Genomic DNA, 115,343 nt, shown 5'->3' on the forward strand with positions numbered 1-115,343 from the left:
CCGAAACTGAAATTTACTTCAGCAAGACGAACTTGCCACCCTTGGCAATGTTGACGATGGCATCCTGATCCGCATCGTAGCCGGCTGGTTTGCCATCCTTGCCAGTGGCGCGGCTGAAGGCAAATGCGCCGGTTGCACCATCGAGTTTGACTGCTGGCAGCGCTTCGGCCAGCGCCAGACGATCCTTGTCGAGTGCGCCGGTCAGTTTTACTTTCTTGAGGGCGTCGGCGACGATGTGGATGGCGTCATAGGCTTGCGCGGCAAACTGATCCGGGTCGGCATTGAACCTGGCTTTGTAGGCAGCGATGAAGGCCTTGTTGGTCGGCGTCAGGTTCTCGGACGACCATGGGCTGCCCATCACGGTATTGTCGGCGGCATCTTTGGCGATTTCGAACAGCTTCGGCGAGTTAAAGCCGTTACCACCGATGAACGGTTGCTTCATGCCCAGCGTGCGGGTTTGCAAAATGATGTTGGCGGCTTCTTCGGCCAGGCAGGAACAGACGATGGCGTCCGGATTGGTGGCTTTGATCTTGGTCAGCTGCGCCTTGAAGTCGACGTCGCCCTTGGCATAGGTTTCGGTGGCGGTGATCTGGATTTTCTGGGCATCGAGCGTGGTTTTGAAAACGTCGTAGCCGCTTTTGGTAAAGGCGTCGTCGTTACCGTAGACGACCGCCACTTTCTTGATGCCGAAATGCTTGACGGCGGCTTTGGTCGTCACTGGCAACACGTCGGCTTCCATGACCGAATTGCGGAACACAGTTGCACCCATGGCGCTGATGCCATCGGCGGTATTGCTGGTGCCGAAGACGACGACCTTGCTCGCTACGGCGATCGGGTCGGCAGCAAAGGCCGAGTTCGATAGTGTCGGACCAAACACCATCAGGACCTTGTCCTGGAAAATCAGTTTCTTGAAAACGTTGATGGCTTCTTCTTTTTTGCCTTGCTCGTCTTCGATCACGAGGGTCAGCTTGTTGCCATTGACGCCGCCCTTGGCATTGATTTCGTCTGCGGCGAGGGTCAGGCCATTCTTGATTGCGATACCGTATTTTGCAGCGGGTCCGCTCAGGGCTTCTGCGGCGCCGAGCTTGATGTCAGCGGCAAACGCCGAGCAGCCGATACCGGCTGCGATCAGGGCGAGGGTAAGTTTTTTGATGGTAAACATGGTGCGCATGGAATCTCCGGAAGTCGCGTGTCTCTGCTGTTATGGGGCACCGCTTCATGCAGCGCGGGCAGTGTTTTTGAAAAGCACGACCGTGAGGGTAGCAGGGTCTGCCGGATGCATCAACTGTGGAGAGCCGCGGACACGGGGGCGCATCATAGGAATCGGTTGATCAGTGAAACCAGAACAAAAAAAACCGGCTGCCAACCCTTGCGAGTTGGCAGCCGGCAGCCGATGTTTGTCGGCGTTGCGGTCGCTAATTAATTCACGGCCGCAGCTGGCGTGTCTTCCGGTGACGTCAGACCAACGCTATCGATTTCACGCGCCGGTGTGTCTTCCGGTGAGGTGCTCACCAGATTCATCACGAACGTGATAAAGCCGTCAAGAAACGTGGTCCCACTTGGCGGTGTTACTGCACCCGATGTACCACTGCTACCGCCGCCGCAGGCTGTCAGAACTGCGGTGACTGCGCATAAAAGAATGAGTTTTTTCATGTTGATCTCCTGATTGGATTGCCGTGAAGGTTGATGATGATTAGTGCTTCAACGAACCGGCAATCGGTGTTTTCAGGTACGGGAACGCGTTGTCAAAGAACGTGTAGTCGAGGTAAGCGCCATCGGTGAAGTCGAATGTGCCGGCTGGTGCATCGCCAGGTACGCAACCGATGTTCAGTGTGCACAAGCGACCCATGACGACGCGCAATGCGATGTCGACCACGTCATCGCCGGGGCGACGGCCGTTCGGGAAGCCGGCGTTATCGCCACCGATGACACCAAGACGCTTCTGAGCTGCTGGCGCGGTCGGATCGATCGAGGTATTGAGGCGCAGCATTTCCGATGCGACCACGTTGGCTGGCTGGTTCACGCCCTTGACACCGGTCAGGAACGCAGCGATCAGGTCATTACGCGGAAAGTTGGTTGGTGCTTTGGCGACCGGATACAGAATTTCGATCAGTGCTGGCAGGGTTGGATTGGTCACATAGTCGATGAATTGACCATCGCCAGACGGGACGCTGTGGTTGAACTGGTCCTTGTCTTTCAGACCGATCACGACTTCATTGACCAGTGGTGCGCCAAGACGTGAAACCTGAGTCCAGGCGCCGCCTTCTTTCGATGCCTTGCTGGTGTTCGGTGTCGGATTGATCAGACGGCCTTGACGCACGCTGGCAGTGGTCCATCCGCCGATGACAGGCTCGGTTCCGTTGGTCAGGCAAGCGGTCGGTACTTCCAGTTCGATTGACGTGATGTTCTTGTCGGCGAGGTCGTCGTGACCGGATTTTTCACCGTCCACACCGTTTGGCGCCAGTTGGGTTGCCGGGTACTTGATGTTGATCAGGTCAAACGTTTCGCCAAGGTTGACGACGAAAGGATCTTTACGCTGGCCGACGAACATGCGGCCTGGTGTGGTGCAACCCGGAATGTTGATCGACACGACGTGCTGTGCAGCGTAGGCGGCATAGTCGGGAATCGATTTGTTACCGATGTTGTCGAGTGGCTTGTCAAACACGGCCGAGCCGCCCGAGGCGTTGGTGATCGCTGCGCGGGTGCCGGTGCGGCGATCGCCGGAGACCAGATCGACGGTGTAGGTTTCACGGACATTGGCGCCGGCTGCATTCGGGCCGGAGATCGCACCACCGTTGATAACCAGCGGGATCGAGACTTTCTTGCCACCGACAGTCAGTTGGGTGTTTTTGTTTTCGTTTTTGAAGCGGAACTGGAACGTCAGTTGTTCTTTGCCATTGCCATTGTTATTGATGTGGATTTCATAAAGTGCATCCGAATCCATCGCAAAATAGTTCGGGCCGCCGTAAGCATCTTGCAGTGGGGCATAGTTGGCGATCATCGTGACAAATCCCGCGCGGTTTGCTTCATAGCTGCGGAACATGTAGAAGTCGGTGCCGTCGACTTTTGGCGTACGGGTGATGAACGGTGCTTCGCGATGACTGGACGCCACGGCTGGTGCTGCGAACATTGTGGCGAGGGCGCTGGCAATAAGTGCTGCACAGCAGGTATGTCTGGCGATCATGGACGTCATGGCGGTCTCCTTCATAAGTGTTTTGCTCGGCTGAGCCTGAACTACCAAACACTTTACGAAGCAGACGCCAGAACGGATTCAGCTATTTTCAAAAAGTTCGATTTATTTTTGAAACACCATGTTTCTTTGTTTCAGGCCGGACTTAATCCTTGCGGACGTCGGCCAGTTGCGCCCGCACGCGCGCGATCGCCAGGCGTACCTGGCGTGGTGCGGTGCCACCGACATGATCGCGCGCAGCGACCGAGCCTTCCAGGGTCAGCACCTGATAAATGTCCTGCTCGATCAATGGCGAGAACGCCTTCAGCTGATCCAGCGTCAGGTCACTGAGGTCGCAGCCCTTGTCGACGCAGATCCGTACGGCATGTGCCACGGCTTCGTGCGCATCGCGAAATGGCAGGCCCTTCTTGACCAGATAATCCGCCAGGTCGGTGGCGGTGGCATAACCCTGCAGTGCCGCGGCGCGCATCGCATCGGCCTTGACAGTAATGCCGCGCGCCATGTCGGCAAAAATACGCAGCGTGTCGGTGAGGGTGTCGACCGTATCGAACAGCGGTTCCTTGTCTTCCTGGTTGTCCTTGTTGTAGGCCAGTGGCTGGCCTTTCATCAACGTCAGCAGACTCATCAGGTGGCCAGTGACACGGCCGGTCTTGCCACGCGCCAGTTCGGGTACGTCGGGATTTTTTTTCTGCGGCATGATCGACGAGCCGGTACAGAAGCGGTCGGCAATATCGATGAAGCCGACGCGCGGGCTCATCCAGATCACCAGCTCTTCCGACATGCGCGAGATGTGCGTCATCACGAGCGCCGCAGCGGCGCAAAATTCGATGGCAAAGTCGCGATCCGACACGGCGTCCAGCGAATTGAAGCAGACTTCATCGAAGCCCAGCAACTGCGCCACCAGTTCACGGTCGATCGGGAAGGTGGTGCCGGCCAGCGCTGCGGCGCCCAATGGCAGGCGATTGACGCGCTTGCGGCAATCGGCCAGACGCTCGGCATCGCGCCCGAACATTTCGACATACGCCAGCAAGTGATGGCCGAACGTGACCGGTTGTGCCACTTGCATGTGCGTAAAGCCAGGCAATATGGTCTCGGCATGCTGCTCGGCCAGGTCGACCAGCGCCAGGCGCAATTCGGCCAGCAGCAGGGTCAGGTCATCGATCGCGGCGCGCAGATACAGCCGGATGTCGGTCGCCACCTGGTCATTGCGGGAACGACCGGTATGCAGGCGCTTGCCGGCGTCGCCGACCAGTTCGGTCAGACGTTTTTCGATATTCAGGTGCACGTCTTCCAGATCCAGCAGCCATGCGAAACTGCCGTCGGCAATTTCGGTGCTGATCTGTTGCATGCCACCCTGGATGGCGGCCAGATCACTTTGGCTGATGATGTTCTGGCGGGCCAGCATCTCGGCATGGGCCAGCGAGCCCTGGATGTCGACCGCCGCCAGGCGCTTGTCAAAAAACACCGAGGCGGTGTAGCGCTTGACCAGATCGGAGACGGGTTCGGAAAAACGTGCCGACCAGGCTTCGCTTTTTTTGGAGAATTGTGCTGTCATAGTTGGAATCCGGTAAGAAGGTGTCTGTACCGGGCCGATTATAAAACAAGCACCTCACTGATTTTCAGGAATGTAGACCCCTTGATGCCAGCCTCACGATCCGGCCCTGCTGCCAAACCGCCATCGATCGACAGCGTGATCCCGGATTGCTGCAACACCGGCGTGATCTTGCGGGTGCTTGCGCTGGTCAACTTGACGGTGCTGATCGTGATTCTGCTGCAAGCGACCAGCTATCTTCTCGGCCTGATCGCCTTCGTCGACGCGGCCTTGCTCCTGGAGCTGTTGTGCATGACATCGCTGGTCTGTCTGTGTGGTGTGCGACGTGTCGCTACGCGTCTGACCCTGTGGCAGCAGCGTGCCGCCTGTGCCGTGATACCAGCCCTGATCACGTTGCTGGAACTGCGCGGGCTGATGGCACTGGACCGCTGGCGCCACGGATTTCCGGAGACCTCGATCGTCAACGGCATGCTGGCAGCCGGCGTGTTCGGTATCGTGATCCAGCATTATTTTGAGGTGCGTACACGCGCCTATTCGCCGGCGCTGGGCGAGGCCCGTTTGCAGGCGCTACAGGCACGCATCCGTCCGCACTTTTTGTTCAACAGTCTGAATGCCGTGCTGGCGCTGATCCGTCGCGAGCCGCGCCGAGCCGAAACGGCATTGGAGGATCTGGCCGAACTGTTCCGGGTGCTGATGCGTGACGGTCGGGACCTGACCTCGCTGGACGATGAAATCCGTTTGTGCAAGCAGTATCTGTCGATCGAAAAGATCCGCCTTGGCGAACGCCTGCAAGTGCAATGGGATACCAGTGCAATTCACGATGAAGTCCTGCACAACGCACAGATTCCGTCGCTGCTATTGCAGCCCTTGCTGGAAAATGCCGTGCACTACGGCGTCGAGCCCATCGTCGAACCGGCGCTGATCCGCATCAGCCTGCGACGTGTACGCGACACGATCCATATCCTGATCAGCAATCCGTGGCATGGCGATCCGACGGTCGCGCGCGGCAATCACATGGCACTGGATAATATTCGCGGGCGGCTGAGCCTGCTGTACGACCTTGACGCCCGATTGACGACATCGATGGTCAACGGCAGCTTTGAAGTCCGTCTGTTGATACCTTACAAGAAAGCTACCTGATGCCAGACCGACTGCCTGTACGCCTTTTTCTGGTCGATGACGAAGCACTCGCCCGTTCACGCTTGCGCGATGTGCTATCGGATATTGCGCTTGAGTGTCCGCATGAGATCGTCGGCGAGGCGGATCAGGCACAGGCTGCAATCGATGGCATCGTCCTGCTGGCGCCGGACATCGTGCTGCTGGATGTGCAGATGCCTGGCATGTCCGGTATCGCGCTTGCCGACCATCTTGGCAGGACTTTGAGCAGGCCGCCTTCCGTGATTTTTATCAGTGCCTACGATGACTATGCCGTCAAGGCGTTCGAGGTGCGCGCACTGGATTACCTGATGAAACCGATACGGGCTGGGCGTCTGGCCGAGGCGATACGTCGGGTGGTTGCATTGCGACAGAATGAGGTCGGGCCGATAGTTACGCAGGGCGCCGCTCGCCAGCATTTCCCGGTGCAGGAGCGCGGCCGATTGTTGCTGGTGCCGGTAGCTGATGTGATTTATCTCAAGGCCGAAGCCAAGTATGTCACGCTGCGCACCAGCACCCGCGAGCACCTGATCGAAGAATCGCTGTTATCGATCGAAGAAGAATTGGCGGCGCAGTTCGTGCGGGTGCATCGCAATGCACTGGTGGCGCGCAATGCCATTGCAGGCGTCGAACGGATACGCGACGTTGAAGGGGACAGCGACACCGTGACCTGGCAGGTCATCTTGCGTGGTGTCACGGATCGCTTGCCGATTTCACGACGGCAGTGGGCTACCATCAAGGCGCTGGTCAAATGAGGTCGATCCGATAGCCGCATCGCGAGGATGCATGGATCGGTATCCCGGTATGGTCAGCCTATCGGATTCAGTACCGGCATGCCGGACAACACTCCCAAGTACTCACTGGTCGTGGCACCAATCCGGATTTTGTCGTGCTCAACTTCGAAGAAGCGAATCTCCTTGCTGTGATTGCTGCCGCGTACCTTGACCACGGACATGACACGCTTGAATTCCCCGCCGATTTCGACGTAACGCTGCAGCAGGATGGCATCTGCAAGAAACGCGTTTCCGTAAGAGCAGAAGCTCAGGGAATCGTACTTGTCCACCATCTCCGCGGTCATCAGCACCGTCACGCCCATGCCGGTCAATACCGCAACCATCCGGTAGAGCGCATCACGGAAATCCTCGCGGAATACCGGCGCCAGCGCCAATTCAAAACCGGACAAGGAATCGATGACGACGCGTTTGGCCTTCATCTTCGTGATCATCGCCACCATGTCGTGCAGGATTTCATCGATCGACAAATCCAGCGTGCGGGTATTGATGTAACCGACTTCACCACGGTCGACCATCTGGTTGAGTTGCTTGCCGAGTAGCTGATTCGGACTTTTCTCGAAGGCGGCAATCACGCCGGCTTCGCCGATACGCAGGCCCTCGGCAAGGAACTGCGTCGCCAACACCGTCTTGCCGGAGCCCGACGGTCCGACTATCAGCAGCGAATATCCTACAGGCAAGCCCCCACCCAGCATCTCGTCAAGCGTCGGTACTCCCATTGACATGCGTTGGTCGCCCTCGATATGAATTTGCTGCAACATACCTGACGTGATCAAGGCGCGAGGAAATACCTCGACCCCCTCATCACTGATACGGAACGTATGCACACCGGGACTCTGGGCCTGGCCACGCATCTTCACTACCTGAATCTTGCGGATCATGGCGTCGCGGTGTACCAGCTGCGACAACCAGAAGATGCCATCGGCAACGGTAAACACCGGACTCGACTCGGCTTCCGGCGCCAGATATTCCCCGATCAGGAATGTGGTGGCTTGCCAGCTGGTCATCTGCGTGCCGAGTTGCTGGACAAAGTGCTGCAGGCCGGCCGCGCCTGCCTCCATGCTTTTTGCCGATTGGGCAACCGAGCGGAACGAATCGACGAACACCAGACTGGGCGCAAACTTTTGCACTTCCTCATCGATGCGGGCCAGTACACGCTCAAAATCGCCTTCGAGCAAATCCGCTGCCAGGTTCACAAACTTGATCGAGTGATTGATTTTGTCGATGTCGAAAAACGGAAACTGCTGCTGATACCGCAGCATTTTCAGTGGCGGCTCGCCCAGTACCGTAAAAAAAAGCGCACGGCAATCCGGAGTCGCGAGCGAAAACATGATCTGGTGCGCCATCGTGGTTTTGCCGCTGCCCGGCGTCCCGGCGATCAGATTGAAAGAGAATTCCGGAAGGCCGCCACCCAGCAAATCATCGAGGCCAGGTACGCCCGTAGCAAGGCGCCTGATGGTAACTTTTTTGTTCATTGTTGTTGTTCCTTGCCAGCTGTCTCCAGCGTCGTATTACCCCAGGCAGAGCAGAGGATGCGCGTCATTAAAAGTTCGCCAATCAGTAGCGTAATTATATCGACCAACGTGGTCAGCAAAAGAATACTTGCTTCGCTGGCTTCCGTGAAATCGCGCCCTTCCAGGCTGAGTTGGAGGCTGGAAAATCGCGCATCGGATTTTTGTAATGGATTTGCCGAGTCGATCCAGGGATACCGGTTTCGGGTGACGTGAACACTTCTTGCAAAAAGTGACGCGAATCCGTTTTCTCCGATGATCGAAATCAATTCGGACGCAAGCCGGTCCCACAGGTGAACAGTTCCGCCCACGAGTTCGTCGGGCCGCTGCAGAACAGCCCTTCGTATCATGTCATTTCGTTCAACGTTGATTGTTGCCATAGTTAATTTGAAATAGTCGTGCAGCAAAAATAAAAAGGTGAATGTCCGGCAGATTGCATGCCGGGTCTGGCGGCATCGCAATTCTGGTGGTACGGCCGGAACACGCCGTCAATTCAGTGCAGAGGAGGACATCACTTTCAGCAACGCATCAATGGCAATTGGCTTGACCAGAAAATGATCGAAGCCTGCCCTCGAAGCACGAAGTCTGTCCTTCGGCTGATTATAGCCAGTGACGGCGATGAAGCGGGGTGGGGGATTCAAAAGACGTTTGAGCTGTTGCACGACTTCGAAGCCATTCGTGACCGGCAATCCGATGTCGCAGAGAACCACGTCATACGCCTGCCGCTGTGCCATCTCGATCCCTGTCTTTCCATCGAGTGCGGAATCCACCGTGTTTCCCTCCAGACGAAGCAAGGTGCTCAGCGTGTCATTGGCATCGATATTGTCTTCGATGATCAATAGTCGCAGGGGGGGCTTGGGCAACGTCGGCAGTGATGGCACGTTCGCTAATGCCAGTCGTGGCGCACTGATGGGTAGCGTAACGAAGAACTTGCTGCCTTTGCCCAGACCATCGCTTCTGACTTTGGTAGACCCGCCATGCATTTCGACGAGTGATCGAACCAGCGAGAGGCCAATACCGAGACCGCCCTGGGTCCTGTCCAGCGTATTTTTACCCTGCGTGAACAAATCAAACACGTAGGGCTGAAACTCGAGTGCAATGCCGACTCCGTTGTCTGCTACACAGATCTCGATCTGATCCGATTGACGATCAACATCCAGACGAATGTCTTTACCCTCATCAGAAAATTTGGCCGCATTGATCAGCAGGTTGGAGAACACTTGTGCCAGCCTCACCGAGTCGCCATCAATGACGATCGGTTCCGTCGGAATCGTCAGTACGAGTTTTTGCTTGCGCTGGGTGAGTAGCGGTTGGCTTGTTTCAATCGCGCTCTCGATAATGTCTGACAGCAGGAACTGGTTGCGCCGCAACGTGATTTTGCCGCTACTGATACGCGATGCATCGAGTAAATCTTCGACCAGTCGCTTCAAATGGCGTGTTTGCCGATCAATGACGTCGTGCAGTTTGGGCAGCATCGGATGTGCAATCGCCAGCTTTTCGAGCAGCCCGTTGGCCGTCATGATGGGCGCCAGTGGGTTGCGCAGTTCATGCGCGAGCATGGACAAAAATTCTTTCTTCGCCTTGATTTCCGCCTCTGCAGTTGCTTGCAGGTCCTGTGCGCCGAATGTCGCCAATAGCAGGCTCTGATTTGCTTCGCGCAGTTGGACGACCAGGTCCTGCTGTTCGAGCTGACGCAGGCCGGCTTGTCGGAGCTGCGCGATTTCTGCGTACAGTTGCGCAAAGCGGCTTCGTAACGCCGACGGGTCCCGGATATCGAGTAGCGCTTCGTCTTCCGGACTCAGTGCCGCCTGTGCGACAGAGCGGCCATTGTCGTCAGCCATTGCGTATGCGGTAGTCATTGTCGATTCCTCGTCCTAAGTAGCTGGTCGCGAAATGGCTTGCGGAAATCAGGATTATTGATTTCACCCAGGGCAAAAAACGGCTGAATATGAAGGGAAGAAATGACGAACGTCCGGTCGGTCTGAACATTGAGTGTCCCTTGTCAGTGACTACGTCGGAGAACAACAATTGCCTAAAAGTTCAACTTGATTATCCGCCAAGTTGTATCGCAACTAAAAATACAGTTGGTTTTAATAAGCTACTTCTTTCGGTAGTCTTTGGTGGCCTAAGGATAGGCGGCTGCATGTAATTCGAATGCTCGGTGACGTTTATGGTTCGCCTATTGATTTTTAACAAGGGTCCTCGTTATCCAAAGTGCGCATCTGGAGTGTAATTTGATGTCGTTGAACTTACAGTGAAATCAGGATGAAGCGATTGCGGTTGGCGCCGTGCATAAAAGCGAGTCGCACAGGCACGGCGTTGCGTATTTGTCTTGCGCGTCGACAGAGGAAAGATGCGCGAAGCCCGGTCTGGTGCGGTTTCTGATCAGGGCGCGGGTATCACGGAACATTGACGCGAACTGGAGTTTCTGACGGTGCGATTCAGCTCCAGTACGCCAGATCTGAATCGCACTAATTCATCGCACGCGCCTAAGTTCACCCCGTATTGCGCAAGCCCGCAGCAATGCCATTGATTGACAAATGAATGCCGCGTCGCACGCGTTCATCGATCGGCTGGTCGTCTTTGGTGGTCGCCCGATGACGCTTGATCAGCTCGACCTGCAGGTGATTCAGCGGGTCGAGATAGGCAAAGCGATTCTTGATCGACCTTGCCAGTAACGGGTTGTTGGCCAGCCTGTCGGTGGCACCGGTAATCGCTGTCAGGCAGTCAATGGTGCGTTCATGTTCTGCAGCGATGCGTTTGAAAATGCTGGTGCGCAGTTTTTTGTCGCTGACCAGTTCGGCGTAGCGTGACGCCAGTGCCAGATCGGTTTTCGACAGCACCATATCCATGTTCGATAGCAGCGTCGCAAAAAAGGGCCATTCACGTTCCATTATCCGTAGCTGGGCGAGTTTTTTTGCGCGTGCCTTGTCGTCGTCCGACGCTGCCAGCCAATCGGAAATCGCGCTGCCGAAACCGTACCAGCCCGGCAGCAGCAAGCGGCATTGTCCCCATGAAAATCCCCACGGAATCGCGCGCAGGTCTTCAATGCGGCGGGACGCCTTGCGCGATGCCGGGCGCGAGCCAATATTGAGCTCGGCAATTTCGGCAATCGGGGTCGCTTCAAAAAAATAATCCGTGAAGCCCGGCGTCTCGTAGACCAGATTACGATAGGCACGGTAGGCCCGTTCCGACAGCTCTTCCATGATCGATTCGAAGCCGGCACTCTTTTTGGCGCGGCGCGGATCATTCGCTTGCGGCATCAGGCTCGCTTCCAGTGTCGCGGCAACCAGCATCTCCAGGTTGCGCCGGCCGATCTCCGGATTCGAGAATTTCGAGGCGATGATTTCACCCTGTTCGGTCAGGCGTATCTGGCCGTTGACGGTGCCTGCAGGCTGGGCCAGGATCGCCTCGTAGCTTGGCCCGCCGCCCCGGCCGACGGTGCCGCCGCGGCCATGGAACAGGCGCAGCGTGATGCCCGCGCGATCGAAGATTTGCACCAGCCGGGTTTCGGCCTTGTACAGTTCCCAGGTCGACGTCAGGAAACCGCCATCCTTGTTCGAGTCCGAATAGCCCAGCATCACTTCCTGTAATTCGCCCTGACGCGCGATCAGACTGCGCACTTGCGGCATGGACATCCACTGTTCCATGATCTCTGCAGCGAGCCGCAGATCGGGAATCGTCTCGAACAGCGGAATGACCATCAGATCGAGTTCTTCTTCCGGGCCACCAATGCGCAGCAGGCCGGTTTCTTTTTGCAGGAGCATGACTTCAAGCAGGTCCGAGACGGTCTCGGTGTGCGAAATAATGTAATTGCGTATCGCCCGGCTGCCGTAGCGTGCGCGGATCGTGCGGGCTGCACGCAGGATGGTCAGCTCGGAACGGGTTTCATCGGAATAGTCGAGGTAGGGCGAGGTCAGCAAACGCGGCTGCGCCAGTTCGGCCAGCAACAGGGTAATTTTGTGGGCTTCATCGAGTCCGGCGTAGTGGGGTTCGACCTTGGCGCTCGCAAACAACTCGCCCAGAACACGCTCGTGCACATCCGAACTCTGACGCATGTCGAGCGTGGCGAGGTGGAATCCGAAAATCTCGGCAGCACGCTTGAGTCCTGCCAACCTTGGTTTGATCAAATGGGCGCCATGATGACTGACCAGCGAATCCGCAAGTACCTGCAAGTCGGCAGCGTATTCCGCAGCGCTCGGGTAGGGTGCGGCGGGAGCGACTTCCTTGCGCAGGATGTTGGTTGCGCCGAGCACCCTTGCGGTCGCGGCGAGCCGTGCGTACATGCCAACCAGCGCGCGCCGGTAGGGTTCGTCAGTGCGGTGTGCCGAGGTGTCGGGCGAGGCATTCGCCAGCGCCTGCAGCGCCGGGCTGATATTGATCAGCAGCGTCGAGATCGACAGCTCGCCACCAAGCGTGTGGGTTTCTTCCAGATAAAAATCGAGGATCGTGGTCGACTGGCGCTTTAGCGCATGTTGCATCGTGTCGGCATTGACGTTCGGATTGCCATCGCGGTCGCCACCGATCCAGCTGCCCATTTGCACGTAAGTCGAGGCATCGGTCGCAAGCGATGCATGCTTTTGCGGAAACTGATGCGCCACCTCATCGGCGATGTCGTCATACATGCCCGGCAGTTCACGCAAAAAGGTAATCCGGTAATACGACAACGCATTCTCGATTTCGTCAGCGACTGTCAGCTTCGAATAACGCAGCATGCGGGTCTGCCACAAAGTGGAGATGCGTGCATGCAGCAGCTCGGTATTGAGCGCGCTTTCTTTTGGCGTCAGTGACAGATCACGCTGGGCCAGCAAACGGGCGATGTCGTGTTCTGCATCGAGTATGCTCTTGCGCTGGACTTCGGTCGGATGCGCGGTCAGTACCGGCGAGATCAGCGCGTTCTTGAAAAATTCGCGAACGGTGGTGCCGGAGACACCAGCATCATCCAGCTTGGCCAGCGCAAACGCCACGCTGCCTTGCCGGGCCGGTGATCCGGCCATCTGATGCGCACGTCGGCGCCGGTTGCGATGCTGGTCTTCGGCGATATTGGCCAGATGCGAAAAATACGAGAAGGCCCGCACCACCGAAATGGTCTGTTCGCGCGTGAGCTTTTTGAGCATCCGGTTCAGGTCGGCTCCGGTCTGCGGTGCATCTTCGCGCCGGAACCGCACGGCAGTCTGGCGCACGGTTTCGACCACATCGTAAATCGCCTCGCCTTCCTGGCTGCGCAATACCTCGCCCAGCAAGCGGCCCAGCAGGCGGATGTCTTCTTTGAGCGGAGCGTCGTTATCGATCGCGGGACGGGTTGCGGTGCGGACTGTAGTGCGGGTTGCTGTCCGAATTACGGTAGCGGCAGGAGGTATTTGTTTGGCCATGGGAAGCGGAGCGCAAGTGAGCGAAGCTGAGTTGAAGGGCGCTCGCCGGTGTCGGGTGCAGGTCGGGGGAGGGGTGCGTGATAACATTTGCGCTTCCCGATCATGCTCCGTACCGGTACAGCTTCAGGTGCTTCATGTGATGCTGTGCTGCAAACAAAATGAAAGAACGCGTCTTGAAAGTCTCCCCTCCAGCAAAGCTCGTGATCGCTTCTCGTGAAAGCCGTCTGGCCATGTGGCAGGCTGAACACGTCCGTGCAAGACTCGCAACATTATATCCGCAGTGCCATATCGACATTCTCGGAATGACGACCCGTGGCGATCAAATTCTTGACCGGACTTTATCAAAGGTTGGCGGTAAGGGATTGTTTGTCAAGGAGCTCGAAGTGGCCATCTCCGAAGGTCGCGCCGACCTCGCCGTGCATTCGCTCAAGGATGTGCCGATGGAGCTGCCGGATGGTTTTACGCTGGCGGCGATTCTGGAGCGCGAAGATCCGCGCGACGCCTTTGTGTCGAATGACTATGCGTCGCTGGAAGATTTGCCGCCCGGTGCGATTGTCGGCACCAGCAGCTTGCGGCGCCAGGCGCTCATCGCGGCGCGCTTTCCGCATCTGGTGATACGGCCGTTGCGCGGCAATCTCGATACCCGGCTGGGCAAACTCGATCGGGGCGAATACGCAGGCATCATCCTCGCAGCTGCCGGACTGAAACGACTCGGGGTGCCGGAGCGTATCCGCATCGCCATGGCACCCGAACTCAGTTTGCCGGCTCCCGGGCAAGGCGCGATGGCCATCGAGATCAAGTCGGGGCGCGACGACCTGATCGCACTGCTGGCGCCGCTGGATCATCAGGCCACGTCCCAGGCAGTGCGCGCAGAGCGCACCGTGTCGCTGGCGTTTGGCGGCAGCTGCCAGATTCCGCTGGCGGCATTTGCTACGGTTGACGGCGAGCAGATGTTTTTGCGCGCCATGGTGGCAACGCCGGACGGCTCGCGGGTAGCCAGTGCCGAAGCCAGCGGACCGGCAAATGCGCCGGAACTTCTCGGTCAACACGTCGCCGAGGCCCTGCAAGGACGCGATGCCGAGGCCATCCTGGAAGTATGCAAGGCAGAAGCTGCCGTTGAAGGTAGCGAACTCATCCCGCCGCAATGACCCGGGCTATCGTCATCACCCGCCCGCAGGCTCAGGCGGGCGAGCTGGCGCAGCGTTTGCAAGACGCCGGGCATGCGGTGGTGATGTTTCCGTTACTGGAGATTCATGCACTGGCCGATCCGGCCCCATTGAAAGCGATATTGGCGCGGCTGGACGAGTTCGCGCTGGTAGCCTTTGTCAGCCCGAACGCCATCGACGCGACCTTTGCCCATGTGGATCGCTGGCCGGAAAGCGTGCCACTTGCAGTGATGGGCGAGGGCAGCCGGCGTACGCTGATGCACCATGGCGTGACGCCAGAGCGATACCAGATCACCAGTCCCCTCGACACCCGACGCACCGACTCGCAGACCTTGCTCAAGGTGCTGAAGCTCGACGCATTGCGCGGCCGGCGCGTGCTGATCTTGCGCGGTGAAACCGGGCGCGAATTGTTGGGCGATGCGCTGCGGGGCGCAGGTATCGAGGTGCTGCAAGTTGCCGCCTACCGCCGTGCTGCGCCGGTGTTGACGCCGGCATTGGCGGATCAGTTGCGGATGCTGCTGGCGTCAGACGACAGCTGGATCATCACCAGCTCCGAGGCCTTGCAGGTTGTTTTGGGATTTGCGAAAGCTGTTGACCCCGAGTTTGGTGTTGTTAAATTACAACAAAAAAATATTTTTGTACCCCATCAAAGAATCTGGGAAACCGCGCAAACACTCGGCTTTCGTCATGTTTGTCTGACAGATGCGGGCGACGATGGGCTCTTTACCGCGTTACAATTGCGGCCATGACTGACCTGCCAACCTCTCCCTTGCCCGGCGCCTTGCCGCCGCCCACGTCTGACGGCGACGCCTCGGGCACCCCGACGCCTTCAAACCGGCGTGCCTCATCGCCAGAATGGCTGGTGTATGCATTCATTGCGCTGCTGGCGGTGCTGCTCGTGGCGCAATGGTGGTCATGGCGTACGGAAATGCATAACCTGCGCACCGAAGCGGCGCAGCGTTTGCAGGCTGGCGACAATCTCAACAGCGAAACCAAAGGCATCGTCAAGTCACTGCAAGAAGGCACACGCGAATTGCAAAGCAAAGTAGGCGTTCTGGAAAATCGCCAGACCGAAGCCCAGAGTCAACAATTGTCGCTTGAACAGTTGTATCAGGATTTGTCCAAAAATCGTGATGACTGGGCCCTGGCAGAGATCGAACAGGTGCTCTCGACAGCAAGTCAGCAGCTGCAGCTTGCCGGCAACGTGCAGGGCGCGTTGATCGCGCTGCAGAACGCCGACCGCAGTTTGTCTCGCTCGGACAAACCCCAGTTCATCGTCATCCGTCGCGCGATTGCCAAAGACATCGACCGGCTCAAATCGCTGCCGTCGCTGGATTTGACGGGCATCGCCCTGCGGCTCGACAGCGTGATTGGCCAGATTGATGGCATGCCGCTGTTGTCGGACGAAAAACCGGCAGTCGCGGTCACCGCACCAAAAAACAATCGGCATTCGTCAGTACGTCTCGAACGCTCGCCGCCAGCGCCTGCCGCACGCGGCAACGCCGCTGCCGATTGGCCAGAGGACCTGCGCAACAAATGGAACAGTTTTGCCAGCGAAATGTGGAGCGAAATCAGCCAGCTCATCCGCGTACGGACCGTCGAGACCTCGGACGCGCTGCTGCTGTCGCCTACCCAGGCCTACTACGCACGTGAAAATCTGAAGCTGCGCTTGCTCAATGCGCGACTCGCGCTGCTGTCGCGCAATGAAAGCGCGTTCCGCAACGACATGATTGCGTCGCAAGATACGATCAGCAAATATTTCGATACCCGCGCGCGCCAGACCCAGGTCACGCAAGCCCTGCTCAAGCAGATCCAGGCCAGCAATCTGTCCATCGATATGCCGACGCTGGCAGAAAGCCTGAACGCGGTTCGCAACTATAAAGCCAAACCATAGTGCGCCTTCTTCTGCGATTCCTTGCCCTCTTTGCGACAGCTGTCGGGCTGGCCGTCGCGTCACGGTTCAATCCTGGCAATGTGGTTTTCTTTTATCCGCCGTACCGCATTGATCTGTCGCTGAACTTCTTTTTGCTGCTGCTGGCGCTGCTGTTCTGGTTGTGTTTCCTGTTGCTCAATACCTTGTCCCTGACGCAGCAGATGCCGTCACGCGTCGCTGCCTACCGCCGCGAAAAACGCGAGCGGGAAGGAATCACTGCACTGCGTGATGCCCTGAAAGCGTTTTTTGAAGGACGTTTCGGACATGCCGAAAAAGCCGCGACACGCGCAGCCACGTCACCCGATAATGCTGGTTTGTCGGCATTGATCGGCGCGCGTGCAGCGCACCGGATGCAACAGGGCGCGCGCCGCAACGCGTGGCTGGCAAAGATCGAGGACGACAGCGGGTTACGCACGGCGCGGTTGATGACCGCTCTTGAACTGCTGGTCGATGATCACGATCCGGAAAGTGCATTGGCGGCGGTCAATGAACTCAATGCCAGTGGCACCCGGCACATTCACGTGCTGCGACTGGCACTCAAGGCCAATCAGCAATCGCGCAACTGGCGCGAAGTATTGCGTCTGGTGCGTTCTCTCGACAAGAACAACGCATTGCATCCGGTCGCTTCGCGTCGACTGCGCGAACAGGCCTACGATGCGTTGCTGTCCGACCGCAGTAATGACGCGGAATCCATTCGTCGCCTCTGGAGCGACATTCCTGTCGCCGACCGTACGGCACCGTTTGTCGCCGCGCATGCGGCGATCGCGTTCAGTACTTGCGGACTGCCCAATGAAGCGCGGGCGATTATCGAACGGGCCTTGGCCGTCGAATGGAATGACGAGCTGCTGCGCACTTATCGCGACGGCGCTGGCAGCGAAGGATCGGCCGGTTTGCTGGCCCAGATCGAGCGTTGCGAAGAATGGCGGGTGCTGCATCCAACCGATCCCGAACTGGCGCTGACCCTGGGCACGCTATGCCTGAAACAAAAGCTATGGGGTAAAGCCCAGCGCCATCTGGAGCAGGCCTTGTCGGATGCGACAGAGTCCTCTACCCTGCGTAGTGCACACCTGAAACTGGCGCAACTGCATGAAGCGCTGAACCAGCCTGACAAAGCGAACGCGCATTATCGTCAATGCGCACTGGCCGAACTGGTCTCGTAGTGCGCCGCCGATCAGGCGATCGCCGGAGATAAGTCGCTATAATTCGCCGTCCACAGAATTCCTACCAACTATGAGAAAGCACCATGAGCCTGAATAACGTTTCCGCCGGCCGCGATCTGCCAAATGACTTCAACGTGATCATTGAAATCCCGATGAATGCCGATCCGATCAAGTACGAAGTCGACAAGGAATCAGGTGCAATTTTTGTGGATCGCTTCATGGGTACGGCGATGCATTATCCCTGCAACTACGGCTATGTTCCGCGCACGATTTCGGATGACGGCGATCCTGTGGATGTGCTGGTGATTACGCCGTTCCCCCTGTTTCCGGGTGTCGTAGTTCGTTGCCGCGCAATCGGCGTACTGAAGATGTCCGATGAAGCCGGCGGCGACGCCAAGGTTCTGGCCGTGCCGGTCGACAAGGTGCTGTCAATCTATACCCATTGGCAAAAGCCGGAAGATATCAATGACCTGCGCCTTCAGCAGATCCAGCATTTCTTTGAGCACTACAAGGATCTGGAAAAGGGCAAGTGGGTCAAGATCGAAGGCTGGTTTGGCCCGGAAGATGCCCGGCAGGAAATCATGGCTGGAGTGGCTGCTTTCAACAAGGCCGAGAGCGAGCCCGCTGCCTGAAGTTGACGGCTGTTAAAGCCGCTGCGCCTGACCATCGTGCCCCGGAGTCGCAATGACTGCCGGGGTATTTTTTTGTTTGTCTGATTGCAAGCCTGGCAATCGGACCAGTTTTCGGGTGATGAATTCTGTTCGTCAGACCGCCGGTGCCGTGGAAGCACCAAATAGGCGCCTCATTTCGGTGCTTTTTAACGTCTAGGCGAGAGCTCTCATGATCACAATTAATTTAATTCAATTAAATCAATGGATTAAGTTGCGCACCAAAATGGAATGAAAATTGCTTAAGTGAACTGTCAATTTTTATTTTGCATCTTTTTGGGGGTAGTTGGAATGGATGGTTTGAAAAACGGTGCCGATGCACTTTTTGTTTTACTCGGTGCAATCATGATCCTGGCGATGCATGCCGGATTTGCGTTCCTTGAACTGGGTACGGTCAGAAAAAAGAACCAGGTCAATGCCCTGGTCAAGATTCTGGTGGATTTTTCCGTGTCGACAGTGGCGTATTTCTTTGTGGGGTACAGCATTGCTTATGGTGTGCATTTTTTTTCAGCGGCCGATGTGCTTGCCGAAAAAAATGGGTATGAGCTGGTGAAGTTTTTCTTCCTGTTGACTTTTGCTGCAGCCATACCGGCCATCGTCTCCGGCGGTATTGCCGAGCGGGCACGTTTTTATCCGCAACTAATTGCGACGTCCTTGCTGGTCGGCCTGGTGTATCCGTTTTTCGAGGGCATCGTCTGGAATCAGCGATTTGGCATTCAGGGGTGGCTCAAGGAGGCTTTTTCGGCAGAGTTCCATGACTTTGCCGGATCGGTCGTGGTGCATGCCGTGGGCGGCTGGGTCGCGCTGGCGGCGGTACTGTTGCTCGGCGCACGACGGGGGCGTTACACGAAAGAAGGCGCAATCGCAGCCCATCCGCCATCGTCGATTCCTTTTCTCGCGCTGGGTGCGTGGATTCTGACGGTGGGCTGGTTTGGTTTTAATGTCATGAGTGCGCAGTCGCTCGACAAGATGAATGGACTGGTCGCCGTCAATTCGTTGATGGCAATGGTGGGTGGGACGCTGGTTGCGTTGGTACTCGGCAAGAACGATCCCGGCTTTGTGTACAACGGCCCGCTGGCAGGATTGGTCGCCGTGTGCGCCGGGTCCGACTTGATGCATCCGCTGGGTGCGCTCGTTACCGGAGGCCTGGCCGGTGGCATTTTTGTCTGGATGTTCACGCTCACGCAAAACAAGTGGAAGATCGATGATGTGCTGGGTGTCTGGCCGTTACACGGATTGTGCGGAGCGTGGGGCGGTATTGCTGCTGGCATATTCGGTTCGAAAGCACTTGGTGGCCTGGGTGGGGTCTCGCTGGCCTCGCAGGTCATCGGCACCACGATGGGCATCGGCATCGCGCTGGTGGGTGGATTCCTGATCTACGGTCTGTTGAAACTGGCAATGGGGATCCGGCTCGATCCCGAGGAAGAGTTCCAGGGAGCCGATCTGTCGATACATCACATTTCGTCCACACCGGAACGCGAGTCGAACTGGTAGAACGCATAGGCACGCACAGGCACGCATAGGCAACGCAATATCGTCCTCCAGTGATGAACCGTGACGCTGATGCCGTGGCACAGCAATAAAACCGATATGCGCGTTACCGAACGGAATTGTCGGCGATGGTCGCGTAGCCTTCGACTTGATCGCATATCGTCCCGTGGTGCTTATCCGGGACGCCGCGAGCAGATCAACTGAGAACGCGATTTGCAGGAGTGATGGTTTGATCTGCCACCGCTGGTCCTTACCGCCAGAAACCGATCGACTCTGGCTGGCTGCCCACAATCTCGTGCGTAGTTCCGTAGTGCTTCGAAAAGGAAATAATCATGATGATCTCAAAACAACTTGCTACTGCTGCCGCGATACTTGCCCTCGGCAGTGCTTTGGGTGGATGCATTACGTTGCCAGCAGGCCCCGCAGGACCGCAGGGCGAGCCAGGCTTTACCGGTGCCACCGGTAACACCGGCTCAACGGGTTCCACCGGCTACACCGGAGCGACCGGCGCTACTGGCGGAACAGGCGCGACCGGCGCAACCGGCTATACCGGCGCAACTGGCTACACGGGTGCCACCGGCGAAACGGGTGCAACTGGTTATACGGGCGCAACAGGTAACACGGGCGCTACCGGGTCAACTGGCGCGCGTGGAAATGCCGGCGCCAGGGCGACCGGTGACACCGTCGTCATCGTTCCGGCGCCACGCTAAGCAAGCTCCGACGGGCCTTGCCCTGACCGGGCGGGCTCGTCTATAAGAGCCTGGTCGATGCTCTCGTTGGCCGGCCCGCATGGTGCCCGGCCAATTTTTCGCAAGTAGTCCGGTTTCGGGATGAGACGTTGTCTCCGAAAAGACAACTGACCCAATTTCTGTCTCGCGCGAAGCCCACGGTGAGAATTCGCAAGCACGCAGGGCCGGATATCCGAAACCCGTGCGTTATCATGCACACATGCCCCAACACTCTTTCCTGTACATGAAACCCGGCGAATGGGCCGCAGCCGCCGCGCGTTCAATCATGAGCTGGTGGGCCATGATCTATCTTGGCGCCATCGCCATCGTGATGGCGTTTTCACCATCGACTTACATCCACCAAAACCGTATCACCATTTCCCGTTGCATCCACGCGAGCACCTGGCAGGTATTGCCCTGGTTCGCCCTGCTGAGTGCGCTGGTGTGCCAGGTCGTGATTCGGATTGTCGTGGTGACCGCACTGAGCTACGGCCTGTCGCAATATGCGCTTGAAATGGTCGTGCGCGTGCTGGTGCTGGAACTGATCCCCTTGTCCGCTGCGCTATTCGTGGCGCTGCGCTCCGGACTGGCGTTCAATGCCGGTGCGATGACGTTAGTTCCGGCGCAAGTCGTGTCGCCAAGGTTGTCGGCTGCCAGCGTTACCCGGGTGCGCAGCGAGCTGGTGCCGCAGGTGATCGCCGCCGCTTTCGCCGTCTTCACTCTGGCCATGGTCAGTAGCGTCATTGTTTTGCTGCTGGCTTACATCAATGTATATGGCCTGTCTCCATGGGGTGTGGTGGACTACACCCGTACCGTCGGCCGGGTCTTCGAGCCGGTCGTGACGATCGGCTTTATTCTCAAAACCGTGCTCTTCGGAATGGCTGTCGCCGTCATCCCGATGGCCGCGATCCTTGAAGCATCCCGTCAGGCCCGCCAGCTGCCGTCAACGGTCCAGCCCGGCGCACTGCGTTTGCTCGTTGTACTGTTGTTGATCGAAGCCGGCTCGCTGGCGATCAAATACATTTAACCTGGACAATGATTCTCATGGAACCACCCGTCGATGAAGCCGCTCCCGTCGCCCACGTTGAATTCAAGGCCGTCGTCCTTCTGATCCTGATGACTGCGCTGGTGTGCAGCTTTTTGTTGTACGTGATGTATGCGCGCGGCGTATTCGAATCTACCCAGCGGCTCGTGCTGATGGCGGACGACTCCGAAGGCGTGATCGTCGGCATGGACATGACATTTTCGGGATTTCCGATCGGTCGGGTGCAACGCATCGAGCTTGCGCCCGATGGCAAGGCGCGCATCCTCATTGACGTCCCGCGCAAAGATGCGCACTGGTTGCGCACGTCCAGCATTTTTACGCTGGAGCGCGGTATGGTCGGCGACACGCGTATCCGGGCTTTTACAGGAATTTTTACTGATCCACCGTTGCCGGAAGCATCGGTGCGTACCGTGTTGCGCGGTGACACCGCCGCTGAAATTCCACGGCTTGTCGCTGCGGCGCGCGCCTTGCTGGACAATCTCGGCAACATGACCGGCGCCGAGTCCAGCCTGAACACCAGTCTGGCCAATGTACAGGCAGCCACTGCCCGCATGTCAGGTCGGTATGGTTTGCTGGGTGGGGCGCTGGGCAGTGACGAGAATGCCAAAAAGCTGATCGGCACGCTCGACAATATCAACGTCCTGCTGGCAAAAACCGACCAGCGCGTTTTTGGAAAAAGTGGTGTCATGCAAGACGCTCAGGCCACGATCGTCCAGCTCAATGCGGTACTCGGCGACGCCCGCACCAGCCTCAAAAAAGTCGACAGCGTGCTGGCGGAAGCACAAGCGGTAGGGGCCAACGCCCGGCTGGCCACCAATGACCTAGGTGCGTTGCGCGCCGAGGTCGACACCAGCCTGCGCAAAGTCACCAATCTGGTCGATGAAATCAATCGGAAATGGCCTTTTGCACGGGATACGGAGCTCAAACTGCCATGAGAATTTTTTCGGTTTTTTGCATCGGCTTGTTGGTAGCGGGTTGTGCCACCAAGCCGCCTGTGCCTGGCTGGAAAGCCAATGCACATGGCGCGCTGGACAGCTTTTCAGCGGCCTACCTGACTGGCAATACGCGTATTGCAGATCAGGAGTTCAGCCGTGCCCGCCTTGAAATCAGCAGCACCGGCAAGGGCGATTTGCTGGCGCGTGCCGAGCTGGTCCGATGCGCTAACCGGGTAGCCAGCCTGGAATTCGATCAGTGTGCCGGCTATCAGCCGCTGGCGGGGGATGCTGGCGCCATCGAGCGCAGCTACGCCGCATTGTTGACCGGGCGATGGCAAGACGTTGATGCGTCAGTGCTGCCGGCGCAGTATCGTGCCGTGCTGGCGGGCGCTGCGTCCAGCAGTAGTGCGAGCGTCATTGGCTCTATCGATGATCCGCTGTCACGCCTGGTTGCGGCAGGCGTCCTGCTGCAAGCCGGCGCCATCAACCCCGCCGACATCACGGCAGCGACCGAGACGGCATCAGAGCAAGGCTGGCGTCGCCCCTTGCTTGCATGGCTGGGAGTACAAGCGCAACGCGCCCGGGACGGCGGCGACCTGGCTGCGCTGGCACGTATTGAACGGCGTATCGGGTTGACCTCTGCACCGCTGAAATAGCATGGCGTGATCGACGATCCGGTTCGATTCAGGATGGTGTTGCACGACGCAGTATTTGCAGCACTCGCCCGCCAAACAGATTCACCGCCAGTCCGCCCAGCACCAGCATGCCGGCGACGATCTTCCACCAGTCCATCGATTCGCCCAGTACTATCGCCGCACCCAGCATTCCCGCTACCGGCACCAGCAAGGCAAACGGGGCGATGGTCGCGGTCTGGTACTTGCGCATCAGTACCGACCAGATCCCGAATCCAAGTATCGTATTCGGATACGACTGGAACAACACGGCGGCTGCCGAGACCCAGGTCAGGTGGGTTGCGGCACTGATCCATGCAGCGGTTCCCTCGATCACCAGTGAGGTCAACAGTAACGGTGGCGTTGCGACGACCGATGCCCACACCACCAGTTGCAGCGGATTGACCCCGACCATTTTTTTCGACAGGATGTTGGCGATCGCCCAGCAGAATCCGCCCGCGATGACCATCGCAAAACCGATCAGTGTCGGCTTGGCGTCGAGCTGTGTTGCCACCAGGATGATGCCGCCCAGCGCGATCAGCGCGCCGACCAGTTGCGTCACACGCGGCCGCTCGCCGAGCAGCAGCACGGCCAGTCCGATCGTGAAAAAGACCTGTAACTGAATCACCAGCGACGCCAGCCCTGGCGGGAAGCCAAGATGCATGCCGGAGAACAGCAAGGTAAATTGAAACGCAAACTGGAACATGCCGAAGCCCACCAGCAACCGCAACGGAATTGCCGGTCGCTTGACGAACAATGCCAGCGGCAAGGCGGCAAACAGAAAGCGCAATGCCGTAAACAGAATCGGTGGCAGACCTTGCAAGCCGAGTTTGATGACAACGAAATTGATGCCCCAGATAGTGACAACGGTGAGTGCGAGAAAAATATCGGTGGTTTGCATTAGGTCGAGGCAGTAGAGAGGAGCGCTGATTGTACGGGGTCGTACCGGTAATGCCACTGATGGCCTGCGGCTTGGCGATGACTGTTCCTGACGCAGTTTGCGGCCGGTGTTTTTTTACACACACGAAAAGTCGACAATTGATGTGTGGTACGGCATGATCAGCATCATGTCGTCGCGCACATTTCACGCACTCGTCGGTGGCGCCGCATGATCCGCACAGAGCAAAAACCGACCTTCCTTATTCGCCAATAACGATAGCGCCCATGACAGCTGTTCCATCTTCTGCACACCACGATGATCCGTGCGCTGTTCGCGCGGCGCTATTGCTGAAAATCGCCAACGATCCCAATTTGCCTGCACTCGCAAGTTCGATCTCGCAGGTGGTGCAGATGGCGTCGTCGGGCGATGATGCCGTGCGCGATCTGGCGCGTTTCGTCTTGTCCGATGCGTCGCTTACGCAAAAAATCCTGCGTCTCGCCAATACCGTGACGTACCGCGTCACGGCCAGCGGCCAGGTGACGACGATTTCGCGCGCGATTTTTGTGCTTGGATTTGATGCGGTCAAGACCACTGCACTGGCCATCCTGCTGGTTGATGGCATGACCGGAAAACATGCGGTCGATGTGCGCGCCGAGCTATCCCATGCGATGTGCGCCAGCATCGTCGGCCGTGAACTGGCGCGGCGCAGTCATTTCAAGGATGCCGAAGAAGCTGCCGTCGCCGCACTATTCAAAAACATGGGCCGCTTGCTGGTGGCCGCCCACGATCATCAGTTATACAAAAGCATCATCGGATTGATGGAGACCGACGGTTCGTCGCCGGCGAATGCATCGATGGCACGGCTGGGCTGCAGTTTCGAGACGCTGGCCGAATCGGTGCTGTACGAATGGAAAATTCCCGACAGCATTGTCAAGGCGCTGGCTCCGTTGCCTCCGGGACTGGTCAAGGCGGCAAAAAGCCGTCACGAATGGATGCAGCAGGTGGCGGTCTTCAGCACCATGGCGGCCACGCTGATTCCGCAAATGAGCCAGCCCGGTGAAGACGCGGCCAGTCGTGTCTTGCTGGCGCGTTTCGGCACGGCATTGGGACTTGATCAGCCCACCCTGACGACGCTGCTTGCCTCGGTAATCGAACAAGCCAGCGTTCTGAGCGCGTTCGATACTGCGAGCACGGCTGACAGTGCGCTGGCTGCAGCGGACGATGATGCAACCATGCTGCCGACGGAACTGCTGATGCGCGTCGAGCCCGAGCTCGATATGTCGGTCGACACATGCCACCCGAGCGGAAAGCCCATGAACTCGCGAGAGTTGTTGATGACCGGCGTCAGAGACGTCACCGAGATGATGGCGTCTGGCCGTTCCCGGCCCAACGATGTCGCGCTACTGGTGCTGGAAACTTTGCATCACAGTCTGGGTTTGCGTTTTTCGACAATCTGCGTGCGTGATTCGAAGTCAGGGCAGTTCAAGGCCAGATTGTCATTAGGAGAAAAGAATACGGCACGTCAGGCTGGCTTTGGCTTCACCACTGAGGCCGGGCGCGACCTGTTTGCGCTGGCCTTGAAGAACGATGCTGATTTGATGATTGCGGATGCGATGGTGCCCACTATTGCGGTCCTGATTCCGGTGTGGCACCGCGGCTTGTTGCCGGATGCGCGCAGTTTCATTGTCTTGCCACTGCTGATCCAGGGAAAATCGTTCGGACTGTTTTACGGCGACAGGATCTACCCGTCGCCCGAAGGCGTGCCAACCGATGAAACGGCGCTCATCAAAATGTTGAAAGGACTGCTGATTTCGGCACTGGTCCCGCGCTAAAACTGTAATTGCATCAGCAACAGCGTGAGCAGGACGCCTGCCACGAGCGCGCATCCGGCCAGAAATGGTGTGCGCCGGATGATGGGCGCATCGTCAGGATCGTCGGTCTGCAGCATGGGCAACGCCATCCTGAGCTTGCGCCGGGCGCGCTTGCCGGCGATCAGGTAGCGTTTGAGGTCGAGCGTCATTGCGCCTGCGCTCTGATATCGCCGGTCTGCCTGTTTGCTCATGGCCTTCGTCACGATCCGCGACAGGATCATCGGGATGGCGCTATCAAGTTCATGCGGTTTGTCGGCAGCCTTGTGCGCAATCAGGTGTAGCAGCTTGTCGGTGTCTCGCGACTGGAACGGCTTGCGGCCGGTCAGCATCTCGAACATGACAGCGCCGAGGGAATAAATATCGGTGCGACGATCGACTTCGCGCCCGGTGGCCTGTTCCGGCGACATGTAGTTGGGCGTTCCGAGCAAATTATTGCGAAACAGCGTGACCGGTGGTTCGTCGATGGACAGCTGTTCAGCCACGCGGTTGGGTGCGCGGGCAATACCAAAGTCGACCAGTTTGGGTTGATGGTCGTCGACCAGGAAAATATTCGCTGGTTTGATGTCGCGATGCACGACCGCATGCCGGTGGGCGTAATCCAGCGCATCAGAGAGCTTCCAGATGATCGATGCGACTTCGTCGTAATCAAACTTGTGGCCGTCGTCGAGCAGTTTGTTCAGTTCGCGGCCGTGCAGCAATTCCATTGCCATATACGTTATCGGCCCTTCGCTGGACGCCTCGAAAATGGTCACGATATGCGGATGCGACAACCTGCCTGCCGCCCGTGCTTCGTTGATCAGTTGTTGTTCGCCTGAGCGCCGGGATTGCGACTGCGAGGTCGGGTTGAACGTCTTGATTGCCACATCCCGGTCGATCACCGGATCGTGGCCGACATACACGGCGCCGAGCGAACCTCGCCCCAATTCGCGCGTGATGTGAAAGCGACCGATGCGGCTCGGAAGCGGAGCTGGCGTCGCCTGCTTGCCAGATGGTTTTTCAGTCGTCATGCCGTGCCCAGCTTGCGGAATCAGCAGTCAAGCTACAAGCCGGGCAGTGCATTCGTCAACCGTAATTTTCAGGTGTTGTTAGCGCGGAATGGATTGCGCTCGTTGAGTTCATCCATGTATGACTCGATGCCACCAGTTTCGCGTTCCAGGAAGCGTTCGACCGCATCCGAAAAATCCGGATGTGCCAGCCAGTGTGCCGACCAGGTTTTTTGTGGCAGGAAGCCGCGCGCCATTTTATGCTCGCCCTGGGCGCCGCCTTCAAAACAGCCGATCCGGTTGGCGATGCAGAATTCAAGTGGCTGGTAATACGCGGTCTCGAAATGCAGGCAAGGCACGTCTTCGATCGCGCCCCAGTACCGGCCATATAACGTGGCGCCATCGTGAATGACCAGTGACGACGCAATCGGGACCCCATTCCTTTCTGCAATGATCAGCAGGATGTGTTGCGGCATCTCTGCGCCGATGCGATGGAAGAATGCCAGATTCAGGTACGGCGTCGAATGATGGGCGGCATAGGTCTGCGCGTAGCAGCGGTTGAAAAAGCGCCAGTCTGCCTCGGTCGCGTCTGCACCGCGCACTTGCCGGAACAGGATGCCTTGCTCGGCCACCTTGCGTCGCTCTGCGCGGATGTTCTTGCGCTTCTTGCGCTCCAGTGTCTCCAGAAATTCATCGAAGCTGGCATAGCCCGGATTGATCCAATGAAACTGCACGCCGGAGCGCAACATGAATCCTGCCTCCTTTAATTGCATCGCCTGTTCTGCCGGCGGATACAGCACATGGGTGGATGACATCTTGCTGTTGACCTGTATGGCGCAAAGCGCCTTCAGCAGCGCTGCCCGGGATACCTCATCGCGCGCCAGCAAACGCGCGCCTGTCACCGGCGTGAAGGGAATCGACGACAACAGTTTCGGGTAATACTCCAGGCCGTGGCGCTGGTAGGCATCGGCCCACGCCCAGTCAAAAACGTATTCACCATAGGAATGCGTTTTGGCATACAGCGGTATGGCGGCAACCAGAACCTGTTCCTCGTGCGGGTCCCGTTCTTCCCACAGCGTGATGAATTGCGGTTGCCAGCCCGACTTGATGGAGGCACAGCCGGTCTCGTGTAATGCATCAAGAAATGCGTAGGAAAGGAAGGGATTCGCGTTGGCCTGCAGGGCGAGTAATCCATCCCATGCCGGTTGGCCGATGGTGCTCAGGGACGAGATGATTTGCGTGCGATAATTCAATTGTTCCCCACTTAAATTTGCCTGTCATCTAGTCGGTTCCGGAGGGTCACAGTAACCTTCCAGAATGATTCCGCTTGCATGTCAGCTTGCATGCTTTGTTCGGTTTTTAATGCGGTTTTTAATGCGGTTTTTTATTCGGTTTTTTATTCGATTTCCAGCTACCCACCATGACAATCAAAGTCGCCATCGCGCAAATCAACAGCACCGTCGGTGATCTTGCGGGCAACCGCTCGCGTATTTTTTCTTTTGCCCAGCGGGCTTTTGCGCTGGGTGCAGATATTGTCGTGACACCCGAATTGTCACTGGTCGGCTATCCGCCCGAAGACCTCTTGTTACGCGATGCATTTTACGCACAATCAGCGCAGGCAGCCGAGGCGCTAGCCGCCGAGCTGACCGTGTTCCCCGGCTTGCACGTCGTGGTCGGATTGCCACTGCTGCAGCACGGATTGCGCTTCAATGCAGCTGTGGTGCTGGCTGATGGCAAGGTCATCGCCACCTACTGCAAAGCCGAATTGCCCAACGATTCGGTATTCGACGAAAAGCGCTATTTTTCGGCAGCCGACGCGGCATGTGTGTTTGAGCTCAAAGGTGTGCGGTTCGGCCTCAACATTTGCGAAGATACCTGGTTCTCGCGCGCACCGGCGCGTGCCAGGGCCGCCGGTGCGCAGGTGCTGCTGGTGCCCAATGCTTCACCGTATCACATGAACAAGCAGCATTTGCGCTACGACCGCATGCGCGCCCATGTCAGTGCACAGGACATGGCGCTGGTGTATGCCAATCTGGTCGGCGGCCAGGATGAACTGATTTTTGACGGCAATTCATTTGTGCTGGACCGCAGCGGCCAGATTCAGGCACAACTGAAGCACTTCGGTGAAGACCTGCAGGTCATCGAGTTCGATGGCGCGACGCCGTTACCTGCTCAAGTCCACCCCGCACTGCCGGTCGAAGCGCAGGTGTATGAGGCCATGGTGCTTGGCGTGCGCGATTACATCGGCAAGAATGGTTTCCCTGGTGTGCTGATCGGTTTGTCGGGTGGCGTCGATTCGGCGCTGACACTGGCCGTGGCCGTCGATGCTTTGGGTGCCGACAAGGTGCGCACGGTCATGATGCCATCGCCGTACACCGCCGAGATCTCCTGGATCGATTCGCGCGACATGGCGCAGCGTACCGGCGTACGCTACGACGAAATTCCGATCGCGGATTGTTTCTCGGCATTCAAACACACGCTGTCCGACGAATTCGCTGGTCTGGCCGAAGACACCACCGAAGAAAACATTCAGGCACGCATCCGCGGCACCATCCTGATGGCGCTGTCGAACAAGCATGGATCGATTGTTCTCACTACCGGCAACAAGAGCGAAATGGCGGTTGGCTACTGCACGTTGTATGGCGATATGGCAGGTGGTTTTGCTGTTCTCAAGGATATCGCCAAAACGCTGGTGTACCGGCTCTGCGCATACCGCAATGGCATTTCCGAAGTCATACCGACACGCATCCTGACTCGCGCCCCGTCGGCAGAATTGCGGCCCGACCAGACCGACCAGGATTCGCTGCCGCCGTACGAAGTGCTGGACGCCATCATGCAAATGTTCATGGAAGAAAACCGCAGTGTCGCTGATATTCTGGCGGCAGGATTTCGCAAGGAAGATGTGGACCGGATCACGCATCTCATCAAGATCAATGAATACAAACGACGTCAGTCACCGGTCGGAATCCGTGTCACGCACCGCGCTTTCGGGCGCGACTGGCGCTATCCGATCACGTCGAAATTTCGCGGCTAGATTAGAATCAAACGATGTTTCACGTTCCGGGCACAAGCTTGTCTCCGGAAACCCTTTAAGGATCTGCCATGAAACAAATCACCGCCATTATCAAACCCTTCAAACTCGACGAAGTCCGTGAGGCTTTGGCCGAAGTGGGTGTCACTGGCCTGACCGTCACCGAGGTAAAAGGTTTTGGCCGACAAAAGGGGCATACCGAGTTGTATCGCGGCGCTGAATACGTGGTCGATTTTTTGCCTAAGGTGAAAGTCGAGGCAATCGTCGATGATGCCGCACTGGAAGCGGCCATGGATGCCATCATCAAGGCAGCACGCACCGGAAAAATTGGCGACGGCAAAATCTTTGTACAGAACGTGGAGCAGGTCATCCGTATTCGCACCGGCGAGACGGGCTCCGACGCAGTCTGATCATCCCCTGCTCAGCCAATGAAAAAACTGCTGTGGAGCGTGATGCAACTGCTGTTGGCAGCTTGCGTTCTGACAGGCGCGGGTAGTGCGTTCGCTGAAACAGGCGTGACCGACCAACGCATCTTGCTCGGTCAGTCGGCCGCTTTCAGTGGACCGGCCGCGCAACTTGGTATTCAGATGCATGCGGGTGCGAAGGCCTATTTTGATCAGATCAATGCCCAGGGTGGGGTGTTTGGCCGCAGGATCGAGATCATTCAGGCCGACGACAGGTACGAAGCCGAGCTGGCCGCTGCCAACACCAAAAAACTGATCGAGGAAAGCGGCGTCTTCGCACTTTTTGGCTACGTCGGAACCCCAACCAGCAACGCAGCACTACCTGTTTTTACTCAGGCCAATGTGCCTTTTTTCGCACCGTTCACGGGAGCGCAGTCGTTGCGCGAGCCATTCAATCGGGCCGTGTTTTCCATACGCGCCAGCTACTACGACGAAACAGCCCATCTGGTTGAGCGTCTGGTCAGCACCGGAATCAAGAACATCGCCGTGTTCTATCAGAACGATGCCTACGGCAAATCCGGTCTGGCAGGCGTCGAGCGCGCTGCAAAAAAAATGCATATTTCATTGGTAGAAATCGCGACTGTCGAACGCAACAGCACCGACGTCCAGGCTGCCGTCGATAAAATCCTGCCGAAGCGTCCCGATGCGATTATCCAGATTAGTGCCTATGCGTCCTGTGCGGCCTACATCAAAGCCATGCGTCGCGCAGGCTATTTCGGCCAGTTCTATAACGTGTCGTTTGTGGGAAGTCAGGCGCTGGCCGATGCGCTTGGTCCGCAAGGTCAGGGCGTGGTGATTTCGCAGGTGATGCCATTTCCATGGCACAGCGCCACGCCGGTGGTGGCCGAATATCAGAAGGTCATGAAAAAAGCCGATATCCGCACGCTGAATTTTTCCAGCCTTGAAGGCTTCATGGCGGCCAAGGTATTCACCGAAGGCCTGCGTCGGGCAGGGCGCGATCTGACTCGTGAAAAGCTGATCAAGGCACTGGAAACCATCAACACCGGCAATTATGACGCGGGCGGATTTGATATTAATTTCAAGCCCGGTGACCATGGCGGATCAAAGTTTGTCGACATGACCGTGATCGTCAAGGATGGAAAATTCCTCAACTGAGTCGGTGGCACTTACTGGAATCGAGAGATAGCCAACACATCAACCCAGTCGCATGTCCCTGGCCCAGGTCGCCAGTCGCAGTGTTGTGATCAACAGGGCGCAGGCACCCAGCGAGTAGTCCGGATAGATGCCGAATTTCTGCATCAGCAAGTAGGCCCAGCATCCGACAAAAGAGCAGATCGCATAGGGTCGGCGATCGCGCAGGACCATCGGGATTTCGTTGCAGACAATGTCGCGCAGTACGCCGCCAAAAATGCCGGTGATGACGCCCATCATCGAGGCGATGAACAGCGGCATGCCGGCAGAAATTGCCGCGGCCACACCCGCTACCGAAAACAGGCCGAGTCCCAGTGCATCGGCCACCACGATCAGTCTTTCCGACACGATGTAGCGCAGTGTTTTGATCACCGGCGCAGAGATCAGCGCCAGTACAAAAATCAGGATCGCGTATTCCTGATGGATGACCCAGAACAGGGGACGTTGATCGAGCAGGATATCGCGTAGTGTGCCTCCGCCGAAGGCGGTAATAAACGCAACAGTAAAGACACCGACCACATCCATCTGCTTGCTGCGGGCTTCGACGAAACCCGAAAAGGCACCCACCAGGATTGCCAGGATTTCGATGATTTTGATCAAGCTCATGCCGGATGATGTGTGAGTGGTAATCCGACGATGATACCGGTAGCCAGCGAAATTCAGGTCAGGTTTGCGATTTCAGCAGAACCACCAGCGCGCCGCTGCCGCCATCGGATGCCTTGGCCTGGCAGAACGCGATGACCTCTTCCTTTTGTACCAGCCAGTTGCGCACCTTCCCCTTGAGCACCGGTTCCTTGTTGATCGAGCCCAGACCCTTGCCGTGAATGATGCGTACGCAACGCAATCCGCGCCGGCCTACCGAACGCAGATACTCGGACAGTGCTTCGCGAGCTTCATCCGTGCGCATGCCATGCAAGTCAAGCTGGCTCTGGATGGCCCAATGCCCGCGGCGCAGTTTGCGGACCGTATCGGCACCTATGCTGCTGCGGGCAAAGCTCAGTGCGGCATCGGTTTCCAGTAACGACTCGACACTGAAATCATCCGACAGGGATTCTGCCAGCGCGGCCTGTTCATCCGCCAGGTGCTGGCGGGCGATCGGGTCAGGGCGGGGCGGTTGCAGGTCGGCTTTGTTAGTGCTCACCAGCGGTGCTACCCGGCCTATGCTGTGGCGGAACAGGTCAGCCTCGATGGCTGCCAGCTGCGCGCGTCGCGCCCGCTCGATGTCGGCAATCGCCTTCGCCTCCTGCTGCGCCTTCAATTCCTGGCGCAGCTTGGTGAGAGCAGCAAAGTCTTTCAAGGGAGCGGGCATGGAGCACTCGGCAAAGTTGTAGATCAACATCGGATACGAAGACCGGCGTGGCGCCGGACGATGATCCGGTTAGTCTTCCAGCGTTTCCAGGAAACGCTGTGCGTCCAGCGCCGCCATGCAACCCGTACCGGCACTGGTGATTGCCTGGCGATACACGTGATCTTGCACATCACCGGCAGCGAAGACACCCGGCAGGTTGGTGGCGGTAGCCATGCCTTCCAGGCCAGTCAATGTTCTGATGTAGCCATTCTTCATGTCAAGTTGGCCCTCAAACAAACCGGTATTTGGTTTATGCCCGATCGCCACGAAGACACCGTGGACGGTGACCTCGCTCACGCTGCCATCGACTGCCGACTTGATACGAATACCCGTCACGCCACTGTCGTCACCGACCACTTCGTCGAGCGTGTGATTCCATTTGACCTCAATCTTGCCTTCGGCAACCTTGGCCATCAGGCGGTCGATCAGGATGGCTTCCGCGCGGAACTTGTCGCGCCGATGGATGACGGTGACTTTGGCGGCAATGTTGGACAGGTACAGCGCCTCTTCGACAGCGGTATTGCCGCCGCCAATGACGGCCACTTCCTGGCCGCGATAAAAGAAACCGTCGCAGGTGGCACAGGCGGAGACGCCTTTGCCCATGAACGCCTGCTCGGACGCCAGCCCCAGATACTGCGCCGAAGCGCCGGTAGCGATGATCAGTGCGTCGCAGGTATATTCGCCGGAGTCGCCGATCAGACGGATCGGCTTTTCGGTGAGCTTGGCAGTGTGGATATGGTCAAAAACAACTTCGGTATTGAAGCGCTCGGCGTGTTGCAACAGGCGCTGCATCAGCTCCGGGCCTTGCACACCCATCGGATCACCTGGCCAGTTTTCGACATCGGTGGTGGTCATCAGCTGACCGCCTTGCTCCATGCCGGTAATCAGCACCGGATTGAGGTTGGCGCGTGCGGCATAGACGGCGGCGCTGTAGCCGGCCGGCCCGGAACCAAGGATGAGGACGTGAGCGTGTTTAGCAGTGGTCATGGAATGTAGTCGATCGAAAGGTAATGAATCTGGGATGAGTTACGTGTACGCAACTTATCAGGCGAATTTATGAGGTTCAGGTGGTGCCGCCGGGCGTAATTGCAATCAGCGAGCGATTTATTGCGCTGCGCACGGTGAATCTGGTTAAGATTATAGACGAACATGACGAACCGGCTTTTCCCAGGATTAATTCCGGAAATCAATCTTGCGTGTCTCGACGAACCGGCCGAAAGTACTGCCAGGTGCGCAGGCAAAAGCAGCGTCGAGAGTGCTGTCCAAGGCCGTCGAACACAGTCAGCATCAACCAGGATTTATGAGTAAAACAAGCCCCGCCTATACCCGCTCCACCGCCCCTCGAAACACCCAGCGACTGCCGGGCAGGCTGGTCCGCCTGCTGTCGGAAGGCCGCTGGTTCGTGCTCAGCGCAATCGGCACCTATCTCGTGCTTGCCCTGTTGTCCTATTCGACCGTCGACCCGGGTTGGTCGCATTCCAATGCAGTACCGCATTTGCATAACTGGGGCGGCTCGGTCGGTGCATGGACCTCCGACCTGTTGTTCTACATCTTCGGTTTGTCCGCCTGGTGGTGGTGTGTGCTGCTGTTGCGGATGATGTTCAATGGCTACCGCCGGCTGTCGCACAAATATTTGATGCAAAAGGACCCTGAGCCGGAATACCAGCATGAGAACCTGATCCGTGGCGTCGGCTTTACGTTCATGCTGACCGGCAGTGTGGCAATTGAATATTTGCGCATGTACTCGTTCAAGGCACAATTGCCGCATTCTCACGGCGGCGTGCTGGGTGAACTGATTGGTGGCGGTGCTGCGCATGCACTGGGTTTCACGGGAGCGACGCTGTTCCTGTTGTTGCTGTTCGGACTGGGCTTCAGCCTGTTTTTTCAGGTGTCATGGCTGGCGGTGGCAGAGCGGATCGGCGCCGGTATCGAACTGCTGTTTGCCGGCGTGCAGAACCTGTACGCCGCCCGGGAGGATCGCAAGGTCGGTGTCGAGGCGGCAGTCAAGCGCGACACGGTGCTGGTGCAGGAAAGGGCGCGGACCGTCGATGCAGCACCGATCCGCATCGAACCCCAGGTCATCGACGTGCCGCGTTCCGACCGCGTCATCAAGGAGCGCCAGGTCTCGTTATTTTCCGACCTGCCCGATACCAACCTGCCACCGATTTCCTTGCTGGACGATGCGCCACCTGCGCAAATCACGGTCAGCGTCGAAACACTGGAATTCACCAGCCGTCTGATCGAGAAAAAACTGTCCGACTTTGGTGTCGATGCAAAAGTGGTGGCGGCCTATCCCGGACCGGTGATTACCCGTTACGAAATCGAACCGGCTACTGGTGTCAAGGGAAGCCAGATCGTTGGCCTGGCACGGGACCTGGCCCGTTCGCTGTCGCTGACCTCGATTCGCGTCGTCGAAACCATCCCCGGTAAAAACTACATGGGGCTGGAACTGCCGAATCCGAAACGGCAAATCGTGCGCCTGACCGAGATCATCGGGTCCAAGGTCTACAACGATGGTGTCTCCAGCCTGACCATCGCGCTGGGCAAGGATATTGCCGGCAATCCGGTAGTGGCCGATCTGGCCAAGATGCCGCACCTGCTGGTGGCGGGCACCACCGGCTCCGGTAAATCGGTCGGGATCAATGCCACCATCCTGTCGCTGCTGTACAAGTCCGATCCGAATCAGGTACGCCTGATCCTGATCGACCCGAAGATGCTGGAACTGTCGATTTACGAAGGCATCCCGCACTTGCTGGCGCCGGTCGTCACCGACATGCGCCAGGCCGGCCATGCGCTGAACTGGGCGGTCGGTGAAATGGAACGTCGCTACAAGCTGATGAGCAAAATGGGTGTGCGTAATCTGGCCGGTTACAACCAGAAAATCATCGACGCCGACAAGCGCGAAGAAAAAATACCGAACCCGTTCAGTCTGACCCCGGATGCACCGGAGCCGCTCGACAAGCTGCCCACCATCGTCATCATCATCGACGAGCTGGCCGACCTGATGATGGTGGTCGGTAAAAAAGTGGAAGAGCTGATCGCACGGATTGCACAAAAAGCCCGTGCTGCCGGCATCCATTTGATCCTCGCCACGCAACGTCCATCGGTCGACGTCATCACCGGCCTGATCAAGGCCAACATCCCGACCCGCATCGCGTTCCAGGTCAGCAGCAAGATCGACTCGCGCACGATTCTCGATCAGATGGGCGCCGAGGCATTGCTCGGGATGGGCGACATGCTCTACATGCCGCCCGGTACCGGCTTGCCGATCCGCGTGCATGGTGCGTTTGTCTCGGACGAAGAAGTGCATCGCGTGGTCGATCATCTGAAAGCGCAGGGCGAACCGAATTACATCGAAGGTATTCTTGAAGGCGGGGTCATTGAAGACGGCGTCGAGGGTGCACCCGGCAGCGAGGGCGCGCCAAACACCGAAGCCGATCCGATGTACGATCAGGCTGTCGCCATCGTCCTGAAGAACCGGCGCGCCTCCATCTCGCTGGTGCAGCGTCATCTTCGGATCGGCTACAATCGCGCCGCCCGGCTCCTCGAACAGATGGAGCAAAGCGGTCTGGTCTCCACCATGCAATCCAATGGCAATCGCGAAATCCTGGTTCCGGCCGGGGCTGCCGCAGAATAGGACACCACTTTTGAACAAGCATTTTTCCAAAATTACCCGTAGCGTTGTCATTGCTGCCGCCGTCGCAGTCAGCGTCATCAGCTTGCCGATGGCAGCCAACGCCTCCGCACTCGAACAATTCAAATCCTTTGTCGCCAGCACCAAGTCTGCCAAGGGCGAATTCAGCCAGCGGCTGGTCAAGACCGACAGTGTTGCCAAGCCTGGCGCTGCTGCTGGCCAGGCGCCAGTCAAGGTATCGACACCATCGACCGGGACGTTCATCTTTGCCCGTCCCGGCAAATTCATCTGGACTTACCTGAAACCGTACGAACAAGTCCTGCAGGCGGACGGCGACAAACTGTTCATCTACGACAAGGACCTGAACCAGGTCACCTCGCGCAAGCTGGGCAACGCGCTGGGCTCATCGCCTGCGGCGATCCTGTTCGGCAGCAATGACCTGGAAAAGAACTTCACGCTGAAAGAGGCCGGCACCAAGGATGGTATGGAGTGGCTAGACGCGATACCCAAGGCCAAGGATACGACCTTCGAACACATCGGCATCGGCTTGCGTGATGGTGTTCCGGTGGCGATGGAGTTGCGCGATACCTTCGGCCAGGTCTCGATCCTGTCCTTCCTGCGCTTTGAAAAAAATCCGGTGCTCGCCGCCGATCAGTTCAAATTCGTGGTTCCCAAAGGCGCGGATGTCAGCCAGCAGTAACGCCGTCACGGCTCGCTGCAGTCGTCCTACCTTATGACCTTCGTACCGCTCGCCGAGAGGTTACGACCAACCACGCTGGACCAGGTCATCGGCCAGTCACACCTGCTCGGTCCCGGCAAGCCGCTAAGGGTTGCCTTCGAATCGGGCCAGCCGCATTCGATGATCCTGTGGGGCCCGCCGGGCGTGGGCAAGACCACGCTGGCGCGGCTGATGGCCGACAGTTTTCAGGCCGAGTTCATTGCCTTGTCGGCAGTGCTGTCCGGCGTCAAGGATATTCGTGAAGCGGTTGAGCGCGCACAGTTGTCGCGCGGGGCGATGGGGCGTCGCACGATATTGTTTGTCGATGAGGTTCACCGCTTCAACAAGAGTCAGCAGGATGCCTTCCTGCCACACGTCGAAAGCGGGCTGTTCACATTCATCGGTGCGACCACCGAAAACCCGTCCTTTGAAGTCAACGGCGCGTTGCTGTCGCGGGCGGCAGTCTACGTCCTCAAATCGCTGACGGAGGACGATCTTGGTCAGATGCTGGACCGCGCCTGCCGCGAACTGCTCGATGGCTTGCAGTTCGCCGACGATGCCGGAGCCACGCTGATCGCTAGTGCCGACGGTGATGGCCGCAAGCTGCTCAACAACCTCGAAATTGTCGCTCGCGCCGCGACGGCAAAAGGCGTCACCGTCGTCGATGCGGCATTGCTGGCGGCATGTCTGGGGGATGCGCTGCGCCGCTTTGACAAAGGCGGCGATGCGTTCTACGACCAGATTTCGGCCTTGCATAAATCCGTCCGTGGCTCGAATCCCGATGCCGCGTTGTACTGGTTCGTGCGCATGCTCGATGGCGGCGCAGATCCGCGTTATCTGGCACGTCGACTGATCCGCATGGCCAGTGAGGACATCGGACTAGCCGATCCGCGCGCGTTGCGGCTGGCGCTGGATGCGACCGAAACGTACGAACGCCTCGGCTCGCCGGAAGGCGAACTGGCTTTGGCCGAGGCGGTGATCTACCTCGCTTGTGCCGCCAAATCGAATGCGGTCTACTACGCCTACAACGCCGCGCGTGCGTTCATCGCCAAAGACAAATCGCGTCTGGTGCCGGAACACCTGCGCAATGCGCCGACCAAGCTGATGAAGGAACTCGGCTATGGCAAGCTGTACCGCTACGCCCATGACGAACCGGATGCCTACGCTGCCGGCGAGACCTACCTGCCCGACGGTCTTGGCGAAATCAAATGGTACAAGCCGACGCCGCGCGGACTGGAAGGAAAAATTTCCGAGAAGCTGAATTTTCTGAACCAGCTGGATCAAAACGCCCGCACCAACGGCAGGAAGTGATCGGCAGCAGGCAATGCCGATGGGTCGGTTGCTATCCGCTATTGGTACAATGACGGCACTAAAATCCGACTCCGGCAACCACCATGATCGACATCCAACTCCTCCGCAAAGACATCGACAACGTCGCTGTCTGTCTGGCCACCCGCAAATTCATTCTCGATGTCGCTGGCTTTAATACCCTCGAAGGCGAGCGCAAGCAGATCCAGATTCGCGCCGAAGAGTTGCAGGGCAAACGCAATGCGTTGTCCAAACAGATCGGCATGTTGAAAGGCAAGGGCGAAGACACCACTGCCGTGATGGAGGAGGTGGCCGGTATCGCCGACGAATTGAAGTCGTCGGCTACCCGTCTGGAAGCAGTACAACTGCTGCTGAGCGACTTCATGATGCAGATTCCGAACCTGCCGCATACGTCCACGCCAGTGGGCAAGGAAGAAGCCGATAACGTCGAAGTGCGCCGCGTTGGCACGCCACGCAACTACGACTTCGAGGTACGCGACCACGTCGATATCGGTGCGCCGCTGGGGCTGGATTTTGATGTCGCGGTCAAATTGACCGGCTCGCGTTTTTCAGTGATGAAAGGCGGCATCGCCCGATTGCACCGCGCGCTGGCGCAGTTCATGCTCGACACCCACACATCCGATCATGGCTACACCGAGTGCTACACACCCTACATCGTCAACGCTGATTCCCTGCGTGGCACCGGCCAGTTGCCGAAGTTTGAAGCCGACTTGTTTGCGGTCAAAAAAGGTGGTCAGGAAGGCGAGGGCGAAACGCTGTATCTGATTCCTACCTCGGAAGTGTCGCTGACCAATATCGTGCGCGACCAGATCATTGCGCTGGATGCATTGCCGGTCAAGATGACGGCGCATACACCGTGCTTTCGTTCCGAAGCCGGCAGCTATGGCCGTGACACGCGTGGCATGATCCGTCAGCATCAATTCGACAAGGTCGAACTGGTTCAGGTGGTGCATCCTGACCAGTCGTTCGAGGCGCTCGAAGACATGGTTGGCCATGCAGAAACGATCTTGCAAAAACTCGGTTTGCCGTATCGCGTGGTTAGCCTGTGCACCGGCGACATGGGGTTCTCCGCCACCAAGACCTATGACATCGAAGTGTGGTTGCCAGCGCAAAAAACTTATCGTGAAATTTCATCGTTATCGAACTGCGACACGTTCCAGACCCGCCGCATGCAAACCCGCTTTCGCAATGCACAAGGCAAGCCGGAGTTGCCACACACACTGAACGGATCGGGTCTCGCGGTCGGACGCACGCTGGTCGCCGTACTGGAAAATTTCCAGGAGGCGGACGGCGGCGTTGCGATTCCGGAAGTGCTCTGGCCTTACATGGGTGGTCTGAAGCGCCTGTCGGCCTGATCGGCCGAATGATCAGAGCCGTGGCAGGGCAGCGCGGCTGATCCAGAATCCCAGCGTGGCGGCAATCGCCGTCGCGCTGGTCCCCCAGGCAATATCGATCATGGCAAATCGTGTCGACCAGCCTTTCAGCGTCGCCAGATTGCTCAGATCGTAAGTGCCATACGCCATGAGTCCGAGCAGCGCGCCCATGGCCAGCGCCTTCAGCCATGAATCGCTGGCCAACGCAGGCATCACGGCGAACACCACGATACCAATCACGTAAAGCACATAGAAGGCAACCGCCGGAGTCGGCAGAGGCGACGGCAGCAGCATGTCGCCGAATTCGCGCACATAAAAATCCTTGATCACGAAACCGAGCCAGATGAAATCGAGCAGCCAGAACACGATACCCGTGGCGAAATAGATGCTGAGATATTTGGTCATCGCAGGCTCACGCTGCGAGCGCATATTTGGCGATCATCGGAGAGATTTTCTGCCGCAGTTTAGTGGCGTTGAATGGTTTGACCAGATAATCGTCTGCGCCTGCTTCGGACGCCGCAAGAATGTGTTCTCGCGTTGCATCGGCGGTGACCATCAGGAGGGGTGTCGCTCGCAGCTGCTCATCACCGCGTATTTGCTGCACCAGTTTCAGCCCATCCATGACGGGCATGGCGCAATCGGTAATCACAAAACCAATTGGCGAACCGATGGCGCGGGCGCTCTTGAATGAGCGCAGCGCCATTTCTCCGTTAGACGCTTCCGAGACTTTCATGTAGCCGAGTTCTTTCAGCAAGTGGACTATCAGGCGGCGCGACGCCTCGCTATCGTTGACTACCAGGAAGTGCAGGTCAGAATTGGTATTGGCGAGGTAGTGCATCTGTCGTCCTTTGCAGAATTGATCCGGGTTTAATCGCTAATTGATTTTGGATTATAGGTATTTTGACAAGATACACCTATCAGACGAACAGCGTGTCTGGTGTAGGAATTTGTGAGTTTTGCGGGTTCCGCTTCTCAAACAGGTCTGCTATACTTCGGCGCTTGCCGGGGTGAAATCCCTTGTGATGACCGAATCAGGAGAGGTGGCAGAGTGGTCGAATGTACCTGACTCGAAATCAGGCGTACGTTAAATCGTACCGTGGGTTCGAATCCCACCCTCTCCGCCAGTAGTACGAAAAAGCCGCAGGCCTGATTGTTTATCGGGGTTGCGGTTTTTTTTCGCCCAAACACGTCACGGGGTCCGAAGTTTATAAATTTACTGGTTAATGCTACGTACTGGACAACGAGTGACATTTGTCCAGTACGTATTGGCTGCTCCTCCCGCCACGTCTACCAGCGCTTCCGTTGGTTTAACTAAAGAAAATTCGAAGGGTTCCCCGGGTATGCACAAGTCTTGCCGGTCATTCCATGCGTTGACTGTAGGGCCTGCTAGCCGTTCCCATCAGAATCTTGGCAGTGACAGTGTGGGCATGCTGGGCTGCTGCCGTTTGGCCACTGCCCAGACTGTTCAGCATCACCACAAATTCATCGTCACCGGGACGGGCCAACGTGTCGCTCGTGCGTACGTACTGTGTCAGTGTCGTTATTGTTTGCACCCAAACTAGCAAACTTTTTTATCTGCAACAAAGAAACGTTCGCGCTATCTAGTCCATCGACAGGGCGCCAGAAAAATTTGCCAGCCACTGCACCAGCGCTTTTGCCGGCATCGGCTTGGCATAAACATAGCCCTGGATCTGGTCACATCCCATTTGCGCCAATAGGGTCAGCGTCGGCGCATCCTCCACGCCCTCTGCGACCACTTTCAATTTGAAGTTATGTGCTAGGTCAATGATGGTGCGCACGATCTGGGTGTCGGGCTCGGAGTTATTCATGTGCCGCACAAACATTTGGTCGATCTTGAGTTCGCTGATGGGAAAACGGCGCAGGTAAGCCAGCGATGAATATCCTGTGCCAAAGTCGTCGATTGCCATTTCAAAGCCGCGCTGCGACAGCGAATGCATCATCGTGATCGATTGCTCGATGTCGTTGATGACGGCACTCTCGGTGATTTCCAGCCCGATCGTGCTGGCGCTTGCCGACCAGATATCCAGTGCTTGCTGTAAAAAATCCGGCAAGCCCGGATCGGCCAGCATGCCTGCCGACAGATTGATCCAGATACGCTGGATTCCTGCTTCGGCCAGCATCATTGACTGCTCCCGCAGGACGGTATGCAGCACGTGGCGGGTAAGGTCTTCGATCATGCCGAATTGTTCGGCAATCTCGACCAGCGTCATCGGACTCATGGCGGGCTGCAGGTCCACTGGCCAGCGAATCAGCGCTTCTACACTGACGACTTTTTTCAAGACGACGTCGACCTTGGGTTGATAGGCAATGGTCAGCTGATTGAGCGCCAGCGCGCTGGCCAGCGCGACGATGAGATCCTTGTTGTGCAGGCCTGTGCCGTCGGTGTCGGTCGCCACGCAATACAGCAGGTTCTGGCTGCGCGCACGTTTGTTTGCTTCGGACGCTGCTTGCAACAAGCCAATTGCGGTACCGCCAGAAGATGGTGCTACGGCGATGCCGATGCGCGTTCGTAGCGTGACGGTCAGGGCGCCTGACAGCAAGGCGCCTTCGAGCGCACGGGCAATGTTGGTAGCGGCCAGGCTGGCGATCGTGGCAGACGCCAGCGCCGGCAATACGATCCACAGTTCGTCAGCGTTCGTCAGTGCCACATAGTCCGTCGCGTGCAGAGCAACAGCTACCCGCGCAAGCAGTTCCGTGCTGATCGCAGCCGACTCGGGCAGGCCCAGAGTCGCCCCCACAAGATCGCTACGCGCCAAAGATACGATCAGGACCGCCAGTGTCGAATCACTTCGAGCCAGTTCCAAATCTGCCGCCAGCCGCTGATAGAGTGCGTGCGTCGCATCGAATTGCACCGCGCCCAACAGGCGTGTTGCCAATTTGTTCGACCAGAGTCCAGCTATGTTCATGCGGCCTTCAAATAATAGTCTTGCATCTGAATGCCAAAAGCACCATCTGCCAAACCGGTCGTGATGCGCAGAACCTTGGGCGCAGCGGCAAAATTGTGTTTGAGCATGTCGAGTTCCTGCGGCTGTGGCAGCGCCAGCTTGGCGCTATCCGTCAGTATCAGGATCAAAGGCTCGAGTCGGCGATAGGCATTGTGTTGAACCACGATCGCCACTTCACCACTGGAAAGCTCGATCAGTGAGCCTACCGGGAAGATGCCAATGGCTTGTACAAACTGCTCGACCAGTGGCCCGAACCAGCGTGTATCGCTTTCGGCGAACAATCGCTTCATCGCATCGTAGGGCGCATAGGCCGGGGCATACGGACGCGGATTGACCATCGCATCGTAGGCATCCGCGATCGCGGCCATCTTGCCAAAAATAGCGATCTGGTTGCCTGGCAGCCCCGCCGGATAGCCCTGACCATCGACGCGCTCGTGGTGTTCCGCAATCGCACGCAAGACCACTTCAGAGGTCACACCAGTGGTTTCCAGCATCGATACCCCGCGCCGCACATGGGTCTGCATCTCAAGGGTTTCGTCTTCATTAAGTTTGCCCGGTTTGTCCAGCAGGTCGGCATGCAGGTCCATTTTTCCGAGGTCAAGCAGCAGGCCGATAGTGGCCAAATCGGCCAGCTGCTCACGCTGGAAACCAAGTTGCCGACCCAGTGCTGTCAGGTAGATCGCCACGCCCAATCCGTGGTGATACATGCGATTACTTTTGTCGCGCATCTTGGTTGCCCAGATCATCGTTCCAGGGCGGCGTATCATGTTCTCGGCCAGCGTTTCGGAAGCCAGTTGCAGTGCTTCGACATCGGTATCGCGATGCTCTGCCAGGTCCCGGGCGATGCGTTCCAGTGCCGCCTCGCCGAGGTCACAGGCAATCAGGGCTTGTGGCAGCGCCAGTTTCGTGAATTCTGCGGCAGGATATACCACCAGCCCAATGTCATCCGGTATGTAGGCAGGGCGTAGGGAGACGGGCACTGCCTGCAAGCGTTTTTTTAGTAGCAACCCACCCAGGACGTTCGATAATCGCCCCATCAGTTCGCGCCACCACAGAGAAAGTCTCTCCTGGCGATTGGCATGGTCACCGTCGTGTTTCCTTACGGCAGATTGAAACGCCTGGAGGCGTTGTTCAGCAGGTGCCGCCCGCTTGCTGTCCGTAGCGGCCGCGAGGTCTGTCTCGTACAAGCTGGCTTGCGGAAAGTGCGCCAGCGCCGACAAACGGCTGCGTGCCGGATCTACCGTTACCAAACGGGCGAGCCGGACTACGGTGGCCACATCCTCGTCGGTCGCAAGAAAAATTCCTTCCAACAAAAACGGCGTCGACGCCCAACCACAGTCAAGATCTGCGACGTACATGCCGATACGCAGCTCGGTACCAGACACGACAAGCGACGATTTGAAGACTTTTTTGGCTAATTGTTGATCGTTCAAGGTCTAGAAGCCTTTTCTTGTAGAGAGGACAGGCAACAAGCCTGAATACGGGCACACGTCGTCGGCAATTTTACGGTGGATAGACGCGAATTGGATGCCGTTACCGATTTAATTTGGTGTTTTATGGCAATAAGATTTCCGATTGAGCCGATCCTGCCTATGTAAAAAAACCTCTCTACAGGATAATGAATTTTTTTTACTCCAAGTCTGCGGTCCTCATGGTCGATTCCACGCTGTTCAATACTCCCGAGATCCTCGATCTGCTCAACCTGACGCCGGCCGGCGTCGACCGCTACATCGGTCAAAGCCATTTCATGGGAAGCCCCAGAGTATTTGGCGGACAGGTGCTGGGGCAGGCTCTGCATGCGGCGGCGCAGACCGTGCCGCTGCGTCGCCCGCATTCATTGCACTCGCTGTTTATTTTGCCCGGCAACTATCGCCTGCCGATCGAGTTCGAGGTCGAGCGCGTGCGGGATGGGGGTAGCTTCAGCACGCGTCGTGTCGTCGCGTTTCAGGAAGGCAAGCGTATTTTCGTGATGTCGGCATCGTTTCAGGATGAGGAAGACGGCCTGTCGCACCAGAAGCCTATGCCGTCTGCACCGGAGCCCGATGCGCTGGAATCCGGTATTGCCCGATGGAGGGAGCGCGCTGCCGCCAATGGCTTGCCATTTGTTCCGGTGCCGGTCGACTTTCGGACCACCGGGGACGGTGATATTTATAAGACGTCAACGGCTGACAGCGGCAAGCAACTCTGGGTGCGTGCACCGATCGCGCTACCGAATGATCCGCTGGTGCATGAAGCACTGTTTGCTTATGTGTCCGATTACAGTCTGCTGCTGACTGCCTTGCAACCACATGGCATCACGCTGGGTGATCCGCGCCTGCAAATCGCCAGCCTCGACCATACGATCTGGTTCCACCGACCATTCCGGATGGATCAGTGGTTACTTATCTGCATGGACAGCCCGAACGCCTCGGGTGGGCGCGGCCTGACGTTTGCCCATGTCTACGACCAGCAGGGGGCGCTGGTTGTCACGGTCGCGCAAGAAGGATTGATCCGGATGCGCGGTAACTCAGTCGCAGCTTGACGGTGTCAGCGAGCGGGCCCGATAGGCTTCGATGAATTCGTCGAAGCTGCCGGTTTGCTCGCGTTCCATGCGCTCCTGATCTGACATCGATACCCGTGCCTGTACGTGGAAGGCATCGAGTTGCGCTGGTTGCAGTGGCCGGTTGCGGAAGTATGCTGCGTGCTTCTGACTTTGCGCCAATGAAAAGTCGAGGAACGAGTTGCCGTGCTGTTTCATGGCCTCCAGCACCCGAGCCGACGGCGTACATGTTGGGTCCATCAGTTTGGCACGCTGGCTGGCGAGCGTGTCTTTGTGGACCGAGCTGCCTTGCTGCGTATCGAGCAGGCTGGCGGCCGCGTTAATTCGGTCCAGCAGTTCCATGCCCCATTCTTTCAGACCGATAGACCTGCCATCGCGCTGCAACTGGACGCCGGGCAACCGGCCCTGCTTGACGGTCAGCGCAAAGTTTCGCGTGTTTTCAAGACCTTCGTCGTCGGTCGTCAGCGGGCTCTCGTCCAGTGCACAGAACAGCAGGAACGCATCCATGAAACGCGACGTGTTGATGTCGATCCCGAGCGGCTCGAACGGATCGATGTCGAGACAGCGCACTTCGATGTACTGGACGCCACGAGCACACAAAGCTTCGACCGGACGCTCGCCGCTGTTGATGACGCGTTTCGGGCGGATCGTCGAGTAAAACTCGTTTTCGATCTGCAGCACGTTGGTACTGATCTGAACCCACTCGCCATCGCGTTGCGTACCCAGTGCCACATAGGCCGGGAACGGTTGCTTGACCGCATTGGCCAGGTTTTTCATGTAGCTGGCCAGGTCGTTGTAAGGGGGGACCAGGCCGGCCTGGGCATTGTTCTGGTAGCCGAGATCGCTCATACGCAGGCTAGTGGCATACGGCAGATAGAGCGTGTCACCGGAGAGCTCGTCGAGCTGGTGCGGCTGGCCGCGCATGAAGTCGCGGGCCAGTGCCGGCGAGGCACCGAACAGGTACATCAACAACCAGCTGTAGCGGCGGAAGTTGCGGATCAATGCGATGTAGCTTTCCGACTGGTAATCGGTTGCCGAGCCGGGCGACTTCTCGGCTTGCTGCAGGACCGGCCAGAGGTTTTCTGCCAGCGAAAAATTGTAATGGATACCAGCGATACATTGCATCGCCTTGCCGTAACGCAGCGCCAGTCCGCGCCGGTAGACATGCTTCAGCATGCCAATGTGCGACGTGCCGTACCAGGCAATCGGTATCGTTGCTTCATCCGGCAAATGGCAGGGCATCGACTCGCTCCACAATAGCTCATCCGTCGTGTTCGCATAGAAGAAACGATGTGCCGTATCGAGCTGCGTCAGTGCATCGGCAATGTCGTGTTCGGCCGGCGTAATGAATTCGAGCAGCGATTCGGAATAATCGGTCGTCATGGTCGGATGCGTCAGCGCTGCACCCAGCGCAACGGGATGCGGCGTGAGCGCCAGATCGCCGTGTTGATCGACTCGCAGGGTTTCCCGTTCGATGCCGCGCCGGCCCTGGGACAGCAATGCGCGATGGGCATCGGTCGACAGCAGGGCAAGGCGTTGGTGGAGAAGATCGCTCAATGTATTTCCTTTAAAAACGTTAGCGTGGTCGAACCGGTACGCTGTGGTCGCAGAATATAACCGAAATTAGCATGGGCGGTTCGGCGGCGAAATACTGCCACCGGCATAAAAAAAGCCCGCATCGCTGTCGGCGTGCGGGCTAAACCCCTGGAACTTCAAGGCGCATGGTAGGTGGCTTGCATGACCGGCTCATGACGATGGGGTGCCCGCGCATCCCGAGTTCAGCTAAACTCGATCAACCAATTCTTTCACTGGTCACATTTCTGTTTGTTATTGTCTCGATAACCATGAATGACTCTTCCAGGAGTTATCAGAGGACTGTTCAACGCATGTCGTTCAAATCCCTTTCGTCACCCATTGACCGTGTTCCCGTGAATCCGGATTCGCAGCAGCGTGATCACACGTTGCCAGACCCGCTGCGGATTTTTGCCGACGAACTGGAAGCCTTTGCGCTGATGACGCTCGATGAGCAGGGACACATCGCTAGCTGGAACAAGGGCGCCGAGCACATCATCGGGTTTCGGGCAGAGGACGTCCTCGGGCGGCATCTGAGCTGTCTGTATCCACCGCAGCTCATTGCGGCGGGTCGTCCGGAATTCGATCTGAAGCAGGCGCGGTGCAAAAAGAGCGTGCAATGCGATGGCTGGCGGATGCGCCAGAACGGTTCACCTGTGCGGGTGCGTGGCGAATTGCGACGTCTCGCGGACCAGCAGGGCCAGGTCTGCGGTTATGGCTTGCTGCTGCGTGAGCTGACCGGTCCTGACGAGGCGCTGTTCGACGCACGGGACAGTTCTCTGCTGACGACGGATGAGGCCAGAGCTCCGGAAGAGACCACCCGCGAAACGCGGACCAGCTCGCTGGTCAGGGCCAACCTGTTGCTGAAATCGGAAGTCACGGAGCGACGCCGGATCGAGCAGGAGCTGTTGCAATTGCAGAACCTGCTGCGCGAGTTGGCCGCCCACCAGGATCAGATCAAGGAAGATGAGCGCAAAAGGATTGCGCGTGAAATCCATGATGAGCTTGGTCAGAATCTGCTGGCGTTGCGCATCGATGTATCGATGCTGCTGGTGCGCGCGGGCACCCGCCATCCGCTACTGGCCATGAAGGCCAGTGCCGCCCTGAACCAGATCGACGCGATCATGAGCTCGGTGCGCGCCATCATCAATAATCTGCGTCCAGGCGTACTCGACTTCGGTCTGCATGCGGCAATCGAATGGCAGGTCAAGGAATTTCGCCGGCGCAGCAATGTCAGCTGCGATCTGATGTTCGACCATGCGGAGTTCGAGCTGGAGGATCACCGCGCAACGGCGCTGTTTCGCATCCTGCAAGAATCGCTGACCAACATCAACCGCCATGCGCAGGCCAGCCAGGTACGCATTGCGCTGAAGCGCTACGGTAATCGGCTGTTGATGTCGATTGCCGACAATGGCATCGGTATCCGGCCCGGTTGCCGGCGCAAGGTCAATTCGTTCGGGCTGGTCGGTATTACCGAGCGCATCCGTCATCTTGGTGGAGAGCTGACGATCGACAGCGTGCGCGGCAGGGGGACGACGTTGCGGATCACGATTCCGATCGTCGCCGAGGAAGGGTAGGCGGCGATCGGCTTTTGGGATGCGCTGCCGGTGCTGGCTAGTGACCAGCAGTTCCTTTGATCAGCAGATGTTCCAGCCAGTCAAACAGCCATTGCGTCAACAGTGCCAGCACCGCCGCCGGAATCGCGCCGGCCAGGAGCATCGCGTTATCGTTCAACGCCAGCCCGATGGCAATGCGTTCGCCGTAGCCGCCCGCACCGATGAAGGCTGCGATCGTGGCGGTACCGACACTCATCACTGCCGCTGTTTTCAATCCCGCCAGGATCACCGGCAAAGCCAGCGGCAAATCGACATGCAGCAAACGGTCGCGCGGTGTCAGGCCCAGCGCCAGCGCGGCCATGCGCAAACCGGCGGGCACCTGCAGCATGCCGGTACAGGTATTGCGCACGATCGGCAGCAGCGCATACAGGAACAACGCGATCAGCGCCGGCGTGGTGCCGATCCGGCCGAGCAAGGGAATGAGCATCGCCAGCAATGCCAGCGCAGGCACGGTCTGCAGGATGCCAACAATGGCCATCACCGTCTGCCGTAGTCGCGGCACGAACGCTGCCAGCACGCCCAGTGGAATCCCGATCAGGCTGGCACCCACCAGCGCAAAGGCGACCAGCAGGACATGCTGGCGCGTGAGTCGCCAGAAATTCTCGCCAAACAGCTTGTCCAGGAAACTCGCACGCACCCCCGGCGCGGTGGCCGTCGGTGCAACAAACTGTGTTGCTACTGCGGCAAACGTCTGGCCATCCAGTTCGACGGCCGCGTTCATCGCGATCATGCGCCGGTTATCGATCTTGCCCTCAAGCTGACCCAGCGCGGCCCACGCGGACGGAAACCGTTGCGGTACATCCAGTCGATACAGCAGCACCGCTTCGTAACTCGGAAAATAATGGTCGGTATCGGTCAGTACCCGCAACCCGAGCTTGCCGATCTTGGCATCGGTCGAATAAATGTCGATGACATCGACCTGCTTCGCCATCAATGCTTCATAGGCAATGCCGTGGTCCAGGCCGGTGGGTTGCTGCGGCAAGGCGTAGCGTTGCGCCAGACCCGGCCAGCCATCGACCCGTCCGAGAAATTCATGCGACAGGCCCAGACGCAATGGCGGCATCCCCGCGAGGTCGGCCAGCGTGGTCGGGCCGCCGGCCGGCGTGCCGCGCATGGCCAGCGCATAGGTATTGTCAAAACCCAGTTTGACGGCAATACCCAATCCGAGCGGTGCCAGCTCTTGCCGGATCTGCTCGAAGGAAGACGGTGTGGTGTGCTTGAGGATTTCGCTATTGATGGTGCCAAGATATTCGGGATACAGGTCGATGCTGCCGGCCTTCAGCGCACTGAAGACAATCGCTGTATTGCCCAGACCTTGCTGATGCCGCGCGGGCGTGTGTCTGGCCGCCGTCTGAGTCAGGATTTCGCCCAGCAGATAGGATTCGGTGAAGCGCTTGGAGCCGATCTGCAGCGCCGGGTCAGCGGCGTTTGACGAGCTCCATGCCAGTAGCACCAGCAGTGCGACCAGCATGGATTTGATGGATGAAGCCAACGGTGTTCTCCCGGTAATGTGCCGGGTCTCACCGAAAAAACTTAGGTGCCCGACCCGGCCGGCAGTGTCTCATGCCCGGCCGGTTTCGCTGCCATCGGCTTTTTCGGTACCGCTGCCTCGGCATTCACTTTTTGTTCGTCCAGCAATCCGGCCTGGTCGCTGACTACATGGGCGGCTTCCTGCAGCAGGATATCCTTCGCATCTTTTTTTGCTTTGCCGGCTGCCAGTTCGACGGCAAGATCGCGCTCGTCGGCCTGCAGTCCATCATCGAGCCAGGTGCGCGGTTTGGCGGGTGCCACGCCCGGACTGACACTGCCGATATTGACTGCCTGACGGGCAGTCAGGCGCGCTTTTTGTTCCTCGCGCTCCTTGCGTCGAACGGTCTCGTTGAGCGAGATGTCGTTCTTCTTTTTTTGCGCTACGAAGCGGGCAATATCTTCTTCGATATTGCGGAAGCCGGTATCCGCCTTGATGCGCGTACCGCTGCGCGTGACCAGCATCGGAATGACCGATTTCAGCTGGCCGGACGCGGCGTAACTGGCAGGCTTGATCTGTACCCACGGCAGGGCATTGTCGAACGCTGCTTCACCGCGGTCGTCGGTGCCGAAGTCGGTCGGAAACGACACATCCGGATTGACTCCGCGCAATTGCGTGGTACTGCCGTTGATGCGGAAAAACTGCGCCGTCGTCATTTTCAGTTCGCCCAGCATCGGCTTGCTACGCTTGAGCAGGTCGTCCAGGTTGATTGTGCTTTGCACGGTGCCCTTGCCAAAACTGCGCTCGCCAATGACGACCCCGCGGCCATAGTCCTGGATCGCCGCAGCAAAAATTTCGGAGGCCGACGCCGAGCCGCGATTGATCAACACGCCAACCGGACCATCCCACGCCGCGCCGGCGCTGGTTTCACTATCGACGACGATCTGTCCCTTGGCATCGCGTTGCTGCAGTACCGGACCCTTGCCGGTGAACAGGCCGGTCAGTCCGATGGCTTCGGCCAGCGATCCGCCGCCGTTGTTGCGCAGGTCGATCAAGACGCCATCGGCCTTGGCGGTTTTCAGTTCGCCCAATAATTTTGCGACATCGCGCGTCATGCTGCGGTAGTTCTGGTCGCCGCGCTGTTGCGCTTCAAAATCACGGTAAAAGGTCGGCAACGAGATCACACCAATTTGCCGGGTCACCTTGCCATCGACGACCGACAACATGGTTTTTTTGGCAGCGCCATCTTCCAGTTCGATCTTTTTGCGCACCAGTGAAATCTGTCTGCGCGCACCATCGGAGGCGGCATCAGCTGGCAGGATATCGAGTACCACTGTCGTGTCCGCGCTTCCACGAATCAACTGAATCGTGTCGTTCAGGCGCCATCCCTGCACGCTGACCATCGGGCTGCCGGTGCCCTGGGCAACGCCGACGATCCGGTCGCCAACCTCGAGTTTTCCGGAGCGCATCGCCGGGCCACCGGGCACCAGATCGCGCACCGTGTTGTAGCCATCTTTCTGGGACATCGTGGCACCGATGCCGACCAGCGACAGGCTCATCGCGATGTCGAATTCCTGTGCCGAGCGCGGACCCATGTAATTACTATGCGGATCGATCGCCATTGTGTAGGCGTTCATGAACGTCTCGAACGCCTCGGTGGTCGTGACGCGCTTGACGTCGTTCTGCGCGGTCTCGTAGCGTTTTGTGAGCGTCTCGGCGATGCGCTGGTCCGATTCGCCGGCCAGTTTCAGGCGCAGCCAGTCGTTCTTGACATGCTTGCGCCAGAGCGTATTGAGTTCGGCTTTCGACGCTGGCCAGGCGGCATTTTCGCGTTCAGGCTGGAAGGTTTCCTGCGTGCTGAAATCAAAGCCGCCCTTGATGATGCTGCGCGCGTAAGCGAAGCGTTCGGAAGCACGCTGCGTGTATAGATTGAACATCGCAAACGGGCCGGCGAGGTTCTCGCGCAGGATGGCGGCGCCAAGGATGGTGCGCTGGCTGGACATCGCATCGATGTCGGCCTGGACGAAATACATTTTTTCGCCATCCAGCGATTTCAGGTACTGATTGAAAATTTTGCCGGACATGGCCGCGTCCAGCGGCAGTGCCTTGTAATGAAACCGCGAGACGACTTCCGACGCCAAATGGGCGACACCGGATTGCTGGGGTGACGGCGCGAGCCGGATGGGGCCCGTGACGGCGATGGCAAACGAGGCGGTCGGTCCGGCCAGAGTTGCCGCCAGGGCGATCCACAATAGATGTTTTTTCATAGTGAGCTGCTTGCAAGTTAAGCGGCGCGTTGCTGTTGCGCCGCCAGTAATCGGATTGTCGTAGTCAGCGCAGGAGCGACCTCGGGTTCAGTGTGCGGGTCGGGTGTTGCGCTTGTGTGTCGTCTGGTGCTTCCTGTGTAACACGAGTTCGGGTTCCGCATATTTTTACTGGATAAGATCGGGATTGGATTCACGTCGGGATTCAACGTCAGATTGTAAAAGAGGTCATGTGTCATGGCAGTGCAAGACAGAGAAGTCAGCCGCATTCAATTGCATGAAATTTTATTGCACGGTCGTGCTATTCTTGCTGGAAAACGAGCATGACCACATCAGTCCAAGACCACCGGAGGAGACAGCATGGATTTGAATTACACCGAGACGGATGAAGCGTTCCGCACCATGGTTCGCGGTTATCTGGAGCAGAATCTGCCAGCCGACTTGCAGCACAAGGTGCTCAATCACAAGCGCCTGTCAAAAGACGATCTGGTGCGCTGGCACAAGATCGTCGCACAGCAGGGTTGGGTCGCCACCGGTTGGCCGGTCGAATACGGCGGCACCGGATGGACACCGGTACAACGCCATATATGGGAAGAAGAATGTGCCCACGCCGGCACACCGCCTATCCTGCCGTTCGGCGTGAACATGGTGGCACCGGTGATCATGGCATTCGGCAACGAAGCGCAAAAGCGCCACTACCTGCCGCGCATCCTGAGTTGCGAAGACTGGTGGTGCCAGGGCTATTCGGAGCCGGGTTCGGGCTCCGACCTGGCGTCGCTGAAAACCCGCGCCGAGCGCCAGGGCGATCACTACATCGTCAATGGCCAGAAAACCTGGACCACGCTGGGCCAGCATGCCGACATGATTTTTTGCCTGGTGCGCACCGAAACTGGCGGGCGCAAGCAGGAAGGGATTTCATTTTTGCTGATCGACATGAAAACGCCGGGCATCACCGTGCGGCCTATCATCACGCTCGATGAAGATCATGAAGTCAACGAGGTGTTTTTCGATAACGTGTCAGTACCCGTCGACAACCTGATCGGCGAAGAAAACAAAGGCTGGACCTACGCCAAATACCTGCTCGGCCACGAGCGCACCAATATTGCAGCCGTCGGCCGCGCCAAGCGCGAAATGGAATTCCTCAAGCGGATTGCCCACGACCAGCAAAAAAATGGTGCGCCGCTGCTGGATGATCCGGTGTTCGCCGCCAAGGTCGCCTCGCTGGAAATCGAATTGATGGCACTGGAAGTGACTGTGCTGCGGGTAATCTCGCTCGACAATGTCAAGCGCGGGCCGGGTCCGGAAGCCTCGATGCTGAAGATCAAGGGCACCGAAATCCAGCAGGCGCTGACCGAGCTGATGCTCGAAGCAGTGGGCCCGTACGGACTGCCGTTCGATACCCGATTCATGGAAGGCACCACCGAGCACAGCGCGTCGGAAGATGACGATGCAGCGCCGCTGGCGTCGTATTACTTCAATTATCGCAAGACCTCGATTTATGGCGGGTCGAACGAAATTCAGAAAAACATCATCACCCAAATGATTCTGGGACTGTGAGGACGACATGGACTTCAATATCACGCAAGAACAGCAGCAATTTTCCGATGCCCTGCGACGCTGGGTCGAGAAGGATTACACCTTCGAACAGCGCAAGAAAATCGTCCTCTCCGACAGCGGCACCTCGGACGTCGCCTGGTCCACATTGACCGAACTGGGCATGATGGCGTTGCCGATTCCGGAAGAGCAGGGCGGCTTCGATGGTTCGGCGCTCGACATGCAGGTGGTGATGCACGAGATCGGCCGCGGCCTGGTCATCGAACCCTATTTTGCGACCGTGCTGGGCGCGCAGTTCCTGAAGCTGGCTGGCGGTCACGCGCATCTGCTGGAGCAGGTTGCCAGCGGTGCGATGCTGATGGCCTGTGCCCTCGGCGAAAAGCAGGCGCGTCATGACCTGTTCGATATCGCCGTTACGGCCACAGCAACAGGTGACGGGTTTGTCCTGAACGGTACCAAGACCATCGTGCTGCACGGTGCGCAGGCGGGGGCACTGGTGGTGTCGGCGCGCAGTGCCGGCGCGCGTCGTGATACCGACGGAATTTCGCTGTTCGTTCTGCCGGCCAACACAGCCGGCATCACGATGCGCGATTACCGCACCATCGACTGCCAGCGTGCTGCCGATATCACGTTCAGCGATGTACAGGTGCCGGCATCGGCGCTGCTCGGCGCGGCAGGACAGGGTTGGGAAATTCTGGACGCCGCCGCCGACTATGGCGTGACGCTGCTGTGCGCCGAAGCGGTGGGCGCCATGGAAGCACTCAACAATTCAACGCTTGAGTATCTGAAAACCCGCCAGCAATTCGGCGTACCGATCGGCAAATTCCAGGCCTTGCAACATCGCATGGCGGACATGTTCATGCATCTGGAACAGGCCCGTTCGATGGCCACACTGGCTGCGGTGAAAGTGTCATCGCCGGATGCGGTGGAGCGTCGTCGGACTGTCTCGGCAGCCAAGGCCCGTATCGGGCAAGCCATGAAATACGTCGGTCAGCAGGCGGTCCAGCTGCACGGTGGCATGGGCGTGACCAACGAGCTGCCGGCAGCGCATCACTTCAAACGACTGACCATCATCGAACTGACGCTGGGCGACACCGACCACCACCTGGCGCGTTTCGTGGCCCAGCCCGGCTTCAAGCACGCGGCCTGATGTCATGACAACCGGGATGGCACAACCTGCTGTTTGTTTTGAAGATTTCGTCATCGGTCAGCGCTTCGATGCGGGCAGTGTCACCGTCGATGGTGACGAAGTCCTTGCGTTCGCAACCCGTTTCGATCCGCAGCCATTTCACATCGACCAGCAGGCCGCCGAGAAATCCATTTTCGGCGGCCTCATCGCCAGCGGCTGGCATACCTGCAGCATGATGATGCGCTTGATGGTCGATGGCTACCTGCGCGACTCATCGAGCATGGGCTCGCCCGGTATCGACGACATTCGCTGGCTCAAACCGGTGCGTGTGGGTGATGTACTGCGCGTCAGCAGTACGGTTCTGGACATCGTGCCATCGACCAGTCGACCCGACCGGGGTGTCGTGATGACGCTCTGGGAAGCGTACAACCAGAAGGACGAACTGGTCGCTACCATCAAGGGTCGGGGCTTGTTCCTGCGCCGTGCGCAATGAAAAATTCATGGAGAACGCATGCGTAATATCGCCTCACTGCAAGAACTGAAAGACCTGACCGGCCAGGAAGTCGCGCTGTCGGACTGGATCGACATCACGCAGGAGCGCGTCCAGCGGTTTGCCGATGCTACTGGCGACCATCAGTGGATCCACCTCGACGTCGAACGCAGCCGCGCCGAGTCACCGTATGGCGGAACCGTCGCGCACGGGTTCCTGACGTTGTCGCTGCTGCCGATGATGATGGCGTCGGCGATCACGATGAGTGATGTGAAGATGGCGGTGAATTACGGGCTCAACAAGGTGCGTTTTCCGGCACCGGTGCCGGTCGGGAGTCGGCTGCGGGGGCGTATCTGTTTGCTGGCGGTTGAGGATATTGCCGGTGGTGCGCAGGTGACCTGGCAGGTGACGATCGAGCGGGAAGGGAGTGACAAGCCGGTGTGTGTGGCGGAGTTGATTGCGCGACGGTATTCGTGAGGGGTGTTGCCGGCTGCCAGTCTTGTGCGTGCTGTCGGTGACGTTACCGTAGCCCAAGTCAGGCCTTGACTGCGAATTTTACTTCGCAAACTACCGACTGGTGGTTGGGCTGCGAAGCCCAACATGCGTCAGGTTCCTTTGCGGGTCGCGGCGACGCGCGGTCTGCGGTAGCTAAAACGGTTGCGCTCCGTGGAGCCAAGCCGGGTGCGGCCCGGCAGCCGCTCACTTTTTTTGCTTCGCCAAATAAAGTAAGCAAAAAAAGGCGACCGCTAGACCGCTGCCCTGCGGGTTCCCAAATACCGTGCCCGGTCAGGGGGAGGGCCGCAAACTCGCTACGCTCAGACAGTGCGGCCCTCTTATCCCCTGCCCGGACACGGTATTTGGCAGCGGCCTTTTATGCGGAATTCAACGTCAAGACCAAGCCTAGCCTTGGTAATTGATTGGTGGTCAGGCTCGCTTTGCGCGAGAAAGATGGCTTGTAAAAGCCTTGTAGGTTTTGGTTTTGACGTTGGTTTTGACGTTGGTTTTGACGTTGGTTTTGACGTTGGTTTTGAACTTGATGTCGACCACGACGAGGAAGTTTTCTCGCGCAAAGCGAGCACGACCATCTCGCTGGTTCCAAGGCTGGGCTTGGTTTTGACCTTGAATTCCGCATAAAAAGATCGCTGCCAAAAACCGGGTGCGGCAAGAGGATCAGAAGCCCGCACTGTCTGAGCGTAGCGAGTTTGCGGGCTTCCCTCTTGCCGTACCCGGTTTTTGGGAACCCGCAGGGCAGCGGTCTTGCGGTCGCCTTTTTCTTGGTTACTGCTTTTTGGCGAAGCAAAAAGAAGTGACCGGCTGCCGGGCCGCCCCCGGCTTGACTCCACGGAGCAACAACCGTATTAGCTACCGCAGAACTCACCGCGCGGGAAGCTTGACGCATGTTGGGCTCCGCAGCCCAACATGCGATCCTACCGTAGACCATCGACCGCAGACCGCAGGACTCACCGCGCAGGGAACCTGAAGCCGGTTGAGCTTCGCAGCCCTACAGTCGGTAGTTTGCGTGGCGAAATTTGCAGGCATTGCCAATCTTGAACGGGCTAGTTTCGCAGCACAACCTGCGATGCTTCAGAGTACCAACCGTTTCAGGTTCCCATAACAATTCCGCCAGGGTTGCTAACGGTGCGTCTCTGACGTCAGCCGCGCACGCACGTTGTGCTTCTCACCCATGAAGAACTTTCAACCAACCCCCGCAAATTCCCGCGTACATTAGCGTCCTGACCAACCATTTCCAATCGCCCACCCATGATCACCAACATTGAAGATCTTCGCGTTCTCGCCGAGCAGCGCGTTCCACGCATGTTTTATGACTATGCCGATTCCGGTTCCTGGACCGAGTCGACCTACCGTGCCAATGTGGATGATTTTGGCGATCTGAAATTTCGTCAGCGGGTTGCCATCAACATGGAAAACCGGTCGCTCAAGACCGTGATGGCGGGACAGGAAGTGGCGATGCCGGTGGCGATCGCGCCATGCGGAATGACCGGGATGCAGCGTGCCGATGGCGAGATCCTGGCCGCGCAGGCGGCCGAGAAGTTTGGTATTCCATTTACGTTGTCGACGATGAGCATTGCATCCATCGAGGATGTGGCAGCCAATGTCAGCAAGCCGTTCTGGTTCCAGTTGTACGTGATGAAGGACCGCGATTTTGTAAACAATCTGATCGATCGCGCAAAAGCAGCAAAGTGCTCGGCGCTGGTGCTGACGCTGGACTTGCAGATACTTGGGCAACGCCACAAGGATCTGAAAAACGGCCTGTCAGCGCCGCCAAAACTGACGATTCCGAACATCCTCAACATGATGACCAAGCCGGGCTGGTGCATGGGCATGCTCGGTACCCAGCGGCGAACATTTGGCAATATCGTCGGCCACGTCAAGGGTGTCGAAAACATGTCGTCGCTGTCGTCGTGGACCGCACAGCAGTTCGATCCGGCGCTGTCATGGGATGACGTGCAGTGGATCAAGGAACGCTGGGGTGGCAAGCTGATCCTGAAGGGCATCATGGACCCGGAAGATGCGCAGCTGGCCGTGCGCAGCGGTGCCGATGCATTGATCGTGTCGAACCACGGCGGTCGTCAGCTTGACGGTGCGCTCTCCTCGATCGCTGCGTTGCCTGCCGTAATCGACGCAGTTGGTGATGGCATCGAAGTCCACATGGATGGTGGCATTCGGTCCGGGCAGGATGTCTTGCGGGCGGTGGCATTGGGTGCGCGTGGCGTGTATATCGGTCGGCCGGTGTTGTACGGCTTGGGTGCGATGGGTGGTGCGGGTGTTACCAAATGCCTGGAAATGATTCACAAGGAGCTGGACGTGACGATGGCGCTGTGCGGACAGACCGATATCAGAAAAGTCGATCGGAAAATTCTTCTGGGGTAGGAATGGCGGAATAACCGCTAAAAAGACCGCGTCCGGGATGGCGCGGTCTTTTTTTGTCTGTAACTTTGTAATGCTCACGCATGAAGTAAGACAAAAAATTGCTGGTCGTGCCTTGGGATGACAACCAGCTTTGCTTGATGAAAATTACCTCTGAAAAAAAATTCCTCAAGTAAATGTTGATATGTACTAACATAAAAAAGTCTACTGGTAGTAGTCGACACAAAAAGCGTTGTACACAACATCTTTCAGGGGCAATGGCATGAAACTCACAAAAATAGCACTGGCTTGTTCACTTGTATTGACACTGGCCGCCTGTGGCGGTGGCGGTAGCAGTAGCTCCGCAGACGCCGGCGGAGGCACCGTCGTCGCAGCAACGCGGACGCTCGAAGGCGTGGCGGCGAAAGGTTTGATCAAGAACGGCATCGTCAAGGTCTACACTGTCGACGCTGCTGGCGTGAAGTCGGCAACACCTCTGGTGAGCAGCCGGACTTCCTCAGTCGATGGCAGCTACTCGGTCAATCTGGGCAGCACGATCGGCTTATTCACCATCGAAGTTAGTGCCGATGCCGCCACCACGATGGCCGACGAATTCAGCGGCGATATTCCGATGCCAGCGGGATTTACGTTGCGCAGCCTGGTGCAACTCGACAGCACTGCCAGCAGCACCATCAAGGGCCACGTCACGCCATTCACCGAAATGCTGGTCAATGCGGCTGCCAGTGCGACCGGTGGGCTGACTGTTGCCAATGTCGCGGATGCGCGAAGCGGCGTGGTCAAATTACTGGGTTTTGATCCGCTGACCACCAAGCCACTGAACATCAACAGCGACTCCGCCGGATCATCCACGGACGCCTCCGAGAAGTTGCAAAGCGTAATGCTGGCAGCCATCTCGAAAATCGCCAACGACAGCACCAACGGCTTTAGTTGTGCCGGAACAGTCAGCGAAAAAATTCGCTGTGTCGTCAATGCCACCAGCGGAACAGCGGTACTAAAAGGCGGTAACTTTGAAATTTCGCTGGATGCGCAAGTCGCTGTGCGCGATGCTGCCGATTCGGTGGCTGCCAATACCACCATCAACAAGTCCACCCTGAAAAGCCTGGACGGCATTAACGGATTCTCGCAGTCCTCCGTCAATACCGGATCGACCGTGGTCAATCCGATTGCTGCAGCCAAGTCGTTCTTCAGCAGCATCCGAACTAACCTGAGCATGCTGGTCAATACCGAAAAGACAGGTGCGCTGAATCTGCAGGCGAACGGCGTGCGAGCTGACTTTACTGCAGCCATCTCGCCGGTGGATCAGGACCTGTCGAACTGGGTCCTGATGACGGATCGTGCGATTGCGTATTTCAAGTATGCGAAACAGAATCCGACCGTTGCGTCTTCGGCCCTGATTCCGGTGTATCAATCGATCAAGCATCAGGGCATCGAGGTGGGACGTTGCTTTTTGTTCAGCGATGCCGCCGCAACGATTCTGGCCAACAACGGCGCCGAGGCTCTGAACGTTGGCTGCCGTCTGAACAAGCAACCTGTCCAGAGTTCGTATACCGCGACGACGCGAAAGATTTACACCAAAGGCATCACACTCACCCCCGTGGCCGATTCGCTGACGAGTTACACGTATTCGGCACGCTCCCGGCTTGAAGATCAAACGTTTACCCGCAATTCCGACAACTCGGTCAATCAAAACTCGGTCGTGGTCGGCGCATCCGTCACGATCGGACTGCCGGCGACTGGGACCATTGCTTACACCACGTCAGGGGGGGTGGCCGATACGGTCGTGATTGCCGGCGACATGCCAGCCCGGACCACGACAAATGGCGTCAGCATTACCGACAAGGAAACCTGGAACGTCAGCATCGCCCGCACGCTGGAAGCAGATAACGCCACCACACGCTTTGGGCTTTCCGGTGATATCACGGCGATCAAGGCCGGTGCACCGGTCGGTTCCTTTGCCCTGAAGCCGGGATCCTATGTCCGCGCCGTCATGGCCGGCGATTCATTTGCCGCGCAAGGCTTGAAAGAAGTCAATCTGGTCCTGGCAGTTGGCGGTGCAAGCAGTAGCGCCACCGGTACCTTGTCGATGACGAATTTCTCGTTGGACGGTTCTGGCCTGTCGTATGCACCGACCGAGCTGCGATTTGTTGGCAGCTTCACCAATGCCGGTGCCGAGTTCTTCAGCGGCACGCTGACTGCAAAAACCGCCAACTACGCGCAGTACCAAAGCAGCCTGCCTGATTCGGAAACCAATTTCCTCAAAGGCTCTGCCGCGTTTGTCGGCGTGTTCAAGGCGCCGTCGCATGCTGATTTGTCAGTCAGCCTGGCGGGCAGTGATATCGCATTTGGCCTGGTTGCGTATTCGGGCAGGTTCGATGATGGCGTCAACACGATCCTGATCGACACCACCAGTGCCGTTCCGTCGGTGATCAAACTGACCAGTTCCAGTGGCATCTCGCTGGTCTTGAACGGCAACGCGAACCTGGGAGATGTTTACAAAAACAGCAGTAAGGTAGCCACCCTGGATCGCAGCAGCGGCACGATCAGTTACAGCGACGGCAGTTTTCAGTCGCTGAAGTAATGGCAGTTTGCAGTTGATGGACACAGACCTGACGGTGCGCCGTCAGGTTTTTTAATAGGGTGAACCGGAACACAGAGAATTCATGCAACGACTAATTCTGCAAAATGTCATGGCACTGGGCGTGCTGGCATCCTCCAGCGCGATGGCGCAACAAGCATTGAGCGGCGATCCACGAGGCACCCTTTGGCAGCCGCCAGGTCCAGTGTGGCAAGCCTACGCCGAGATCAGTGCCTGGGCAGCTTACGATGCGATCCCGGTAGAGAAGTTTGGCGGCAAGTGGGGCGAGGGTTACGCGCCGCGCGCTGGCCGCAATGTGTTCCTGCAACGCGAGCGCGCCAGTGTCGGTGTAGAGAAAGATGGCTGGCGGGTTGGGCTGGAATACCGCCAGGAAGGGTCGCTCGACGCCAGTCGCGATACAGTCGATTTCTATCATTTGTACCAGCAGCGCCAGCGCCCGGATGGCGCACGCGCGTTCAATCTCGATGCGCAATTCAAGTCGTGGTCTGCCACCGGAGTACGTGTTGCCAAAACGTTTTCGTTCGATCAGGCCGGCGTCAATGGTCTGCTGGTGACCGTCTCGGGTGCGCTGTACGGGACTACCCGCAACAGGGATACGGACGTTGGCGGTACTGCCAGCTACCAGACAAGCGGGACGTACGGCTTCGATGCGCACTTACTGGAATCGAATACGCGTTATCGCTATCCGTTCATGCCGGATACGTCACGGACATCGTCCGGTGCGAGTTTGTCGCTGGCGCTGCAAATGCCTCTGAACGAACGATTTTCGGTGAACCTGGCAGTGGATGATCTCTGGAGCCGGCTGCGCTGGTCGAATTTGCCACTGGTGCAAAAGAACATCAGCTCCAGCTTCATCGGCACCGACAGCAATGGTTATGTGAATTACCAGCCCTTGCTCTCTGGTCAGAACACTCTGATCAGCAAAACCGGCGCGATCGGCGCATCGCAGTCTGCCAGCCTGTCGTACCATGACGATCAATGGCGCTTCAAACTGGGGGCCGATCGCGTCGCAGCGACCACGATACCCTCGGCATCGGTGACCTGGCAATCGGCGGTGGGTGCCTTCACGGCGGGCTACGAAACGCGCTTCGGGACGGTTGGGCTGGGTTACGGTGATGGCCCGTTTTATGTGCAGGTTCGCGCGAATCGCTGGTCTTTGTCGCAAGCCACGTCGCTCGGTGCGAGTGCCGGTTTTCAGACTACTTTTTAATTCCGTAGCATCCGGCTTGGCCGCCGTATCGCCAGCTTCACTGCGGTCACCAGATCGGCCGATTCCACCGGTTTGGCAAAGTGGATCAGATAACCCGCGTCTATGGCGCGTCGTTTGTCTTCAGGGCGAGCGAATGCGGTGAGCGCGATGGCTGGTATCGGTGGGTGATCCGCCGGTTCTTGCTGGCGTAGTAATCGCAGCAACTGGTAGCCATCGATGTTGGGCATGCCGATGTCGCTAATCATCAGGTCGGGCCGTCTTTCATCGATCATTTGCAATGCTTCGGTCGCCGAGAATGCCAGACGCACGGTGGCACCGGCGTTTTGCAGGATTTCCTGCAGCACTACACCGGCATCCGGTTCGTCGTCGACCAGTACGATGTCGGCATGCCATTCGTCACTGTCTTCCACGGGGTGTCCATCGCTGCTGACCGACAGCGGCGCGAGATCGGTCAGCAGCAGCGGCAAGTCGATCGTAAATGTGGCACCTTGTTGTATGCCCTGACTAGTCGCGCTGACGTGACCGCCATGCAAGCTGACGAGGGATTTGACGATCGACAGGCCCAGGCCAAGACCCATGTGGCTGCGCGTGCTACTGCCGTCTGCCTGAGAGAACCGCGCAAACAAAGACGGCAGAAATGCCGGTGCAATACCCTGGCCGTTGTCGGTAATCGTGATGACGACTTTGTTCGCGCTGGTGGCCTGGTGCACGGTGATCACGCCGCCGTTTGCACTGAACTTGATCGCGTTCGACAGCAGCCGGCAGACCACCTGCTGCAATCGCGATGCATCGGCTTCGATGGCCGTGCTGGTATCGTCGATCACGGTGTCGATGCGGATATTCCTCGCCAGCGCCGCCGGATTACAGACATCGACGCTGGAGACAATCACGTCTCTGCTGCGTACTGGCCGCAAGTCGAGATGCACTTTGCCGGCCATGATCGCGCTGGCATCGAGCAAGTCGTCGATCAAACGGGCTTGCTGACGTGCGCTGCGTTCAATAGTAGCCAATGCGCTGATGGTTTTGTCGGATTGGAAGTCGGTGCTGCGCTGCAGTACCTGGGTCCAGCCGAGAATGGTATTGAGCGGCGTGCGCAGTTCATGCGACAGGGTTGACAGGAACTCATCCTTGACCAGGCTGGCATGTTCGGCGGCGGCCTGAGCCAGCCGAATCTCGGTCTTGTCGATGACGATGGGTTGCGGTACATCGTCCATTTGCTGCAACAGAGCTTCCAGCTCACCGTTCGCGTTTACGACCGGAAAGAGTACCGGCACCCATCGCGTCTCGCCACGCGACGGCGACGGGCCAAAGTGCTGTGCTGGCAAGTGCTGCGCATCCATCGTGTGACGGATCTCTTCCAGCGCTGCATGCCATCGTGCCAGCAGATCACGCGTCTTTCCGGACCTCGCTGCCGGAAAGACTTCAAACAGACCGCGTCCGACCAGCTCATCGCGCGCCATGCCGATATCACGCAAAAACCGGTCGGACGCATCCAGGATCGTGAAGCGCTGATCCGGCAACATCACGAGGCAGCGCGCCGGCATGGCACGCAGCACGCTGACAAAGTCGAATTCGGCGCTCATTGCAGCCACCCGACATCAGGTGCCGCGTTGGCGGGTATTCCTGACACAATCCGGGGCCGGTTCACGGTATGTCCCGGCGCACTGGTGGCGCGCTCTTGACGGGTGCTGCAGGCGAGCCAGCCTGATTGGCGACAGGTTCGAGGGAGGCAACGTGATAGCAATTTCTACCGTTGCGCTTGGCTTCATACAAAGCCTGATCGGCGGTGCTCATCATCATCTCGACCGACGCGGCATCGAACGGATAAATGCTGATGCCGATGCTCGTGGTGACGGTGACGTCGACATCATTGATCAGATACGGCCTGGCGACTTCCTCGAGTATTTTTTGCGCCGGACCGTGGATATCTTCCGGGACGTTGAGTTCGCCCAGAACCACCATAAATTCGTCGCCACCAATCCGGGCCACGGTATCTTCACCGCGCGATGCGTTGATCAGTCGTTCCGACACGAGCTGCAGCAGGCTGTCACCGGACTCATGGCCGAGCGTATCGTTGACTTCCTTGAAACCATCAAGGTCGATATACATGACGGCCACGTGGGTCCGCTTGCGTTTGGCATGTTCGATCGCGGTACTGATGCGGTCTTCGAGCAAGCGCCGGTTCGGCAGGCCTGTCAGTGAATCATGCAGGGCCAGCCGGTGTAATTCGGCGTTGTTGCGTAGCGCATTCTTGAAGTGCAGTCGCACTTCCAGCATGTTGCGTATGCGCTGGATTATTTCGACTACATCGAAGGGTTTGCTGATGAAGTCCTTGGCTCCGGCTTCGAGTGCTGTGTTTTTGTGTTCGGGCTGAGCGGTGATGGCCAGGACCGGCAACCAGGCATCCTGCTCCAGTTTGCGTAGCTCATCCATGACCTTGAAGCCGTCCATCAACGGCATCTGAATGTCCAGCATGATCAGGTCGTAATGATTGATTTTGTGACGGGCGACAACTTCTAGCGAAGACGTCGTGGAGTCGAGGTTGCTGTAGCCCTCTTGTTCCAGGATAGCGAGCAACAGGTTGACGTTGTCCCGGTTATCGTCAACGACCAGAATTTTCGCTGCATAAAGATCTTGGGCGCTGAGCATTGAGTGCAGTCTGTTCGGGAGCAGCCGTGTCGTGCGCTACCGGAAACACCCGATAAGTTTGTGTAATTCAATACAGTAACCAATATCGACTTACAAGATTGTGCGCCACCACACTTAACAGCTATGGCTGCTGCGATGCAATGAATTACCTTGAAGTATTGCGCCACTGTACTAACTATTCATCGCAAACTACCTCAGACTGACACCGATCCAGCCGGGATCGGGCTACGTACAAAGCCGATGAATGCCTCTACCGGCACCGGTCGACTGAAGTAATAACCCTGGAAAAAATAGCACCCGAGTGCAGTCAGGCACGACTTCTGTTCTGCAGTTTCGACACCTTCAGCGATCACGGTCAGGCCGAGGCTGTTGCCCAGCGCGACGATCGTACGCGCAATGGCTTCATCGTTCGGATCGGTCAGGATATCGCGCACGAACGACTGGTCGATCTTCAGTTGATCGAGCGGCAGGCGTTTCAGGTACGACAGCGAGGAATACCCGATACCGAAGTCGTCAAGCGAAAAACCGACCCCCATTGATTTGAGATGGTTCATTTTCAGGATGGTTTCTTCGACGTCGTCGATCAGCAGGCTCTCCGTCAATTCCAGCTTTAGTCGATCTGGCCTGGCGCCACTCTCCCGCAATGCGGTCAGGACCTCGGCCACGAAATCCTTCTGACGGAACTGCCGTGCGCTGACATTGACTGCCAGAGTCAAAGCCGACAACGCCGGATCCGAGGCCCATTGCGCCAGCTGGCAACAGGCCTGTTCAAGAACATGGCGGCCTAGTGCGATGATCAACCCGGTCTCTTCGGCGATCGGGATAAACGCTGCCGGCGGCACCAGCCCGCGTTGCGGGTGTTGCCAGCGCACCAGTGCCTCGGCACCAGTCGGAATACCAGCGATGCCGACCTGCACCTGATAGTACAACAGGAACTCGCCCAGCTTGAGGCCGGCGCGGATTTCGGCTTCCAATGCCACGCGCGCACTGACGACTGCCTGCATGTCAGGATCAAAAAACTGCATGGTGTTGCGACCAGCGGCCTTGGCCTGATACATCGCCAGATCGGCGCGCCGCATCAGCTCGTCGATGGTGTTGGTAGTGGTTGAGAACAGGGTGATGCCGATGCTCGGGGTGGTGATGGCTTCCTGTTCGCCAAGATGAAATGGGTCGCCAAACGTGCCGAGGATTTTTTCTGCCACCAGTTTTGCGAGTGACGCGACCTCGGTCGCGCTCTCGCCCAGGTCAACCAGCAGGATCACGAATTCATCACCGCCGGTGCGCGCCACCGTGTCACTGGCGCGCAGACAGTAACTTAGTCGTACTGCGACCAGTTGCAGTAACAGATCGCCTTTTTCGTGACCGAGTGCATCGTTGAATCCCTTGAAGTTATCCAGATTGACGCACAACAGGGCACCCATGCGTCCGCTGCGCTCGTTTGACTCCAGAGCGTGCTGCAAGCGGTCGCGCAGCAACAGTTGATTCGGCAAATCGGTGAGGCGATCGTAGAATGCCAGGCGCTCTATTTTGCTGGCGGCAGACTTGTGCCGGGTCATATCGGTTTCAATCGCGAGGATCGACTTTGGCTCACCGTTGTCGTCCCGGATTAGCGTCCAGCGCGCTTCGACTGCCACCGAGCCGCCATCCTTGCGTCGCTGCAGCAGTTCTCCATGCCATTCTCCGTCACGCAAGGTATCTTCCAGCGATTCATGTAAATCAAGTGTTTCTGCGGCAGTGCGGGTCAGCATTGCCTGGTCGAGTGCTTCGGCGTTACTCCATCCATAAAGTCGCTCGGCACCCTGGTTCCAGAACGTGACGGCACCGTGCATGTCGCGCACGATGATGGCATCGGTGGCCAGGTCAAGCAGGGCGGCCTGGTCGCGCAAGCGCGCATCGACGACCTGTCGGTCCAGTTCGGCACCAGTGCGTGCGCCAAAAATACGCAGTGTCGACAAGGTGTGGTCGACCCGCTCCAGCGGATCACTGAACAGTACGAACATGACACCGATCGGCTGCCCCTCGGAGTTATCCAGCCGCACACCGACACAGCCTCGCATCGGCCCGGGTTGGAATCCGCTGGCACCGGGGAAGTCCGCTTCCGGCGCGTCGTCGATGACGCATTCACCCTTGCTGATCACGCGGGCGCACGGCGCACATTGCATCGAACACACAAAGTTCGGCTGAGAGTCCGGTCCGGCCACCGCTGCGACCGATTGCGCCATCGACAGGGCAGGATTGGTGAAGCGGGCAATGTAGCCCGCTTGGGCACCCACCGCCGCGATCATGTTGCGAACCAGCTCATCAAAAAAAACAGCGTTGGTGCTGCTCGATGTCGAGGAGACGGTTGCCGCCACCTTTTCGACCGTTAATTGCAGGCGGCGGCGCTCTTCCTGGATACGGCGGTTTTCGATGCCGAAGGCCAAGTTATCGGCCAGTTCGCACAGCAGAATCATCTCTTCGGCCGGCACTGCGCGCTGTTCGGCCGAATACAGTGTCAGGGTGCCGAAGGTCTTGTCGGCATTGCGCAATGGCAGGCAGAGCACGGTATTAAAGCCGTATTTTTCGGCAAATGGCTGCCACGCGGCGAAGCGGATATCGTTGCGTACATCCGTCATGACAGTAGGCTGGCCACTGCGTATCGTCATGCCCGATGGACCTTGCCCTTCCGGCGTGTCCTCCGACCAGCTGATGCGTAATATCTCCAGTATGCGAGCCTCGACACCGGCGTGTGCGGCAGTGGCAATGGTGCGCGCCGCATCATTTTTGGCATATCCGATCCAGGCCATGTTGTAGCCACCCAGGTCGCGGGTGATCTGGCAGATATGGTCGAGCAATTCCTGTTCGCTACCGGCCCGGATCATGGCCTGATTGCACGCACTGAGCATGCGCAAGGCGCGGTTGAGCTGATCCAGCAACCGCTGCGACTCCTGCCGTGCGGTGATGTCGCTGATGCCGCCGACCATGCGCACCGGGTTGCCATCGTCATCGCGAATCACGAAGCCGCGGTCGGTTACAAAGGCGTAGCAGCCATCCTTGCGCCGGAAGCGGTATTCATCGGTCCAGTCAGTCGCACTGCTATCGATCACGGCGCGGATGCCTTTGAACACGCGGTCCAAATCGTCCGGATGAATCCGGCTTGTCCACGACTCGATACCCGGTTCCAGATCGGCTGCGCAATAGCCGAACAGCGTGTGCATTCCTTCGTTCCACCAGATGGTGCCGGTACTGAACTCCCAGTCCCAGACCAGGTCCGTGGTGGCCCGCGCCACATTGCGAAAACGCTCTTCGCTGAGCCGGTTGCGTTCTTCGGTATTGGCCTGCCCCGACATGTCCTTGGCAATCCCGTAGACGCCGACGATTACCCCGTTCACGGTGATGGGCAAACTGGTGAGCCACAGATGGAGCTGCTCGCCATTCTTTCGGTGCAGCACAGTGCGGAAGGTCGTGCTCTCGCCGCGCATCGCTTTCAAGAATGCGTCGACCGTTGCTTGACGGTTGTCGTAAGCGATCAGCGACAGAAATGCGGTGCCGATCAGTTCATCAATGGCATAGCCAATCAGCGATTCAGCCGCTCCGTTGAGTGCCACGAACCTGCCCTGCAAATCGAACGACACCACCGCATCCGGGTTCTGATCGAACAGGGAGTGCGTGTGCTGCTGGGGCAGGGATGTCATGGAAGCGGTCATTTTTCCGGAGTGGTGATGTTGAAATCAGCCTTTGGTCAGGTCTTTTTCGCGGCTGAACAGAGTCCATGCCGCCATGAACATCGCCGCGATCGCCGGGCCAATCACAAACCCGCTCAATCCGAACACGGAAATTCCGCCTACTGTCGAAATCAATACCACGTAATCCGGCATCTGCGTATCTTTACCGACCAGCAAAGGGCGCAAAATATTATCGACCAGGCCAATCACCAGTACGCCAAACGCCACCAGCGTGATGCCTTGCCAGATCGCGCCGGTCAGCAGGAAGTAGAGCGCTACCGGTCCCCAGATCAATGCTGCACCGATTGCTGGCAGCAAGGACAGCACCGCCATCAGCACCCCCCAGAGTACGGCACCCTGAATGCCCAGAAAGGCGAACATCATGCCGCCCAGCGCACCCTGGCTGGCAGCGACTGCGATATTGCCTTTGACGGTGGCGCGAATGACCGTGGTGAATTTCGCAAACAGCTGTTTTTTTTGTTCGCGCTCCAGCGGAATGGCGTGCTTGATGCGTGCCGACAGCGCTGCGCCATCGCGCGTCAAAAAAAACAGCAGATACAGCATCAGGCCGAAACCAACCACGAAATCGAAGGTGTTCTGGGTGATGCTCAGCACTTGCGTGGCGATGGTCTGACTGCCTTGCCGCAGTGCCGTCGACAGCGTCGTTTGCATCTCGTTGAAATTATCAAGACCGAAGCGGCTGAGCAGGCTGACCAGCCACGTCGGCAGGACATTCACCACTTGCTGGAAATAGGCACCGAAGTCGAGCGTGCCGCTGCGGATTTTTTGCACTACCAGTGCGCCTTCCTGAATCAGTGAAATACCGATCAGACTCAATGGCAGGATCACGATGAACAGAACGATCATCAAGGTGGCAAGCGCGGCCAGAGTCTGGCGCTGGCCAAAGCGGTCAAGCAGGCGACGATTCAATGGTGCGAACAGCAACGCCAGCACCGCACCCCAAAACACCGCGCCGATGAATGGCACAAGTATCCAGCCGAAAGCCACAGTGACAATTGCCAGCAACAAGAGAAAAGCTTTCTGGTTCAGTTCTGAATGCGTCATCCGCGCTCCTGGTAAAAGTAACATTCGTATCCAACGCATCCTACCCGAAGCGGATGCGCGACTTAATGCTTGAACACAAATTAGCTCACGCTGGCGTCAATCGAGCTCGTTGCTGTCGGACGCGACTGGTCGATAAACGATGCAGATACCAGACCAGACCCACTGCCGCAACCGACAAGCCCAGCACCAGTCCGATCCAGAATCCGGTGGCTGCCATCGGCTCGGCCGGGCCCCACGGCAGCCACGCCGGTGCCAGTCCGAGCACGCATCCGAGCGGAATCGAAAAGCCCCAGAACGCGGTCAGGTGGATCACCATCGGTGGCCGTGTGACCTTGTAGCCCCGGATCGCGCACGAGGCGGCGACCTGGGTGGCATCGGACAACTGGAACAGGGCGGCAAACCAGAGCAGGTGGACAGTCAGTTCCTGAACCGCCGCGTCCGAGGTGTAAGCTGCGGCAATCTGATACCTGAACAGCGCAATAAAGCTGGCCGACAGCACCGCAAACGCCAGCGAAACACCGACCCCGACCCACGACACAAAGCGCGCCCGTTCCGCATCACCTTCGCCGGCTGCCTGCCCGACTCGCGTCAGCAGTGCGATGCCCAGACTCAATGGCACCATGAATACCAGCGATGAAAAATTCAGCGCAATCTGATGTGCCGAGATGGTGACCGCGCCAAAGCGCGCCACCAGCAAGCCCACCACACTGAAGGCGCTGACTTCGGCGAAGTAGGTGACGCCGATCGGCAGGCCCATTTTCAGCATGCGATAGATCGCCTGCCATTGCGGGCCTTCCCAGCCCGAAAACGGGGTGGTGTCCTGGTACACGGAAGCCCGCTTGATCCACCAGATCATTGCCCCGAGCATCAGCCATAAGCCCAGGCCGGTGGCCCAGGCACAGCCCACGGCACCCAGTTGCGGAAACCCCCAGTGCCCATACACCAGCAACCAGTTCACGAAGACATTGAAGGCCAGTCCGAACAGCGCGATCACCATTACCGGTTTGGTTTGATTCAGGCTGGCGCTGTAGCCGTACAGCACCCGATAGGCGGCGAATGGCAGCAAGCCGATGCTGATGACATGCACGAACAGGGATGCTTTGGCGTGCACCAGCGCATCCAGTCCGAGATGATCGAACACGATCGTCGACCAGTTCGTCAGTATCGTGGCGACCACTCCGACGCCGAGCGCTTTCCAGAGTGACTGCCGCACTGCATGGGGGATTCGGTCGCGCGTGCCGGCACCAACTTCGTGGGCAACCACGGCATTGATCGCCATCATGATGCCCATGATCGTGACAACGACGATGGTCCAGATCGACGCACCGAGCGAGACTGCCGCCAGATCATCAGCGCCCAGATGGCCGGTCATCGCGACATCGGCCACGGACATGCCCACGGTCGCCAGTTGGCCGATAACGACCGGCCATGCCAGTTGCCACAAGGCGGAGGCTTCGGTCAGGATGGCAGGACGGCGAGACAGGATGGTCTGAAGCATGAGACGGTCAATGGCGAATGAAAGGGAACGGATTTTACTCTTGACCAGCGCTGGATGCGCGTTCGATTCCAGCAATTTGATAGCCCGCCTGCTGCCCCACAAAACCATCGAAGGCGCGCAGCAACCGGTGCAAGGGGGCGGCGGATTCGCCAACCTGCAGCAATGCGTGGCAGGTCGCCTCCAGCGTCGACAACTGATCGGCGCGATGGGCTTTGCGGATACGGTATTGCGATGTCGGCAGGTCCTGCAGCGCCAGGCGCGGCAACTGCTGCAGCAGCGGATTCCGGAACAGCATTTTTCGGCTCTTGCGCCAGGTGCCATCCAGTACAATCACGCGCAGTCGGTGTAACTGCGGATGCGGCAGCGACAGCGGCCGCAGTGGCTGGCCGGGTTGATCGGGGTAGAGCAGCAGGGTTGTCCTGCCGCTATCCTGACCGTCCAGCAAGGCACGCAAGTCGGGTTCCGCAAAGCGTTCGCCAGTGACCAGCATGCTGCCCGCCAGACTCAGATGCAACAGGCGTGCGCTGCCTTTTGCATTCGCGACTTCCAGCGGATGCTGCAGGATGACGACCTCGGTCGCGGTGGCGACCGGCGTGATCCACTGGCAAATGCAGGCCGATTGCGCACGCAGGCATCGCGCACACCGCGCACGGACGGCAGGGACAGAAGTCACACCGGATTCCATTGATTGTTTGTATTCACATTAAAGAACAAAGCACACCATGCCGAAAAATAAAAAGCCCGCCCCCCGGAAATCTGCCGAGTCGCCCGAGCAAAAAGACGATGCATTGACACGGCAGTTATGTGCCCTTGCAGCGTACCTGGCCGGCAGTCCGGCGAAGAATGCCACGGCGCGGGAAAACGCGGCGGATTTTTACAAGATCATCAAGAAAAGCCTGCACCAGAAAAAAGACGACATCCTCTACGAGGCGCTGGAATGGACCCGGCACGATGCCATCAAAGCGCATCTGCTGCTCAAGGAAGCGATCGAGGAAACCGCCGAAGTCGTGGTCATCCAGCGCGACGGCGCCAGCGCCACCGAGATCAATGCCTTCGTCATTCCGCTGTTCCTGCACACCACCGGCGGCCTGAAAGGCGCGCAATGCTTTCAGGATCAGGAGGCGTATGAACTGCTGACCAAGAGCCTGCAGGAAGCCGGGCTTGAAAGCCCGGACGCCACCGTCGTGCTGGTCAACCACGCGTACCAGCTCGATGAAATCGACGGCATCACGTTCAGCCATCTGCATGAAATGGTGCGTGACGCTCACGCGTCGATGCACGACATGCGCGCGGCCACCGCCACTGCGATTGGCCTGAGTATCGGCGAACCGGCCGACGAGCCGTTTGCAGAAGACGACATGGCAGTTGAATTGCGCTTTCTGGTGGGCTTTTCAATGAAGTCGGTGGATGACACCTTCTATCAGGTGCCGGCCGACGATGCTGCTGCCGATGCGTACTTCGCCGCGCGTGAATCGCGCTTCCAGCTCTGGACCGAGCAGGTCACGCCGCTGATCAAGCGCTGCTTCGGACCAGCCGATCGCGAGATCGAGGTGCATTTCCTGTATCAGGACTTGTTCCATGGTGGCAAAGAGCGCGGCATTTCGGAGTACTTCATGCTGCAGATGATGTCGGACCTGAACTATGGTTTGAGCGAGCAGGGTCTGGCGGTAACGGATGCGAACGCCATCATGGGACTGGCTGAAGTCGGTGATGAAAAAGTGCTGCGTGTGAACTTGTATGCGAAAAGCGATGCGGCATTGCTGGCGTCATCCGAGAAGCCACTGATCATGACGGCTGATCTGGCGTCGGAGATGGACGACGTGCGCGACGCGTTGGGGATGATCGGGATTGCATCGATCTCGGTGGCTGCGTCGTTTGATGACGAGGGTGTGCCGGTGGGAGTGGTGGCGTAGTAAGGTTGCCGTGAAAGATATCAGCCGTTCGGCCGCGCACTCCCCTCGCCCGACAGCGATGCGGTGGGTTGATGTGAAGTAAAACGAATTGAGCGCTTTGCAGGTCGACACTGCCATTCGAATGACATCCCTGCATTACGGCGTCTCGTACCGCCAGTTTCTTTCATTGCTTCAGGTTGCTTTGCGGGTCGACACGATGCGCGGTCTGCGGGCTGCGGTCTGCGGTAGCTAAAACGGTTGCTGCTCCGTGGAGCCAAACCGGGTGCGGCCCGGCAGCCGGTTCTTTGCGCGGCGGCGTTGCGGCTTTGGGTCGTAGGTTGGGCTGCGAAGCCCAACATGCGTCAGGTTCCTTTGCGGGTCGCCACGACGCGCGATCTGCGGTCTGCGGTAGCTAAAACGGGTTGCGCTCCGTGGAGGCAAGCCGGGTGCGGCCCGGCAGCCGGTCACTTCTTTTTGCTTCGCCAAAATGAAGTAACCAAGAAAAAGGCGACCGCTAGACCGCTGCCCTGCGGGTTCCCAAATACCGTGCCCGGTCAGGGGGAGGGCCGCAAACTCGCTACGCTCAGACAGTGCGGCCCTCTTATCCCCTGCCCGGACACGGTATTTGGCAGCGGCCTTTTATGCGGAATTCAACGTCAAAACCAAGCCCAGCCTTGATGATTAGATCATGGTTGGGCTCGCTTTGCGCGAGAAAGATGGCTTGTAAAAGCCTTGTAGGTTTTGGTTTTGACGTTGGTTTTGACGTTGGTTTTGATGTTGGTTTTGACGTTGGTTTTGACGTTGGTTTTGACGTTGGTTTTGACGTTGGTTTTGACGTTGGTTTTGATGTCGGTTTTGACGTTGGTTTTGAACTCGAAGTCGATCACGACGAGGAAGTTTTCTCGCGCAAAGCGAGCACGACCATCTCGCTGGTTCCAATGCTGGGCTTGGTCTTGACCTTGAATTCCGCATAAAAAGATCGCTGCCAAAAACCGGGTACGGCAAGAGGATCAGAAGCCCGCACTGTCTGAGCGTAGCGAGTTTGCGGGCTTCCCTCTTGCCGTACCCGGTTTTTGGGAACCCGCAGGGCAGCGGTCTTGCGGTCGCCTTTTTCTTGGTTACTGCTTTTTGGCGAAGCAAAAAGAAGTGACCGGCTGCCGGGCCGCTCCCGGCTTGGCCATGACGGAGCGCAAACCGTTTTAGCTACCGACGACCGCGCGCGGTGGCGACCCGCAATGCAACTTGACGCATGTTGGGCTTTGCAGCCCAACCTACGACCCAAAGCCGCAACGCAAAGAACCGGCTGCCGGGCCGCACCAGGCTTGCCTCCACGGAGCACAACCCGTTTTAGCTACCGCAAACCGCAAACCGCAAACCGTCAACCGCAAACCGTCAACCGTCAACCGTCAACCGCAAAGAAAGCTAACCGCATGTTGCGACTTTCAGCTCGTAGGTTGCCGTGAAAGATATCAGCCGTTCGGCGGCACACCACCCTCGCCCGACAGCGATGCGGTGGGTTGATGTGAAGTAAAACGAATTGAGCGGTTTGCAGGTCGACACTGCCATTCGAATGACATCCCTGCATGACGGCGTCTCGTACCGCCAGTTTCTTTCATTGTTCAGGGCGCCGCAAGGTGCGCTGCATGACTGTTGGGTTCAGCGTGTTGTGGAATCTGCAAGCCGGGTCAGGGTAATTCTCGCGATAAAACATCGCGAAAAAAACGCTGATCCTGCTCGCTGCACTTATGGTGTGCGGCGGCTGGCAAGAGCACATTGCGCCGCATGTTCCTCACCACTTCAGCAGCCGCTCGCCAAACAGCGTCAGCATCACCCCGCCCAGCACCACCACGATGCCGGCCAGGCGCACCTGCGTCACCGGTCGCGCCAGCGAGCCCAGCAGGCCAAACTGATCCACCGTGATCGACGTGATCAATTGCCCGGCAATGATCAGCACCAGCATGTTGGTCAGTCCGATCTTCGGTGCCAGGAATGCGGTCGAGAACAAAAAACCCGCACCCAGAACGCCGCCTGCAAAGGTCCAGCTCGGTTGTGCCGGCAGCGCCGCGATCACACCCGACAAACCGCCCCGCGATACGGCAAACACAGCCAGCACCAGCGTGCCGATGCAAAACGAAATCAGCGCAGCGGCGACGGTATTGCCGTCCAGATTGGTGGCGAGGCGACCATTGACGACCGCCTGTATCGAGATCGCGGAGCCGGCGCAAAACGCCAGTACATACAAGGCAATATTCATCGGCTGATCATTTTCCGGGCAGTGAAGTCTGTGCGAATCACAGCGCTGCCAGCATCGCCCGGACCGCATCCTGTGCCGCCGGGTCACTCAAGCCGAGATCGCCTCTGGTTTCCACCAGACGGCTGCGGTGTGCAGCAGGCCAGCCGAAAGCATCGTCATCGATCGCGAACCAGCTGGCGGGTTTGCGGCGTTCGACATCGCCCAGAATCTGCATGCCACGTGGCATCGTATCGAACGCAGTTTGCAACAGCCCGGGATGATGAAAAGTCGAGCCGATCACGCGGGATTGCAGGGTAGGTGACAGGTCGTATTTGGCCGTATCGAAACTGACGGCGCGCACCCAGCTGGTCGATAACACGATCTGGACGTCGGGATATGGCGCCAGCAAATCATCGAGGATGGGCATCCATTCGAAAAATGAGCGGTCGGCTTTGGCCAGATACAGGCCACGTTTGCGGTTGCGCATGACCATGCTGTCGTGCAGTACACCGTTGAAATCGAGGTAGAGAAGTTTCATGGAGGTTCAGGTTTTCTGGATGAAGGGACTATTGGTGCGAGTGGTTCTGTTGATAATGCGTCGACGATCGCCAGCACGTGCGGGTCACTTTTTCCTAGCGCGTGCAAGGCCGTTGCCAGGTCGGTCAGATAATCACGATTGCGTCCGCTCGGACCGACCGCGCCGGCAATCTGGCGCGCGATGTCCTCATCGGACGCCGGCCCGAGAAAAGCGGCGTTGTCTTTGGTCGCAATATAGACCAGCGATGATGCACCGGAACCATCCTCAAACGTCAGTGGCGCCATGAAGCGCAGGTAGCCGTTTTTTTCACGATGGTCCAGATGATCGAAGACCTCTGGTGTAATCAGGTACGCCATGCCGTGGCAGATGGCGCCGGGGTCCGGCACCAGAGTGACCACGCGACCCGGCGCATCCGGCGTGCCGCGATGATCATGCGAACCTTGCCAGAAGCGTCGCGACCAGTCCCGAATACTGGCCGGTCGACGGCTGATGTACACGAAATCCGCCTTGAAAATCAGCGACCCGTAGCCGAACAGCCAGACCCGCGCATCGGCATCAAAACGATGGCGCTGCTGGTTGGCGGCAGTGGTATCGAACGACATGGTGCAGCCGCGTCAGGCTTTTTTCAGGAAGCAGGTTTTCAGGACCAGTCCCTTGACCTTCTCGACATTGCATTCGACTTCTTCGGGATCATCGGTCAGACGGATGTTCTTGGCGATGGTGCCGCGCTTGAGCGTGACCGACGTACCCTTGACCTTCAGGTCCTTGATCAGACTGACCGAATCGCCGTCTGCCAGCAGGTTGCCGTTGCTATCTTTTACGTCCACGATGAATCCTTGGTGTGCTTAGTTGCGAGATTGATTGCGAGATTGATTGCGACATTAATTGCGGGATTATAAGCGCCCGACCTGTCGAGGCAATGTTCCGGGCATAGCGGGGACTGCAAAAACCCGGTCATCGGCGATCAGCATCACGCGCTCGCCCGGTGCCGGCGTGACGGCAAATCCGCCTGTAAAAGCGCCGAAGGAAGGCAGGATCGCATGCCGCTCGCCAATCACAAAACACGGCAGGCGCAACCTATCGTTAGCCGCCGCCAATCGATACACCGGATGCACATGGCCGGCCAGCACATAGGTATCCGGCAGCGGCGCAGGATGGTGGCAGAACGTGAAGGCGCCTACCTGATGCGGTTCATCGACCATCTGCATGCGCAAGGTGGCGGGCGGATCGCCGGCGTGCAGGTCGTGGTTGCCGCGTACCAGTATCAGGTGCAGGTCCGGATGGGTCGCACGCCACGTATGCAGCGCAGCCAGTGTGGCTGGCGCACGGGCAGTTTTCGCATGCAGGAAGTCGCCGAGGAAGAGGATCTGGCTGACCTCGAACTGGCGCAACAGATTGTCCAGTTCCTGCAAATTCTGATCCGTCGTGCCGTGCGGAACCGGCACGCCCTTGGCCCGGAATGCGGCCGCCTTGCCGAAGTGGATATCGGCAATGATCAGCATTTTTTCACGCGGCCAGTAGGCAGCGCGTTGTGGCAGCAGTTGCAGGATTTCGCCGGAAATGAGTTGAATCATTGCTAGAAAAAGAAACAGGAGAAGCACGATTATCGCCGGATGTCATTTTCGATGGCGCGCGACTCCAAATGCGAACGGTTTGCATCTGGCTTGAAATTCGCTTAGACTTTGCGACTCGATACACCAACAGGCGATGCTTATGAAACGATCTTTACTGGGTACGGCAATCGCCGCACTGTGCATCACGGCAGCAAGTTCAGTGTCAGCGCAGGAGAAAGTTCTCAACCTGTATTCGGCCCGTCATTACCAGACCGACGAAGCCCTCTACAGCAACTTCACCAAACAAACCGGCATCAAGATCAATCGCATCGAAGCGGGCGAAAACGAACTGCTGGAGCGCATCAAGAACGAAGGCGCCAACAGTCCGGCCGACGTCTTCATCACGGTTGATGCAGCCCGCCTCGCCAAGGCCGATGAGTTGAATCTGTTTGGTCGCGTCAATTCAAAAATACTGGATGCACGGATTCCGGCGCAGTTGCGCACCGATGACTGGTACGCCTTTTCGACCCGCGCCCGTGTCATCGTCTATAACAAGACCGCAATCAATCCGGCCGAGGTCCAGACCTATCAGGACCTTGCCAATCCGCGCCTGAAAGGCAAAGTTTGCGTGCGTTCCGGTTCGCATCCGTACAACCTGTCGCTGGGCGCCTCGGTGCTGGCAAACACCGGTGAAGAAAAAACCGCCGAGTGGGCCAAGGGATTGGTCGCCAACTTTGCGCGTTCGCCCAAGGGCGGCGATACCGACCAGATCAAGGCAGTCGCCGCCGGTGAATGTGGCGTGGCGCTGGCCAACTCGTATTACGTGGCACGTCTGATGCGCTCGGACAAACCCGAAGACAAGAAGATCATGGACTCGGTCGTGGTGGTCTGGCCTAACCAGAAAACCACCGGCACGCATGTCAATATTTCTGGTGGCGGCATGCTAAAAAATGCGCCGAACAAGGAAGCTGCCGTGAAATTTCTGGAGTATCTGTCGTCGGATCAGGCGCAGGCGTATTTTGCGGACGGTAACAATGAATGGCCGGTCGTGAAAAGCGTCAAGATCACCAATCCGGCTTTGGAAGCCCTGGGACCATTCAAGGCCGAGACCATCAACGTCGGCATTCTGGCCAAGAATCAGGCCGCGGTACAAAAGATTTACGACCGGGCGGGATGGCAGTAATCAGGGTTAGTCACCCCAACTGACGTGCGCTGAAAAAGGAGGCAATGCCTCCTTTTTTTACGTCGCTTTCCGGCTACGCGTCATCTGCCACGACACCAGTATCAATGGCAGTATGCCCACCGCGACAATCGCCAGCGCCGCCGTGGAAGCTTCTGCCAGCCGTTCATCCGAGGCCAGCGTAAAGGCTTGCGTTGCCAGCGTATCGAAGTTGAACGGCCGCATCACCAGCGTGGCCGGCAGCTCTTTCATGACATCGACGAAGACCATCAATCCACCCGTCAGCAATGCACCGCGCAACAGCGGCAAGTGCACGCGCCGAAGTGTTTCGCCCTGTCCCAACCCGAGCGAACGGGCCGCATCATCCATCGCGCTCGTGATCTTGGTAAGTCCGGTTTCCACCGACTGCAACGAGATCGTCAGGAAGCGCACCAGATACGCATAGATCAGTGCCGAAATGCCGCCCGTAAGCAGCAATCCGGGATTGTCCAGACCCATCGCCATCATCGTGTTGGCCAGCCAGTTATCCAGCCGCGTCACCGGAATCAGCACGCCGACGGCGATCACCGATCCCGGAAACGCATAGCCCAAACCCACCATCCGGTTCACCAGTTTTGGCAGCGAGCGGCGTGACATGCGCGCGGTGTAGGCCAGCAAGACCGCAATGACCACCGCTGCCACCGCGGCGACTGCGGCAAGGATGAAGCTGTTGCGCGCCAAACCCAGGAAGCGCACGCCGAACTGTGCATCACCACCGGCCAGCGCCATCCGCAACAGCAAGCCGGCCGGAATCAGAAAACCGAGCGCCAGCGTCAGCAGGCAGAACGCGCTTGCGCCCCAGGCTTTTACGCCATGCAACGCAATCGCCGAGAGCCGGTGCGACCGTCCGTTGGTCGTGCTGAAGCGCGCACGCCCGCGCGAAAAACGTTCGGCAAACAGGATCAACGCAACGAATCCGAGCAGTCCGGTCGCCAGCTGGGCAGCAGCCACATGGTCGCCAAGAGAAAACCAGGCGCGGTAGATCCCGGTGGTAAAGGTCGGTACGCCAAAGTAGGACACCGCACCGTAATCAGCCAGCGTTTCCATCAGCGCCAGCGAGGTGCCGGCGACGATGGCCGGACGCGCGAGTGGCAACGAAATCCGGTAAAAGCTTTGCCACGGCCGCAGCCCGAGCGATCGACCAACTTCCAGCATGCCACTGGCACGCTCCAGAAACGCCGCCCGTGCCAGCAAGTACACATACGGATACAGCACAAACACGAACACCACCACCGCGCCGCCGATGGTACGTACATCCGGAAACCAGTAATCGCTGGCTTGCCAGCCAAAGGTCTCACGCAACCAGGTTTGCACTGGTCCGACAAACTGCAAAAAATCGGTATAGGTATAAGCCATCACATACGCCGGCACCGCCATCGGCAGCACCAGCGCCCATTCGAACACGCGACGTCCCGGGAAGGTATGCACGCTCACCAGCCAGGCCGTCGAGACACCGATCAGCATCACGCCGACGGCCACGCCCACGCACAGGATCAGCGTGTTGGCGATATAGGTCGGCAGGACCGTGGAGGCAAGATGGTTCCAGGTGTCGAGGCTGTCGCCGCCGGCGAACAGGTTGGCGGCGATGCTCAGGAAAGGCAATGCTGCCAGCACCGCAATCACAACGGCGATGCCTGTCAGGAATGACCAATCGGATCGGGATGACTTGCCTGGTACGGATAGCGTCTCGATCAATGCGGTCACAGAAAATCCCGGTAGAAAAATGCAAATTATAATGGACTCCCCTTATCGCTCATTCACGCAGAAGAACACACCACCATGGCTTTGCTGGAACTGAACGATGTCGCTTACGCCTATGGCAAGCAAAAAGTAGTACAGGATTTATCGTTGACGCTGCAGCCCGGCGAAATTGGCTGCCTGTTGGGCCCGTCCGGCTGCGGAAAAACCACCGTGTTGCGCTGTATCGCCGGCTTCGAACAGGTCAGCGCTGGTGTGATCCGGGTCGCCGGTGAACTCATCAGCAGTCGTGACACGCACCTGGCGGCAGAGCGCCGTCGCATCGGCATGGTGTTCCAGGATTACGCGCTATTCCCGCACCTGAGCGCCGCCGCCAACATCGCTTTTGGCCTGCGCAACAGCACCAAGGAAGTCCGGCAGGCGCGCGTGGCGGAGCTGCTCCTGACGGTCGGGCTGGCCGGGCAGGGCGACAAATTTCCGCATGAGCTGTCGGGTGGCCAGCAACAACGGGTCGCACTGGCACGTGCGCTGGCGCCACGTCCGCGCTTGCTGCTGCTCGACGAGCCGTTCTCCAATCTGGATGTCGAATTGCGCGAGCGGCTGGCGCTGGAAGTGCGCAGCATTCTGGCGGCGGAAGGCACCACCGCGATTCTGGTCACGCATGATCAGCACGAAGCCTTCACCATCGCCGACCAGATCGGCATCATGCACGAAGGCCGCATCCAGCAATGGGATACGCCGTACAACCTCTACCATCGCCCGTCGAATCGCTTCGTGGCGGATTTTGTCGGGCAGGGCGTGTTCCTGCCGGGCGAGGTCATCAGCGCCAATCGCATCCGCATCGAATTGGGCATCCTGTCCAGCGAGGTGCTGGCCGGTGGTAACGCCGATGACATTGCCCGTCAAGTCGGTCAGCACGTCAGCGTGTTGCTGCGTCCTGACGATGTGGTGCACGACGACGCCAGCACGCTGCAGGCCGAGGTGCTGGCCAAGGCTTTTCGTGGCGCCGAATTCCTCTATACCCTGAAGCTCGCCAGCGGTGCGCAGGTACTGTCACTGGTGCCGAGTCACCACAATCATGCGATCGGCGAACACATCGGTATCCGGCTCGATGTCGATCATGTGGTAGCGTTCAAGACCGCAGCGTGAGCCCGGCGATCATGGACCCGCCGCCTTCTCCAGTTGCGCGATCATCCGTGCGACCCGGTCCGACAGTTTCTCGCTGCTGAGTCGTTCGCGCACCCGCTCCACCATCAACGGAAAGCCAAGCGGCGTGGCGCGTTCGGTCTGATAAAACGACAGCTCCCGGTCGCGCAATTCCACCAGCGTCGCCTGCAAGCGTGACAGTTCCAGCTCCTGCTCCAGCACTTCCTGCTGCGCCTGCAACAGCAACAGGTTGCCCGCATCGTGCTTGCGAAATACTTCAAAAAACAGACTCGACGACGCCTGCAACTGGCGCGTGCTTTTCGGCTGGCCCGGATAGCCCTGAAACACCAGTCCGGCAATCCGGGCGATTTCCCGAAAACGCCGCTGCGCGAGTTCGCCAGCGTTCAGGCTGGCCAGCACATCGGCGATCAAATCGGTGTCGGAAAACAGGTCAACCCGCCGCATCAGCGCAGGCCAGTCAAACGCCTCTGCGCTGAGTAATTCGAAACCATATTCGTTGACCGAGATCGAGAACGTCATCGGTGACATCGCCGCCGCACGATAGGCCAGCAGCGCCGCCAGCCCCGCATGCACCGAGCGGCCGGCAAACGGATAGACGAACAGATGCTGGCCTTCCTTGCACAGATGGGTTTCGATCACCAGTCGTTGCCGGGTCGGCAGTGCGGAGCTGCGTTGCTGCAATTCCAGCAGCGGGCGAATGGCCTGCATTTCCGGGCCGTCGTAACGCTGTTCGGAGGCGTCCTGCAGGCAATCGAGCAGCGCATGCGCATACTCCGACGACAGCGGTAACTTGCCCCCGTTCCAGCGCGGCACCGCTGCCTTTTTTCCGCTGGCACGTTTGACCAGCGCGGTCATGTCATGCACCCGCACGAGCTCCAGCAAGCGGCCACCGAACAGAAAATGATCGCCCGGCGTCATCCGTGAAATGAACGATTCCTCGACCGTACCGATCCTGCCGCCGCTGATGAAGCTGACCTGAATCGAGGCATCGGCCACGATGGTGCCAATGCCCATCCGGTGACGCCGGCCCAGTGCGAGATCGGGAACCCGATGGATGCCAAGCGCATCGGCCTGCACGCGGCGATATTCCGGATACACGGTCAGGCTCTGGCCACCGTGCGTGACAAACGCCAGCGCCCAGTCCCATTCGGCACGGGTCAATGTGCGATATGACCACGCAGTGCGGACTTCATCGAACAGCGCATCGGCCATAAAGCCGCCACCCAGCGCCATCGTCACCAGATGCTGCACCAGTACATCCAGCGGTTTGTTCGGTGCGTGACGCGTTTCGATCTGCCGGTTGGCGACCGCGCGTTTGGCGCCGGCGGCTTCCAGTAACTCCAAACTGTTGGTCGGCACCAGCGTGATGCGTGAGGGCCGGCCCGGCGCGTGACCGCTGCGACCGGCGCGTTGCAGCAAGCGCGCGATGCCTTTGGCGCTGCCGATTTGCAGCACGCGTTCGACCGGCAAAAAGTCCACGCCCAGGTCGAGGCTGGAGGTGCAGATCACCGCTTTCAGCGTGCCCAGTTTCAGGCTCTGCTCGACCCAGTCGCGCACCTCCCGGTCCAGCGAACCATGATGCAGCGCGATCAGGCCGGCCCAGTCGGGGCGGGCCTCCAGCAGGTTCTGATACCAGAGCTCGGCTTGCGATCTGGTGTTGGTAAAAATCAGCGTCGAGGAGTGCGGTTCGATCGCATCGATCACCGGTTGCAGCATCTGCAAACCGAGATGCCCGCTCCATGCGAAGCGCGACGGGTTGACCGGAATCAGCGTATCGATCACCAGTTCCTTGCGCAGCGCACCTTCGACGATCTCGCCATCAGCGCCGCCCAGCAACGTGTCTCGCGCTTCGGTCAGGTCGCCGGGCGTGGCCGAGAGTCCCCACACCACCAGATCCGGATGCCACTGCCGCAAGCGGGCCAGTGCCAGTTGCGCCTGTACACCGCGCTTGTTGCCCATCAGTTCGTGCCATTCGTCGACGATGACCATGTCGAGCGCGGCGAAGCGTTCCGCGGCGTTGGCCTGTGACAGCATCAGGCACAGACTTTCGGGTGTCGTGACCAGTGCCGATGGCAGGGAGCGAGTTTGCCGCGCACGTTCGGCGGCGCTGGTGTCGCCGGTGCGCATGCCGACGGTCCAGTCGGGCAGCAGCTCGGCCAGTGGTTCCTGCAAGGCACGGGCGGTGTCGGCGGCGAGTGCGCGCATGGGCGTGAGCCAGAGTACCCGCAAGCCGCGCTTGGGTTTGGCCGGTTGTTTGATGGCACGCGCCAATGCTGCAAACCAGACCGCATAGGTCTTGCCAGAACCGGTGGTCGCATGCAGCAAACCGGAGCGGCCTTGCAGCGCGGCTTTCCAGACCGCTTTCTGGAACGGAAATATCGTCCAGCCGCGTTGCTTGAACCACGCCTGCGGCGTCACGTCAGCAGGCCGATCAGCGTCTGCAAGGTATCGGCTTCCTCGATCGGTTTGTCATCCCGGATGCGCAACATGCGCGGAAAGCGCACGGCAATCCCGGCCTTGTGTCGCGGCGAGCGGGCAATCCCTTCGAAGCCAATTTCAAACACCATGCTCGGCTTGACGCTGCGCACCGGGCCGAATTTATCGATCGTGGTCTTGCGGACGCGCGCGTCGATCAAGGCGATCTCGGCATCGGTCAGGCCCGAATACGCTTTGGCAAATGGCACCAGCGTGCGACTGCCATCGGCTGCGATATCCCACACCGCGAAGGTGTAATCGGTGTACAGCGATGCGCGCCGGCCGTGTCCGCTCTGCGCATAGATCAGCACCGCATCAACCGAAAACGGATCGACTTTCCATTTCCACCAGACCCCGACATCCTTGGTCCGGCCAACGCCGTAGTGCGCATCGACGGCCTTGAGCATCATGCCTTCGACGGCGCGTGAACGGGACTCCATGCGCACCGTTGCCAGCGCTGCCCAGTCGCTGGCGACGATCAGTGGCGACAATTTCAATTGCGTCGAGGCGACTGCTGCGACGACGCTTTCGAGGGCGGTGCGACGTAGCGATTGCGCGCTCTGGCGCAGGTCGATGCCAGCATGTTCCAGCAAGTCATACGCCACCAGCACGGCAGGTAATTCGGCCAGCAGTTTGCTGTTCAGCGTTTTGCGGCCGATGCGTTTTTGCAGATCCGAAAACGAGGCGTGATCATCCTGACCATCGACGCGCCAGATCAAAATTTCGCCATCGATCACGGTGCCGTCCGCCAGTGGAATCGCCGCGATTTCCGGAAAGCGTTCGGTAATCAGTTCCTCGCCGCGAGACCAGACCCAGGTCTGGCCGTCGCGCCGCACGATCTGGGCGCGGATGCCGTCGTATTTCCATTCGGCTTGCCAGTTGGTGATCGGTCCCAGCGAGGCGGGTTCGGCCTGCAACGGATGCGCCAGAAAAAACGGAAATGGCTGGCCGCCACGCAGCGCGTGTTCATGGTCGGTGGTCGGCGCGATCAATTCCGCAAAACGTGCTGCATCCGGCCGCTGGCGTGCATCGGTCCAGCCCATCAGACGTTGCGCGATCAGTTTGCTGTCGAGTTCGGCCACTTCGCCCAGCGCTCGCGTGACCAGCAATTTCGACACGCCGACCCGGAACCCGCCGCCAATCAGCTTGATCAGCAGGAAGCGCTCGCGTGGTTCCAGTTCATCCCAGTACGCCAGCATCGCGGCGCGGATGACCTCGGGCGTGGCGCCGCGCATCGGCGTGATCCGTTCATCCATCCATTGCGCCAGCCCCAGATCGCTGCGCTGTTGCGGCGGCGGCAGGATATGCGCGATGGTTTCGGCCAGGTCGCCGACCGCGTGATAGCACTCGTCGAACAGCCAGTCATCCAGGCCGGCCGCCTCGGTTGCGTACTGGCGCAAGAGTTTGGTCGGCACCGCCTGACGTGGCTTGCCACCGGCCAGGAAGTAGACCGCCCAAGCCGCACTCTCCGGCGCGGCGCTGGAAAAATACGCCACCAGTGCCGCCAGCTTGCGCGTGGTCGACGTGGTCGCATCGAGCTCGTCGTACAGGCGGGCAAATTCACGCATGGGGAATGACTTCCACGGGTTTGTTGTCGTCTTCCTCAACGCCATATTCGGTCTGAAAAGCACCGGCTTCCAGCCCGTTCTGCTGCAGCCACTTCACCATCACGCCGATCTGTCCGTGCGTGACGATCACGCGCTGCGCCCCGGTGCCCTTGATCGCCTGCATCAGGCCGGGCCAGTCGGCGTGATCCGACAACACGAAACCGCGGTCCACCGCCCGTCGCCGGCGCGCCCCGCGCAACAGCATCCAGCCGCTGGCAAAAGCATCGCTGTAATCGCCGAAGCGCTTGATCCACGGCGAACCGGCGGTGGCCGGTGGCGCCAGCACCAGTGCGCGTTTCAGGTCGGCCTTGTCGCTGATCTCGGTGACCAGTCGGGTCTCGGGCAAGGCGACACCGCCATCGCGATATACCCGGTTCAGCGGTTCGGCAGCACCGTGGCAAATGATCGGCCCGATCGATGGATCGACACCGCTGAGGATGCGCTGGGTCTTGCCGAACGAATAGCAGAACAGCACGCTGGCCCGGCCGTTGGCAGCGTTGGCGCGCCACCAGTCGTTGATGTCGTCAAAGACCAGTTGCTGGGGTTGCCAGCGATAGATCGGCAAGCCGAAGGTGGATTCGGTGATGAAGGTGTCGCAGCGCACAGGCTCGAAAGGCGCGCAGGTGGCGTCGGGCTCGACCTTGTAATCGCCGGACGCGACCCAGGTTTCGCCCTGGTATTCCATGCGCACCTGTGCCGAACCCAAAACATGGCCGGCCGGATGCAGCGAGATCGTGACACCGTTGTGGATCACCGTTTCGCCGTAGGCCAGTGTTTGCAGATTGATGGTGCCGAGCCGGCTACGCAGGATGCCTTCGCCGGCGGCGGTGGCCAGGTAGTGCGCGTGACCGGTGCGGGAATGATCGGCATGGCCGTGGGTGATGACGGCACGGTCTACTGCGCGCCACGGGTCGATGTAAAACTTGCCAGGGACGCAGTACAGGCCTTCGGGGCGGGCGACTACCAGGTCGGACATGGGGGTGGGGTCATGGTTGTGGGACGCGCGGATTCGGGGGAGTCACAGTCTGAACCAGAATTGATGATCGTGCAGGAGAGGGGGGTGGTAGCTCTTTTTGACTTGGGTGGATTGCAGGTTTGCCGGGTGTGGAACGCATGACTGGGCACTGACTGATCGGCGATGAATTGTTGATCACCGATTTCAATTTCAGCAGGACGTTCGACGACGCCTTCGTTGCTGTACATCACAAATCACGGATAACGGACAACACGTCAGGGCAGTCAGATCGGCAGCTGCTTTTTTAATTGCATGCTGCCAGTCTCCGGGTGCGCGGAGGAGCATGTCGTTACCTCGGCACGCATCCGGATCGGAATCGCTGCAAAGATATGCCGGTGTATCGATCCTTCGAGGCATGACAACGCATAACGTTCCTGGATAACAGAATAACGGGCATCACGGGCGCTCCGTGTGCCGCCATCCTCGTCACATCGCCGATGAGTGTCGTACCGTCCCGGAGCGCAGTGTCCGCGCATCACTGCGCTATCGACGACTCGCCTTATTAAACAAATTCCCGAACAGCTGGCTGCGGTTGGTTGCCTCGTTCGGATCAGGCTCCGGTTTCGGGGTGGCGACGCCTAGCTGTGCTTGCAGATCGGCAATCGCCAGCGCCAGGGTACTGACGTGGTCCTGCAATTTTGTGAGCTGTGCGTATTGGTCAGCAACCGACTGCCCTTGTGCCCGTCCGGAGCGGGCCATCATCATCATCTGGCCACCGCTTGACGACGCGCCGGGATCAGATTCGTCTGACAGCTTGCTCACTGTTCTTTCCAGATCGCGGAAACCCCTGGTCAGGTACTGTTCCTGCTGTCCCAGCTGGGCAACGCTCTGGCCGAGCTCGGCTAACTCGCCCTTTGTGGGGAGGTCATCGAGCGCTACCCGCATTGCAGTGACGCCCCCTTCAAGGCTTGCCAGCGTGGTACTCAGCGCAAGCACCTGCGACGTCAGCGCCCGGATGTCGGCTTGCGCGCTGGTAGCGCTACCGTGCGCAGCGGTCAGAGTCGTTTGCAGTGAAGCTAACTGATCGGACAGTCTGTCGACATCCTGACGCAATGTGCCAAGTGCCGGATCGGCGGGTTTGTCGATCAACGTTTGTAGCACGGCGCGCAGCTGTGCGTTCTGCTGCTGTTCCTGTTTCATTCGTACGCGCGTATCGAGCATGACCCCCGCATCCATGACTTTCTCTTCATCATCTGACCGGTAAATCTTGTCCAGCAAGCGCTGGCTTTTCGGCGTGACGACCTCGTCCGCCGCCGGTTCCAGAATGCCCAAGGCGCTTACCAGGTCCGGCAGCCTGGCCTGCGTCGGCCTGACCCATCCCGACGACTGCAGGCGCAGGGGCAGCACTCCGGTTACCGGTGCAGTGCTCCGTGCGGGCACCGGATTGACGGGCACGGCAGCCGCCCTCAGCCCGTCGATGATCCGCTGGTGTTCTTCGCCAAGCGCCAGCGCATTTTTCTGCGCACGCTCCTGCGAAGGGCCTGTCACCGTTCCGGTCAGCGCAGCGGTGAGCAGGCGGTTGATGGCGAGGCCGACGTTGGCGCCGTCGAAGGTCTCATCGGACTTCATGATCGCTTTGGTAATTTTTTGCGCATAGCTTTGAAAATTGTTGATGCTGCGGTTATCGATGCCGATAGCGGATTTGACCGCCTGCGTCACCGCGCTGTCGCCGGAAAGCGGTTTCTCGCAGTGATGCAATGTCAGCCGGTAAGCCAGGGCGTGCGTGATGTGTCGCATGGTTGCTTCCTGCTCTAGCGGCGTGCCGGCATTGCCGACCGACGCCATCGCCTCCAGTCCCTTGAGCAGGTTGCGCGCCATCCTTTTCTGGTCGACGATGCTGATGCCGGCTTGTACCGCCAATGTCGCCTGATTTCCAGCCATCGGCACGAAGCTCAACAAGCTGGCCAGGGCGCCGAGCCTCGACGCGCCCGGCGAGGCCATGCCGTTGCTGGTACCGGCATGGCCTGAAGTGATCTGCGGGGCATTATGGTACAGACCGATCAAGGCTCGGGACAGCAAGTTGTACAGCAGCAGGCCGCCTTTGGCAGTGTCCGGATAGACCGCTTTCAGCGCCCCGATCTCGGCTGCCCACTGCTGTTTTTCACGGTCGTCGGCAAACTTGATCTGCATGGACTGGATCAGCTTGTCCATGTCCTCGCGGAGCAGCATCGCGTTTGGCGCCGGCGCAGACGGATTGATTACGGCTTCGATGGCATCCTGCATGGAGAGCAGGGTGGTCAGGTTGGCGCGGTCTTCGGGTGTGAATGCCGGTTGATCCGGGGTGGCGTTGGCGGCCAGGAATTGCTCGATGCGTTGGACTTGGTCGGGCGTGAGGGAGGGCTGTTGAAGCGTTGGCATGGCGAGAACATTTTGGCCGGAATGTTGTACGGCTGACGTGGTTGCCGACAGCGCGACGGGGCCAGCGGGGGTGGCGGCATCCGGCACGTTTTGCTGAGCGACGCTGGCTAGTATGGGCAAGGCAGGAGGTGGCATCACGGGTACTTCAGCACTTCGGTCGACGAGATTCGGGTGGTCTGATTGCCATTGACGGACGTCTGCTACACAGTTGCTGAATCGTTCGGTATTGAAGGGAATATTTGATTGTGGATTGCCATCAAGAAAAAGCCCTCTCAGTCCTTGCGGCAAAGGAGGCAGGCTGGTCAGCTGGTTATCGTCTGCACAGAGCGTGGTCAATCCGTCCGGTAACTTCGGCAGGCTGGTCAGCGAGTTTTTGGATGCATAAAGTATGGTCAATCCGTTCGGCAACTTCGGCAGGCTGGTCAGCTGGTTCCGGTTTACAAGGAGCTCTGTCAATCCGTTCGGCAACTCTGGCAGTCTGGTCAACCAGTTCTCGCATGCACCGAGCTCGGTCAATCCGTCCGGTAACTTCGGCAGGCTGGTCAGCGGGTTCCCGGTTACAGAAAGCCTGTTCAATCCGTTCGGCAATGTCGGCAGGCTGGTTAGCTTGTTGCTAGCCACAAGGAGCATGGTCAGTCCTAATGGCAATGTCGGTAGGCTGGTCAGCTTGTTATAGTTTGCCAAAAGTTTAGTCAGTCCTAATGGCAAGGTCGGCAAGCTGGTCAGCTTGTTATAGTTTGCCGAAAGCTTGGTCAGTCCTAATGGCAATGTCGGTAGGCTGGTCAGGTTATTCCAGTCTATTGAAAGCCCTGTCAATCCTTGCGGCAAGAGTGGCAGACTTGTTAAGTTACACTTTTCAAGGGTCAAAGTTTTTTCCCCACTCTCAATGACACGTCGAATCTCGACTGCCGCGCGCTGCCGCCCTTCGACCTCTTCTGCCGGTGCTTCACTCTCCCACTTCACAAGCTGCCGTTCGTACTCCTGGCGTTGCAATGCGTCTTGATGGCATGTCACCCGGTCTCGTGCTGCATCGGCCGCGCGTGCTGCTTGCGCGCCGGAGAGCGGCGGATTGCTGCTGGCAGATGGTGGCGTCGCGGTGGGTTGTTGCGGGGTATCGGTGTCATTGGCGGACGGAGCGGCGGGCGTCGGGTTACGCGATGCGGTATTAGGGGTGATGTACATGAGGAAGGATCAAGACTTGTAAGAAAGCCCGTTAGCCGGGCCGGGATTGGCGAATGCTGATGGCTGCCGTGGCAGGGCGTATCAGCCTGGGACCTGCGACCGGCATTGCTGCCTTGCTTGCGCTGTCTGGTACGTGAGTGGGGATGCGCTTGCGATAGTTCCATGGTCACGCGGCCGCCTGATCAGGCATGATTTCCGTGCGTGAAGGGGGCTGAGTTTTGTGCAAACGGTCATTTGACAGGACACGGCCACCAACGTTGAAAAATGACCTGCGTAATACGCAACGGTCGGGCCAAGCCCGTTCCTGAACTGGCCAAGCTTGTGGACAGCCTGCTTGCGAACTACAGGAAGCCTGAAGACCTGACGGGCGAAAATGACTTGCTCAAGCCGCTGACCATGACGCTGGTCGAGCGCAACCTGAAAGTCGAGATGAGCGAGCATCTGGGCAACAGCAGCCAGCCGCTGGCAAACGCATCGCTGTAATCGCCAAAGCGCTTGATCCACGGCGAACCGGCGGTGGCCGGTGGCGCCAGCACCAGCGCGCGTTTCGGGTCGGCCTTGTCGCTGATGTCGGTGACCAGTCGGGTTGCTGGCAAGGCGACACCGCCATCGCGATATACCCGGTTCAGCGGGTCGGCGGCACCGTGGCAAATGATCGGCACGATCGATGGATCGACACCGCTGACGATGCGCTGGGTTTTGCCGAACACCGAACGAATAGCAGAACAGCACGCTGGCGCGGCCATAGCCAGCGTTGGCCCGCCACCAGTCGTTGATGTCGTTGAAGACCAGTTGCTGCGGTTGCCAGCGATAGATCGGCAAGCCGAAGGTGGATTCGGTGATGGAGGTGTCGCAGCGCACCGGCTCGAACGCCGCGCAGGTGGAGTCGGGCTTGACCTTGTAATCGCCGGACGCGACCAAGGTTTCGACGTGGTATTCCATACGCACCTGTGCCGAATCCAATACATGGCCGGCCGGATGCTGCGAGATCGTGACGCCGTTGTGGATTAGCGTTTCGCCGTACGCGAGTGTTTGTACAGATTGATGCTGCCAAAGCGGCTGCGCAGGATGCCTTCGCCAGCGGCGGTGGTCAGGTAGTGCGCGTGGCCGGTGCGGGAATGATCGGCATGGCCGGGCGTGATGACGGCCCGGTCTACTGCCCGCCAAGGGTCGATATAGAACTTGCCGGGGACGCAGTACAGGCCTTCGGGGCGAGCGACTACCAGGTCGGGTATGTGGGTGTGGTCATGGTTGTGGGGCATGGGAATTCGGGGGAGTCTCAGTCTGAACGTCCGGCAACTTCGGCAGGCTGGTCAGCTGGTTCCCGAATGCACGGAGCTTGGTCAATCCGTTCGGCAATGTCGGCAGGCTGGTTAACTTGTTATTGTCTGCCGAAAGCTCGGTCAGTCCTGATGGCAATGTCGGCAGGCTGGTTAGCCTGTTACTGTCTGCCGAAAGCTCGGTCAGTCCTAATGGCAATGTCGGCAGGCTGGTCAGGTGATTCGTGCCTATTGCAAGCCTTTTCAGTCCTTGCGGCAAGAGTGGCAGACTTGTTAAGTTACCCTCTTCAAGGATCAAAGTTTTTTCCCCACTCTCAATGACAGGTCGAATCTCGACAGCCGCGCGCTGCCGCCCTCCGACCTCCTCTGCCGGTGCTTCACTCTCCCACTTCACAAGCTGCCGTTCGTACTCCTGGCGTTGCAATGCGTCTTGATGGCATGTCACCCGGTCTCGTGCTGCATCGGCCGCGCGTGCTGCTTGCGCGCCGGAGAGCGGCGGATTGTTGCTGGCAGATGGTGGCGTCCCGGCGGGTTGTTGCGAGGTATCGGTGGCATTGGCGGACGGAGCGGCGGGCGTCGGGTTACGCGATGCGGTATTAGGGGTGATGTACATGAGGACGGATCAAGACCTGTAAGAAAGCCCGTTAGCCGGGCCGGGATTGGCGAATGCTGATGGCTGCCGTGGCAGGGCGTATCAGCCTAGGACCTGCGACCGGCATTGCTGCCTTGCTTGCGCTGTCTGGTACTTGAGTGGGGATGCGCTTGCGATAGTTCCATGGTCACGCGGCCGCCTGATCAGGCATGATTTCCGTGCGTGACGGGGACTGAGTTTTGTGCAAACGGTCCTTTGGCAAGACACGGCCACCAAAGATTAAAAAATGAGCAACGTAATACGCAACGGTCGGGCCAAGCGTGATCCTGAACTGGTCAAGTTTGTGGACAGCCTGCTTGCGAACTACAGGAAACCTGAAGACCTGATTGGCGAAAATGGCTTGCTCAGGCAACTGACCATGATGCTGGTCGAGCGTACCCTGGAAGTCGAGATGAGTGAGCATCTGGGCAACAGCAGCCAGCCGCTGGCAAAGGCATCGCTGTAATCGCCGAAGCGCTTGATCCACGGCGAACCGGCGGTGGCTGGTGGCGCGAGCACCAGTGCGTGTTTCAGGTCGGCCTTGTCGCTGATGTCGGTGACCAGTCGGGTTGCTGGCAAGGCGACACCGCCATCGCGATACACCCGGTTCAACGGTTCGGCGGCCCCGTGGCAAATGATCGGCCCGATCGATGGATCGACACCGCTGAGGATGCGCTGGGTCTTGACGAACGAATAGCAGAACGGCACGCTGGCGCGGCCGTTGGCAGCGTTGGCGCGCCACCAGTCGTTGATCTCGTCGAACACCAGTTGCTGCGGTTGCCAGCGATAGATCGGCATGCCAAAGGTCGATTCGGTGATGAAGGTGTCACAGCGCACCGGTTCGAACGGCGCGCAGGTGGAGTCTGGCTCGACTTTGTAATCGCCGGACGCGACCCAGATTTCGCCTTGGTATTCCACGCGCACCTGTGCCGAACCCAAAACATGGCCGGCCGGATGCAGCGAGATGGTGACGCCGTAGTGGATTAGCGTTTCGTCGTACGCGAGTGCTTGTATAGATTGATGCTGCCAAAGCGGCTGCGCAGGATGCCTTCGCCAGCGGCGGTGGCCATAGTGCGCGTGACCGGTGCGGGAATGGTCGGCGTGGCCGTGCGTGATGACGGTACGCTCTACTGCGCGCCAGGGGTCGATGTAGAACTTGCCGGGGACGCAGTAGAGGCCTTCGGGGCGGGCGACTACCAGGTCGGGCATGGACGGGTGCTCATGGTTGTGGAGTTCGGGAGCGGCTGTTGCCGGCGGCTTGACGGAGCATTGGGAATCGTGCCGGAGGTGGGGCGCCGCTGCTTTTTGCTGCCTTTATTGATGCGGGGATAGCGTAGTGCGGATCACAGACGGGATGGGCAGAGTGAGGTCTGCCAGCTCGTAGCGACCGGTGTTGGTGCTGGTGGCTGGTAGATTAATGTTCGGGTTTGCTGAGCCAGATTTTGACGGGGTTGCTGACAATGGCATTGCCGGCCTTTGTCACCCGGGTGTCGAAATCACTACTTTGAACTTGGCGATCTTGGTAGTGGGCGCGTTATTCGTAATTGATAATGGCTTGCCAATGAACGAAAGTTCGGTACAGTGCCAGATGATTGCGTGTGATCGGGGCTTCGCTGTTGCGCTGTTGCGTTTCTTCGGCCAGGGCATCTGCGATGCTTGCTTTGATTTCACGCCGGGCATCTATTTCCGTCCACGGCGGCACTTGCGATTTCAGTTGCCGAGCTATCCGGACGACTTCGTCTTTTGTTTCGTTATACCTGAAACTAATGATCGATTCGGAACCAGACTGGCCGTCGATGACTACCACCGACATCTCTTTATTTTTTTGCAGTTTAAGCCATAGTTCGATTTCCATGTCGTCCGCATAAGAACCTGACTCTTCTATAACTACGGCCAAATCTTCGTTGCTCAGGGTATCTCCAATCGCTGGCAGTGATGTTTTGGTTATCTTAATCAGGCCATAAGCATTGCTATTTCTTTTCAGTCGTCGAGTTATGCGATTTTGGATCTCATCTATAGCCTTGATATCTGCGTTCTTCAGTTTTCTCAAATTTTCCAGTTCTTGAATGTCTTTGTCGTTCTGACGGCGAAGGACATCGGCGATCTTTTTCCTTAAACCTCGTATCTTCTTTTTACTCAAATTAGGACGAATGCTTGTTCCCGAAATGGCATGAAACAGGCAATTGCCGGCTCCCGCATTATTCCGAAGGTTATTGTCGTCTATCAGGAATGCACTCCCCGCTGGTGTGCGAGCAGATCCCCAGCCATCTTGAAGTTGCTTTGCCAATTTGGCATCCTCTTTTAACTGCTTTGCTTCTTGAGTTTGTTTATCTGCAAGCTGCTGTGCAAACGCAAAGTCTCTTTGCGTATTAGCGATATTCTCGGTTTCGTATTGTCCTTTTGACTCTTCGGCTCTTCTAGTTTTTAGCTGCGCCGCTTCTGGTGCCGGCTTATCGTCTCTTTTTACCTGATCGGCCTCAGCCCCGACGTTAGCCGCTTCGGGCGGTTCGGTTTCATTTACACCAGCCGCGTGCTTCAGTGGCTGTGCCAACCTGCCATCACTTTTAATCGGATCATCTGTAGGCGAGTCATTTTTCACCTGTTGCGTGCTGGTTTTTTCCCCAAGATCCGCCAACAACGTATCGGCCAATGCCCGAACCTGCGCCATCGAGTGTACGAATCGCGGACCACGCGCGGCACGGCCTTGCATGATGAGTTCTTCCAGCGCCTCCTCAAGCTTTTCAGGTGTGTCGATAGTGCCGGCGTTGATGCCAGCGCTGATTTCCCGATACACCACCAGCGTCGCATTGCGGCCTATGCCGGCGTGGCTGACGACCATGGGCTCGTCTAATTGCCGTGGTGTTGCTTCAAGTTGCTCTTTATGTCTAGCCATGAGTGCACTGGCTGCGCGGATTTCTTTTGCCTCCAACAGATTGTTGTCAAACTTCAGTCCAGCCTGTGTCAGAACGATGCTGAATTGCTTGTGAGGATTGGCGGTTTCATCAGTAACGTTCAGGCGGTATTGCTGGTGTGTGCCTGAGTCCTGAATCAACTTCGGTGGGGCATCAACCCGATAACGCCCGCCAAGCAAGAGGCTGGAGCCGGAATTCTTTTTCAGTTCACTTTCTAATTGAGAAATAATGGATCGACTGCTCCATTTGACGGGATCGCCTGCACGCGGTGGCGACACAAACTGAAATGTTCCTGCCCCAGAATCCAGACCTTGCAGCAGGAATTTTTCGCAACCAGAACCGGAGAAATTGCTTTGTCGAGTGACGTCACGGATGGGCGACTGACCGATCCGATAGGTGTTTGTTGCGGTTCTTTTGGTTGCGAGAGTTTCGCTCGTAGTGGTGAGATCTACCCGGTTCGCGTGCAGGTTGACGGTGACAGTTTTCCCTTGTTGCAGCATCGTTGTTGTGACGATGTTTGCCTTCATGCACGGGATGTTAGTTGCATTGTGTTCGACATCGGTTTTGGAGGCATAGGCATGGATATCGTCAAGTAGTTTGCGCTTGAGTTCTTCGGTTCTTGTGCGCAAGCGCCCTAGAAGATTCCTCCAGGTCGAGGGGGATGCCAACGGTATGGAGAACGAGACTGACCGACGTGGGGTCCGAGGAGCCTCCCAGGGGTTCAGGAGATTTGCTCTAGGCGGTTGCGTAGCGCCGATGTTGGTTGGTTGGGGCGTGCCATGGCTGACGATTGGCTGCAGTCTCGGCGAATTTGGCAATGTTCCAGGGATAGTCATTTTTCGTAGTCAATTTCAATAAGTTCATCTGAGATCGGGCGGCCCGCCGATGGCAACTCCACCAGTATTCGTGTGTAGCAACTCGTTTCTGTACCGACTCGAAAACCGCGTTAGAGCAAGCAAGTTAAAAGCTTCCATGTGTAACGAGAAATTCAATCCGGTTCCATTGGTTTGAACACGCATCGCTAGCCGCGCGCGTGGCGATCCGATTCCGGTGAGACGGCGTGGCGCGATACCCAACACCGCATCAACATCAAGTTGTTTTTCAGCATCTCAAGCGTTGACGCAAATCAACCCAACTACATTCATCAGTCTCAACAACATTGCAATCCATACACTTTCACCACGTTAAATTTCCGTGAAGAAGTGTCTGATGAAGCGATGGTTGCGTGTCCCGGTTGCCCCGTTTTTACCCACGTTATTGACGCCGATATTGGCCTTGCTATTGGCCCTGTGCATCGCCCCGGACGCGACTGCCTGCCCGGCCGTCAAGGGCGGCCCGCCAGATCAAAGCTGCTCCGCCGCCGCTCCCGCCAGCCAGCCCAATCAATCCGGCCCCAATCTCGGTTCCGGCAATCCGATCAACGTCATCACCGGCAACAAATACCAGCGCGAAGAAGACATGCCGGCCTTGCCCGGCGTGCTGGGTCTGGAACTCGTCCGCCATTACAACAGCGCAGCCAGCGGCGCCAATGTGCCGAACGGCTTGTCCGGACGCGGCTGGCGGCTCAGTTACGAAACCGGATTGCACGTTATCGGCAACACGATCCAGATCGCTCAGGCCGATGGCAGCAGGACGATCTTTTCGCGCGACCCGGCCAACCCTGCCTTGTGCGTGACCAGCAATCCGGCGGACGGCCAGTTGCGCATACTGCGCGGTCGCGGCGGTGACGAGTATCTCTGGACCTGGCAGGACGGACGCCAGCTGCGCTTCAACCACGACGGCAAGCTCGAGCACATCCTGGCGGTCACCGGCGAATTCGTGACCTTGCAGTACGACCGCGCCGGATTACTGGTGAAGGTGACCGATCCGCAGGGACGCAGCTTGCAGATGACCTATCCGGCACGCGACAAAGCCGGCTTCAAGGGTGTGACGACGATCGATTCGCCAGTCGGCCAGTTCACTTACCGCTATGGCAGCGTCGCGCCCGCCGGCATGACGCAAGACCCGGGCGTGCTGGTCGCCAACCTCGTCGCCGTCAGCCATGCAGGAGCGAGCCGCCAGTATCACTACGAAGATATCCGCTTCCCGACCCTGCTGACCGGGATCACCGTTGACGGTGTCGGCAGCGATCGGCAGCCACTGCGTCAGCGCATCAGCACCTGGGCCTATGACCTGAACGGACTTGCCAGGATGAGCGTGAAGGGTGCGTCGGCAGCCGGCGTCGAAAAAGTCACGCTCGACTTTGCCGAGGGTGGCAAGACCCTCCTCACCAACAGCCTCGGCCAGACCACCGCGTACCGCTACGCCATTCTTGGTGGTGCTTTTCGGCTGCTGGAAGTACGCGGAGCAGGGTGCGCGACCTGCGCAGAAAACAATGTTCGATACGGCTATGACACCGCCGGCCGGCTGATCGAGACCACCCATCTCGACAGCGATGGCACGCCACTTTGGTCTGAGCGCACCGATCGCGACAGCCGTGGTCGTCCTCTGCAAGTGAGCAAGGTCACGCTGCGCAACGGCGTTGCCGGCCCATCCGAATGGCAGGTGCGTTACGCCTACGATGACCCGGCGCAGGATCAGCCTACCCGGATCATGACGCCCAGCGTCCATACCGGCGGCACGCATCAGGTCGAGCTGGCCTACAACCGCTACGGCCAGATCACGCGTCTGCACGAAACCGGCTGGTCGCCGAACGAGGATACCGCCGATCCCATCAAGCGCACGACCACGTTCGAATACGCGCAAATCAATGGCCGCAGCGTGCTGGTCAATCGCAACGGCACCCGCATCCGCTACGATGCACGCGGCGATTTTCCGGTGGAATTCATCGCGCCCGGCGATCAATCCACCCGCATCCTCCAGCGCGACACGGCAGGGCGGCCATTGATCGTGGTCGGGCCCGACGGCATCGAACACCGCGTCGCACTCGATGCCGCCGGCCGCGTCCTCGACAGCACGCGCGCGCAGCTGACTGAGCACTTCCGCTACGACGCCCTCGGCCAGCTCACGTCCATCGTCAAACCCGACGGCCAGCGCACGCAGTTCAGCTACGGCCCGAACGGCCGCATCACCGACCTGTTCGATGCGCAGAACAACCGCATTCGGCTGCAGCGCGATACCGAAGACCGCTTGCTCGGACGGACCTTGCTCAACCCCGACGGCAGCATCGCGCAAGAGGGCGAACGATCCGTCATCACCAAAGCGCCAGCCCATCGCAATGGCGAGGTGCCTGCGCTGATCGCCGCCTTGCGCGGGATGCCAGCCGACCTGACGAACACCACGATCAGCTTGCCCGCTGTTGAGCCGGCGATCGCGCCCGTGACCACCATCACCGACGCCCGTACGCTCGACACCAGCTACCGCTACGATGATTTCGGTCGGCTGGTCAGCGTGCGCAGTCCGGAGACCGGCCTGACCGTATTCCGTTGGGATGCCGGCGATCACCTTGTCAGCAAAACGCAAGCGGTTGGCAGCCGCGACGAAATCACTACCCGCTATCGCTATGACGCAGCCGGCCGGATCATCGAACAGTCCAGTCCCGATGGCGTGGTCTCTGTCAGTTACGGCAAGCAGGGCCGACCCGAGACCATCACGTTCCCGGCCGGCCAGGAGCACTTTCGCTACGACAGCGCGGCGCGACTGACCAGCCATTCCCGCGACATCGACGGCCAGCGCTTCACGACCCGATACACCTACGACCAGCGCGGCCAGCTGACCCGCAAAACCCTGCCCGACGGCCAGCAACTCGACTATCGCTATCACGGCCAGGTGCATGTGCGGGCAGGGCTGTTGGCCGGGATTACCCGCAAGGATGTGGTCGGCAGCACGGTGCTGCTGGACGGCCTGAATGATGCGGACGACAGTTTCAGCCAGCAACGCTATCGGCTGGCCAATGGCGTGGAGTACCGTCGCGAGCTGGATCGGCAGGGGCGACTCGTTCGGCTCGGTGCCGAGGGTGCGTGGCAGGAAAGTCAGCAGCATGATGCGGCCGGCTTGCTGCAAGCACGGAGACAGTCCACGTCGGCTGGCATGGCTGGTGCTGAAACCCGCTATGCGTATGACCGGTTCAATCGGCTCACCGGAGTTAGTGGTGCCAGCAACCTCGGCTACGACTACGATCCCGGCGGCAATCTGCTGTCCATCTCGACGGGCCAGCAAGCAACCAACTACGCAATCGACCCATTCAGCAACCGTCCGTTATCGGCCGATGCCGGCAACCAGCCAACCACCTACCGCTACAACGCCCACGGCGGCACCACCGTCATCGGCGACACCACATACACCTGGGACAGCCAGCAACGCCTGATCCGCATCAGCAACCACGGCAAACCGCTGGCCGACTACCGCTACAACGCCTTCGGCGAACGCATCAAAAAAGTCAGCTACAGCGGCAACCAGCAAAAAGTCACCTACTACTTTTACGACGGCAGCCAGCTTACCGCCGAAGCTGAGGGTGGCGCGTCCGGTGCCCGCATTACCCGCCAGTACGTGTGGCTGGATGACCAGTCCGGTGCGCGTCCGATTGCCATGCTGCAAGCGCGTACTGGCCCGGTTCACGCCATCCTCAACACCGCTGCCGGTGTCATCGACCGGGCCGCGCCGACGGATGTCTATGCCCTGGTCAGCGATCACACCGGCGCACCACGCGCCGCCATCGACAGTGACGGGCGGCGGGTATGGCAGGCCACTGTCACCGGCTATGGCAAAGCAGAACTGGCAACCGGCAACCAGCTGCAGCTAAACCTGCGCGGCTCGCAGCAGTACTTCGATGACGAGTCCGGCTTGCACTACAACTTCCATCGTTATCTGGATGCGCGCACCGGACGGTATCTGTCGGCGGACCCCAGCGGTCAGGCTGGCGGGCTGAACCTGTATGCGTTTGCCGAGAACAATCCGCTGGCAAATGTGGACCCATTGGGCTTGCAGAGCAAACCCGTCTCCGGGCTGAATGTCGGAGAAAAATTCCGGCGCGCCATGCAGTTTGCGATACCGGGTTTGCCGCGCGATGTGGCAAGCCAGTTGATGGCGCTGGTCACGCCTGAGAACATTGCCTCGACCGTGCAGATCTTCGTGTTGTGGGCGGCCTCGGAAACGATCGCTGACTTCAGCCTGAGCGACACGCTGCTGCTACTGCCTGCGTTCCTGCAACCCGGTACTGACAAACTCGGCTTTCTGAAAAGCGCCAGCCAGGTCATCAAGCGCATCGCAGCGGCGCAATGCGACTTTGATCTGGAACAAGTGGGCCAGTTACTCGCGCAAAGCCTCGCCAGTTCCAGCGGCAGTTATCCGTTTTCAGTGGGTTCGGGGCGTCGTCCGCCGGTTCAGATGGCGCGCAATGCGCGTGGGGACGCGGTCGGACAACTGATCGCCGATCCGTTCGGATTGCTCGGGCCAGCGCTTTCCGGAGAGTACGACGGCCTTGCCGAACAGATCCGCAACGAGCGCCTCAAGCGTGACATCGACGACATTCGCACCCGCCTTGGGCAAAGCGGACGCAACGTACCGCCGCTCTCGAAACTGATCCTGAAGGACGGCAGCGTTGTCGATGATTACTCGTTGCTGCAGCTGGACCGTTTTCGTACGATGGAGAACCTGGAAGTCCTGCGCAAGCTGGGTATCGTCGAGCTAGACGGACACTGGAACATCAAATCGGTGGCGCGTGGGCAGGAGCGATTCATTGACCCGCGCCAGATTCGCTTTACGCAGCAATCTGCCGGCTATACGTCGAGTGACAAGATCAATACACTGGACACGACCGGGCCGGATATCAAGAAAGCACCGGAGAAAATTCCTGCGATGGATGTGGTGGTGATGCCGGATGGGCGGTTGACTAGCCTGGATAATCGGCGGTTGGCTGCGGCGATGTTGTATGAGGCGGGGAGTGTTCGGGTGATTATTCATGCGGCGGATGAGCCTTTGCCTGCGGGGATAACTACAGTGCGTTTTAGTAAAGGTTATCCGGCAAAAACCTGGGCAGATGCTGTAGCAATCCGTATATACAACCAAGGTCCGGATTTCCGAGAAAAATATTTGCAGGGAAGTTCTGAAATACCTTTAATAACGAAAGCGCCTGAAAATTCGCTATACACCCCTTATAAGAAGCTTCCTCAAACTAGGAAAATCATAAAGAATTAGATATGGAAACTTGGAAAATAAGAAAAAGCTTAAATCCGGATGAGTTGCCGAAGGGTTTCGTGTATCCAGAAAAGTTCAATAAACTATTATTTTCTTTAGATAATTTCGGCGGAGAAATTAATCATGGCATTGAGCCGTGGACGATAATTACTTATGAGGACATGAATTCGATATTTTCAATTAAATTTGGATTGTCATTAGTCCAATTCGCACAATGCTGGAAAGAAGAGATGGTTGCTTTTTTCGTTGTAGGTACCGGCCCTGATCCAGTTGTAATGGTATTTGATCCATGGGCACTCAAGCGGGTCACTGAAACTAAATGGATAGAAACTGGAAAGCTCCTTGAGCAGTTTCCCAATTTTGAAGCATGGCTTGCCTGGGTGCGCAACAGTGAATTGGCTAAAGAATTTCTAGAAGACTGGATACATGAAAATCCGGATCGAGTGCTGCCAGAAAAAAAACATTAATATATTGGAACGCGCCACCAGTGAACATTGCGATTCGAGCCAATTAATGGGTCCGGTGCCGTGATGTAATTTTGTAGGTTGGGCTGCGAAGCCCAACATTCGTCAAACAACAACCTCATTCGATCGATTCACCGTAATGCCAGATCGAATTTAATGAATACAAAAGTTGGAGTTGGTTGATTGGAAAGAGCCATTTGATTTATTCGACGTTTTTCGTTGATGGACGCATGTTGGGCTTTGCAGCCCAACCTACCGGGCGGCAACGAATTTTCACGAAGAATCCTGCCGTCTTTTTGTGCTGCAAAGCCCAACATTCATTAAACAACAATCACACGCGATATCGCCGAAAAAACCTCCTCGATATAACGTATTTCCATGATCAAGCCTTTCGTTCCGTATGTTGTGCTGCAAAGCCCAACATTCTTCAAACAACAAACTCATGCAATATCGACGAGCAGACCTCCCCGGTGCAACGTATTTTTTCACTGTCAATCTCGCAAACAGAAACTCTCGCCTTCTTGTCGATCACGTAGAAGTCTTGAGAAACGCAATACGAAAAATCCGCCAATCCCATCCCTTTGAAATCATTGCGATAGTCATATTGCCGGAGCATTTACATGCGATCTGGAAGCTGCCGGACGGAGATACAAATTTTCCCTTGCGATGGGCCTTGATCAAGGCAGAATTTTCAAGAGCGATACCGAACACAGAACTCATTCGGCGAAGCAGAAAATTAAAACGTGAACGTGGTATCTGGCAGAGACGGTATTGGGAGCACCTGATTCGTGATGGTGAGGATCTTGAAAGACATGTTGCGTACATCTATTTCAATCCGGTGAAGCATGGATATGTGGGCCGGCCAGTAGATTGGCCATATTCATCAATTCATCGTGACATCAGATTGGGCTTGGTAAATGAAAAAATTGGAGTTGGTTGATTAGAAAGAGCTGTTTGATTTATTGGACGTTCGTTTTTACATGACGCATGTTGGGCTTTGCAGCCTAACCTATCGGCCGGATAATCGGCGGTTGGCTGCGGAGATGTTGTATGGAGCGGAGAGTGTTCGGGTGATTATTCATGCCGCGGATGAGTTGTTAGATGACGCAGCTATCAAAAGATTGACCAGAGAAGGATTCCGACCGAAAAATTGAGGCGAGGCAGCGGTTATCCGAATATTTACGCAAAGTTTAGAATTTAGGAATTCTTCTCCACAAGGTAGTCCGGAAATCCCGATGGTGACGAAAGCACCTGCTAATGAACTTTATCGTTCTTATTCGAAGCTCCCAGCAAATAGGCCAATAAGGAATAAATAACAATGGAATACGTGCCGGTTCAACTAAAATTGAAGGATCATGAGATTCCGGATAAATTTACTTATCCTGAAAGTTTTGATAAATATTTACTGACTTATAAAGTAAATGACCCTTTCGAATTCAAAGACCTTGATCCTTGGGGGATTACTGCTGATGCAGAGTACAACTGCCGGCTTTCAGAGAAGTTTAATTTACCGCTGGTGCAATTTGCGCAGGCTTGGCTCGAAGACATGATTGCCTGTTTCGTCGTTGGAACTGGTAGCGATCCAAAAGTGCTGGTCTTGAATCCGTGGGCACTGAAGCCTGTGGGCGAAAACAAATGGGAAGAATATATTCAAGTTTTGGAAGAACTGGAAAATTTCGACGCTTGGCTTGCATGGGCGAGAGCTAGTGATCTGGTGTTGGAATATGCAGAAAGATTTGCGCATGAAAGTCTTTCTGTTTCAAATACCACGCCTGAGCGAAAGGCGAAATTGAATCTGGCATCGAGCAATCATGATGAATTACCCGATAGGCGCATATAGGATACAGATACGACCCAATTATGTGATCCCATGGTTGCGCTGCAGAGCCAAAAATTCGTCAAAAACGACCTCACCTGTTATCGATAAGCAAACCTCGCTGGTGCGATCTCTTGCTCCCGGATTTCTGTTGATACTGATTGGATCTGGCAAACTGCGGCAGCAGACGACATGTCTAGCCTTGTACTTGGGCCGCGACTTTACCCGACGAATTGACAGGCATTCGGATACCCTCTAGCTGAAATATTTCCAAAAAGAAAATTATCAAGCAGAGGAACATGTCGCGAAGTGCTACCATTTATAGTACTTTTTATTCTCACGACACCGAGGTGTAGCTTGTCTAACAAAATCATTAGGGTCCACCCGACCGCGATGCCCGATTCCGGGTGTTCGATCTGCGAGGATCAGCTGGATTTTGACTTTACCTTTGCTTTTCAGCCTATTGTCGACGTCGAGCGACGAGCCATTTATGCCTACGAGGCACTGGTACGTGGCACCGACGGCCAAGGCGCGCCCTACGTTCTCGGCAAGGTCAACGATGACAACCGCTATCGCTTTGACCAGGGTTGTCGTACCCGCAGTATTTTTCTCGCGCAAAAATTGGGCATGACTTGCCGGATTTCGATCAATTTTCTGCCGAATGCCATTTATCAGCCCGAGCTATGCATCCGCACCACCATTGCTGCTGCTGAAGCCGCTGGTTTTCCGCTTGATCGCATCATTTTTGAAGTCACCGAATCCGAACAGATTCTGGAGCCTGACAAGCTGCTGTCGATTTTTCGGTACTACCGCGATCGCGGCTTTGCCACAGCCATCGACGACTTTGGCGCCGGTTACGCAGGACTTGGTCTGCTGACCGACTTCCAGCCCACCATGATCAAGATCGACATCAAGCTGGTACGCGACATCGACAGTAATCCGGTCAAGCAAGCCGTCGTCAAGGGAATTTTGCTCACCACAGGGTTGCTGGGTGTGGAAGTGATCGCCGAGGGAGTCGAAACAGCGGCCGAGGCGCGCTGGTTCAAAGACAATGGCATACGCCTGATGCAAGGCTATTACTTTGCGCGACCGGGTTTCGAATCTCTGCCGGCGGTTGAAAATTGGGTACCGGATTAACTCTGCGAGCCGGGCAAATGAACGACTGCGGATAGCGTCCTGACCGTTCGCGTCGATCCGTCGTGCAGTAATGTCCAGGTCAGACTATCTCCAGGCGAATGTGCGATTACGTCGATCTGTGGCGCCGCCAGTTCCCGTCATTGATCGCGGCGCGGCAGCAGCGTCATTGTCAACCCGACCGGTGACATCACAAACGCCATCAACTCGCGCGGTTCCTGCCCGCCGTCGGTACCCACCGATGCCAGATCGAATTGACCCAGCACCAGCGCGATCGCCATTTTGATTTCGAGCAAGGCGAGATAGCGCCCGGGGCAGGTCCGCACTCCCGCCCCGAATGGCATGGCGATGCGCTTGTCGACGGCGTTGTCGTCGTTGCCATCGTCACCCTCCAGCCAGCGTTGCGGATGGAAGCGGTTGGCGTCTGCGAAGAATCGATCATCCACGCTGTGATGCCGCATCACACACCATACCAACGTGCCCGCCGGTACCGCGATGTCTCTGATCACCGTGTCCTGCAGCGCCTCGACCGGCAGATACGGCGCGACTGGTTTGAGTCGCATCGCTTCCTGGGCGCAGGCATCGACATAGTCCAGCGCGTCCATTTGCTCAATCGTGTAGGCGGCGGGGTCGGGTGCGATCCGGCGCACTTCCTGTTGCGCCCGTTGCAGCGCATCCGGGTGCGCATGCAGCAGATACAGCATCCAGGCAATCGTGTTGGCGGTCGTGTCTTCACCGGCCAGCAACATCGTGGTGACATTGCCGGAGACGGTTTGATCCGTCACGCCGCTGTCCGGTTCGCTGGCCGCTACCAGCATGGCTTCGAGCAGGTTGCCTGGTCGCTGGCGGCGCTCCGGCTGTGTGTCGAGTCGGACATGTGCCTGGGCGATCAGGTCGCCGATGGCATTTTTGAGTGCCACTACGCTGCGGTCCAGACGTCGGTCGGAGGGCAGTTTCAGGTAGCGCCAGTACGGAAACATCGCCAGACTGCGCAGTGCGACCTTCGGCAAGATCCTGTCGAGGTGTTGTTGAATCCGGTCCTCGCCGGAATCGATCGTATTGACATCGGTACCGAACGCGAGGCCCGCGATGATGTCGACGGTGTAGCGTTTCAGGTCCGCCGACAGATCGATCGGGGTCTGGGTACGGGCGGCTTCATCCCAACGTCGTTGCAGGCGCAGGGCGACCCTGACCAGCGCCGGAAAATAGGCTTTGACGGCAGTCGGTGACAATGCCGTCATCACCATGCGCCGCTGATTGCGCCAGTCATCGCCCTCGGCCAGAAATACGCCAGGGATGCCGCCCATTTCACGCGAGACTTTCTCGGTAACCGCCGGGCGTCGATAACCTGCCGGGCGCTCGCGCAGGATGGCGCCGATGGTCACGTGATCCGCCACCACCAGCACCGGCTTTGAGCCCAGCATCATGCGAAAAAAATCGCCGTGCAACACGCACCATTGTTCGACGATTCTATGGACGTGGTGGGGTTTGATCTGATGGACGTTTCCCAGCAGTGGCAGCGTTGGCGGGCCGGGCAGGTCACGGATGTTGCGTAGCGGTGAACGTGTTTCAGGCATGGCGGCTCCAAAAAATGCTAAGACCTCAAGGTAACCTGAATGTCACACATTCTGAAACGGGAAAGACGCTTCGGTATGACATCGCGCGGAAATGATCGGGCAGCCTTGTCATCATGGTGTCCACTCGAAGACACCAAATAGTTAGTCGATGCAGTGATGCGGGATGGCAGTACGCATCTCCTCGGGTCATCGCAAAGTCATGTAATCCGCCACCACCAGTACCGGCTTTGTATTGCGTCAAACACAAGCTGATGACATGTCGACGAGCCGAACTGGTCGATGCAATGTGTTGGGCGTCGGAGTGGTGTTGCCACAAGTTCAGCTTTGCAGCGTAACCGATGAATTTTCGGGTATTACGATCTCCGCCTCAGCCAGAAAAATACGTCTTCCAGAAAAAATATCCCGTCATGCCCGACGCCACGACAATCACGATTCCGCGAATGACGCGTGGTGATGTCTTGCGCGCCAATCGTGCGCCCAGATATCCGCCTATCATCGCGCCGCCGCACATCACCAGCGCCCAATGCCAGACGATTGCGCCGGCAATTGCGAACGGAATCACCGCAATGCCGTTCATGCAGGACGTCAGCAGCGTCTTCAATCCATTCATCTGATGGATGCGCGTGAAGCCTATTTGTCCCAGCAGCGCCAGCGTGGCAATCCCGACGCCGGCACCAAAATACCCGCCATAAATCCCCAGAAAAAATTGCGCCGGCAAGGCCCAGCGTGGCAGGATCATCACGTCCGGTTGCGGTCCGTGGCGGCGTGACAGCAGTGGTCCGAGGATGAACAGCAGCGTCGCGGCCAGCAACAAAAAGGGCACCGCCTTGTTGAACGCGACTTCGGGTGTCCACAGCACCAGCAGTGCGCCGATGATGCTGCCCAGTCCGCTGGAAACGATCAGGCGCAGGTTGACGGCGCTGGTTTGCCGCAGTTCTTCCCGATAGCCGTGGGCGCTGGCGGCGGTGCCTAGCCACATCGCTGTATTGTTGGTGGCATTGGCGGCGATGCCGGGCAGCCCCGCCAGCAGCAATGCAGGAAAGGTCAGAAACGAGCCACCACCGGCAACCGCATTGACAGCACCGGCGACAGTAGCAATGGCGAACAGAGACAGGCCGGTGGCGAGCACTGTCATGACTGGTTCGTCGACTGTGTTGAACCACTCATGGTTGCCAACAAAGGCAGTGAGGCAATCAGGTCGGCAAAGCGCTGGCCCTGTACGACCACATGCTCGCGCAGCAGTGTCATGGCTGCATCGGCATCGCCGGCAATAATGGCGTTGACGATACCGTCATGCTCGCTGAAAGAACTGGCGATGCGATCCCGTACCCGCAGTTGCAGTCGGCGATAGGGGCGCAGACGGCGCTGCAGTGCCAGCGCCTGACCGGTCAGGAAGACGTTATGGCTGCCGCTGTACAGCAGCGCATGGAACTCTTCATTTTTGTAGAAATACGCATCCGGGTCTTGCGCATCACGGGCCTGTTCGCAAGCGTGATGGGCACTCAGCAAACTCTGATGTTCTTGCGGTGACATGCGGCGTGCAGCGAGGCGCGCGCACATGGCTTCCAGTTCTGCCATCACTTCGAACATTTCCACCAACTGCTGCGGGCTTATTTCGGCGACCACTGCGCCACGGCGCGGACGGATCACGATCAATCCCATCGAGGCCAACTGGATCAATGCCTCGCGGATCGGCGTGCGCGAGACGCCAAATTGCCCGGCAAGTACGGTTTCGTCCAGATGCGCGCCGGGCGGCAACTGGCCGATCGCGATCATTTCTTCTATGGCTTCTCGCAGCGTGGAGGAGCGATTTTTCATGGAGGAGTCATTGGTTGTCTGTCTTGGCTGAAAGTATAGGGTGTATTTAAGGCTTGACAATGCATACAGTAAATATATTCTTGTATACACGAATAAAGAACTTCAAAACGAAGCGCACAAAGCAGCACTAGATTGCCATCAAGGCAAAAATCCAATCCCATTGAGGAGACACCATGTTTTCAGCCACCCGTCGCACGTTGCTGGGCGCCATCGCAGCCAGCCCATTGTTTTCCATCCCTGCTGCCTGGGCACAATCCGCAGCGATCAAGATTTCTCATCAGTTTCCGGGCGGTACCGCCACCGAAGGCGACTTCCGTGATCGGCTGTGCCGCCAGTTTGCGGCAGAAGTCGAAAAGCGCACCAAGGGTGGTCTGAAGTTCGAGATTTATCCTGGCTCCTCGCTGATGAAGACCAACGCGCAGTTTTCGTCGATGCGCAAGGGTGCGCTGGACATGTCGCTGGTGCCGCTGTCGTACGCCGGTGGTGAAATGCCGGAAGTGAATATCGGCCTGATGCCCGGCCTGGTGACTTCTTATGAGCAAGGCTATGGCTGGAAAAACGCCGAAGTCGGCCGTGAACTCAATCGCCTGTTGCTGGAAAAAGGCATCGTTGTGGTCAGCTGGATCTGGCAGGCCGGTGGTGTTGCATCGCGCACGATTCCGATCGTCGAGCCGGAAGATGCCAAGGGCCTGAAAATCCGCGGCGGTTCGCGCGAGATGGACCTGATCCTGAAAGCCGCCGGCGCAGCCGTGGTGTCGCTACCATCGAATGAAATCTATGCCGCCATGCAGACCGGCGCGATGGATGCCGCGCTGACGTCATCGACCTCGCTGATCTCGTTCCGCCTCGAAGAAGTCTCGAAGAGCCTGACCACCGGTCGCGGTAAAGCGTACTGGTTCATGTTTGAACCGCTGATGATGTCGAAGGCCGTGTTCGACAAGCTGACCAAGGAACAGCAAGCCATCATCATGGCCGTGGGTGGCGAGATGGAAGCGCTGGCCCGCAAATCGGCCCAGATGGATGATTCGCTGGTTGCTGCGGTGTACCAGAAAGCCGGCGCCAAAGTGGTCGATCTGAGCGACGCCACGGTCAAGAAATGGCAGGCCATCGCCCGCACGACCGCATGGAAAGACTACGCCGAGCGCAACGCCAACTGCGCCAACTTGCTCAAGCTGGCCGAGAAAACCCTATGAGTCACGGCTTCGACATCGGGCCGGCGAAAGGACCGGCGGTGCCGGACAATCCGGTAGTGGCGAAACTGTCGCGCGCCCTCGATGCATTCAATCATGGCTTGCTGATGTTCTCGATGGCGGCGCTGATCCTGACGGCGCTGGTGCTGACGTACTCGGTGGTGTCGCGCTATTTTTTCAAGCTGCCGACGGACTGGCAGGATGAGGCGTCGGTATTCATGCTGGTGGGCGTGACCTTCTTTTGCTGCGCCTATGTGCAGTCGCTGCGCGGCCATATCGGTATTGAGGCGCTGGCGCCGTTGCTGTCGCCGCGCGTCAATGCGGCACGCATGATGTTCGTGGATGTGTTGTCGCTGCTGTTCTGCCTGTTCTTTTCGTGGAAGTCATGGACGCTGTTCCATGAAGCCTTCGTCGAGGGGCAAACCACCAGTTCCACCTTTGCACCGCCGCTGTGGATTCCGTACGGAATGATGGCGTTCGGCATGAGTTTGCTGGTCTTGCAGATTGCTATGCAGGTGCTGGTGCGCGTCACCAATGATCGGAGTGCGCCATGAGCGAATTGACGATGGGCCTGATGTATGGCGCGGCCACGCTGGTAGTGATGTTTTCCGGGATGCCGATTGCGTTTGCACTGGGCGTGGTCGCAGTCTCGTTCATGTACTTTTTCATGCCGTCCTCGTCACTCGATACGGTGACGCAAAACGTCTACGAAGAAATGGCGTCGATTACCTTGCTGTCGATTCCGCTGTTCATTCTGAAGGGGGCGGCCATCGGCAAGTCACCGGCCGGTAAAGATCTGTATTCGGCGATTCATACGTGGATGCACAAGGTGCCCGGCGGTCTCGGAATTGCCAACGTGTTTGCCTGCGCCCTGTTTGCGGCCATGGCCGGTTCGTCGCCGGCAACCTGCTCGGCGATCGGTTCGGCCGGTATTCCGGAGATGCGCCGGCGCGGTTATTCACCCGGTTTTGCGGCCGGCATCATTGCGGCCGGTGGCACGCTGGGTATCTTGTTGCCGCCATCGATCACGATGATCCTGTATGCGGTCGCTGCCGAGCAATCGCTGGGTCGCTTGTTCCTGGCCGGGATAGGTCCGGGCGTTTTGCTGGTGGGATTGTTTTCGGGCTATGCAGTCTATCGGGCTCGCAAGGAATACCGCATGGCGCATGCCGCTTTCCTGAACGACGGCACAACATCGGCGTATCTGGAAGTCGAGCATTTCACGCTGGCGCAAAAAGTCGAAATGCTGCCGCGCGTGTTGCCGTTCATCGTACTGTTGCTGGGCGTGATGATCGCGCTGTACGGTGGCTATGCCACGCCATCCGAAACCGCTGGTCTGGGTGCCTTGCTCGCACTGGTACTGATCGCGATTGTCTACGGTATCTGGAAGCCGCGTGACCTGACACCGATCCTCAGTTCGACCATCAAAGAGTCCTCGATGCTGTTGCTGATCATCGGCATGTCGCTGCTGTATTCGTATGTGATGAGCTATCTGCACATCAGTCAGTCGGCGGCGCAATGGGTTGTTGCCATGGCCTTGTCGAAATGGGTATTGCTGGCCGTGATCCTGTTGATGGTGGTGGTGTTCGGCTTCTTCCTGCCGCCGGTATCGATCATTCTGATGACCGCACCGATCATCCTGCCGCCACTGAAAGCGGCCGGTTTCGACCTGATCTGGTTTGGCGTGGTGATGACCGTGGTCATGGAGATGGGGCTGATTCATCCGCCAGTCGGATTGAACATCTTCGTCATCAAGAACATCGCACCGGATATTCCGCTGAAGGATGTGATCTGGGGCGTGATGCCGTTTGTCGGGTTGATGTTCGTTGCCGTGATCCTGCTGTGCATTTTCCCGGGCATCGCCACCAGCCTGCCAGAGATGTTGATGGGAGCTAAATAAATGAACGCACCGGAGCGCATCTGGAATCACCAGCAGCGCAACCGGGCGGCGCGCCTTGAGCGTGTCCGCCTGCAACTCGGCGCTGACCTGACCGGCAAGATCCTGCCGGCGGCTCGTGCCGGGGACCTGCTGCATGCGGTACTGGAATGCGGCGACCGCGTTTGCCTGGAAGGGAACAACCAGAAGCAGGCCGATTTCCTGGGCAAGACGCTGGCTGCGCTCGATCCATTGCGCATCAATCAATTGCACATGCTGCAATCGGTGCTGGCGTTGCCGGAGCATCTGGATGTGTTTGAAAACGGCATTGCCTCGAAGCTGGATTTCTCGTTTTCGGGCCCGCAGGCGGCAAGACTGGCGCGACTCGTCAGCAGCCGCAAGATCGACATCGGTGCCATCCACACCTATCTGGAATTGTTCGGTCGCTACTTCGTCGACCTGACGCCGCGCGTCTCGCTGATCGCGGCGGAAGCGGCGGACCGGCACGGCAATCTGTACACCGGCCCGAACACCGAAGACACCCCGGCCATCGTCGAGGCGACTGCCTTCAAGAGCGGCATCGTCATCGTGCAGGTGAATCGCATCATGGACGTGCTGCCACGGGTGGATATCCCGGCGGACTGGGTTGATTACGTCATCGAAGCACCGACGCCGTATTACATCGAGCCGCTGTTCACGCGTGACCCGGCACTGATTTCCGAAATCCAGGTGCTGATGGCGATGATGGCCATCAAGGGCATCTACGCCGAATATCAGGTCGAACGCCTGAATCATGGCATCGGCTTTGACACCGCCGCCATCGAACTGCTGTTGCCAACCTATGCCGCCTCGCTCGGCCTGCGCGGCAAGATCGCCCGGCACTGGGCCCTCAATCCGCATCCGGCCCTGATCCCGGCGATCGAGGCCGGCTTCGTCGAGTCGGTCCATTCGTTTGGTTCCGAACTCGGCATGGAGCCGTACATCAGTGCGCGGCCGGACGTGTTCTTTGTCGGACCGGACGGCAGCATGCGCAGCAACCGTGCGCTGTGCCAGGCTGCCGGTCACTATGCCTGCGACATGTTCATTGGCTCGACTTTGCAGATCGATTTGCAGGGCAATTCGTCGACCGCCACGCTGGGTCGCATCGCCGGTTTTGGCGGTGCGCCGAACATGGGGGCCGATGCCCGTGGCCGTCGCCATGCCAGCCCGGCGTGGCTCAAAGCCGGACGCCAGGCAGGTGAAGGTCGCAACCGGATGCCGCGGGGACAGAAGCTGGTGGTGCAAATCGTTGAGACCTTCCGCGAACACATGCAACCGGCGTTCGTCGAGAAACTCGATGCGTGGGAACTGGCCGAACAGGCCGGCATGGCGCTGCCGCCGGTGATGATTTACGGCGACGACGTGACCCATATCCTGACCGAGGAAGGCATCGCCAACCTGCTGCTGTGCCGCACCGATGAAGAACGCGAGCAAGCCATCCGTGGCGTGGCGGGCTACACGCCGGTCGGCATGGCGCGTGATCATCGGATGGTCGAGAACCTGCGCGATCGCGGCATCGTGCAGCGACCTGAAGACCTGGGTATCGACAAGCGCCTGGCCACGCGCGATCTGCTGGCAGCGAAAAACATGAAAGACCTGGTGCGGGCGTCCGGTGGCTTGTACATGCCGCCGGAACGCTTCCGCAACTGGTGATTTAAAGCTGGTGACTTGACGCTGGTGAATTGAAACGGGTAACGGAGAACACCATGGAAAACCTGCACTATCGATTCGAAGGCGGCCACTCGCGCGGCAGCCGTCAAGGCTTGCTGGTCGGCGTGGTCAGTTCGGGCAATCTGGAAGTGCTGATCGAGGCGGCCAGCCTGAACGGTGCTTGTGAAATCGCGGTCCAGACCGCTGCCCGTGGTTTCGGCACGATCTGGCAAGCGGTGATGCAGGATTTTCATGCACGCTGGCAGCTGGCGGATATCCGGATTTCCATCAATGACATGGGCGCGACGCCCGCCGTCGTCAGTCTGCGCATGGACCAGGCAGTCGAGTCGATGCTGGGAGCGCAGGCATGACGCACAGCTATCTCGAAGCCAACGCCCGCGAGCGTCTTGCACTGTTGTTCGGACCGGATAATTTTGAAGAGTGGTTGCCACCATCGGCGCGCATCGTCAGTCCGCATCTGGCGCAATTGGATGCGCCGCGTGCGTTCGATGACGGTGTGGTGATCGGGCACGGCGCGCTGGACGGCAAGCGGATTTTTGCTGCTGCGCAGGAAGGCGGTTTCATGGGCGGCGCAGTTGGTGAAGTGCATGGCGCAAAACTGGTCGGCCTGTTGCGTCGGGCCATCGTCGACCAACCGGAAGCCGTGTTGCTGTTGCTGGAAACCGGCGGCGTGCGACTGCATGAAGCCAATGCCGGATTGATTGCCGTGTCTGAAGTCATGCGTGCGCTGCTCGATGTGCGCGCTGCCGGGATTCCGGTGGTGGTGCTGATCGGCGGCTCGAACGGTTGTTTTGGCGGCATGGGCATCGTCGCCCGTTGCGCCAATGCGATTGCCATGTCCGAGCAGGGCAGGTTGGCGATGTCGGGTCCGGAAGTGATCGAAACGGCTAGCGGCGTCGAGGAATTCGACTCACGCGACCGGGCGCTGGTATGGCGCACCACCGGCGGCAAGCATCGCTATTTGCTGGGCGATTGCGACCGGCTGGTCGACGACAGCATCGGGGAATTCCGACGCACCGCGCTGGAACTGATCGCTGCGGCGCACCAGGTCGAGATCCCGCTGACGCTGGCGGCACTCGACGCCGAACAACAGATGCTGCAGGACCGGCTCGATCAGTTCGGGACTGCCAGCGAACCGATGGAGATCTGGCGCCAGCTTGGCATCGTCGATCCGCAAGGTATCGCGATGCTGGAAGCGGACCAATTCATGGCGCTGGTCGCCGCCACGTCGGCAAGGAGTCATTGATGGATTGGCAAACACTGGCGCAGCAGCTTTTTCCGCTGGGTCATCAGATTACCGAGACGGATGCGTTCCTGTCCGGCAGCGCGACCGTTGGCGCAACCACGGTGGCCGTCATTGGCACTACCAACCACACGCCGATCGGGGTTGAAATCGCGCTGGCGCAAGCCCGCGCCGTGCTGGTCACGGTGCGTGATTTTCCGCAGCGACCGATCCTGATTCTGGTCGATACGCAAGGCCAGCGCCTGCGTCATCGCGACGAGATGCTGGGCATTAACAGCTACATGGCTCACCTCGGCAAATGCATCGCACTGGCACGCCAGTCGGGCCACCGCGTGATTGCGCTGGTGTATGACCAGGCGCTCTCGGGTGGTTTCATTACCAGCGGTTTGATGGCCGATGCCTGTTATGCCTTGCCTGCAGCAACCATCCGCGTGATGGGCTTGCCGGCAATGGCCCGCATCACCAAAGTGCCGGAAGAACGCCTGATCGCATTGGCGAAAGACAACCCGGTTTTTGCTCCCGGCCCGGAAAATTATGTGCGGATGGGCGGCGTGCAGGCGATCTGGGACGGCGATTTGGCCACCAGCCTGATCACCGCCCTGGCCGATGCCGATCCGCTCGATCGTCGCAGCGCGCTCGGGTTGGAACGCGGTGGTCGCAAGATGGCGCTGCCGGTGTCGCAACGGGTCATGAATGACGGTGATGCCGGCCAGGCATAGCCTGCTGTGGTTATCGGCTGCTGGCTGGGCCGACGCGCGCAGGCAGGTGCCGGCGTTGCACCATGCGCAGGTCGATCGCTGGGGGTCGTCGGACTGGCCGCTGATCGTGCGGCGTCAGGAAGCGGATTGTCCGGCTGGAACCCTCTGCGCCGGACTCGCCTTACCGCCTGATCCGGTGACGGCCACCAAGCATCGTTTGCCGCTGCGTGTTGCTGGCACGACAGTCACGCGGGTGCAGACACCAGTTGCCTTGTCGCTGGTGGGCGAGGTGGTGCCTGCTCACTGGCGGCCATCGCTGGATCGTTTGCAATCCGATGCGCTGGCATGTGGCTTGTCGTTGCAGGTGTTCGGCTCGGCGGCCTTGCAGGCGATCACTGGCTTGCCGTATCTGCGTGCCACTTCCGATCTGGATGTGCTGGTGCAACCGGCCACGCCTGCGCAGCTTGACGACGCATTGGCGCTGCTGGTCCGGTACAGTGCCGTGCTGCCGCTCGATGGCGAAATCGTCTTTCCATCAGGAGATGCCGTGTCATGGAAAGAG

At 58.3% G+C, this 115,343-nt stretch carries 90 protein-coding genes, 1 tRNA gene and 4 pseudogenes (1 of these 95 only partly in view); 50 read left to right on the forward strand and 45 right to left on the reverse strand.

Features of this window, described 5'->3' with window-relative positions; genetic code table 11:
• Positions 1–13: 13 nt before the first annotated feature.
• From ABD720_RS05335 to argH, 4 genes are all read right to left on the reverse strand, one after another.
• Positions 14–1,162, reverse strand: coding sequence for an ABC transporter substrate-binding protein (locus ABD720_RS05335; protein ID WP_344762328.1), 1,149 nt, complete (start codon positions 1,160–1,162; stop codon positions 14–16).
• Positions 1,163–1,419: 257 nt separating this feature from the next.
• A complete protein-coding gene (locus ABD720_RS05340) occupies positions 1,420–1,653 on the reverse strand; it encodes a hypothetical protein (RefSeq protein ID WP_344762198.1) in 234 nt (77 codons plus the stop codon).
• 40 nt (positions 1,654–1,693) lie between these two features.
• Entirely contained in the window at positions 1,694–3,193 is a 1,500-nt protein-coding gene (locus tag ABD720_RS05345; RefSeq protein ID WP_344762199.1) for a DUF4331 domain-containing protein, read from the reverse strand.
• A gap of 142 nt (positions 3,194–3,335) precedes the next feature.
• On the reverse strand, positions 3,336–4,745 hold the full coding sequence (argH, locus tag ABD720_RS05350) for an argininosuccinate lyase (protein WP_344762200.1): 1,410 nt from the start codon (positions 4,743–4,745) through the stop codon (positions 3,336–3,338).
• A gap of 84 nt (positions 4,746–4,829) precedes the next feature.
• Between argH and ABD720_RS05355 the strand changes: the two genes are divergently transcribed.
• Entirely contained in the window at positions 4,830–5,882 is a 1,053-nt protein-coding gene (locus ABD720_RS05355; protein ID WP_344762201.1) for a sensor histidine kinase, read from the forward strand.
• The gene (locus ABD720_RS05360; RefSeq protein ID WP_344762202.1) at positions 5,882–6,652 is read left to right on the forward strand and encodes a LytR/AlgR family response regulator transcription factor; all 771 of its coding nucleotides are present in this window, start codon (positions 5,882–5,884) and stop codon (positions 6,650–6,652) included. Before ABD720_RS05355 ends, ABD720_RS05360 begins: the two co-directional genes overlap by 1 nt.
• Positions 6,653–6,705: 53 nt before the next feature.
• Here ABD720_RS05360 and ABD720_RS05365 read toward each other — a convergent pair whose 3' ends face one another.
• The 4 genes from ABD720_RS05365 to ppc form a co-directional block, all read right to left on the reverse strand.
• On the reverse strand, positions 6,706–8,163 hold the full coding sequence (locus ABD720_RS05365; protein ID WP_344762203.1) for an ATPase domain-containing protein: 1,458 nt from the start codon (positions 8,161–8,163) through the stop codon (positions 6,706–6,708).
• Positions 8,160–8,579, reverse strand: a complete 420-nt coding sequence (locus ABD720_RS05370) for a hypothetical protein (RefSeq protein WP_344762204.1) — start codon at positions 8,577–8,579, stop codon at positions 8,160–8,162. The genes ABD720_RS05365 and ABD720_RS05370 overlap by 4 nt, the downstream gene beginning before the upstream one ends.
• Positions 8,580–8,687: 108 nt before the next feature.
• Entirely contained in the window at positions 8,688–9,833 is a 1,146-nt protein-coding gene (locus ABD720_RS05375; RefSeq protein ID WP_344762205.1) for a hybrid sensor histidine kinase/response regulator, read from the reverse strand.
• Between the two features lie 861 nt (positions 9,834–10,694).
• A complete protein-coding gene (ppc, locus tag ABD720_RS05380; protein ID WP_344762206.1) occupies positions 10,695–13,571 on the reverse strand; it encodes a phosphoenolpyruvate carboxylase in 2,877 nt (958 codons plus the stop codon).
• A 173-nt stretch (positions 13,572–13,744) separates the two neighbouring features.
• Here ppc and hemC point away from each other — a divergent pair, with 173 nt between their 5' ends.
• The 10 genes from hemC to ABD720_RS05430 all read left to right on the forward strand — a co-directional run bounded on the left by hemC (position 13,745) and on the right by ABD720_RS05430 (position 23,353).
• Positions 13,745–14,719, forward strand: a complete 975-nt coding sequence (gene hemC / locus ABD720_RS05385; RefSeq protein ID WP_344762207.1) for a hydroxymethylbilane synthase — start codon at positions 13,745–13,747, stop codon at positions 14,717–14,719.
• A complete protein-coding gene (locus ABD720_RS05390) occupies positions 14,716–15,486 on the forward strand; it encodes a uroporphyrinogen-III synthase (protein ID WP_344762209.1) in 771 nt (256 codons plus the stop codon). Before hemC ends, ABD720_RS05390 begins: the two co-directional genes overlap by 4 nt.
• Complete coding sequence (locus ABD720_RS05395; protein ID WP_344762210.1) at positions 15,483–16,631, forward strand: uroporphyrinogen-III C-methyltransferase; 1,149 nt, start codon at positions 15,483–15,485, stop codon at positions 16,629–16,631. Before ABD720_RS05390 ends, ABD720_RS05395 begins: the two co-directional genes overlap by 4 nt.
• Positions 16,631–17,830: a heme biosynthesis protein HemY gene (locus ABD720_RS05400; protein WP_344762211.1), complete on the forward strand. Its 1,200-nt coding sequence runs from the start codon at positions 16,631–16,633 to the stop codon at positions 17,828–17,830. Before ABD720_RS05395 ends, ABD720_RS05400 begins: the two co-directional genes overlap by 1 nt.
• Before the next feature lie 83 nt (positions 17,831–17,913).
• Entirely contained in the window at positions 17,914–18,462 is a 549-nt protein-coding gene (ppa, locus tag ABD720_RS05405; RefSeq protein ID WP_344762213.1) for an inorganic diphosphatase, read from the forward strand.
• Positions 18,463–18,789: 327 nt separating this feature from the next.
• Entirely contained in the window at positions 18,790–19,992 is a 1,203-nt protein-coding gene (locus tag ABD720_RS05410; protein WP_344762214.1) for an ammonium transporter, read from the forward strand.
• A gap of 329 nt (positions 19,993–20,321) precedes the next feature.
• Positions 20,322–20,699: a collagen-like protein gene (locus ABD720_RS05415; protein ID WP_344762215.1), complete on the forward strand. Its 378-nt coding sequence runs from the start codon at positions 20,322–20,324 to the stop codon at positions 20,697–20,699.
• Between the two features lie 238 nt (positions 20,700–20,937).
• Positions 20,938–21,744 carry an MlaE family ABC transporter permease gene (locus ABD720_RS05420; protein ID WP_344762216.1) on the forward strand — a complete coding sequence of 269 codons (807 nt, stop codon included), beginning with the start codon at positions 20,938–20,940 and terminating at the stop codon, positions 21,742–21,744.
• 17 nt (positions 21,745–21,761) lie between these two features.
• Positions 21,762–22,697 (forward strand): MlaD family protein, encoded by a 936-nt coding sequence (locus tag ABD720_RS05425; protein WP_344762217.1) that lies wholly within the window; start codon positions 21,762–21,764, stop codon positions 22,695–22,697.
• A complete protein-coding gene (locus ABD720_RS05430) occupies positions 22,694–23,353 on the forward strand; it encodes a hypothetical protein (RefSeq protein ID WP_344762218.1) in 660 nt (219 codons plus the stop codon). Before ABD720_RS05425 ends, ABD720_RS05430 begins: the two co-directional genes overlap by 4 nt.
• 28 nt (positions 23,354–23,381) lie before the next feature.
• Here the strand turns inward: ABD720_RS05430 and ABD720_RS05435 are convergent, their stop codons facing one another.
• Positions 23,382–24,269 (reverse strand): EamA family transporter, encoded by an 888-nt coding sequence (locus ABD720_RS05435; protein ID WP_344762219.1) that lies wholly within the window; start codon positions 24,267–24,269, stop codon positions 23,382–23,384.
• Positions 24,270–24,532: 263 nt separating this feature from the next.
• Here ABD720_RS05435 and ABD720_RS05440 point away from each other — a divergent pair, with 263 nt between their 5' ends.
• Complete coding sequence (locus ABD720_RS05440; protein WP_344762220.1) at positions 24,533–26,080, forward strand: HDOD domain-containing protein; 1,548 nt, start codon at positions 24,533–24,535, stop codon at positions 26,078–26,080.
• Here ABD720_RS05440 and ABD720_RS05445 read toward each other — a convergent pair.
• Together ABD720_RS05445 and ABD720_RS05450 are read right to left on the reverse strand one after the other, a co-directional pair.
• Positions 26,077–27,126 carry a serine/threonine protein kinase gene (locus ABD720_RS05445; protein WP_344762221.1) on the reverse strand — a complete coding sequence of 350 codons (1,050 nt, stop codon included), beginning with the start codon at positions 27,124–27,126 and terminating at the stop codon, positions 26,077–26,079. The genes ABD720_RS05440 and ABD720_RS05445 overlap by 4 nt on opposite strands.
• 68 nt (positions 27,127–27,194) lie before the next feature.
• A complete protein-coding gene (locus ABD720_RS05450; RefSeq protein ID WP_344762222.1) occupies positions 27,195–28,355 on the reverse strand; it encodes a GNAT family N-acetyltransferase in 1,161 nt (386 codons plus the stop codon).
• Between the two features lie 167 nt (positions 28,356–28,522).
• On the opposite strand from ABD720_RS05450, the gene ABD720_RS05455 reads away from it, so the two are divergent.
• From ABD720_RS05455 to ABD720_RS05465, 3 genes are all read left to right on the forward strand, one after another.
• On the forward strand, positions 28,523–30,136 hold the full coding sequence (locus ABD720_RS05455; protein WP_344762223.1) for an NAD+ synthase: 1,614 nt from the start codon (positions 28,523–28,525) through the stop codon (positions 30,134–30,136).
• Positions 30,137–30,204: 68 nt separating this feature from the next.
• A complete protein-coding gene (locus ABD720_RS05460) occupies positions 30,205–30,543 on the forward strand; it encodes a P-II family nitrogen regulator (RefSeq protein ID WP_344762224.1) in 339 nt (112 codons plus the stop codon).
• An 18-nt stretch (positions 30,544–30,561) separates the two neighbouring features.
• The gene (locus ABD720_RS05465; RefSeq protein ID WP_344762225.1) at positions 30,562–31,713 is read left to right on the forward strand and encodes an ABC transporter substrate-binding protein; all 1,152 of its coding nucleotides are present in this window, start codon (positions 30,562–30,564) and stop codon (positions 31,711–31,713) included.
• Positions 31,714–31,752: 39 nt separating this feature from the next.
• Here the strand turns inward: ABD720_RS05465 and ABD720_RS05470 are convergent, their stop codons facing one another.
• From ABD720_RS05470 to trxB, 3 genes are read right to left on the reverse strand one after another with little or no spacing between them, the layout of a single operon-like run.
• A complete protein-coding gene (locus ABD720_RS05470; protein WP_344762226.1) occupies positions 31,753–32,355 on the reverse strand; it encodes a trimeric intracellular cation channel family protein in 603 nt (200 codons plus the stop codon).
• Positions 32,356–32,413: 58 nt separating this feature from the next.
• Positions 32,414–33,088 (reverse strand): Smr/MutS family protein, encoded by a 675-nt coding sequence (locus ABD720_RS05475; protein ID WP_425547912.1) that lies wholly within the window; start codon positions 33,086–33,088, stop codon positions 32,414–32,416.
• A gap of 39 nt (positions 33,089–33,127) precedes the next feature.
• Positions 33,128–34,084, reverse strand: a complete 957-nt coding sequence (gene trxB, locus ABD720_RS05480; RefSeq protein ID WP_344762228.1) for a thioredoxin-disulfide reductase — start codon at positions 34,082–34,084, stop codon at positions 33,128–33,130.
• 313 nt (positions 34,085–34,397) lie between these two features.
• Here trxB and ABD720_RS05485 point away from each other — a divergent pair, with 313 nt between their 5' ends.
• The 4 genes from ABD720_RS05485 (at position 34,398) to serS (ending at position 40,133) form a co-directional block, all read left to right on the forward strand.
• Positions 34,398–36,734 (forward strand): DNA translocase FtsK, encoded by a 2,337-nt coding sequence (locus tag ABD720_RS05485; protein ID WP_344762229.1) that lies wholly within the window; start codon positions 34,398–34,400, stop codon positions 36,732–36,734.
• 10 nt (positions 36,735–36,744) lie between these two features.
• Positions 36,745–37,431 carry an outer membrane lipoprotein chaperone LolA gene (lolA, locus tag ABD720_RS05490; protein WP_344762230.1) on the forward strand — a complete coding sequence of 229 codons (687 nt, stop codon included), beginning with the start codon at positions 36,745–36,747 and terminating at the stop codon, positions 37,429–37,431.
• Positions 37,432–37,464: 33 nt separating this feature from the next.
• Positions 37,465–38,760 carry a replication-associated recombination protein A gene (locus ABD720_RS05495; RefSeq protein WP_344762232.1) on the forward strand — a complete coding sequence of 432 codons (1,296 nt, stop codon included), beginning with the start codon at positions 37,465–37,467 and terminating at the stop codon, positions 38,758–38,760.
• Between the two features lie 83 nt (positions 38,761–38,843).
• On the forward strand, positions 38,844–40,133 hold the full coding sequence (serS, locus tag ABD720_RS05500; protein ID WP_344762233.1) for a serine--tRNA ligase: 1,290 nt from the start codon (positions 38,844–38,846) through the stop codon (positions 40,131–40,133).
• Between the two features lie 12 nt (positions 40,134–40,145).
• Here serS and ABD720_RS05505 read toward each other — a convergent pair whose 3' ends face one another.
• Positions 40,146–40,556, reverse strand: coding sequence for a DUF2177 family protein (locus ABD720_RS05505; RefSeq protein WP_344762234.1), 411 nt, complete (start codon positions 40,554–40,556; stop codon positions 40,146–40,148).
• Between the two features lie 7 nt (positions 40,557–40,563).
• Complete coding sequence (locus tag ABD720_RS05510) at positions 40,564–40,989, reverse strand: response regulator (RefSeq protein WP_344762235.1); 426 nt, start codon at positions 40,987–40,989, stop codon at positions 40,564–40,566.
• A gap of 196 nt (positions 40,990–41,185) precedes the next feature.
• Between ABD720_RS05510 and ABD720_RS05515 the strand changes: the two genes are divergently transcribed.
• Positions 41,186–41,275, forward strand: a tRNA-Ser gene (locus ABD720_RS05515).
• Between the two features lie 234 nt (positions 41,276–41,509).
• Here ABD720_RS05515 and ABD720_RS19275 read toward each other — a convergent pair.
• Genes ABD720_RS19275 through ABD720_RS05525 form a run of 3 tightly spaced genes read right to left on the reverse strand, consistent with a single transcriptional unit; the run spans position 41,510 to position 44,550 of the window.
• The gene (locus ABD720_RS19275) at positions 41,510–41,704 is read right to left on the reverse strand and encodes a diguanylate cyclase domain-containing protein (protein ID WP_425547913.1); all 195 of its coding nucleotides are present in this window, start codon (positions 41,702–41,704) and stop codon (positions 41,510–41,512) included.
• A 48-nt stretch (positions 41,705–41,752) separates the two neighbouring features.
• Positions 41,753–43,078: an EAL domain-containing protein gene (locus tag ABD720_RS05520; RefSeq protein ID WP_344762236.1), complete on the reverse strand. Its 1,326-nt coding sequence runs from the start codon at positions 43,076–43,078 to the stop codon at positions 41,753–41,755.
• Complete coding sequence (locus ABD720_RS05525) at positions 43,075–44,550, reverse strand: cyclic di-GMP phosphodiesterase (protein WP_344762237.1); 1,476 nt, start codon at positions 44,548–44,550, stop codon at positions 43,075–43,077. Before ABD720_RS05525 ends, ABD720_RS05520 begins: the two co-directional genes overlap by 4 nt.
• Before the next feature lie 218 nt (positions 44,551–44,768).
• Here ABD720_RS05525 and ABD720_RS05530 point away from each other — a divergent pair, with 218 nt between their 5' ends.
• The gene (locus ABD720_RS05530; RefSeq protein ID WP_344762238.1) at positions 44,769–45,638 is read left to right on the forward strand and encodes an acyl-CoA thioesterase; all 870 of its coding nucleotides are present in this window, start codon (positions 44,769–44,771) and stop codon (positions 45,636–45,638) included.
• Here ABD720_RS05530 and gshA read toward each other — a convergent pair.
• A complete protein-coding gene (gene gshA, locus ABD720_RS05535; protein WP_344762240.1) occupies positions 45,624–47,213 on the reverse strand; it encodes a glutamate--cysteine ligase in 1,590 nt (529 codons plus the stop codon). The two genes, ABD720_RS05530 and gshA, sit on opposite strands and share 15 nt — an antisense overlap.
• 371 nt (positions 47,214–47,584) lie before the next feature.
• Here gshA and ABD720_RS05540 point away from each other — a divergent pair, with 371 nt between their 5' ends.
• Entirely contained in the window at positions 47,585–48,805 is a 1,221-nt protein-coding gene (locus ABD720_RS05540) for a PAS domain-containing sensor histidine kinase (protein ID WP_344762242.1), read from the forward strand.
• A 37-nt stretch (positions 48,806–48,842) separates the two neighbouring features.
• Here the strand turns inward: ABD720_RS05540 and ABD720_RS05545 are convergent, their stop codons facing one another.
• Together ABD720_RS05545 and ABD720_RS05550 are read right to left on the reverse strand one after the other, a co-directional pair.
• Positions 48,843–50,315, reverse strand: coding sequence for a glycine betaine ABC transporter substrate-binding protein (locus ABD720_RS05545; protein ID WP_344762329.1), 1,473 nt, complete (start codon positions 50,313–50,315; stop codon positions 48,843–48,845).
• 62 nt (positions 50,316–50,377) lie between these two features.
• Entirely contained in the window at positions 50,378–52,579 is a 2,202-nt protein-coding gene (locus ABD720_RS05550) for a carboxy terminal-processing peptidase (RefSeq protein ID WP_344762243.1), read from the reverse strand.
• Between the two features lie 357 nt (positions 52,580–52,936).
• Here ABD720_RS05550 and ABD720_RS05555 point away from each other — a divergent pair, with 357 nt between their 5' ends.
• The 8 genes from ABD720_RS05555 (at position 52,937) to ABD720_RS05590 (ending at position 62,444) form a co-directional block, all read left to right on the forward strand.
• On the forward strand, positions 52,937–54,133 hold the full coding sequence (locus ABD720_RS05555; protein ID WP_344762244.1) for an acyl-CoA dehydrogenase family protein: 1,197 nt from the start codon (positions 52,937–52,939) through the stop codon (positions 54,131–54,133).
• A gap of 7 nt (positions 54,134–54,140) precedes the next feature.
• The gene (locus tag ABD720_RS05560) at positions 54,141–55,280 is read left to right on the forward strand and encodes an acyl-CoA dehydrogenase family protein (RefSeq protein WP_344762245.1); all 1,140 of its coding nucleotides are present in this window, start codon (positions 54,141–54,143) and stop codon (positions 55,278–55,280) included.
• A gap of 16 nt (positions 55,281–55,296) precedes the next feature.
• Complete coding sequence (locus ABD720_RS05565) at positions 55,297–55,752, forward strand: MaoC family dehydratase (RefSeq protein ID WP_344762246.1); 456 nt, start codon at positions 55,297–55,299, stop codon at positions 55,750–55,752.
• Between the two features lie 18 nt (positions 55,753–55,770).
• Entirely contained in the window at positions 55,771–56,226 is a 456-nt protein-coding gene (locus ABD720_RS05570) for a MaoC family dehydratase (RefSeq protein ID WP_344762247.1), read from the forward strand.
• Positions 56,227–56,697: 471 nt separating this feature from the next.
• A complete protein-coding gene (locus tag ABD720_RS05575) occupies positions 56,698–56,883 on the forward strand; it encodes a hypothetical protein (protein WP_344762248.1) in 186 nt (61 codons plus the stop codon).
• 627 nt (positions 56,884–57,510) lie between these two features.
• Positions 57,511–58,641 carry an alpha-hydroxy acid oxidase gene (locus ABD720_RS05580; RefSeq protein ID WP_344762249.1) on the forward strand — a complete coding sequence of 377 codons (1,131 nt, stop codon included), beginning with the start codon at positions 57,511–57,513 and terminating at the stop codon, positions 58,639–58,641.
• Positions 58,642–58,900: 259 nt separating this feature from the next.
• Positions 58,901–61,216 (forward strand): hypothetical protein, encoded by a 2,316-nt coding sequence (locus ABD720_RS05585; protein WP_344762250.1) that lies wholly within the window; start codon positions 58,901–58,903, stop codon positions 61,214–61,216.
• Between the two features lie 82 nt (positions 61,217–61,298).
• Positions 61,299–62,444, forward strand: a complete 1,146-nt coding sequence (locus ABD720_RS05590; protein ID WP_344762251.1) for a hypothetical protein — start codon at positions 61,299–61,301, stop codon at positions 62,442–62,444.
• Here ABD720_RS05590 and ABD720_RS05595 read toward each other — a convergent pair.
• The 6 genes from ABD720_RS05595 to ABD720_RS05620 all read right to left on the reverse strand — a co-directional run bounded on the left by ABD720_RS05595 (position 62,441) and on the right by ABD720_RS05620 (position 72,045).
• On the reverse strand, positions 62,441–64,027 hold the full coding sequence (locus ABD720_RS05595) for a hybrid sensor histidine kinase/response regulator (protein ID WP_344762252.1): 1,587 nt from the start codon (positions 64,025–64,027) through the stop codon (positions 62,441–62,443). The genes ABD720_RS05590 and ABD720_RS05595 overlap by 4 nt on opposite strands.
• A 61-nt stretch (positions 64,028–64,088) precedes the next feature.
• A complete protein-coding gene (locus tag ABD720_RS05600; protein WP_344762253.1) occupies positions 64,089–65,093 on the reverse strand; it encodes a GGDEF domain-containing response regulator in 1,005 nt (334 codons plus the stop codon).
• Positions 65,094–65,287: 194 nt separating this feature from the next.
• Positions 65,288–68,767 (reverse strand): bifunctional diguanylate cyclase/phosphodiesterase, encoded by a 3,480-nt coding sequence (locus ABD720_RS05605; RefSeq protein ID WP_344762254.1) that lies wholly within the window; start codon positions 68,765–68,767, stop codon positions 65,288–65,290.
• Between the two features lie 36 nt (positions 68,768–68,803).
• Entirely contained in the window at positions 68,804–69,862 is a 1,059-nt protein-coding gene (locus ABD720_RS05610; protein WP_344762255.1) for an AI-2E family transporter, read from the reverse strand.
• 85 nt (positions 69,863–69,947) lie between these two features.
• Entirely contained in the window at positions 69,948–71,360 is a 1,413-nt protein-coding gene (locus ABD720_RS05615) for an MATE family efflux transporter (RefSeq protein WP_344762256.1), read from the reverse strand.
• Between the two features lie 34 nt (positions 71,361–71,394).
• Entirely contained in the window at positions 71,395–72,045 is a 651-nt protein-coding gene (locus ABD720_RS05620) for a tRNA-uridine aminocarboxypropyltransferase (protein ID WP_344762257.1), read from the reverse strand.
• 37 nt (positions 72,046–72,082) lie between these two features.
• Between ABD720_RS05620 and ABD720_RS05625 the strand changes: the two genes are divergently transcribed.
• Together ABD720_RS05625 and ABD720_RS05630 are read left to right on the forward strand one after the other, a co-directional pair.
• A complete protein-coding gene (locus ABD720_RS05625; RefSeq protein ID WP_344762258.1) occupies positions 72,083–73,273 on the forward strand; it encodes a hypothetical protein in 1,191 nt (396 codons plus the stop codon).
• Between the two features lie 695 nt (positions 73,274–73,968).
• A complete protein-coding gene (locus ABD720_RS05630) occupies positions 73,969–74,226 on the forward strand; it encodes a hypothetical protein (RefSeq protein ID WP_344762259.1) in 258 nt (85 codons plus the stop codon).
• A gap of 815 nt (positions 74,227–75,041) precedes the next feature.
• On the opposite strand, the gene ABD720_RS05635 is transcribed toward ABD720_RS05630, so the two are convergent.
• The 5 genes from ABD720_RS05635 to pdeM all read right to left on the reverse strand — a co-directional run bounded on the left by ABD720_RS05635 (position 75,042) and on the right by pdeM (position 77,597).
• On the reverse strand, positions 75,042–75,506 hold the full coding sequence (locus ABD720_RS05635; RefSeq protein ID WP_344762260.1) for a DMT family transporter: 465 nt from the start codon (positions 75,504–75,506) through the stop codon (positions 75,042–75,044).
• A 37-nt stretch (positions 75,507–75,543) separates the two neighbouring features.
• Positions 75,544–76,023 (reverse strand): HAD domain-containing protein, encoded by a 480-nt coding sequence (locus ABD720_RS05640; protein ID WP_344762261.1) that lies wholly within the window; start codon positions 76,021–76,023, stop codon positions 75,544–75,546.
• On the reverse strand, positions 76,020–76,625 hold the full coding sequence (locus ABD720_RS05645; RefSeq protein ID WP_344762262.1) for a gamma-glutamylcyclotransferase: 606 nt from the start codon (positions 76,623–76,625) through the stop codon (positions 76,020–76,022). The genes ABD720_RS05640 and ABD720_RS05645 overlap by 4 nt, the downstream gene beginning before the upstream one ends.
• Before the next feature lie 12 nt (positions 76,626–76,637).
• Positions 76,638–76,853: an alkylphosphonate utilization protein gene (locus ABD720_RS05650; protein WP_344762330.1), complete on the reverse strand. Its 216-nt coding sequence runs from the start codon at positions 76,851–76,853 to the stop codon at positions 76,638–76,640.
• Positions 76,854–76,916: 63 nt separating this feature from the next.
• Positions 76,917–77,597 carry a ligase-associated DNA damage response endonuclease PdeM gene (gene pdeM / locus ABD720_RS05655; protein WP_344762263.1) on the reverse strand — a complete coding sequence of 227 codons (681 nt, stop codon included), beginning with the start codon at positions 77,595–77,597 and terminating at the stop codon, positions 76,917–76,919.
• Between the two features lie 133 nt (positions 77,598–77,730).
• Here pdeM and ABD720_RS05660 point away from each other — a divergent pair, with 133 nt between their 5' ends.
• A complete protein-coding gene (locus ABD720_RS05660) occupies positions 77,731–78,759 on the forward strand; it encodes a Fe(3+) ABC transporter substrate-binding protein (protein ID WP_425547915.1) in 1,029 nt (342 codons plus the stop codon).
• Between the two features lie 57 nt (positions 78,760–78,816).
• On the opposite strand, the gene ABD720_RS05665 is transcribed toward ABD720_RS05660, so the two are convergent.
• Entirely contained in the window at positions 78,817–80,490 is a 1,674-nt protein-coding gene (locus ABD720_RS05665) for an ABC transporter permease (RefSeq protein WP_425547922.1), read from the reverse strand.
• An 84-nt stretch (positions 80,491–80,574) separates the two neighbouring features.
• On the opposite strand from ABD720_RS05665, the gene ABD720_RS05670 reads away from it, so the two are divergent.
• On the forward strand, positions 80,575–81,642 hold the full coding sequence (locus ABD720_RS05670) for an ABC transporter ATP-binding protein (RefSeq protein WP_344762266.1): 1,068 nt from the start codon (positions 80,575–80,577) through the stop codon (positions 81,640–81,642).
• A gap of 9 nt (positions 81,643–81,651) precedes the next feature.
• On the opposite strand, the gene ABD720_RS05675 is transcribed toward ABD720_RS05670, so the two are convergent.
• The 4 genes from ABD720_RS05675 to ABD720_RS05690 all read right to left on the reverse strand — a co-directional run bounded on the left by ABD720_RS05675 (position 81,652) and on the right by ABD720_RS05690 (position 90,297).
• Complete coding sequence (locus ABD720_RS05675; RefSeq protein WP_344762267.1) at positions 81,652–84,078, reverse strand: ligase-associated DNA damage response DEXH box helicase; 2,427 nt, start codon at positions 84,076–84,078, stop codon at positions 81,652–81,654.
• Positions 84,075–85,703, reverse strand: coding sequence for an ATP-dependent DNA ligase (locus ABD720_RS05680; protein ID WP_344762268.1), 1,629 nt, complete (start codon positions 85,701–85,703; stop codon positions 84,075–84,077). The genes ABD720_RS05675 and ABD720_RS05680 overlap by 4 nt, the downstream gene beginning before the upstream one ends.
• Positions 85,696–86,718 (reverse strand): ligase-associated DNA damage response exonuclease, encoded by a 1,023-nt coding sequence (locus ABD720_RS05685; RefSeq protein ID WP_344762269.1) that lies wholly within the window; start codon positions 86,716–86,718, stop codon positions 85,696–85,698. The genes ABD720_RS05680 and ABD720_RS05685 overlap by 8 nt, the downstream gene beginning before the upstream one ends.
• A 522-nt stretch (positions 86,719–87,240) precedes the next feature.
• Positions 87,241–90,297 carry an NEL-type E3 ubiquitin ligase domain-containing protein gene (locus tag ABD720_RS05690; protein ID WP_344762270.1) on the reverse strand — a complete coding sequence of 1,019 codons (3,057 nt, stop codon included), beginning with the start codon at positions 90,295–90,297 and terminating at the stop codon, positions 87,241–87,243.
• Between the two features lie 264 nt (positions 90,298–90,561).
• On the opposite strand from ABD720_RS05690, the pseudogene ABD720_RS05695 reads away from it, so the two are divergent.
• Positions 90,562–90,774: pseudogene (locus ABD720_RS05695) on the forward strand (IS256 family transposase); the annotation flags it as partial.
• Here the strand turns inward: ABD720_RS05695 and ABD720_RS05700 are convergent.
• Positions 90,744–91,559, reverse strand: a pseudogene (locus tag ABD720_RS05700) (ligase-associated DNA damage response exonuclease); the annotation flags it as partial. The pseudogenes ABD720_RS05695 and ABD720_RS05700 sit on opposite strands and share 31 nt — an antisense overlap.
• Positions 91,543–92,190 (reverse strand): hypothetical protein, encoded by a 648-nt coding sequence (locus ABD720_RS05705; RefSeq protein WP_344762271.1) that lies wholly within the window; start codon positions 92,188–92,190, stop codon positions 91,543–91,545. The pseudogene ABD720_RS05700 and the gene ABD720_RS05705, both read right to left, overlap by 17 nt.
• Before the next feature lie 265 nt (positions 92,191–92,455).
• Here ABD720_RS05705 and ABD720_RS05710 point away from each other — a divergent pair.
• Positions 92,456–92,668, forward strand: a pseudogene (locus ABD720_RS05710) (hypothetical protein); the annotation flags it as partial.
• Positions 92,669–92,700: 32 nt separating this feature from the next.
• Here ABD720_RS05710 and ABD720_RS05715 read toward each other — a convergent pair.
• Together ABD720_RS05715 and ABD720_RS05720 are read right to left on the reverse strand one after the other, a co-directional pair.
• Positions 92,701–93,417 (reverse strand): annotated as a pseudogene (locus ABD720_RS05715) (DNA ligase-associated DEXH box helicase); the annotation flags it as partial.
• Positions 93,418–93,742: 325 nt separating this feature from the next.
• Positions 93,743–95,749, reverse strand: coding sequence for an OTU domain-containing protein (locus ABD720_RS05720; RefSeq protein WP_344762272.1), 2,007 nt, complete (start codon positions 95,747–95,749; stop codon positions 93,743–93,745).
• 580 nt (positions 95,750–96,329) lie between these two features.
• Between ABD720_RS05720 and ABD720_RS05725 the strand changes: the two genes are divergently transcribed.
• The 5 genes from ABD720_RS05725 to ABD720_RS05745 all read left to right on the forward strand — a co-directional run bounded on the left by ABD720_RS05725 (position 96,330) and on the right by ABD720_RS05745 (position 104,672).
• Positions 96,330–101,255 (forward strand): RHS repeat-associated core domain-containing protein, encoded by a 4,926-nt coding sequence (locus ABD720_RS05725; protein WP_344762274.1) that lies wholly within the window; start codon positions 96,330–96,332, stop codon positions 101,253–101,255.
• Positions 101,256–101,257: 2 nt separating this feature from the next.
• Positions 101,258–101,722, forward strand: a complete 465-nt coding sequence (locus tag ABD720_RS05730) for a hypothetical protein (RefSeq protein ID WP_344762275.1) — start codon at positions 101,258–101,260, stop codon at positions 101,720–101,722.
• A gap of 439 nt (positions 101,723–102,161) precedes the next feature.
• On the forward strand, positions 102,162–102,659 hold the full coding sequence (locus ABD720_RS05735; protein WP_344762276.1) for an REP-associated tyrosine transposase: 498 nt from the start codon (positions 102,162–102,164) through the stop codon (positions 102,657–102,659).
• Positions 102,660–103,037: 378 nt separating this feature from the next.
• On the forward strand, positions 103,038–103,559 hold the full coding sequence (locus tag ABD720_RS05740) for a hypothetical protein (RefSeq protein WP_344762277.1): 522 nt from the start codon (positions 103,038–103,040) through the stop codon (positions 103,557–103,559).
• Positions 103,560–103,928: 369 nt separating this feature from the next.
• The gene (locus ABD720_RS05745) at positions 103,929–104,672 is read left to right on the forward strand and encodes an EAL domain-containing protein (protein WP_344762278.1); all 744 of its coding nucleotides are present in this window, start codon (positions 103,929–103,931) and stop codon (positions 104,670–104,672) included.
• A gap of 137 nt (positions 104,673–104,809) precedes the next feature.
• On the opposite strand, the gene ABD720_RS05750 is transcribed toward ABD720_RS05745, so the two are convergent.
• From ABD720_RS05750 to ABD720_RS05760, 3 genes are all read right to left on the reverse strand, one after another.
• Complete coding sequence (locus tag ABD720_RS05750) at positions 104,810–106,246, reverse strand: cytochrome P450 (RefSeq protein WP_344762279.1); 1,437 nt, start codon at positions 106,244–106,246, stop codon at positions 104,810–104,812.
• Between the two features lie 367 nt (positions 106,247–106,613).
• Entirely contained in the window at positions 106,614–107,381 is a 768-nt protein-coding gene (locus ABD720_RS05755) for a sulfite exporter TauE/SafE family protein (RefSeq protein WP_344762281.1), read from the reverse strand.
• On the reverse strand, positions 107,378–108,064 hold the full coding sequence (locus ABD720_RS05760; protein WP_344762282.1) for a GntR family transcriptional regulator: 687 nt from the start codon (positions 108,062–108,064) through the stop codon (positions 107,378–107,380). Before ABD720_RS05760 ends, ABD720_RS05755 begins: the two co-directional genes overlap by 4 nt.
• Positions 108,065–108,237: 173 nt before the next feature.
• Between ABD720_RS05760 and ABD720_RS05765 the strand changes: the two genes are divergently transcribed.
• The 8 genes in view from ABD720_RS05765 to mdcG are tightly spaced (at most 53 nt apart) and all read left to right on the forward strand, a layout consistent with a single transcriptional unit that may run on beyond the window.
• Positions 108,238–109,257, forward strand: coding sequence for a TRAP transporter substrate-binding protein (locus ABD720_RS05765; protein ID WP_344762283.1), 1,020 nt, complete (start codon positions 108,238–108,240; stop codon positions 109,255–109,257).
• On the forward strand, positions 109,254–109,808 hold the full coding sequence (locus ABD720_RS05770) for a TRAP transporter small permease (protein ID WP_344762284.1): 555 nt from the start codon (positions 109,254–109,256) through the stop codon (positions 109,806–109,808). The genes ABD720_RS05765 and ABD720_RS05770 overlap by 4 nt, the downstream gene beginning before the upstream one ends.
• A complete protein-coding gene (locus tag ABD720_RS05775) occupies positions 109,805–111,154 on the forward strand; it encodes a TRAP transporter large permease (RefSeq protein ID WP_344762285.1) in 1,350 nt (449 codons plus the stop codon). Before ABD720_RS05770 ends, ABD720_RS05775 begins: the two co-directional genes overlap by 4 nt.
• Complete coding sequence (gene mdcA, locus ABD720_RS05780) at positions 111,155–112,822, forward strand: malonate decarboxylase subunit alpha (RefSeq protein WP_344762286.1); 1,668 nt, start codon at positions 111,155–111,157, stop codon at positions 112,820–112,822. It begins immediately after the preceding gene.
• 53 nt (positions 112,823–112,875) lie between these two features.
• Positions 112,876–113,190, forward strand: coding sequence for a malonate decarboxylase acyl carrier protein (gene mdcC / locus ABD720_RS05785; RefSeq protein ID WP_344762287.1), 315 nt, complete (start codon positions 112,876–112,878; stop codon positions 113,188–113,190).
• Positions 113,187–114,086 carry a biotin-independent malonate decarboxylase subunit beta gene (locus ABD720_RS05790; protein ID WP_344762288.1) on the forward strand — a complete coding sequence of 300 codons (900 nt, stop codon included), beginning with the start codon at positions 113,187–113,189 and terminating at the stop codon, positions 114,084–114,086. Before mdcC ends, ABD720_RS05790 begins: the two co-directional genes overlap by 4 nt.
• On the forward strand, positions 114,086–114,802 hold the full coding sequence (gene mdcE, locus ABD720_RS05795; protein WP_344762289.1) for a biotin-independent malonate decarboxylase subunit gamma: 717 nt from the start codon (positions 114,086–114,088) through the stop codon (positions 114,800–114,802). The genes ABD720_RS05790 and mdcE overlap by 1 nt, the downstream gene beginning before the upstream one ends.
• Positions 114,786–115,343: the 5' portion of a malonate decarboxylase holo-[acyl-carrier-protein] synthase gene (mdcG, locus tag ABD720_RS05800; RefSeq protein WP_344762290.1), read on the forward strand. 132 nt of this gene lie beyond the right edge of the window; the window shows 558 of its 690 coding nt (coding positions 1–558); its start codon is at positions 114,786–114,788; its stop codon lies off the right edge, out of view. The genes mdcE and mdcG overlap by 17 nt, the downstream gene beginning before the upstream one ends.

Source organism: Actimicrobium antarcticum, from assembly GCF_039536745.1.
GTDB classification, from domain to species: Bacteria; Pseudomonadota; Gammaproteobacteria; order Burkholderiales; family Burkholderiaceae_D; genus Actimicrobium; species Actimicrobium antarcticum.

Bases quoted from the DNA above. Each gene is read 5' to 3' on its own strand.
- ABD720_RS05335 (WP_344762328.1), bottom strand. From the start codon at position 1,162: ATGTTTACCATCAAAAAACTTACCCTCGCCCTGATCGCAGCCGGTATC.
- ABD720_RS05340 (WP_344762198.1), bottom strand. From the start codon at position 1,653: ATGAAAAAACTCATTCTTTTATGCGCAGTCACCGCAGTTCTGACAGCC.
- ABD720_RS05345 (WP_344762199.1), bottom strand. From the start codon at position 3,193: ATGACGTCCATGATCGCCAGACATACCTGCTGTGCAGCACTTATTGCC.
- argH (WP_344762200.1), bottom strand. From the start codon at position 4,745: ATGACAGCACAATTCTCCAAAAAAAGCGAAGCCTGGTCGGCACGTTTT.
- ABD720_RS05355 (WP_344762201.1), top strand. From the start codon at position 4,830: ATGCCAGCCTCACGATCCGGCCCTGCTGCCAAACCGCCATCGATCGAC.
- ABD720_RS05360 (WP_344762202.1), top strand. From the start codon at position 5,882: ATGCCAGACCGACTGCCTGTACGCCTTTTTCTGGTCGATGACGAAGCA.
- ABD720_RS05365 (WP_344762203.1), bottom strand. From the start codon at position 8,163: ATGAACAAAAAAGTTACCATCAGGCGCCTTGCTACGGGCGTACCTGGC.
- ABD720_RS05370 (WP_344762204.1), bottom strand. From the start codon at position 8,579: ATGGCAACAATCAACGTTGAACGAAATGACATGATACGAAGGGCTGTT.
- ppc (WP_344762206.1), bottom strand. From the start codon at position 13,571: ATGGCCAAACAAATACCTCCTGCCGCTACCGTAATTCGGACAGCAACC.
- ABD720_RS05390 (WP_344762209.1), top strand. From the start codon at position 14,716: ATGACCCGGGCTATCGTCATCACCCGCCCGCAGGCTCAGGCGGGCGAG.
- ABD720_RS05395 (WP_344762210.1), top strand. From the start codon at position 15,483: ATGACTGACCTGCCAACCTCTCCCTTGCCCGGCGCCTTGCCGCCGCCC.
- ppa (WP_344762213.1), top strand. From the start codon at position 17,914: ATGAGCCTGAATAACGTTTCCGCCGGCCGCGATCTGCCAAATGACTTC.
- ABD720_RS05410 (WP_344762214.1), top strand. From the start codon at position 18,790: ATGGATGGTTTGAAAAACGGTGCCGATGCACTTTTTGTTTTACTCGGT.
- ABD720_RS05415 (WP_344762215.1), top strand. From the start codon at position 20,322: ATGATGATCTCAAAACAACTTGCTACTGCTGCCGCGATACTTGCCCTC.
- ABD720_RS05420 (WP_344762216.1), top strand. From the start codon at position 20,938: ATGCCCCAACACTCTTTCCTGTACATGAAACCCGGCGAATGGGCCGCA.
- ABD720_RS05425 (WP_344762217.1), top strand. From the start codon at position 21,762: ATGGAACCACCCGTCGATGAAGCCGCTCCCGTCGCCCACGTTGAATTC.
- ABD720_RS05430 (WP_344762218.1), top strand. From the start codon at position 22,694: ATGAGAATTTTTTCGGTTTTTTGCATCGGCTTGTTGGTAGCGGGTTGT.
- ABD720_RS05435 (WP_344762219.1), bottom strand. From the start codon at position 24,269: ATGCAAACCACCGATATTTTTCTCGCACTCACCGTTGTCACTATCTGG.
- ABD720_RS05440 (WP_344762220.1), top strand. From the start codon at position 24,533: ATGACAGCTGTTCCATCTTCTGCACACCACGATGATCCGTGCGCTGTT.
- ABD720_RS05445 (WP_344762221.1), bottom strand. From the start codon at position 27,126: ATGACGACTGAAAAACCATCTGGCAAGCAGGCGACGCCAGCTCCGCTT.
- ABD720_RS05455 (WP_344762223.1), top strand. From the start codon at position 28,523: ATGACAATCAAAGTCGCCATCGCGCAAATCAACAGCACCGTCGGTGAT.
- ABD720_RS05460 (WP_344762224.1), top strand. From the start codon at position 30,205: ATGAAACAAATCACCGCCATTATCAAACCCTTCAAACTCGACGAAGTC.
- ABD720_RS05465 (WP_344762225.1), top strand. From the start codon at position 30,562: ATGAAAAAACTGCTGTGGAGCGTGATGCAACTGCTGTTGGCAGCTTGC.
- ABD720_RS05470 (WP_344762226.1), bottom strand. From the start codon at position 32,355: ATGAGCTTGATCAAAATCATCGAAATCCTGGCAATCCTGGTGGGTGCC.
- ABD720_RS05475 (WP_425547912.1), bottom strand. From the start codon at position 33,088: ATGTTGATCTACAACTTTGCCGAGTGCTCCATGCCCGCTCCCTTGAAA.
- trxB (WP_344762228.1), bottom strand. From the start codon at position 34,084: ATGACCACTGCTAAACACGCTCACGTCCTCATCCTTGGTTCCGGGCCG.
- ABD720_RS05485 (WP_344762229.1), top strand. From the start codon at position 34,398: ATGAGTAAAACAAGCCCCGCCTATACCCGCTCCACCGCCCCTCGAAAC.
- ABD720_RS05495 (WP_344762232.1), top strand. From the start codon at position 37,465: ATGACCTTCGTACCGCTCGCCGAGAGGTTACGACCAACCACGCTGGAC.
- serS (WP_344762233.1), top strand. From the start codon at position 38,844: ATGATCGACATCCAACTCCTCCGCAAAGACATCGACAACGTCGCTGTC.
- ABD720_RS05505 (WP_344762234.1), bottom strand. From the start codon at position 40,556: ATGACCAAATATCTCAGCATCTATTTCGCCACGGGTATCGTGTTCTGG.
- ABD720_RS05510 (WP_344762235.1), bottom strand. From the start codon at position 40,989: ATGCACTACCTCGCCAATACCAATTCTGACCTGCACTTCCTGGTAGTC.
- ABD720_RS05520 (WP_344762236.1), bottom strand. From the start codon at position 43,078: ATGAACATAGCTGGACTCTGGTCGAACAAATTGGCAACACGCCTGTTG.
- ABD720_RS05530 (WP_344762238.1), top strand. From the start codon at position 44,769: ATGGTCGATTCCACGCTGTTCAATACTCCCGAGATCCTCGATCTGCTC.
- ABD720_RS05545 (WP_344762329.1), bottom strand. From the start codon at position 50,315: ATGCTGGTCGCACTGCTGGTGCTACTGGCATGGAGCTCGTCAAACGCC.
- ABD720_RS05550 (WP_344762243.1), bottom strand. From the start codon at position 52,579: ATGAAAAAACATCTATTGTGGATCGCCCTGGCGGCAACTCTGGCCGGA.
- ABD720_RS05555 (WP_344762244.1), top strand. From the start codon at position 52,937: ATGGATTTGAATTACACCGAGACGGATGAAGCGTTCCGCACCATGGTT.
- ABD720_RS05560 (WP_344762245.1), top strand. From the start codon at position 54,141: ATGGACTTCAATATCACGCAAGAACAGCAGCAATTTTCCGATGCCCTG.
- ABD720_RS05565 (WP_344762246.1), top strand. From the start codon at position 55,297: ATGGCACAACCTGCTGTTTGTTTTGAAGATTTCGTCATCGGTCAGCGC.
- ABD720_RS05570 (WP_344762247.1), top strand. From the start codon at position 55,771: ATGCGTAATATCGCCTCACTGCAAGAACTGAAAGACCTGACCGGCCAG.
- ABD720_RS05575 (WP_344762248.1), top strand. From the start codon at position 56,698: ATGGCTTGTAAAAGCCTTGTAGGTTTTGGTTTTGACGTTGGTTTTGAC.
- ABD720_RS05580 (WP_344762249.1), top strand. From the start codon at position 57,511: ATGATCACCAACATTGAAGATCTTCGCGTTCTCGCCGAGCAGCGCGTT.
- ABD720_RS05585 (WP_344762250.1), top strand. From the start codon at position 58,901: ATGAAACTCACAAAAATAGCACTGGCTTGTTCACTTGTATTGACACTG.
- ABD720_RS05590 (WP_344762251.1), top strand. From the start codon at position 61,299: ATGCAACGACTAATTCTGCAAAATGTCATGGCACTGGGCGTGCTGGCA.
- ABD720_RS05595 (WP_344762252.1), bottom strand. From the start codon at position 64,027: ATGAGCGCCGAATTCGACTTTGTCAGCGTGCTGCGTGCCATGCCGGCG.
- ABD720_RS05600 (WP_344762253.1), bottom strand. From the start codon at position 65,093: ATGCTCAGCGCCCAAGATCTTTATGCAGCGAAAATTCTGGTCGTTGAC.
- ABD720_RS05605 (WP_344762254.1), bottom strand. From the start codon at position 68,767: ATGACATCCCTGCCCCAGCAGCACACGCACTCCCTGTTCGATCAGAAC.
- ABD720_RS05610 (WP_344762255.1), bottom strand. From the start codon at position 69,862: ATGACGCATTCAGAACTGAACCAGAAAGCTTTTCTCTTGTTGCTGGCA.
- ABD720_RS05615 (WP_344762256.1), bottom strand. From the start codon at position 71,360: ATGCTTCAGACCATCCTGTCTCGCCGTCCTGCCATCCTGACCGAAGCC.
- ABD720_RS05620 (WP_344762257.1), bottom strand. From the start codon at position 72,045: ATGGAATCCGGTGTGACTTCTGTCCCTGCCGTCCGTGCGCGGTGTGCG.
- ABD720_RS05625 (WP_344762258.1), top strand. From the start codon at position 72,083: ATGCCGAAAAATAAAAAGCCCGCCCCCCGGAAATCTGCCGAGTCGCCC.
- ABD720_RS05630 (WP_344762259.1), top strand. From the start codon at position 73,969: ATGGCTTGTAAAAGCCTTGTAGGTTTTGGTTTTGACGTTGGTTTTGAC.
- ABD720_RS05635 (WP_344762260.1), bottom strand. From the start codon at position 75,506: ATGAATATTGCCTTGTATGTACTGGCGTTTTGCGCCGGCTCCGCGATC.
- ABD720_RS05640 (WP_344762261.1), bottom strand. From the start codon at position 76,023: ATGAAACTTCTCTACCTCGATTTCAACGGTGTACTGCACGACAGCATG.
- ABD720_RS05645 (WP_344762262.1), bottom strand. From the start codon at position 76,625: ATGTCGTTCGATACCACTGCCGCCAACCAGCAGCGCCATCGTTTTGAT.
- pdeM (WP_344762263.1), bottom strand. From the start codon at position 77,597: ATGATTCAACTCATTTCCGGCGAAATCCTGCAACTGCTGCCACAACGC.
- ABD720_RS05660 (WP_425547915.1), top strand. From the start codon at position 77,731: ATGCTTATGAAACGATCTTTACTGGGTACGGCAATCGCCGCACTGTGC.
- ABD720_RS05670 (WP_344762266.1), top strand. From the start codon at position 80,575: ATGGCTTTGCTGGAACTGAACGATGTCGCTTACGCCTATGGCAAGCAA.
- ABD720_RS05680 (WP_344762268.1), bottom strand. From the start codon at position 85,703: ATGCGTGAATTTGCCCGCCTGTACGACGAGCTCGATGCGACCACGTCG.
- ABD720_RS05685 (WP_344762269.1), bottom strand. From the start codon at position 86,718: ATGTCCGACCTGGTAGTCGCCCGCCCCGAAGGCCTGTACTGCGTCCCT.
- ABD720_RS05690 (WP_344762270.1), bottom strand. From the start codon at position 90,297: ATGTACATCACCCCTAATACCGCATCGCGTAACCCGACGCCCGCCGCT.
- ABD720_RS05705 (WP_344762271.1), bottom strand. From the start codon at position 92,190: ATGTACATCACCCCTAATACCGCATCGCGTAACCCGACGCCCGCCGCT.
- ABD720_RS05725 (WP_344762274.1), top strand. From the start codon at position 96,330: ATGAAGCGATGGTTGCGTGTCCCGGTTGCCCCGTTTTTACCCACGTTA.
- ABD720_RS05730 (WP_344762275.1), top strand. From the start codon at position 101,258: ATGGAAACTTGGAAAATAAGAAAAAGCTTAAATCCGGATGAGTTGCCG.
- ABD720_RS05735 (WP_344762276.1), top strand. From the start codon at position 102,162: ATGCAATATCGACGAGCAGACCTCCCCGGTGCAACGTATTTTTTCACT.
- ABD720_RS05740 (WP_344762277.1), top strand. From the start codon at position 103,038: ATGGAATACGTGCCGGTTCAACTAAAATTGAAGGATCATGAGATTCCG.
- ABD720_RS05745 (WP_344762278.1), top strand. From the start codon at position 103,929: ATGCCCGATTCCGGGTGTTCGATCTGCGAGGATCAGCTGGATTTTGAC.
- ABD720_RS05750 (WP_344762279.1), bottom strand. From the start codon at position 106,246: ATGCCTGAAACACGTTCACCGCTACGCAACATCCGTGACCTGCCCGGC.
- ABD720_RS05755 (WP_344762281.1), bottom strand. From the start codon at position 107,381: ATGACAGTGCTCGCCACCGGCCTGTCTCTGTTCGCCATTGCTACTGTC.
- ABD720_RS05760 (WP_344762282.1), bottom strand. From the start codon at position 108,064: ATGAAAAATCGCTCCTCCACGCTGCGAGAAGCCATAGAAGAAATGATC.
- ABD720_RS05765 (WP_344762283.1), top strand. From the start codon at position 108,238: ATGTTTTCAGCCACCCGTCGCACGTTGCTGGGCGCCATCGCAGCCAGC.
- ABD720_RS05770 (WP_344762284.1), top strand. From the start codon at position 109,254: ATGAGTCACGGCTTCGACATCGGGCCGGCGAAAGGACCGGCGGTGCCG.
- ABD720_RS05775 (WP_344762285.1), top strand. From the start codon at position 109,805: ATGAGCGAATTGACGATGGGCCTGATGTATGGCGCGGCCACGCTGGTA.
- mdcA (WP_344762286.1), top strand. From the start codon at position 111,155: ATGAACGCACCGGAGCGCATCTGGAATCACCAGCAGCGCAACCGGGCG.
- mdcC (WP_344762287.1), top strand. From the start codon at position 112,876: ATGGAAAACCTGCACTATCGATTCGAAGGCGGCCACTCGCGCGGCAGC.
- ABD720_RS05790 (WP_344762288.1), top strand. From the start codon at position 113,187: ATGACGCACAGCTATCTCGAAGCCAACGCCCGCGAGCGTCTTGCACTG.
- mdcE (WP_344762289.1), top strand. From the start codon at position 114,086: ATGGATTGGCAAACACTGGCGCAGCAGCTTTTTCCGCTGGGTCATCAG.